The 115,343-nt window shown below is 42.0% G+C and carries 95 protein-coding genes and 1 riboswitch; of the genes, 45 read left to right on the top strand and 50 right to left on the bottom strand.

Annotated elements, in window-relative coordinates:
* Window positions 1-645: 645 nt before the first annotated feature.
* Entirely contained in the window at window positions 646-1,932 is a 1,287-nt protein-coding gene (locus AAEY97_RS00475) for an acetyl-CoA hydrolase/transferase family protein (protein ID WP_350995746.1), read from the bottom strand.
* 360 nt (window positions 1,933-2,292) lie between these two features.
* Window positions 2,293-3,921, bottom strand: a complete 1,629-nt coding sequence (locus AAEY97_RS00470) for a methyl-accepting chemotaxis protein (protein ID WP_192115729.1) — start codon at window positions 3,919-3,921, stop codon at window positions 2,293-2,295.
* A 908-nt stretch (window positions 3,922-4,829) separates the two neighbouring features.
* Between AAEY97_RS00470 and AAEY97_RS00465 the strand changes: the two genes are divergently transcribed.
* Genes AAEY97_RS00465 through AAEY97_RS00455 form a run of 3 tightly spaced genes read left to right on the top strand, consistent with a single transcriptional unit; the run spans window position 4,830 to window position 9,522 of the window.
* On the top strand, window positions 4,830-7,703 hold the full coding sequence (locus AAEY97_RS00465) for a xanthine dehydrogenase family protein molybdopterin-binding subunit (protein WP_350995743.1): 2,874 nt from the start codon (window positions 4,830-4,832) through the stop codon (window positions 7,701-7,703).
* Complete coding sequence (locus AAEY97_RS00460; RefSeq protein WP_350995740.1) at window positions 7,700-8,236, top strand: (2Fe-2S)-binding protein; 537 nt, start codon at window positions 7,700-7,702, stop codon at window positions 8,234-8,236. Before AAEY97_RS00465 ends, AAEY97_RS00460 begins: the two co-directional genes overlap by 4 nt.
* Entirely contained in the window at window positions 8,233-9,522 is a 1,290-nt protein-coding gene (locus AAEY97_RS00455; protein ID WP_350995737.1) for a c-type cytochrome, read from the top strand. The genes AAEY97_RS00460 and AAEY97_RS00455 overlap by 4 nt, the downstream gene beginning before the upstream one ends.
* A 117-nt stretch (window positions 9,523-9,639) precedes the next feature.
* Here the strand turns inward: AAEY97_RS00455 and AAEY97_RS00450 are convergent, their stop codons facing one another.
* From AAEY97_RS00450 to pbpG, 8 genes are all read right to left on the bottom strand, one after another.
* On the bottom strand, window positions 9,640-10,128 hold the full coding sequence (locus AAEY97_RS00450) for a hypothetical protein (RefSeq protein ID WP_162022454.1): 489 nt from the start codon (window positions 10,126-10,128) through the stop codon (window positions 9,640-9,642).
* Window positions 10,129-10,508: 380 nt separating this feature from the next.
* Entirely contained in the window at window positions 10,509-11,057 is a 549-nt protein-coding gene (locus AAEY97_RS00445) for a type II secretion system protein (RefSeq protein ID WP_101085890.1), read from the bottom strand.
* Window positions 11,058-11,247: 190 nt separating this feature from the next.
* Window positions 11,248-11,598: a HopJ type III effector protein gene (locus AAEY97_RS00440; protein ID WP_162022453.1), complete on the bottom strand. Its 351-nt coding sequence runs from the start codon at window positions 11,596-11,598 to the stop codon at window positions 11,248-11,250.
* Window positions 11,599-11,857: 259 nt separating this feature from the next.
* Window positions 11,858-13,156 carry an MFS transporter gene (locus AAEY97_RS00435; RefSeq protein ID WP_101085892.1) on the bottom strand — a complete coding sequence of 433 codons (1,299 nt, stop codon included), beginning with the start codon at window positions 13,154-13,156 and terminating at the stop codon, window positions 11,858-11,860.
* A gap of 99 nt (window positions 13,157-13,255) precedes the next feature.
* Window positions 13,256-13,633, bottom strand: coding sequence for an FMN-binding negative transcriptional regulator (locus tag AAEY97_RS00430; protein WP_350995997.1), 378 nt, complete (start codon window positions 13,631-13,633; stop codon window positions 13,256-13,258).
* 212 nt (window positions 13,634-13,845) lie between these two features.
* The gene (locus AAEY97_RS00425) at window positions 13,846-14,139 is read right to left on the bottom strand and encodes an FMN-binding negative transcriptional regulator (RefSeq protein ID WP_350995733.1); all 294 of its coding nucleotides are present in this window, start codon (window positions 14,137-14,139) and stop codon (window positions 13,846-13,848) included.
* An 84-nt stretch (window positions 14,140-14,223) separates the two neighbouring features.
* Window positions 14,224-14,868, bottom strand: a complete 645-nt coding sequence (locus AAEY97_RS00420; protein WP_162022451.1) for a cupin domain-containing protein — start codon at window positions 14,866-14,868, stop codon at window positions 14,224-14,226.
* Between the two features lie 170 nt (window positions 14,869-15,038).
* Window positions 15,039-15,947 (bottom strand): D-alanyl-D-alanine endopeptidase, encoded by a 909-nt coding sequence (pbpG, locus tag AAEY97_RS00415; RefSeq protein ID WP_101085895.1) that lies wholly within the window; start codon window positions 15,945-15,947, stop codon window positions 15,039-15,041.
* 346 nt (window positions 15,948-16,293) lie between these two features.
* Here pbpG and AAEY97_RS00410 point away from each other — a divergent pair, with 346 nt between their 5' ends.
* The 3 genes from AAEY97_RS00410 (at window position 16,294) to rpiA (ending at window position 19,194) form a co-directional block, all read left to right on the top strand.
* Complete coding sequence (locus AAEY97_RS00410; protein ID WP_350995730.1) at window positions 16,294-17,646, top strand: P-loop NTPase family protein; 1,353 nt, start codon at window positions 16,294-16,296, stop codon at window positions 17,644-17,646.
* Between the two features lie 11 nt (window positions 17,647-17,657).
* Window positions 17,658-18,470, top strand: coding sequence for a mechanosensitive ion channel family protein (locus tag AAEY97_RS00405; RefSeq protein ID WP_350995727.1), 813 nt, complete (start codon window positions 17,658-17,660; stop codon window positions 18,468-18,470).
* A 64-nt stretch (window positions 18,471-18,534) separates the two neighbouring features.
* Complete coding sequence (gene rpiA / locus AAEY97_RS00400) at window positions 18,535-19,194, top strand: ribose-5-phosphate isomerase RpiA (RefSeq protein ID WP_011636324.1); 660 nt, start codon at window positions 18,535-18,537, stop codon at window positions 19,192-19,194.
* Window positions 19,195-19,337: 143 nt separating this feature from the next.
* Here rpiA and AAEY97_RS00395 read toward each other — a convergent pair whose 3' ends face one another.
* On the bottom strand, window positions 19,338-21,200 hold the full coding sequence (locus tag AAEY97_RS00395) for a methyl-accepting chemotaxis protein (protein WP_350995724.1): 1,863 nt from the start codon (window positions 21,198-21,200) through the stop codon (window positions 19,338-19,340).
* A gap of 299 nt (window positions 21,201-21,499) precedes the next feature.
* On the opposite strand from AAEY97_RS00395, the gene AAEY97_RS00390 reads away from it, so the two are divergent.
* The 3 genes from AAEY97_RS00390 to AAEY97_RS00380 are packed head-to-tail and all read left to right on the top strand — an operon-like array spanning window position 21,500 to window position 23,570.
* Window positions 21,500-21,997: an RNA polymerase sigma factor gene (locus tag AAEY97_RS00390; protein ID WP_182744899.1), complete on the top strand. Its 498-nt coding sequence runs from the start codon at window positions 21,500-21,502 to the stop codon at window positions 21,995-21,997.
* On the top strand, window positions 21,994-22,635 hold the full coding sequence (locus tag AAEY97_RS00385; RefSeq protein WP_350995721.1) for a hypothetical protein: 642 nt from the start codon (window positions 21,994-21,996) through the stop codon (window positions 22,633-22,635). The genes AAEY97_RS00390 and AAEY97_RS00385 overlap by 4 nt, the downstream gene beginning before the upstream one ends.
* Window positions 22,632-23,570 carry a DUF4097 family beta strand repeat-containing protein gene (locus tag AAEY97_RS00380; RefSeq protein ID WP_350995718.1) on the top strand — a complete coding sequence of 313 codons (939 nt, stop codon included), beginning with the start codon at window positions 22,632-22,634 and terminating at the stop codon, window positions 23,568-23,570. Before AAEY97_RS00385 ends, AAEY97_RS00380 begins: the two co-directional genes overlap by 4 nt.
* Window positions 23,571-23,753: 183 nt before the next feature.
* On the opposite strand, the gene rsuA is transcribed toward AAEY97_RS00380, so the two are convergent.
* Entirely contained in the window at window positions 23,754-24,443 is a 690-nt protein-coding gene (gene rsuA / locus AAEY97_RS00375) for a 16S rRNA pseudouridine(516) synthase RsuA (RefSeq protein ID WP_101085902.1), read from the bottom strand.
* Between the two features lie 293 nt (window positions 24,444-24,736).
* Between rsuA and AAEY97_RS00370 the strand changes: the two genes are divergently transcribed.
* From AAEY97_RS00370 to AAEY97_RS00355, 4 genes are all read left to right on the top strand, one after another.
* The gene (locus tag AAEY97_RS00370) at window positions 24,737-26,824 is read left to right on the top strand and encodes a M13 family metallopeptidase (RefSeq protein WP_350995715.1); all 2,088 of its coding nucleotides are present in this window, start codon (window positions 24,737-24,739) and stop codon (window positions 26,822-26,824) included.
* A gap of 213 nt (window positions 26,825-27,037) precedes the next feature.
* A complete protein-coding gene (locus AAEY97_RS00365) occupies window positions 27,038-27,817 on the top strand; it encodes a nucleotidyltransferase family protein (protein ID WP_350995712.1) in 780 nt (259 codons plus the stop codon).
* Between the two features lie 175 nt (window positions 27,818-27,992).
* A complete protein-coding gene (locus AAEY97_RS00360) occupies window positions 27,993-28,394 on the top strand; it encodes an SMI1/KNR4 family protein (RefSeq protein WP_011636316.1) in 402 nt (133 codons plus the stop codon).
* A 91-nt stretch (window positions 28,395-28,485) separates the two neighbouring features.
* A complete protein-coding gene (locus tag AAEY97_RS00355) occupies window positions 28,486-28,986 on the top strand; it encodes a DUF4447 family protein (protein WP_162022444.1) in 501 nt (166 codons plus the stop codon).
* A 62-nt stretch (window positions 28,987-29,048) separates the two neighbouring features.
* On the opposite strand, the gene AAEY97_RS00350 is transcribed toward AAEY97_RS00355, so the two are convergent.
* On the bottom strand, window positions 29,049-29,681 hold the full coding sequence (locus AAEY97_RS00350; RefSeq protein ID WP_162022443.1) for a glutathione S-transferase family protein: 633 nt from the start codon (window positions 29,679-29,681) through the stop codon (window positions 29,049-29,051).
* A gap of 95 nt (window positions 29,682-29,776) precedes the next feature.
* Window positions 29,777-32,344: a TonB-dependent receptor gene (locus AAEY97_RS00345; protein ID WP_192115701.1), complete on the bottom strand. Its 2,568-nt coding sequence runs from the start codon at window positions 32,342-32,344 to the stop codon at window positions 29,777-29,779.
* A 223-nt stretch (window positions 32,345-32,567) separates the two neighbouring features.
* Between AAEY97_RS00345 and AAEY97_RS00340 the strand changes: the two genes are divergently transcribed.
* The 4 genes from AAEY97_RS00340 (at window position 32,568) to AAEY97_RS00325 (ending at window position 37,283) form a co-directional block, all read left to right on the top strand.
* Window positions 32,568-33,107: a PH domain-containing protein gene (locus AAEY97_RS00340; protein ID WP_350995708.1), complete on the top strand. Its 540-nt coding sequence runs from the start codon at window positions 32,568-32,570 to the stop codon at window positions 33,105-33,107.
* A gap of 12 nt (window positions 33,108-33,119) precedes the next feature.
* Window positions 33,120-34,385, top strand: coding sequence for an Nramp family divalent metal transporter (locus AAEY97_RS00335; RefSeq protein ID WP_350995705.1), 1,266 nt, complete (start codon window positions 33,120-33,122; stop codon window positions 34,383-34,385).
* Between the two features lie 460 nt (window positions 34,386-34,845).
* Complete coding sequence (locus tag AAEY97_RS00330; protein ID WP_101086303.1) at window positions 34,846-35,310, top strand: YehS family protein; 465 nt, start codon at window positions 34,846-34,848, stop codon at window positions 35,308-35,310.
* A 284-nt stretch (window positions 35,311-35,594) separates the two neighbouring features.
* Window positions 35,595-37,283: an NAD-dependent malic enzyme gene (locus tag AAEY97_RS00325; protein WP_101085910.1), complete on the top strand. Its 1,689-nt coding sequence runs from the start codon at window positions 35,595-35,597 to the stop codon at window positions 37,281-37,283.
* A 157-nt stretch (window positions 37,284-37,440) separates the two neighbouring features.
* Here AAEY97_RS00325 and AAEY97_RS00320 read toward each other — a convergent pair whose 3' ends face one another.
* Window positions 37,441-37,875 carry a DUF3069 domain-containing protein gene (locus tag AAEY97_RS00320; RefSeq protein WP_182744700.1) on the bottom strand — a complete coding sequence of 145 codons (435 nt, stop codon included), beginning with the start codon at window positions 37,873-37,875 and terminating at the stop codon, window positions 37,441-37,443.
* Window positions 37,876-38,297: 422 nt separating this feature from the next.
* On the opposite strand from AAEY97_RS00320, the gene AAEY97_RS00315 reads away from it, so the two are divergent.
* Both AAEY97_RS00315 and queG read left to right on the top strand, forming a co-directional pair.
* Window positions 38,298-40,181, top strand: coding sequence for a tetratricopeptide repeat-containing diguanylate cyclase (locus tag AAEY97_RS00315; RefSeq protein WP_350995700.1), 1,884 nt, complete (start codon window positions 38,298-38,300; stop codon window positions 40,179-40,181).
* A 40-nt stretch (window positions 40,182-40,221) separates the two neighbouring features.
* Complete coding sequence (gene queG / locus AAEY97_RS00310) at window positions 40,222-41,451, top strand: tRNA epoxyqueuosine(34) reductase QueG (RefSeq protein WP_350995697.1); 1,230 nt, start codon at window positions 40,222-40,224, stop codon at window positions 41,449-41,451.
* 12 nt (window positions 41,452-41,463) lie between these two features.
* Here the strand turns inward: queG and AAEY97_RS00305 are convergent, their stop codons facing one another.
* The gene (locus AAEY97_RS00305; protein ID WP_041412796.1) at window positions 41,464-41,676 is read right to left on the bottom strand and encodes a dodecin; all 213 of its coding nucleotides are present in this window, start codon (window positions 41,674-41,676) and stop codon (window positions 41,464-41,466) included.
* A gap of 279 nt (window positions 41,677-41,955) precedes the next feature.
* Window positions 41,956-44,247: a 5-methyltetrahydropteroyltriglutamate--homocysteine S-methyltransferase gene (metE, locus tag AAEY97_RS00300; RefSeq protein WP_350995695.1), complete on the bottom strand. Its 2,292-nt coding sequence runs from the start codon at window positions 44,245-44,247 to the stop codon at window positions 41,956-41,958.
* A 154-nt stretch (window positions 44,248-44,401) separates the two neighbouring features.
* Between metE and AAEY97_RS00295 the strand changes: the two genes are divergently transcribed.
* The gene (locus AAEY97_RS00295) at window positions 44,402-45,304 is read left to right on the top strand and encodes a LysR family transcriptional regulator (protein ID WP_350995693.1); all 903 of its coding nucleotides are present in this window, start codon (window positions 44,402-44,404) and stop codon (window positions 45,302-45,304) included.
* Here the strand turns inward: AAEY97_RS00295 and AAEY97_RS00290 are convergent.
* The 6 genes from AAEY97_RS00290 to AAEY97_RS00265 all read right to left on the bottom strand — a co-directional run bounded on the left by AAEY97_RS00290 (window position 45,287) and on the right by AAEY97_RS00265 (window position 52,772).
* Window positions 45,287-46,027, bottom strand: a complete 741-nt coding sequence (locus tag AAEY97_RS00290; RefSeq protein ID WP_101086305.1) for an HDOD domain-containing protein — start codon at window positions 46,025-46,027, stop codon at window positions 45,287-45,289. The genes AAEY97_RS00295 and AAEY97_RS00290 overlap by 18 nt on opposite strands.
* A 120-nt stretch (window positions 46,028-46,147) precedes the next feature.
* A complete protein-coding gene (locus AAEY97_RS00285; RefSeq protein ID WP_350995690.1) occupies window positions 46,148-48,127 on the bottom strand; it encodes a TonB-dependent receptor in 1,980 nt (659 codons plus the stop codon).
* A 141-nt stretch (window positions 48,128-48,268) separates the two neighbouring features.
* Window positions 48,269-48,482, bottom strand: a riboswitch (cobalamin riboswitch).
* Window positions 48,483-48,794: 312 nt separating this feature from the next.
* Complete coding sequence (locus tag AAEY97_RS00280; RefSeq protein ID WP_350995687.1) at window positions 48,795-49,460, bottom strand: hypothetical protein; 666 nt, start codon at window positions 49,458-49,460, stop codon at window positions 48,795-48,797.
* Between the two features lie 126 nt (window positions 49,461-49,586).
* Complete coding sequence (locus tag AAEY97_RS00275) at window positions 49,587-49,922, bottom strand: DUF3622 domain-containing protein (protein ID WP_101085917.1); 336 nt, start codon at window positions 49,920-49,922, stop codon at window positions 49,587-49,589.
* Window positions 49,923-50,116: 194 nt separating this feature from the next.
* Window positions 50,117-52,030 (bottom strand): peptidase U32 family protein, encoded by a 1,914-nt coding sequence (locus AAEY97_RS00270; RefSeq protein WP_350995994.1) that lies wholly within the window; start codon window positions 52,028-52,030, stop codon window positions 50,117-50,119.
* A 175-nt stretch (window positions 52,031-52,205) separates the two neighbouring features.
* Window positions 52,206-52,772 carry a phosphoribosyltransferase gene (locus tag AAEY97_RS00265; RefSeq protein ID WP_101085918.1) on the bottom strand — a complete coding sequence of 189 codons (567 nt, stop codon included), beginning with the start codon at window positions 52,770-52,772 and terminating at the stop codon, window positions 52,206-52,208.
* Between the two features lie 350 nt (window positions 52,773-53,122).
* Here AAEY97_RS00265 and AAEY97_RS00260 point away from each other — a divergent pair, with 350 nt between their 5' ends.
* Both AAEY97_RS00260 and AAEY97_RS00255 read left to right on the top strand, forming a co-directional pair.
* Window positions 53,123-53,782 carry a DNA-J related domain-containing protein gene (locus AAEY97_RS00260; protein WP_101085919.1) on the top strand — a complete coding sequence of 220 codons (660 nt, stop codon included), beginning with the start codon at window positions 53,123-53,125 and terminating at the stop codon, window positions 53,780-53,782.
* Window positions 53,783-54,361: 579 nt separating this feature from the next.
* Window positions 54,362-55,018: a thiol:disulfide interchange protein DsbA/DsbL gene (locus AAEY97_RS00255; protein WP_350995684.1), complete on the top strand. Its 657-nt coding sequence runs from the start codon at window positions 54,362-54,364 to the stop codon at window positions 55,016-55,018.
* 56 nt (window positions 55,019-55,074) lie between these two features.
* Here AAEY97_RS00255 and AAEY97_RS00250 read toward each other — a convergent pair whose 3' ends face one another.
* Window positions 55,075-56,874, bottom strand: coding sequence for an alpha-amylase family glycosyl hydrolase (locus tag AAEY97_RS00250; RefSeq protein WP_350995681.1), 1,800 nt, complete (start codon window positions 56,872-56,874; stop codon window positions 55,075-55,077).
* A gap of 73 nt (window positions 56,875-56,947) precedes the next feature.
* Entirely contained in the window at window positions 56,948-57,919 is a 972-nt protein-coding gene (locus AAEY97_RS00245) for an aldo/keto reductase (protein ID WP_101085922.1), read from the bottom strand.
* A 144-nt stretch (window positions 57,920-58,063) separates the two neighbouring features.
* Between AAEY97_RS00245 and AAEY97_RS00240 the strand changes: the two genes are divergently transcribed.
* Complete coding sequence (locus AAEY97_RS00240; protein WP_350995678.1) at window positions 58,064-58,951, top strand: LysR family transcriptional regulator; 888 nt, start codon at window positions 58,064-58,066, stop codon at window positions 58,949-58,951.
* Between the two features lie 89 nt (window positions 58,952-59,040).
* Here AAEY97_RS00240 and AAEY97_RS00235 read toward each other — a convergent pair whose 3' ends face one another.
* The 5 genes from AAEY97_RS00235 to AAEY97_RS00215 form a co-directional block, all read right to left on the bottom strand.
* Window positions 59,041-59,556: a cytochrome b/b6 domain-containing protein gene (locus AAEY97_RS00235; protein WP_101085924.1), complete on the bottom strand. Its 516-nt coding sequence runs from the start codon at window positions 59,554-59,556 to the stop codon at window positions 59,041-59,043.
* Window positions 59,557-59,559: 3 nt separating this feature from the next.
* Complete coding sequence (gene hemG, locus AAEY97_RS00230; RefSeq protein WP_350995675.1) at window positions 59,560-60,081, bottom strand: menaquinone-dependent protoporphyrinogen IX dehydrogenase; 522 nt, start codon at window positions 60,079-60,081, stop codon at window positions 59,560-59,562.
* A 465-nt stretch (window positions 60,082-60,546) separates the two neighbouring features.
* A complete protein-coding gene (locus AAEY97_RS00225; protein WP_350995672.1) occupies window positions 60,547-62,175 on the bottom strand; it encodes a di-heme oxidoredictase family protein in 1,629 nt (542 codons plus the stop codon).
* Window positions 62,176-62,317: 142 nt separating this feature from the next.
* The gene (locus tag AAEY97_RS00220) at window positions 62,318-63,481 is read right to left on the bottom strand and encodes an imelysin family protein (protein ID WP_350995669.1); all 1,164 of its coding nucleotides are present in this window, start codon (window positions 63,479-63,481) and stop codon (window positions 62,318-62,320) included.
* Between the two features lie 56 nt (window positions 63,482-63,537).
* The gene (locus AAEY97_RS00215) at window positions 63,538-64,941 is read right to left on the bottom strand and encodes a porin family protein (protein WP_192115667.1); all 1,404 of its coding nucleotides are present in this window, start codon (window positions 64,939-64,941) and stop codon (window positions 63,538-63,540) included.
* A 280-nt stretch (window positions 64,942-65,221) separates the two neighbouring features.
* Here AAEY97_RS00215 and AAEY97_RS00210 point away from each other — a divergent pair, with 280 nt between their 5' ends.
* On the top strand, window positions 65,222-66,361 hold the full coding sequence (locus tag AAEY97_RS00210; RefSeq protein ID WP_502959421.1) for an MFS transporter: 1,140 nt from the start codon (window positions 65,222-65,224) through the stop codon (window positions 66,359-66,361).
* A 66-nt stretch (window positions 66,362-66,427) separates the two neighbouring features.
* A complete protein-coding gene (locus AAEY97_RS00205) occupies window positions 66,428-67,261 on the top strand; it encodes a TIGR03899 family protein (RefSeq protein ID WP_101085930.1) in 834 nt (277 codons plus the stop codon).
* Here AAEY97_RS00205 and AAEY97_RS00200 read toward each other — a convergent pair.
* The 4 genes from AAEY97_RS00200 to curA form a co-directional block, all read right to left on the bottom strand.
* Window positions 67,251-67,850: a hypothetical protein gene (locus AAEY97_RS00200; protein ID WP_101085931.1), complete on the bottom strand. Its 600-nt coding sequence runs from the start codon at window positions 67,848-67,850 to the stop codon at window positions 67,251-67,253. The genes AAEY97_RS00205 and AAEY97_RS00200 overlap by 11 nt on opposite strands.
* Window positions 67,851-68,074: 224 nt before the next feature.
* Entirely contained in the window at window positions 68,075-68,695 is a 621-nt protein-coding gene (locus AAEY97_RS00195) for a glutathione S-transferase family protein (protein WP_350995661.1), read from the bottom strand.
* A gap of 130 nt (window positions 68,696-68,825) precedes the next feature.
* Window positions 68,826-69,503 carry a type 1 glutamine amidotransferase domain-containing protein gene (locus AAEY97_RS00190; protein WP_194956143.1) on the bottom strand — a complete coding sequence of 226 codons (678 nt, stop codon included), beginning with the start codon at window positions 69,501-69,503 and terminating at the stop codon, window positions 68,826-68,828.
* A gap of 43 nt (window positions 69,504-69,546) precedes the next feature.
* On the bottom strand, window positions 69,547-70,575 hold the full coding sequence (gene curA / locus AAEY97_RS00185; RefSeq protein ID WP_162022424.1) for an NADPH-dependent curcumin/dihydrocurcumin reductase: 1,029 nt from the start codon (window positions 70,573-70,575) through the stop codon (window positions 69,547-69,549).
* 205 nt (window positions 70,576-70,780) lie between these two features.
* On the opposite strand from curA, the gene AAEY97_RS00180 reads away from it, so the two are divergent.
* Window positions 70,781-71,227 (top strand): MarR family winged helix-turn-helix transcriptional regulator, encoded by a 447-nt coding sequence (locus tag AAEY97_RS00180; protein WP_162022423.1) that lies wholly within the window; start codon window positions 70,781-70,783, stop codon window positions 71,225-71,227.
* Between the two features lie 203 nt (window positions 71,228-71,430).
* On the opposite strand, the gene AAEY97_RS00175 is transcribed toward AAEY97_RS00180, so the two are convergent.
* Both AAEY97_RS00175 and AAEY97_RS00170 read right to left on the bottom strand, forming a co-directional pair.
* On the bottom strand, window positions 71,431-72,396 hold the full coding sequence (locus AAEY97_RS00175) for a sensor domain-containing diguanylate cyclase (RefSeq protein WP_182744683.1): 966 nt from the start codon (window positions 72,394-72,396) through the stop codon (window positions 71,431-71,433).
* A gap of 385 nt (window positions 72,397-72,781) precedes the next feature.
* Window positions 72,782-74,095 carry a metal-dependent hydrolase family protein gene (locus AAEY97_RS00170; protein WP_101085937.1) on the bottom strand — a complete coding sequence of 438 codons (1,314 nt, stop codon included), beginning with the start codon at window positions 74,093-74,095 and terminating at the stop codon, window positions 72,782-72,784.
* A 131-nt stretch (window positions 74,096-74,226) separates the two neighbouring features.
* Here AAEY97_RS00170 and AAEY97_RS00165 point away from each other — a divergent pair, with 131 nt between their 5' ends.
* The 4 genes from AAEY97_RS00165 (at window position 74,227) to AAEY97_RS00150 (ending at window position 80,757) form a co-directional block, all read left to right on the top strand.
* Window positions 74,227-75,192, top strand: a complete 966-nt coding sequence (locus tag AAEY97_RS00165) for a 2-dehydropantoate 2-reductase (RefSeq protein ID WP_192115662.1) — start codon at window positions 74,227-74,229, stop codon at window positions 75,190-75,192.
* A gap of 204 nt (window positions 75,193-75,396) precedes the next feature.
* Window positions 75,397-78,690 (top strand): nSTAND1 domain-containing NTPase, encoded by a 3,294-nt coding sequence (locus AAEY97_RS00160; protein WP_350995656.1) that lies wholly within the window; start codon window positions 75,397-75,399, stop codon window positions 78,688-78,690.
* Window positions 78,691-78,712: 22 nt separating this feature from the next.
* Complete coding sequence (locus AAEY97_RS00155) at window positions 78,713-79,090, top strand: DP-EP family protein (RefSeq protein WP_350995653.1); 378 nt, start codon at window positions 78,713-78,715, stop codon at window positions 79,088-79,090.
* 533 nt (window positions 79,091-79,623) lie between these two features.
* On the top strand, window positions 79,624-80,757 hold the full coding sequence (locus AAEY97_RS00150) for a sensor domain-containing diguanylate cyclase (protein ID WP_350995650.1): 1,134 nt from the start codon (window positions 79,624-79,626) through the stop codon (window positions 80,755-80,757).
* 37 nt (window positions 80,758-80,794) lie between these two features.
* Here AAEY97_RS00150 and AAEY97_RS00145 read toward each other — a convergent pair whose 3' ends face one another.
* Together AAEY97_RS00145 and AAEY97_RS00140 are read right to left on the bottom strand one after the other, a co-directional pair.
* A complete protein-coding gene (locus AAEY97_RS00145; RefSeq protein ID WP_350979710.1) occupies window positions 80,795-81,952 on the bottom strand; it encodes an alkane 1-monooxygenase in 1,158 nt (385 codons plus the stop codon).
* Window positions 81,953-81,962: 10 nt separating this feature from the next.
* The gene (locus tag AAEY97_RS00140; RefSeq protein ID WP_157822775.1) at window positions 81,963-82,292 is read right to left on the bottom strand and encodes a 2Fe-2S iron-sulfur cluster-binding protein; all 330 of its coding nucleotides are present in this window, start codon (window positions 82,290-82,292) and stop codon (window positions 81,963-81,965) included.
* A 141-nt stretch (window positions 82,293-82,433) separates the two neighbouring features.
* Between AAEY97_RS00140 and AAEY97_RS00135 the strand changes: the two genes are divergently transcribed.
* Entirely contained in the window at window positions 82,434-83,438 is a 1,005-nt protein-coding gene (locus AAEY97_RS00135) for an AraC family transcriptional regulator (RefSeq protein ID WP_192115651.1), read from the top strand.
* 171 nt (window positions 83,439-83,609) lie between these two features.
* Here AAEY97_RS00135 and AAEY97_RS00130 read toward each other — a convergent pair whose 3' ends face one another.
* Window positions 83,610-84,491, bottom strand: coding sequence for a bile acid:sodium symporter family protein (locus tag AAEY97_RS00130; RefSeq protein ID WP_350995646.1), 882 nt, complete (start codon window positions 84,489-84,491; stop codon window positions 83,610-83,612).
* Between the two features lie 136 nt (window positions 84,492-84,627).
* Window positions 84,628-85,434: a class II aldolase/adducin family protein gene (locus AAEY97_RS00125; protein WP_443024118.1), complete on the bottom strand. Its 807-nt coding sequence runs from the start codon at window positions 85,432-85,434 to the stop codon at window positions 84,628-84,630.
* Between the two features lie 100 nt (window positions 85,435-85,534).
* Between AAEY97_RS00125 and AAEY97_RS00120 the strand changes: the two genes are divergently transcribed.
* The 3 genes from AAEY97_RS00120 to fdhF all read left to right on the top strand — a co-directional run bounded on the left by AAEY97_RS00120 (window position 85,535) and on the right by fdhF (window position 92,022).
* Entirely contained in the window at window positions 85,535-86,440 is a 906-nt protein-coding gene (locus AAEY97_RS00120; protein WP_350995643.1) for a LysR family transcriptional regulator, read from the top strand.
* Between the two features lie 164 nt (window positions 86,441-86,604).
* Entirely contained in the window at window positions 86,605-87,321 is a 717-nt protein-coding gene (locus AAEY97_RS00115) for an oxidative stress defense protein (protein ID WP_335690861.1), read from the top strand.
* A 471-nt stretch (window positions 87,322-87,792) separates the two neighbouring features.
* Window positions 87,793-92,022, top strand: coding sequence for a formate dehydrogenase subunit alpha (fdhF, locus tag AAEY97_RS00110; RefSeq protein WP_350995640.1), 4,230 nt, complete (start codon window positions 87,793-87,795; stop codon window positions 92,020-92,022).
* A gap of 367 nt (window positions 92,023-92,389) precedes the next feature.
* On the opposite strand, the gene AAEY97_RS00105 is transcribed toward fdhF, so the two are convergent.
* The 3 genes from AAEY97_RS00105 to AAEY97_RS00095 all read right to left on the bottom strand — a co-directional run bounded on the left by AAEY97_RS00105 (window position 92,390) and on the right by AAEY97_RS00095 (window position 95,670).
* On the bottom strand, window positions 92,390-93,247 hold the full coding sequence (locus tag AAEY97_RS00105) for a universal stress protein (RefSeq protein ID WP_259395495.1): 858 nt from the start codon (window positions 93,245-93,247) through the stop codon (window positions 92,390-92,392).
* A 29-nt stretch (window positions 93,248-93,276) separates the two neighbouring features.
* Window positions 93,277-94,767 carry a SulP family inorganic anion transporter gene (locus tag AAEY97_RS00100; protein ID WP_101085950.1) on the bottom strand — a complete coding sequence of 497 codons (1,491 nt, stop codon included), beginning with the start codon at window positions 94,765-94,767 and terminating at the stop codon, window positions 93,277-93,279.
* 681 nt (window positions 94,768-95,448) lie between these two features.
* The gene (locus AAEY97_RS00095) at window positions 95,449-95,670 is read right to left on the bottom strand and encodes a hypothetical protein (RefSeq protein ID WP_101085952.1); all 222 of its coding nucleotides are present in this window, start codon (window positions 95,668-95,670) and stop codon (window positions 95,449-95,451) included.
* A 325-nt stretch (window positions 95,671-95,995) separates the two neighbouring features.
* On the opposite strand from AAEY97_RS00095, the gene AAEY97_RS00090 reads away from it, so the two are divergent.
* On the top strand, window positions 95,996-96,838 hold the full coding sequence (locus AAEY97_RS00090; RefSeq protein WP_101085953.1) for a sulfotransferase domain-containing protein: 843 nt from the start codon (window positions 95,996-95,998) through the stop codon (window positions 96,836-96,838).
* A 109-nt stretch (window positions 96,839-96,947) separates the two neighbouring features.
* Here AAEY97_RS00090 and lgt read toward each other — a convergent pair whose 3' ends face one another.
* Window positions 96,948-97,724, bottom strand: a complete 777-nt coding sequence (lgt, locus tag AAEY97_RS00085; protein ID WP_101085954.1) for a prolipoprotein diacylglyceryl transferase — start codon at window positions 97,722-97,724, stop codon at window positions 96,948-96,950.
* Between the two features lie 181 nt (window positions 97,725-97,905).
* Here lgt and AAEY97_RS00080 point away from each other — a divergent pair, with 181 nt between their 5' ends.
* Together AAEY97_RS00080 and AAEY97_RS00075 are read left to right on the top strand one after the other, a co-directional pair.
* Window positions 97,906-98,751, top strand: a complete 846-nt coding sequence (locus tag AAEY97_RS00080; protein ID WP_350995637.1) for a pseudouridine synthase family protein — start codon at window positions 97,906-97,908, stop codon at window positions 98,749-98,751.
* A 103-nt stretch (window positions 98,752-98,854) separates the two neighbouring features.
* The gene (locus AAEY97_RS00075; protein ID WP_350995634.1) at window positions 98,855-99,577 is read left to right on the top strand and encodes a DUF2057 domain-containing protein; all 723 of its coding nucleotides are present in this window, start codon (window positions 98,855-98,857) and stop codon (window positions 99,575-99,577) included.
* Between the two features lie 325 nt (window positions 99,578-99,902).
* Here the strand turns inward: AAEY97_RS00075 and ybaK are convergent, their stop codons facing one another.
* Both ybaK and AAEY97_RS00065 read right to left on the bottom strand, forming a co-directional pair.
* Complete coding sequence (ybaK, locus tag AAEY97_RS00070; RefSeq protein WP_162022404.1) at window positions 99,903-100,376, bottom strand: Cys-tRNA(Pro) deacylase; 474 nt, start codon at window positions 100,374-100,376, stop codon at window positions 99,903-99,905.
* Between the two features lie 10 nt (window positions 100,377-100,386).
* Complete coding sequence (locus AAEY97_RS00065) at window positions 100,387-101,355, bottom strand: TDT family transporter (protein WP_350979728.1); 969 nt, start codon at window positions 101,353-101,355, stop codon at window positions 100,387-100,389.
* A 210-nt stretch (window positions 101,356-101,565) separates the two neighbouring features.
* On the opposite strand from AAEY97_RS00065, the gene AAEY97_RS00060 reads away from it, so the two are divergent.
* The 3 genes from AAEY97_RS00060 to AAEY97_RS00050 all read left to right on the top strand — a co-directional run bounded on the left by AAEY97_RS00060 (window position 101,566) and on the right by AAEY97_RS00050 (window position 104,090).
* The gene (locus AAEY97_RS00060) at window positions 101,566-102,468 is read left to right on the top strand and encodes a LysR substrate-binding domain-containing protein (protein WP_350995631.1); all 903 of its coding nucleotides are present in this window, start codon (window positions 101,566-101,568) and stop codon (window positions 102,466-102,468) included.
* Window positions 102,469-103,057: 589 nt separating this feature from the next.
* Window positions 103,058-103,801: a GIY-YIG nuclease family protein gene (locus tag AAEY97_RS00055; RefSeq protein WP_350995628.1), complete on the top strand. Its 744-nt coding sequence runs from the start codon at window positions 103,058-103,060 to the stop codon at window positions 103,799-103,801.
* A 70-nt stretch (window positions 103,802-103,871) separates the two neighbouring features.
* Window positions 103,872-104,090 (top strand): hypothetical protein, encoded by a 219-nt coding sequence (locus AAEY97_RS00050; protein WP_350995626.1) that lies wholly within the window; start codon window positions 103,872-103,874, stop codon window positions 104,088-104,090.
* Window positions 104,091-104,730: 640 nt separating this feature from the next.
* On the opposite strand, the gene AAEY97_RS00045 is transcribed toward AAEY97_RS00050, so the two are convergent.
* Entirely contained in the window at window positions 104,731-105,369 is a 639-nt protein-coding gene (locus AAEY97_RS00045) for an NAD(P)-dependent oxidoreductase (protein WP_350995624.1), read from the bottom strand.
* 203 nt (window positions 105,370-105,572) lie between these two features.
* On the opposite strand from AAEY97_RS00045, the gene AAEY97_RS00040 reads away from it, so the two are divergent.
* Genes AAEY97_RS00040 through AAEY97_RS00025 form a run of 4 tightly spaced genes read left to right on the top strand, consistent with a single transcriptional unit; the run spans window position 105,573 to window position 109,743 of the window.
* Complete coding sequence (locus AAEY97_RS00040) at window positions 105,573-107,087, top strand: cryptochrome/deoxyribodipyrimidine photo-lyase family protein (protein WP_192115620.1); 1,515 nt, start codon at window positions 105,573-105,575, stop codon at window positions 107,085-107,087.
* Window positions 107,041-107,217 (top strand): DUF2256 domain-containing protein, encoded by a 177-nt coding sequence (locus tag AAEY97_RS00035; RefSeq protein WP_502959420.1) that lies wholly within the window; start codon window positions 107,041-107,043, stop codon window positions 107,215-107,217. Before AAEY97_RS00040 ends, AAEY97_RS00035 begins: the two co-directional genes overlap by 47 nt.
* 11 nt (window positions 107,218-107,228) lie before the next feature.
* Entirely contained in the window at window positions 107,229-108,815 is a 1,587-nt protein-coding gene (locus AAEY97_RS00030) for a cryptochrome/photolyase family protein (protein WP_192115616.1), read from the top strand.
* Window positions 108,816-108,843: 28 nt separating this feature from the next.
* The gene (locus AAEY97_RS00025) at window positions 108,844-109,743 is read left to right on the top strand and encodes a LysR family transcriptional regulator (protein WP_182745045.1); all 900 of its coding nucleotides are present in this window, start codon (window positions 108,844-108,846) and stop codon (window positions 109,741-109,743) included.
* Between the two features lie 217 nt (window positions 109,744-109,960).
* Here the strand turns inward: AAEY97_RS00025 and AAEY97_RS00020 are convergent, their stop codons facing one another.
* Window positions 109,961-110,755 carry an alpha/beta fold hydrolase gene (locus AAEY97_RS00020; RefSeq protein ID WP_192115611.1) on the bottom strand — a complete coding sequence of 265 codons (795 nt, stop codon included), beginning with the start codon at window positions 110,753-110,755 and terminating at the stop codon, window positions 109,961-109,963.
* 13 nt (window positions 110,756-110,768) lie between these two features.
* Window positions 110,769-111,788, bottom strand: a complete 1,020-nt coding sequence (locus AAEY97_RS00015) for a DUF2817 domain-containing protein (RefSeq protein WP_192115609.1) — start codon at window positions 111,786-111,788, stop codon at window positions 110,769-110,771.
* A 245-nt stretch (window positions 111,789-112,033) separates the two neighbouring features.
* Between AAEY97_RS00015 and AAEY97_RS00010 the strand changes: the two genes are divergently transcribed.
* Window positions 112,034-113,248 carry a 4Fe-4S binding protein gene (locus AAEY97_RS00010; RefSeq protein WP_101085971.1) on the top strand — a complete coding sequence of 405 codons (1,215 nt, stop codon included), beginning with the start codon at window positions 112,034-112,036 and terminating at the stop codon, window positions 113,246-113,248.
* A 79-nt stretch (window positions 113,249-113,327) separates the two neighbouring features.
* On the opposite strand, the gene AAEY97_RS00005 is transcribed toward AAEY97_RS00010, so the two are convergent.
* Complete coding sequence (locus tag AAEY97_RS00005) at window positions 113,328-114,797, bottom strand: carbon starvation CstA family protein (RefSeq protein ID WP_162022395.1); 1,470 nt, start codon at window positions 114,795-114,797, stop codon at window positions 113,328-113,330.
* Between the last annotated feature and the right edge of the window lie 546 nt (window positions 114,798-115,343).

Below are 115,343 nucleotides of genomic sequence, written 5' to 3'. Positions count from 1 at the left end.
AGGACGACAGAATAGAAATACACCTAACATTAATCAAATAAACAAATCGAAATAGCGTATTCATCACGCGGATAGCTAGGCCGAAATTGCCACGTCCTACTAGGTGAGTTTTAGCTTCGTTGAAATATGACTGTATATCATATCATTTAAGACTGCTTGCGCTAAATAGTTGTATGCATAGGATAGATAAGAATTTATATGATAAAATGCTTGTAAGTTTATTGCACATTAGATGAGTGAAATTACTTTAGGGCAGAAACGGAGTTAGTTTTCTCGACCAGGAAATGGACAAATTCAACTTTGAACTTTGAACTTGAGGACGTTGAAGACTCTTTAAAAAGAATCCATCAGCCTTTCATGCATATCTGACCTATATTGATATTGGAAATGTCATAATGATGTCGGCAACATCATTGACCATGTGCTTCAAGGCATCCAGCCTATCAGATTGCTAATTCTTTTATAAACAGTAAAGAAGGGATGGCTGTTGATCCCCTCTTGGCCCGTGCAGGGTGGAACCTTGCGATCGACTCTTGTTTCTAAAATTGATGTGGCCGCAGGCCATAAAATCTAAACAATAAAAGAAGAACTGGATTCCGGCTGATAAGCATTACCGGAATGACAAGATTCATAAATCAACAATGATTAAACCTTAAGTCGCCACATATCAAAAGCTTCTTGGCAAAGCTGTTCTCTAAACTTAGGGTGGGCAATGTCGATAAGCGCACGGGCTCGTTCTCGTAACGATTTACCGCGTAAATAAGCGGTTCCATACTCAGTAACAATACAGTGTACATGCGCACGGGTGGTTACCACGCCTGCGCCTGGCGATAAAACGGTGGCAATCCGCGACACGGAGCCATTAGCCGCAGTACTGGGTAATGCGATAACAGAACGACCACCTTCAGAAAGCCCCGCGCCGCGTATAAAGTCCATCTGACCGCCAACACCTGAGTATATTTGAGTACCCAATGAATCAGCACAAACTTGCCCTGAAATATCGACCTGCAGTGCTGAGTTTATCGACATCACATTAGGGTTTTTACGGATAATAGCCGTGTCATTAACCTGCTCAATATCCATGAATATTACCGATGGGTTGTCATCAACAAAATCATAAAGTCGTTGGCTACCTAATGCAAAGCCTGTCACTGTCTTGCCGGGATAGACTTTCTTACGGCTATTATTGATCACGCCAAGCTCGACCAAATTAAGCACGCCATCAGAAAATAACTCAGTGTGAACGCCTAAATCTTTATGTTCGGTTAAGCACGCCAGCACGGCATCTGGAATAGCGCCAATGCCCATTTGTAAGCAAGCGCCATCAAGTACCAATTTGGCCACATTCTGGCCGATGGCCAAGCTTATCGCATCACTTGGGGCGAATAGGTGTTGTGGTAGCGGCATGCTCTGCTCATACACGGCAGCGAACTTATTGTAATGAATAAAACCGTCACCATGGGTGCGAGGCATCATGGGGTTAATGTGAGCAATGATTTTTCCCGCCATTTGGCAGGCTGCTAAGGTTGCCTCAACCGATATGCCTAAAGAACAGATACCATGTTTATCTGGCGGGGAAACTTGAACGATGGCGGTGTCGATATGCTGTTCGCCGGAACGAAACAACTTGGGCACCTCAGAGAGAAAAATTGGCACATAATCGGCATCACCTTGTTGTAGCAGTGACCTAGTGGGTGAACCGGTAAAAAAGCAACGATGACGAAGATGATCCTTTAAACGGGGATCACTTAGCGATTCAGCCCCCTCGGTATGCAACTGCAATAATGTTAAACCATGCTTTGTTAACGCATGTTGGGCTAATGCATCTAGCAGTAATTTTGGCGTTGCCCCCATCGAATGAGTCCACAAGGTTTCACCGTTTTCAATTAAGGATACGGCCTCTAAAGCACTGCTACAAATAATTGGTTTCATTAATATTACTCAAGGTAATTAAGCTATTTGTAGTGTAAGCGGTAAATTACCCCTTTAATAGTGTTGACGATGGTAACGTTGAACTAGCACAAAATAGTGGAGAAATTGAGACATATAGGACGTTAATTGATAATAAGTGATGTCTAACTTACGGCTGCTTCAGTTAATCAAAACGACTCTTTAACGCCAATCACAATATAGCCGCCGTTATGCTCAAAAGGATAAAAAACCAACATAATTAAAGGGAATTATATAACACTGCCCTCGCTAGCTTTTTAGCCATACAGGTTGTGCGGATAAATTAACTGAGAGATTGCGAGGAAGGGCTGAAGTTTAACTCAGCCCTCATCAATAAAAACGTTAGGCTATTTTAAATGTCGCCACTTGACGTTGCATTGAACGAGCCAGTGATTGTAAGTCGTTGACAGAATGGGTGAGTTTTTCAGTCGCCGCTGATGAGGCTTTAGTAATATCATTTATTGCGATGATACTTTTATTGATGCTCTCAGCCACATAGGATTGTTCTTCTGCAGCGGTAGCTATTTGGGTATTAAGCTCATTGATACTGTCGACCGAAGTGACAATTTCACTTAGCACAACACCTGCACTACTCGTTTTATCGTTGGCATTATTAACTAGAACCAAGCCCTCATCCATTGAAGAAACCGCAAGCACGACACTTTTTTGTAACCCGCCAATCATGGTTTCAATTTGCAGTGTTGAGTCTTGAGTACGCTTAGCTAGAGTACGAACTTCATCAGCAACAACAGCAAATCCTCGACCTTGTTCACCGGCTCTTGCTGCTTCAATGGCGGCGTTTAGGGCTAAAAGGTTAGTCTGCTCGGCAATACCTTTAATGACACTTAACACTTGACCAATGTTTTGACTTTCTTTAGCGAGATGAGATATCACCTCCGCCGTGGTGCCAATTTGATTAGATAACTGCGATATACTGTCGATTGAATTTCGAACAATAATATTACCATTTTCAGCATGATCATTAGCTTGTTTCGCCTGTTCAGCAGCAAAATTGGTACTTTGAACGACTTCAGCCACTGTTGCGGTCATTTCATTCATAGCCGTTGCGGTTTGTTCTGACTCATCTTGCTGCTGTATCATTCTATGGTTAGTGTCTTCTGTGAAACGCTGCAACTCTTCTGATGAAATATTGATGGTATTAGCGGCATCTGAAATTGATTCGATAATGCTTCTTAGATGGGTGATAACGCCTGTAAGGCTCGTTGAAATCATGCCTAATTCATCATCATTATAAGGAGTAAACACTTGGGTTAAATCTGAGTTTTGCTTGATGAGCTTTAGTTTCATCAAAATATCAGTCACAGGCCTCATCACACTGCGCAGCACCCAAATGGTTAACACGACACTGATAATGACGGCACAAAACGTAAAGAAAATAAACAACTTAACTGATGATTGGTATATATCTTGAGTTAATCGCCATTCATCGCCTGCTACTTTTATTTGCAATGACACTAATTCGGCTATTTTACCGCTAATGGGATCAATTACGCCGTATAAAGGCATAATATCATCGGTCAATTGACCTGAAATATTCCCCGACATGTTTTGCAGTTTATTGATAAGAAAATCAATTCTCTCATCCGCGGGACCAAACATATCATTGGCTTCAATACTAAGTTGGCTCTCTTTGGGTGTTAACGTAGTGGCTAAATATTTTTTCCACAGGGTATCAATATTACTTTTTGCACTCATTAAAGTCTCAGCAGCATCTTGAGCGGTTGAGCCGCCAGCATTGGCTTTGTTTATTGCATCAATGACTAAGACAGCATAGTCATCACCAATGATTTTTAAATCTTCTAATGGCACCACCCGATCAGAATAGATCCTCATCACTCCATCTTCGATTTTCCCCATCATATTGACAGCAATTCCACAAATTATGATGAGAATGGCTAATGGAATTAACGAACTAATGAGCATTTTTTGTTTAATTTTAAAATTCAGCATAAATCTACCACCAAGTAAAAATGAACTAACTACAAAAGCTCGATCAATCCTTGGAGGAACTTTACGATGAAAAACAATAACCAATGCAAATGTTACAATTATGTTATTGAGAATTTTAATATAATATAAAATATAACTCCAATCAAATATATAAATCACATTTTTATGCCTATACTCATCGATATATATGATTTTTTTCAGGGTATTAAAAATCTGTAAACTAAATTTTTTAAATAATGAGAAAACGATTCAACACGACAAAAATAAGTTGGAGAACTTAGAATCTTGGTCTTATAAAAAACACTTTGCAGATATGTGCAGCTAAATCAGCAACAAGCAGTTTACGTTAAAGTTAACTAGCAACCAAAAGCAACGATAAACACAAACAACTCGATAACTTTAAGCTTACAATTCAATATATTAGCTAAAATAAATAAAAAAATATAATTATCGTTATCGAGAATTTACTTTAACTGACTAAAATTAAATAATTACTTTGGATCGAGTCCAAGATATACAGTTAACGAGATCACCGATCGTTTACTATATAATTGATTAAATAGTAAAAATATATCAGCACATCTAAATGAATAAAATATTACTCGTGATGACTTTTTAATAATTTAAGTATAAACGAAACGGTTTTTATGAGACGTTCAATTACTCAATCATTTTATTCGCAGATTAAATCATCAAAAAGATGAATTATTCAACTTCACGGCAAGCAACCGAGAAACCCTATCACAATCGTAAATATGCATTCCTAAATCAGTATGTTACCGTACATACTGCTAATTTAGATTCAGCGCAATCAAAAATTATGCAATGACAATCAAGTGAATAAGCCTAAATCGGGCGACAATGAATAGGCCGTCTGATTTTCCCCTTTAGAATAACTGAGGTGAGATATGGATGTATCTAACGCGTCGAGACGGACCTTTATAAAACAATGTGTTATTGGCGGGGTCGCGGTATATTCCGCGCCTTTACTGTGGGAAATGAGTCGGGCCAATGCGTCCATCATTTCGCCTGAACTGGCTGCACAATGGCAAACTCAGGTTAGCGGCCAATCTAAACCCAAATTTCGTAACGACGGTATTGCTAAAGTCACCGGTCAAAAAGTTTATGGTCGTGACTACCGGGCAATGGACATGGCAGGCTGGCCAAAACAACAAGGCTACGCGTTTATCTTACGCGCTGCAGATGCATCCCATGTCTATCAAGGGTTCTCCCTCGACCACCTCCCAGCTTCAGCTAAGCCTTATAAAGTCATTACTGCAGCAGACCTTGCCCGCGACAAAGTTAAATTGCCTGAGTTTTACGGTGACAATATGTTATTGCCCGAGGGACAAACAGCAGATTATCTTGGTCATGCGGTAGCCATATTATTATTTGATAGTTTCCCTGCATTTAAACAAGCTAAGTCATTGTTGCAGTTCGACAATACCTTATTGCGCTTTGGTGAAAAAACGCCCTTTGTTTCAGACACTAAAGACCCTTATGCCAGCTGGCGTCTTATTCGGGTTGAAGGCGAAAATGGTGCCCGTGAAGATACTTATAGCCCACTACACGATGGACTATTTTTCCCCAGCGTTAAGCACCACAAACCGGTATGGTCAGGTGATGCTAATGCTCAAGGCTCGGTTTCTGAGCGCGGGCTGCATTATGCTGGCGAGATAGAAAAACAGATTGCGAGTGCCAAAGCAGATCAACAGTGGCAAGTATTAGAGCGCGAATATCGCACTCAAATCATCGATCCTATGATGATGGAGCCTGAGGCCTTTAATGGCTGGTTTGATGCCAGCAGCCAAACCTTTCATACCGTTATTACCTCTCAGTCGCCGCAAGACTTTCAAGAGATGGCCGTACACATGCTGTCATCTGGGCCATTGGCTGACAAAGTCAAAAATCTAGTAGTGCATTCTCCTTATATTGGTGGCGGTTTTGGCGCTAAAGATCACTCAATATTCCCGTATTATGGCGTGTTGGCAACCATTTACGCCAACGGTCCGGTTCGGTTAGCTAACGACCGCTTCGAGCAATTTCAATCCGGTCTTAAGCGTCATCCTTTCATCATGAAAAGTCGTTTAGCCGTTGATAAAGCAACCTTGAAAATTCAAGCGTTAACCTCACAGATGACAGTTGATGGCGGTGGTCGAGTTAATTTCAGCCCATCGGTCACCTCTGTTGGGGCGACGGCAATGCAAAGCATTTACTACACCCCACGTAACGATATTATCGCCACATCTTATGCGTCACGTAACCCTGATGCAGGCTCGATGCGCGGTTACGGTACATTGCAATCGATGACCGCAATGGAAGGCATGATCCACGAGATGGCCGCAGAGTTAAAGGTTGATCCCTTTAAGTTACGCGCGGCTAACGTGATGGAGTCAGGACAGCGTAATACTCAAGGTGCTATCCCTAATGGCACGCTTAGATACCGTGAAATGCTCGACATGGCCGAACTAGACCCTGTGTGGCAAAACCGTGCAGATAATAAAGCGCGTTATGAGGCTAAAAACCCAGGCATGCGTTACGGCGTTGGTTTTGGTATTGCGACGAAAGATTATGGTACCGGTGCTGCAGCACCAAGTGCGGCGGTTAGATTATCTAAAGACGGTAAAATAACCTTAGAAATTGGTTTTATCGAAATGGGTACTGGTACTCAAACGTCACAAGCCGTGGTAGTCAGCGAGTCATTAGGTAGTTTTGCTCATGAAGTGAAACTTGCTGAGATAGATATTTGGGATGCAATGCAATTAGTGCAAACCGACAATCCATACATTATTTCGCAGCAGCGCCAAGATGAAATGACGGCAAATCCACGTTGGACACCGGTTAAAGCCATGGCATCGTCGGCATCTATGTCGGCATATTATCAAAGCCATGTCACTCGTATTGCCGCCGATATTATTTATCGTCACGGACTCTGGCCTGCTGCGGTGTCTATTTGGAACGAGCTGTATTTCAACACCCCAATGGGCAAAACTAATCTCAATCACTCTCGTGACGGCCGCTGGACTGATGGCAAGCTTACCGCTATGGGATTCCCGCCGCTTTCAATCGACATTCTCGCTAAACGAGCCCACGATTTGGGCTTAGTGGTTGGCGTAATGGGTCATGCCTTTAACCGTTGGGCTTGGGCCGAAGCTGATTTTGAGATTTTCGGTACCAAAGAACGCATTGCACTGGATGCATTGGCACTGCAATACGGCGAGGGTGACAAGTATCATGGCAGCGCGGATCGCAAAGCCCGCATGAGTTCAAACGGCTATCACTTAATCGATCGTCAAGCGATGAGCTATCCTAAAGCCGAGCTGAATAACGCCATGGTGACTTACTACGCTCCATGCGCCACTTTAGTAGAAGTAGCCGTTAATGAAGGTAATGGCGAAGTCAGTTTATTGAGCTCTCATACCTGGTTAGAAGCCGGTAAAGTGATTGTGAATGAGTTAGTTGAAGGCCAAATTCAAGGCGGTCTTGCTATGGGAATTGGCCATGCATTGCATGAAGAATTACCCCCATTTGAAGCCGGCGCTGGTAATGGCACCTGGAATATCAATCGTTATAAGGTGCCGTTAGCGCGACATGTTGGTGTTTGGAGCCAGCGACATACTATTTTACCGCAGTTGTCCGAAACCGATCCTAGCCGCGGCATCGCCGAAGTGGTGATGATACCTGTTGTTTCCGCGCTGGTTGAAGCCGTTTACCAAGCTACCGCAGTGCGTTTTTACGAATTACCAATGACAGCGAAAAAAATCAAGGAGGCCATGGCATGAGCCAGTCAATTAAGTTAACCATAAATAACCAAGCTGTGGGCCCGATTGACGTTGGCGATGGCATCATGATGATTGAGTTTTTGCATGAGTATTTAAATCTCACCGGGACTAAATTTGGTTGCGGCGCGGGTGTATGTCATGCCTGTACGGTAATCGTCGATGACGAAAAAGGTATGAGCGAATCGGTTCGTACTTGCATCAATGGCGTCGAGCGTTTCAATGGCAAATCGATTCGCACTATTGAAGGTCATGCTAAGCAAAATGCCCAAGGTGAAATCACTGCACTTAGCCCTGTACAGCAAACATTTTTAGAACATTTCTCATTTCAATGTGGTTGGTGTACTTCAGGCTTTGTCAATGAATCGACTGCACTGATTGAACGACTAGAGCGTAAACCTATAGCCAAAGATCAAGTTGAGCAAGTCATTGAAGATGCCTTGGGCGAACACGTCTGTCGTTGTACGGGTTATGTAAAATACTATGCGGCGATCAAAGATTTGATCCTCAAGACAGAGGGGCTAACCCTGTCATGAAGCCATTATATCAATGTAACTTAAGCCGTTTAATAAAGGCGCAAAAACATCTCCGCCAAAATCTTTTACTCAGCTTAGGCCTAAGTTTAGGCTTGGGTTTGTTCGCCTGTTCCAGCAGCGCGGCTGATAAGGCGAGCAATAACGGTAGCGATATCGAACGAGGGGCTTATCTGATGAAGATAGGCGACTGTGTGGCTTGTCATACCGCGGTAGGCGGACGAGAGTTAACCGGTGGACTGCCGTTCGAAACCCCGTTTGGGGCGGTATTCTCAACCAATATCACCTCAGATAAAGATACCGGAATTGGCAAATACAGTTATGACGAATTTTTTGATGCCATGCATCACGGTGTCGGTATTAACGGTAATTTGTACCCCGCTATGCCCTACACGTCTTATAGCCTGTTAACCGATGAAGATACCAAAGCGATTTATGCCTACTTGATGAGCACCAAACCCATCAAGCAAGCTAATCTCGACAATGATGTCTCCTTCCCTTTTAACGTTCGATTTGGTCTCAAGGCGTGGAACTTAATCGCTCATGATGCTGAAAAATTTGCCCCCAAGAAAGACAAAAGTGAGCCCTGGAACCGAGGTAATTACTTAGTCAATGCGCTAGGCCATTGTGGTGAATGCCATACTCCTCGAGACAGCTTATTTGCCATGGAGCAGGATAAGCATTTTCAAGGCGCCGTTATCGAGGGCTTAGAAGCATCAGATATTACCCCTGCTGAACTTAACCGACAAAACTGGACTCATGACGATTTAAAGTCTCTGTTTACTGAAGGTTATTCTCGTAAAGGTACGGTATTTGGTGGCATGTATCCTGTGGTATACCACAGCTTTAGTCACTTAACCGATGCCGACATGCATGCAGTAAGCAGTTACTTACTTGATACTGACGAGACTGTAGAAGCCAAACCACTGACCTTTAACGGCCACCAGCGTGAATTACCAGGATATAACCTATACATGGGATATTGCGCTGGATGTCATGGTCAAAATGGTGAAGGTCGACCTAATGTTGCTCCGGCAATGGCCGGTAACGCTACATTAGATAAAGCCAGCCCGCACAATATCGTTGCGGTAATGCTTAAAGGTATAAAGAGCCAACATTACAATACCACCACCAGCTTTTATGCCATGCCTGGTTATGCCGATGAGTTAAGTGATGAACAGCTTAAAGACTTAAGCAATTATCTGCGCGTCACATGGAGTAATCAGCCAGGTGATGTAGATTTGAATACAATTAATGATTTAAAAGAAGTGATATTCGAACGCGATTAACCATTGTAGTCCGTTGTAGAATATCCGTTTATGTAAAAGCCGACATTTGGTCGGCTTTTTCGTTTCACTAACGATTAATGGCAAAACTAACGCCATAACAAGGTTTACCCAACGAGGTTACAACACATCGTTAAGGTCTTGTATTGCATCAATCACCATACCCGTACCAATGCTAATCAACAGCAAATCAGTACCAACACGGACAATCTTTTGTCCTTCTGGCGTACGACCTAGCTGAACAGTAAGCGCTGATGGTACATCGTAGTAAACAACATCAGCAGGTAACGAGTAGCCTTTTCGCCATTGCTTAGCACTGCCCGGTGGTTGGCAACGATTGTGTTTTTTGGCTAATCCTGGTGGACAATGCTTAGCATCACGGTTGGTATAATAGTAATTATTAACGATGACTTGGCGATCGTTACTAAAATAGGTCTGATAAGTTTCTTCCTGTTCGTGATCATGCTTCTTGTCATGCTTTTTTTCATGTTTTTCAGATTTATGTTTACCGCTATTACCATGCGAGTCGTTGTCTTTAGCAACGCTGTAACCGGAAGCACACACCATTAAGGTGCTGATAATGATGAGAGGTAGTATATGTCGATTCATAAAATGGATTCCTTTGCGATTAAATAGGCGCTTGTCATAATAGTTAACCAGCGATATGCCTGACCGTTAAAAAAACCAATACTATTAATATTACGGTTGATATGGGTGCAAAGGTAGTTGTATTGCGCTCTATTGTCGACACTAATCTATATTATTGTTAATTAATGTTCGCGTAGAATCGTTACTTTTGTTTCAATACCAATTGTGAAAACAACACCTTATTCGTTCCGCATAACCCCAGCAATATTTGATGTTTTAATCCTTATGACGTTACTCGTTAAGACTTTTTTATCGATGATAAAGGGACACAGAAAAGCAGCGAATATACAAAAAATTGATAAACAAGAGTGCGTTTGCCCCTTTAGATTTTAATAATACCGTTAACACCCAACGATTACCGTTGTGATGACAGGCTCTCCAGTACTCTGCCAGTGATACTGAAAGTAACAACTGGTTGCAATAACTTCGGCTGCAGTAGGCTCTGCAAGGGCAAGTGCACTTTTGGGGGCTGCAACAACAGCATAGCTGCTATTAGATGTAAAAATGCGATATGACCAATCATTCATTTCTAACCCAGCCGCTTTAAAGATTTCTGACGACGTTGTATAACCGGCATTAAAACCGCTACCACTAGTATTGGCCGCTGCGGCCCAAGGTTGGTAATGACTGCCTTTAACACCCGAGAATTCAACCGTATCTGTAAGCGCATTGCCAGAGGTTAATGTTTTTGTTTTAAATAACATCACTGCTGTTTTAATTGAGCCTGTGGCGCCTTTGATTGCTGCAATATGTGCATCTGTTTTTAAATTAATAAACTTAGGCGCTGCGACAACAGCCAATACGCCAAGAATAATAATGACAACGACAAGCTCTATAAGGGTGAAACCGGATTGACGAGAGGAAACGATACTGCGGTTAAGTTTGATCATATGATGAATGCCTCCTGATACAGTAAACAAACTGCTCAGCTAAAAATAGTTTACTTAAAACAATTACATGAGACGTTATTTTAACCTAAACACGAGCTTAAGTTATAGAGGCTTTCATCATAGTTTTGCGTATTGTATTGAGCCTTGTTGTATTGAGCCTTGTTGTATTAAGCCTTGTTTAGCACCTAGGTTATTTAGCCTTTAATGCCTGTTGCGAAAATAAAATACCATCCCAGCCATGTTGCATAAACTGACGAATATTTTGATGATCCGTCCCTTGCGGCGTCGCCACAACATCTCGGTAATGTTGGCCAAACATAGCCAAGGTTTGTTGCACCGTTAACTGATGAATTTGCCCAAACGCAAACACCTTACAAGAACCTGAATTTTCTCCAGCTTCATTAAGCTGATCACCATTTTTAAATGCACTTATCGTGAAGTCATACTGGCCATCAATGACAGCCATAGTCTCTTCAAAACGGATAGTATCTGCTTGCGATGTTAGCGATGAAATAAACGGGTTAATAGCCGTTGATGGCATAAAATTGGCCCTGCCCTAAGTTAAAGTTAAAGTTAAAGTTAAAGTTAAAGTTAAAATAAAATTGAATTAAAAGAAAAATAAACAGTAAAACTCCCGACACTATAGTTCGAGACCTTATCAAAATGATCACATTTACTATAGTGAAAAAGACTCAAGCAAACGATTAAAAAGCTCAAAAGCAAAGCGAGGCCAATACCCTCTGTAACGGCCTACTACAATGTTAAATTCAATAAAGTTTGCAAGCATAGACCATCGACACTTAATCCAACTTTAGTGCAGTAAAATCTGGCCGTGGTAACCTTTCCAACTTACTGTATAAATACATCACCACCAACGACAATAATGCGCCGATGATAAACAACCAATATCCACCAAGATGATCCAGTATAATCCCGCCGCCCAGCGGCGCAAATGCAAACCCCAAATCATAAAATGAAGCTGCGCCAAAGTACGCCCCACGTAAATGTTTAGGGGCTAGCCTGTCAATGTGCACGTTCATCGTTGGGAATAAAATGGTTTCAGCTAGGCTCATAACAACAACAGCGCCAATCCAGCCCCAAAACAAATCAATGGGGTTATACGCTAACCAAACTTGTGAACAAACCAACAGCATCAATCCAAACTGAATCCGATGCACCAAACTGTAACCAGCCATTAATCTTAACAATAAAAATTGGGTCGAGATAATGACTAAGGCATTGGTAAAAATCATTGCCGAAATCAGTGTTAATAAATCGGGGGCATTTGAACGAGTAAGATATTGGATCAGCGAACTGTCCATTTGCGCGTAAATAAACATACACAAAATGTTTGCAAAAATAAGACCTTGCAGTAATTTATCTTGCCATAAAATCGACATTATTTGCTTTCGATTCATCATAGCAGGTTTACGCTTAACAGCAGCTGTTGCATCGCCCATAACTGGAATGAGTCCATCTGCAACCAGCTCTGGAGCCGATGAATGAGTCTGGCGAGCTTGATGCCTAAAACCCCAAAATAATAACCCCAATAAAGCAGCAAAAGCCGCAGCGGTAATGTAAAAACTCGATTGTTTTCCGGTTAAGCCCAACCATATTCCTAACATTGGCCCTACGGCGCAACCTACGTTAACGATAAAATACAGTGATTGCATCGCCAACTCACGGGTTTTAGGATCGTCAATAATGTCGCCAATGGTGGCAGACGTTAGTGGCCGCCATATTGCAGTCGCAATAGAACACAGTGTCATGACGACAACATAGCCTTTGACGGAATCGACTTGCGCCAGTAATGAAAACGAGATGATATAAAGCACACCGGTAAAGTACATTAGCTTGTGGCGGCCGATTCGGTCTGACAGTGCACTACCAATAAAGCTGGTAAATACCGATATAATCGCCGCACTCGACAGTACTAAACCCACTTCTGTGGCGCTTAAAGCAAATTTTTCATACAAAATGACAGCCAAAAATGGCCACACCATGTAATAACTACCGCGAGTAATAAACGAGCCAAATAACAGTATCCACATTAATCGTGGAAATTGCTTAAACCGCGCTACAGAAATATCGCTATGCACTTTTTATCCTTAAAGAGTGATGCTGAAATAGATTATGACAGACTAAATTGATGGGGTTGTTATAGAGCTAATCCTAACGGCATTTGCGCGGATGAACCACTATTTATTGCCTAATCCTATGTTATTACTGATCATATAAGCTAATAGCTGTTTTTCATCGGCTCTATTTGACAGCGATAATCCTTGAACCACACCTTGTTGATCACTTTGGTTACGGTGCTGCCCTAATTTTTGCTTACCTTGTAACTCATCGATGACAATCTTAAAACCAACAATGCCCTTGGCTAGTTTTTGTTGGTAATCATCGACAATAAAGCCACCACTTTGTAGTAATGAAGGTTCATATTGTTGAATGGTAGATTTGAGTACTTGTGCGGTGGTCGCATCATCAGTTAATTCAATAATGCCTTTTGCATGTACTACGCTGTAATTCCAAGTCGGAACCGCTGGATAGGAGTCATACCAAGTGGGTGAGATAATACCAATTCCAACAATTATGTGACCTTTCAGAGTCGCTCAGGTTTTTCAGTTTGCGGCGCATTGTAGAAAGAATGGTCGTTCCCTTATAAAACAATGCAACAAAAAAGTGGAAAGCCTGAGAGCCTCCCGCAGGGCGGGTTTCAGCACTCTCTATGCTACTTAATAAAATTTTGACGTAGAACAACTATGCCTGCAATCTTATTACTTGCCTATAGAGTGCTGAATTCCCGCTGAATGGCCAAATAATTGTTGGAGTTGGTATCAGCGTGAGGGCCATTGAAAATACAAAGGACTCTAGTACCCGCAACACTTTTCCAATGCGGATTACTACGAGCAAAATGGCCATACAGGGTACCATTTTCGCCCTCTGAGGCAATGAGTAATAACGGTAAGTGTGAGCCCTCTAAATCGTTAGACACAACAGTCGCAAAACCATATTGGTTGATAAACAGATGTATTAACTCTCTGGCTCCCATATCCCACTTATCAGGCACTTGCATCATTCACTCTTTACTAAAATAGTCTATAAAGTCTTTATAGTGAATCTGACGAATAAATGCCATCGTTTTATGGGTTTGTAGCGATTATTACAAATGGCCTACTTTGACCAAAATCACCGTGTCTTGCTCCACATACGGATTATGCTGACTTAAATGCGGACTACGGATCCACGTACCTGCAGGATAACGACCCAGTTCATCGATAAACTCTCCGCTAATAACATAGATTTCTTCGCCGCCAAAATGACGGTGCGGTTGAAAATGTGTCCCCGCAGGCCACTTAACTAATGCAGTCGACTCAGTACCATGTTGGTGTAGCGGCATAACCTGCAACTGACCATGACCCGGCAACCATTCTGTCTCATTGGTATTAATGGCCACTTGTTGTGAGTCTGTAGGTTGAAACTGGTGCAGCTTAACCAACAACGTACAACCTTCTACGCTAAATGGCGCATGGACAAAACCTTCAGGATTACGCAAATACGTGCCTGCAGGATAGTCACCGGTTTCATCAGAAAACACCCCGTCGAGCACTAAAATCTCTTCGCCTAACGGATGAGGGTGTGAGTTAAATTTAGCACCAGCTTGATAGTTTACAATGCTGGTCGCATGACCACGCTCTGCTTCTTCACGCGCTAAGCGTTTACGTAATACGCCCGCTGCGGGGCTATTTTGCCATTCAAGATCGGCAGTGTTAATCACCACTCGTTGGCTAAAATCCATGTTTAACATATTGCTACCTTACAACCGTTTAATTGCCATTAGTGTAAGGCTTTAACAATCGATAAAACAGCAGGTACTTTATGGTACCTATAGATATTAATAAGCCAATATTAAAAGTGTATTGATAAAAAAAGCCCATTCAACAAAGTGAATGGGCGTTAATTGTGGTTATTCAGCAGTTAAATACTGTTATTCAGAATCGCTTGGCGTTGTTTTTTATAGGCTTTAGCCGATGCAGGGATCGGTGTTGTACGCCCGGTTTCTAGCCAGTTTTTTAATCGATTAGCATCTGCCATGTGGGTGTATTTACCAAATGAGTCCAGTACCACAAATGCCACTTTACGCTTGTTCATTTCAGTTAACATCACTAAACAATGGCCCGCTTTATTGGTAAAGCCCGTTTTGGTTAATGCAATATTCCAATTGTTTTTAAATACCAGTTTATTGGTGTTTTGAAAATCTAAGGCATAACGTGGTGATTCAAAGTTAACGTGCTTTTTAGTGGTCGAGCTCAGCTTGCCTAATAACGGATACGTTTGACTGGCTTTAAGCAATAATATGAGATCGTTAGCGCTAGATACATTGTCAGGTGACAAGCCTGTTGGTTCAACATAACGGGTTTGGCTCATGCCCAGTGCGGTCGCTTTGTCGTTCATTGCACGCACAAAAGCTTTAAATCCACCTGGATAATTATGTGCAAGTGAGGTCGCGGCACGATTTTCTGACGACATTAATGTTAATAACAACATGGTTTCACGAGTCACCACGCTGCCTAAACGCACTCGTGAATAAATATTGCGCATCACAGGTGAGTCAGTAATTTTTACTGAGATTTTTTCATCTAATGCAAGCTTGGCATCCAATGTCACCATGGCAGCCATTAACTTGGTAACTGACGCAATAGGCACAGGTTGATTTGGATTACTTGAATATAAAACTTCATTGGTGGCTAAGTCGACCAACATAGCACTACCGGAGGCTAACTCTTGTTGAGGTTTGATTTGCACAACTTGTGCTGCAAATGACATTGGGCTGCTCAACGAAGTTGAACATAATAAAGCGCAGGCAAAAAAGAAACGAAGTTTCATTAACATCACTTGAAAAATAAACCTAATAAGTCCACTGAGTATACGATAAAGGATTAGACCGACAATAGATAAATAATCACTATTAGTAAGTTTTTAGTGAATTTGGCGCAGTTTGAGTCAAAAGCATTCGCAATGACTCATCTCAATCCGGCTCAAGCTAAGTGATAAACAGCTAAACGATAACCCTGCATTCGCCAAGCGAGCTATTTTAGTCATAGTGTTGGCAATCGATTAGTGAGGTCTTTGTTATTGAATAAAGGGCACAAGAAGATGAGCTTCAGCACAGATAACGCTTTTTGTTGTCTTCATGTTAAGATTGAATAAGTCGTTTAAAAAGAGAGTATAGATGGACATTAACTTGCGTTTTTTTAGTCGATTAAACCCATGGCTCAATAGCTTATTGACCTCTAAAGCTACCCTAAAAACAGAGGCTGATGAAGCGCAAAAAGGGCAGATGTCGCTCAAGACTATCGCCAACCAATATCCGCTTCAAGCTCGTCGGGGTCCAATTACTCAGGTGATGCTATATCAGTCACTTTATGCCAGTGATGATTTCGTTGGCCGAGAAAAACAACTCAAGCAAATTACCGATGTGATAAACCAATGGCGTAATCATCACGGCGAAATCAGTGCCATTGTCTCGCCTGCTGGAGCTGGAGGATCATCTTTTTTAGGCCAACTGCCGCCTTTACTGCAAACCATTATCGCCGAAGACACTAAAAAAGCACCGATGCCTGACGTAAAACCGTTGCCGTCCAAGTGGCTATTGATGAGTTTTTATCAAGCGCCATTAGGCGCAAATGACGCGATAGCCCATGTTTGTTATTGTTTTGGTATTACGCCACCAAACACCATCACCGAAACGATTGCCGCCATCAACCAGCAACCACCACAGCTAATTATGATAGATGATATGCACAAACTGATGTTGAGAGTGATGGGAAATAATCAAGCCTTGGTAACCTTTGCAACTATCGTGATGGAAACGCGTAAACATCATTGTTGGATCATAAGCTGTGAAATATTTGCATGGCAACGATTAAGTGCACAATACCAAATTCATCACTTTATTAAACATGTTTTTCAGCTCGATTATTTCAGTGAAACCGAATTAGCCACAATACAAACAAAGCATCTGCTTGATTTAGGGTTAATCAGTAACGACGTGATGACCAAAGAAACCGCTACTGCAGCCGATAAAAACACCAAAAAAAGCACTGCACAGCAAGCTGAGCAAACCAATAATAATCAAGCGGATATTGTTAATCCTTATAAAGACCAGCTAAAACAGCTGTACACTATCAGCCAAGGGCACCCCAAATTAGCATCATTGTTGCTACAGTATTCTCTCGCGCACCAAGTCGATATCGGTTCGGATAATAGTTCAAATAGTCGTTCAAATAATGGCATTGATATTTGCCGCATTAACTCATCTGTATTGCAACAATGCCAAGACAATGACCTATTTTCATTAGCAGAGATTTATGTTCATGGTGGCTTACGAGTGAGTCAGCATGCACATATTTTTGTCATTACGATTGAACAAAGCAGCTTGCAGTTAGAATATTTAGCTCGCCAAGGACTCATTATTGCGCAATATTCACAACAAGATTTTGCCGAGCATTTCTACTTTATTACTCCAACATTAAGTAAAATTGTCGCCAGCCATTTGGTGAATCACAATAAGTTGTTTAATTAAACGAGGCGACTATGGAAGATTCCCGTAAAGCATTACAAGCATTTTTAGAGATCATTTCGTTTGACCGAATAATCAGTATTTTACTGCTGTGTCTAATGGCGTGGCTGTTATTGGTACTGATCCAATTTTGCTTAAATCAACTGAATAAAGCCTTGCCTAAATACCGCTTAATTTGGAATCGGTCATACCCTTTTGTGCGTTTATTTGTGTGGTTGAGTGTGATTGTTTATTCGATCGTTGGCATTATCGATCCACATGAGAACTTAATCCTCGCAGTGGTAGGTTCAATCAGTATTGTGGTGGGTTTAGCTACCCAAGAACCAGCCAAAAACATGATTGCTGGGTTTATTATTATGATCAACCCGCCTTATCGCGTTGGTGATATGGTAACGTTATCTGGACATTATGGTGAAGTCATTAAACTGGAATGGAGCGTAACTTGGCTGCGTACCTTTGATGATAATACCGTGATGGTGCCTAATGCTGAGGCGTTAAAAACTGCAGTATCCAATGCAAATAGCGGCGCTTTAGATGAAATGGTGGTAGTGAGTTTTACCATTCCAATGAATGCCGATCACAACAAAGCCATCGCGCTGGCCAGAGAAGCAACGCAATGCTCACCATATACCTTTTTAAATAAGCCCATTATTGTCAACTTAGGTAACGAGCACGAGTTTGGCCAGTTTTTACAAACCATCACAGTCAAAGCGTATGTGATGGACGTAAGATTAGAGAAAAAGTTTATCAGTGACATCAATATCAGGGTATTAAGCGCATTTAAAAATGCCCAATTTTATGATGTACAACAAACGGTATTTCAGTAATTTACGCTATAATCGACTCAATTGTTAGATAACACTTTTTGATTGTTAAAATGGAGAATTTGCTATGACTCAAGATGAAATGAAGAAAGCGGCAGGTTGGGCAGCGCTGCAGTATGTCAAAAAAGATACCATCGTCGGTGTAGGTACAGGCTCTACAGTCAATCACTTCATTGATGCACTTGCCACCATGAAAGATGACATCGAAGGTGCGGTATCAAGCTCTGAAGCATCAACGAAAAAACTCATCGAACTCGGCATTGAAGTATTTGATTTAAACAGTGTTGATTTGATTGATGTCTATGTTGATGGCGCGGATGAGATTAACGACCGCATGGATATGATTAAAGGTGGCGGAGCTGCATTAACGCGCGAGAAGATTGTCGCGGCGGTAGCTAAACGGTTTATTTGTATTGTAGATAATACCAAACAAGTGCCCATTTTAGGTGAGTTTCCGTTGCCTGTTGAAGTCATCCCGATGGCACGATCTTATGTGGCGCGTGAGTTGGTAAAATTAGGTGGCGACCCCGTTTACCGTCAAGGCGTAATAACCGATAACGGCAACGTTATTTTAGATGTCTACAATATGAAAATTTTAGACCCTAAAGTGATGGAAACTAAAATCAACGCCATTGTCGGCGTAGTGACTAACGGTTTATTTGCTAACCGCGGTGCCGATGTACTACTAGTAGGCACCCCTGATGGCGTTAACACCATCACACTGTAAAAACTAAACCATTCGCTTGATTAACTTGAATGTTTAGCAACAGCACAAAAAAATGGCCTAGCATTACTGCTAGGCCATTTTTTTATCTGTTTTAGTCTCTATTTTAGTACCTGTTTTAGTACCTGTTCTGCAATGACAACGACTTACACTCTAAACTGGCTCACCGCTTCATGCAGTGCTTTGGCTCGTACTCTCACATCTTCAGAAGCCGCGGCATTCTCTTCCGCTGCTTGCGATGATTCATCGGCAATATCACGGATAACCACCACGTTTTTACCCACTTCTGCGGCAACCATGCTTTGCTCCTCAATTGCCGCAGCAATTTGAGTACTCATGTCCATAATATTGGTCACGTCATTGGTAATGGTTCGTAAAACATCACCCGCGATGGCGGCTTGTTCAGCACTCTCCCGCCCTTGCTGCTGGCTTTCTTGCATAAGCTCAACAATAGAATGAGTACGCGCTTGTAAGGTTGAAATAATGCTAGTAATTTCTTGGGTCGACGTTTGTGTTCGCAAGGCTAGCGTGCGCACCTCATCGGCAACAACCGCGAAACCACGGCCTTGTTCCCCCGCTCTGGCCGCTTCAATCGCCGCGTTTAATGCCAATAAGTTTGTTTGATCAGCAATACCCCTAATCACATCAAGCACGCTGCCAATAGTGACACTGTCTCGCTCAAGTTCGGTAACCACACTGGCTGAATCGGCTAATTGCTTCGCTAGCAAAGTAATTTTTTGAACGGTGAGTTCTACGCCCTGTTGACCTGATTGAGCGTTCTCATGAGTTTGACTAGCCTTACTGGCCGCCAATTCAGTATTCTTGGCAATTTCGTCAATGGTAGCCCCCATTTCGGTAACGGCTGTAGCGACCATGTCGGTTTCATTAAGCTGGCGTAATACGCCTTTAGAAGCAGTCATAGCATTTCGAGACAGCTCTTGGCACGACTCATTCATTGCAGTAACCGACTCGTCCACTTGTTGAATCAATTCTTGAAAAGTCATGACCATTTGGTTGAAGTGATAGGCGATTTTCGATATTTCATCATTACCAGACTCATCACAACGCATTGATAAATCTTTACTTTTTTCAATTGATGAAATCACATAGGTAATATCTTGCACCGGCTTAATAATGCTACGAATAATTAAATAGGTGAAAATACACAGTACTGCAGCGATTAACAAAAATATGCTTAAGCCAATAATAAAAGCCTGATTTTTACCATGTTCAATTTCGGCCAAGGTTTCCTCTCGCAGGGTAACGGTATCATTATCGGTTTGATAAATTTTATCACGCAACTCAGCCATTTTACCGTCTTGCTCCGACAAACCAAATAGCACTTCTTTATTGACTAAATTGTTAAAATTCACTCGATAATCTTTAATATCTGCGCTCAATTGCTCCTTGTCAGAGAAAGGCAAAGTAGACTGTTGTACTTGAGCTAAAAAACGGCCAATTCCGTCATCAAAAGCTTGTACATATTTAGGATCACGACGGAGCATGAAGTCTTTCTCACTGCGACGCAGTTGTAGCATTGCCACTAGCAGAGCATCCTCAGCATTATCACTTAGCACAGTTTCAACTTTTTTAACTGCCGAACGCAAATCGCCATATAAACCTGACTCGGGAGTTAGCCCTATCTCAATTTTTAGTGCAGTAATTTCATTGAATATCGTTTTATAATCATTGAGGTTGTTTTCAAAATCATCTAAAGCATCAACATTCATATCTTGATGTTCTAGCGCAACACGTACTTCAGCCATATAAGCCAAAATATCATTCATGCTATGTTTAAATTTTTCAATATAAACAGTATCTGCACGATGGAGAAAATCCTTTTCTTCAGTACGTAATTCAAGCACTTTTTTTTCAATTTCAACAATACTGCTCGATGCGGTTGATAATTCCAACAGGACTGATTCAGAATAATTTTGTAACCCGAACATCGCGAGTACTGAGGAGATTGAAATGATCGAACTTAAAATAAGTTTCGAACGAATAAGCATATTTTCTACCACCTAAAAGTAAGATTTAACGTTACTGTTATTATTGTATGATCTGATAAGGATTTTTAGATCAATCTAGCAACATAAGTATAGCAACTAGTTATCGGCTAATATAAAAAAATCTTAAACATATTACAGAAAAGTGATTATTTATAACCACTCATATAAACCTTTTGCCGACTTGAGGCTGTCAAATAACTACACCATCATATTGGACATGTTGTGACATTAAGGATGCCACTATTAATCAGTCAGAAACCGAGCAATTAAGCCACTTAGCGGCACTTGACGACAGTCAGTTGGTCGCAATAGCGGTTACTGGTTGCAAACAGGCATTCCAGCAACTCTATCGGCGCCATCATAAACGGGTTTACGCCATTTGCTTTAGATTGAGTGGCCAAGCTCATCTTGCTGACGATATGACCCAAGCTTGTTTTATACGCTTATGGCATAAATTGGACCAATTCAGAGGCGACAGCCAATTTACCACCTGGTTGCATCGCTTGTGCGTCCGCCAAGCGATTAACGAACTAAAGGTACAGCAATCGTGGTGGCGACGCTTTATACCGACAGAGCAACTTGAGCCGCAGGACATACCCACGGTTGCCTTTGATGAATATCACCAATTGGATAAGTGTATTGCCAAATTACCTCAACGGACTCGTATGGTATTTGTACTGTGTGCAATTGAAGGTTATCAACATAAAGAAATTGCCGCCCTACTCAACATTGCCGAGGGCACGAGTAAAGCGCAGTACCATAATGCTAAACAATTTTTACAGGAGATGCTTGCATGAACACGTCACCGCAAGACCTCGATAGCCTAATCAAGTCATTGCCGCTAGAGATGCAACCGACAACCGATTTGTGGCCAGCGATTGCAGCTAAGTTACCACCTCAATCTCAGCAAAAAAAACATCTGGTTAGCCCTTGGCTTATCGCCGCTAGCGTTGCAGTTTTTTGTATGCTGACCATCCTGCTTTGGCAACGCCCAGAGGGTAATTCATTGCTGCCGCAAACTGCCACAATAACCTCAACCGCCCCAGGGTCGACATTGAATACTGAGGTAAGCCTAGTAACATCGCCAACCCACACCCAGGCAACATTAGCTGAGACAACATTAGCTGAGCTAGTCGATCAAATAGCCATGACTCATCAGACCCAACTGGATGTTTTTAATCAAAACCAATACACCGTGAGTTGGCAATTATCATCAACTGATGCTCCACAACAGATACAGAGCGATATTAGCCAAGCATTAGCCGAGCTGGATACCGCCTCAAAACAAGTACAAGCAGCATTGAAACAACAACCGACTAATCAACAAATGTGGCAATTATGGCGCTGGATCATGCAACGTCAAATAACCCTATTGCAGCAAGGCCAAAAGCTCCCATTTACGTCTAAACAGACACCACAAGGAAATACAATATGAGCATTCTTAAATACGTGTTAATCGTGCCGTTAATCGGTATCAGTTTTATCTCAATGGCCAAAGAAGCCGTTGACCAACAATTAACGGTCACAGATAACCCTTCGGTCAGCATGAAAATACAACGGGGTAACGTTGAGCTAGTCAGTTGGGATAAAAATAGCATTCAGATTAGAGGTGAACTTGATGAGTTAAGCCAAGGCTTAATATTTGAGGTTAAAGGCAATAGCGTTATTGTAGAAGATAAATTACCCCGCAGTTATCAGGGCAGTAATAAACAAGGGTCACAACTGACCATTTACCTGCCTAAACAGCTAGGTTTAGATGCCGAGGGAGTATCAGCCAGTTATCAATTATCACAGCTAAATGGCCAAATATCGTTAGCGTTAGTCAGCGGCAACATTAACGCCCAACAACTTAGTGGCAATACTAAACTCACCACGGTGTCAGGCAATATTAATACCTCTGAGCTAGCAGGAAAAATTAACCTCGAAACAGTATCGGGCGATATCACTGATAGCAATAGCCAAGGCGAGGCTGAGCTGCGCTTAGTCAGTGGCGAACTAAAAAGCCAAAGCGCTTTTACACATTTGTCTGTCGACCAAGTGTCTGGTGACATAACCGCAATCGTTAACCAAGTCACTGAGTTGAATATTGTTACCATCAGTGGCGATGCACAATTAACCTTAGGGGCCGATTTAAACAAAGCTCAACTCGAAACCATAAGTGGAGATATGGCACTAACGTTTGCTGGTATGCCTAACATCAGTTTTATGATTGATGGCGGCCCTGGTGGAAAAATCGACAATCAATTAACCGATGATAAACCGCTAAAACAAAAGTACTCACCAGCCAAAACGTTGCAGTTCAAAACTCAAGCTGGCACAGGCCAAGTCAACATCAATACCATTAGTGGCAAAATTAGCCTGACTCAATAAGTGTAAAATAACATTAGCTCGGGGTAAGCGATGCTTATAAAAGAGCGCTTTGCTCGCAATTGATTCTGTATTGAAAAAGTGATTTTGTATTGAGTAGAAATTGATTTGCAATGAGCAGATAAAGAAATGCCCGGTAATCATTATATGGTGACAACCGGGCACTTTTATATATTCAAATAATGACTACACAGATTTCATTTCAGCATCGGTTAAAAAGCGCCATTCACCTGCGGCTAAGTCCGTGTTTAACTCGATATCACCTACCGCTTCACGGTGTAAATTAACCACTCTATTACCCACCGCGGCAAACATACGCTTAACTTGATGGTACTTACCTTCGCTAATCGTCAATCGCACATGAGTTGAGTCAATAATATCGAGCAAAGCAGGCTTGGTCAGCTCATCTTCATTGCGCAGCTCAACACCATCGGCAAATACCTGGATTAAACTGTCATCAATAGGTTCGGCTAATTCAACCAAATAGCGTTTGCCACAATCTTTCTTTGGCGAAGTGATTTTATGCGACCACTGACCATCGCTGGTAATTAACACTAAGCCTGTGGTGTCGACATCTAATCGACCAGCAATGTGCAAAGTGTCCATTTTCTCAATATCAATCAAACTCAATACGGATGGATATTCTTCATCGATGGTTGAACAAATGGTGTCTACCGGTTTGTTTAACATGATGTAACGCTCGCCAATCACGCTAATTAATATGCCGTCTAAATGCACCGACATTTGTGGTAGTACTTTAAAACCTGAGTTTTTGACCACAACACCATCACAGGTAACGTCACCACGATGCAAGGCTCTCTTGGCCAATGACCGAGTCAGTTCGGTACTTTCACAGATAAATTTGTCTAAACGCACAATGATTACTCAATCTAAAAATATTGACGCTATTATGCTGCTTACACGCTTAAATAGAAATCAATCACCGATATTTTTCACCGCTAAGGTAATTTTTGGTTACACATCCTCACAAAAAACACGCTAAAAAGGCCTCCTTGCGGCTTGTTTTATAGGCGGATAAGGCCTTAACATACAATTCACAATAAAAAGTAATAGCTTTTCCCTTTGGATAAAGGGGTTATTACTGAATTAAGCGACACTGATCGCAATGCCCCATTGAAGGGCTTTTTACATCAAGCAAAGGAAACAACATGAGAAAATTGGTTATTGGCGGTCTATGCGCCTCATTAATTGCAGGCTTGAGTGCTTGTAGTGATGACAAGGCAGTCGTTACGCCTGCTGCAGATGTCGCAAAAACAGCTACTGCTGCTGCAGTAGAAAAAGCACTTACGTCTGGCATCACGTTTGACAACATCGACAAGTCAGTGCGCCCACAAGACGATTTTTATATGTATGTTAACGGCGCATGGATGAAAAATGCAGAAATCCCTAGCGACCGTACCAACATTGGCGCATTTTACGACTTACGTGAAAATGCACGTGATGACGTTAAAGCCATTATTGAAGATTTAAGCGCGACGCCAAATCTAGCCGATGGCACAGATGAACAGAAAGTGGCTGATTTATATCGCTCATTCATGGATGTTGAAACGCTTGATAAATTAGGTATTGCACCAATCCAAGCTGATTTGGATAAAATTGCAGCCCTGAAAGATAAAAAAGAATTAACCGCATTTTTTGGTGAAAACCAAGCAAACGGTGGCGGTACACCGCTAGCATTCTATGTTGAAATTGATGCTAAAGATTCAAGCCGTTATGCCACACACATTTGGCAATATGGTTTAAGCCTGCCAGAGAAAGATTACTACTTTAATCAAGAAGAACGCTTCGTCAACATCCGTAAAGCCTACGTTGAACACATTGAGAAAATGTACAACCTTGCAGGCTTAGCAAATGCAAAAGCCAACGCTGAAGCCATTCTTGCACTTGAAACTCAAATTGCAGAAAAGCATTGGGACGTAGTTGAAACGCGCGACAGTACTAAAACATACAACCTATACCAAGTTAAGAATTTGCCAGAATTGGCTTCAGAAATTAACTGGGATGGTTATTTAGCGGCGCTTGGCGGCGACAAGCAAACAGATATCATTATCAACCAACCAAGTTATATCCAAGGCTTAAACGAGGTGCTTAAAAATAACGACCTTGATACTTGGAAAAACTACATGACTTGGATGGCATTAACTCATAATGCCAGCAATTTATCTGAAGCATTAGATAACGAAAACTTTGAGTTTTTCTCTAAGACGCTTAATGGTCAAGAAGAACAAGAACCTCGTTGGAAGCGTGGCGTGAGCACTGTGAGTGACACGCTAGGCGAAGTAGTGGGTAAAGTGTATGTGAAACGTCACTTTGCACCAGAAGCTAAAACCCGCATGGAACAGTTAGTTGAAAACCTACGTGGCGCTTATAGTTCAAGCATTGATTCATTAGATTGGATGAGTGCTGATACTAAAGTTGCTGCAAAAGATAAATTGGCTAAGTTTAATCCTAAAATTGGTTACCCGAACAAGTGGGATGACTACAGCAAACTAACCATTAAAGCAGATGATTTAGTCGGTAACGCCAAGCGTGCGGCGATTGTTGAGCATAACAAAAGTCTTGCTAAGTTAGGCCAACCAATTGACAAAGACGAGTGGCACATGACGCCACAAACCGTTAACGCTTACTACAACCCAACCATGAACGAAATCGTGTTCCCTGCTGCGATTTTACAACCGCCTTTCTTCAACTTAGAAGCTGATGATGCGGTTAACTATGGTGGTATTGGTGCTGTTATTGGTCACGAAATGGGCCATGGCTTTGATGACCAAGGTGCTAAATTTGATGGCGAAGGTAACATGCGTGACTGGTGGACCGAAGCTGACTTAAAAGCATTCGAGTCAAAAGGCAATGCATTAATCGCTCAGTACAATGGTTATCAAGTGTTTGACGACCTACACGTGAATGGCAGCTTAACATTAGGCGAGAACATTGGTGACTTATCAGGTGTGACTATCGCCTATAAAGCTTACAAAATGTCACTTGACGGTAAAGAAGCACCAGTTATTGACGGCTTAACAGGCGATCAACGTTTCTTCATGGGCTTCACTCAAATTTGGCGTGTGAAGATGAAAGAAGAAGCCATGCGTAACCGCGTAGCAACTGATCCGCATTCACCTGGTCATTTCCGTGCATTAGGTGCGTTATCTAACATGCCTGAGTTCTACAGCACTTATGACGTGAAAGAAGGCGACAAAATGTACATTGAGCCTGCTAGTCGCGTAAAAATTTGGTAATCACCAAGACGAATGACTGACTTAGGTCACATTTACACACAAAAAAGGGCATCGAAAGATGCCCTTTTTTTATAAAAAAACTAACCAATTGATAATAAAAACAAATACAACACAAAGCCACGTTAATATATATCATTAAACCTTGTTCATTCAGCCCCTATTCAGCCAAAAAGCGGTACATTGGGTTAACAGACATTATGCTGGAGCTATTCAATGAATAAGTTGTTTCGTACCTTCTTTATATTCTTAATTTTACTGTCTACACGTGGTGCTATTGCCCAGCCTAACGAGCTTAAATACACCAAGCTAGCTCAGCCATCTGATTTCAGCCAAAAATCATCTAATGATATTGAGCAGCTAATGGCACTTTACGATCACAACAGCGACTTGGTGACACAAGATACCGATAACTTGCATGCTCTGATGTCTCGGGCACCGGCGGCGCAGCAAGAACTGATTGACCTACTCCACTTCATTGATCAATCAAGTAATACTAAAACCATTATTCCTGCGACCAAAAGTTATCAGCGTGCCGCTCAAAAAGTGCAAACAAAATTTAATGGGGACGCCAGCCAACTAACCGATATAGCACGGGCAAGTGTGGTGGCCTATGACGTAAAAAGCTTGCTATCAAGTTACCAACAGTTGAGCCAATACACCGAAATTGTGCAATTAAAAAATCGTTTTTCTCATCCTAAAGTGTCAGGTTATCGTGATTTAAATGTATTAGTGAAATTACCCGTTAGCCAAATGGTGGTTGAAGTACAATTTCATTTAAATGATATTGCCGACATAAAAAGTGGCCCTGAACATCATGTTTATGAGCAAATCCAACAGATAGAGTCTCAGGCGAAAGCCACATCTAGACACTTAAATGACATTGAGCAAGCCATGATAGCCAAGCTTCGTCAAGACTCGCACAAGCAGTATCATAAAGCGTGGTTAAGCTATAAACGTCAAAGTTTATATAGTTCACAACAACAAGTAGCATAAATACTGATAACTATCCTTATTATGAATAACTCACAACCCCTAACGTTTTTCTAATCACAGTAAGTTTCCACCCTTTTAGCGCTCATATGAGCGCTTTTTTTTTGCCAAACAAGATCCGCAACAATCACTTCTGCTATACTCGCGCCCATTACAAAACGATCTGCTGGACAATGCGATGAATGACATTATTGAACAACTACAAGAATTAAGCGAAACCGTACCGGTGCCGTTAGAATTGCCAACTTTTGAGCAACTTGTAGAAGTTGAAGAACAGATCTTAATTGGTTTACCCAACGATCTAAAAGAATTCTTACTGTATGGCAGCGATGTTATTTATGGCACGCTTGAACCTGTTACCGCTGCCGATCCATCTTCACATACCTACTTACCTGAAGTGGCTTGTTATGCTTGGTCTATTGGATTACCTCGCGAACAAATTGCCATTTGCCAAATCGGTGATAGCTTTTATTGTATTGATGAAGAAAGCCAAGTGTTGTTTTGGAAAAAAGGCCGATTTAGCGACAAAGTATGGGAATCATTTTGGCATTGGGCCGAAGACGTATGGCTTAATCGATAATCTTATTTATTAGCCTCGGTTGGAGTTAACTAACCCAACGCGAGATAATAAACGGTTATCAAACAAATTATCACTAACAATGAGAACGATCATGTCGAAAAATACCGGTTTAAATGCAATTGAAATTCAATGTTTACGTCAGTCTTTAGGCCTAACAACTGAACAGGTTGCTAGCATCACTAAAGCCAGTAATGAAGACGTGATGGCATGGGAATCTGGCGAGAAAGAAGCACCGATTCCGGCTCAAAAAAAGTTACTAGAAATCGATGATATTATCGAAATGCAAGTGCTCAACACCTCTGACGGTATTGAAGAGCTATTTAAAAAAGAGCCTAAGCGTCGGTTAGCCTTTGTGGTGTATCCGACTCAAGCGCTATATACCCAATACAATCCAGAATTTTTAAGCACTTTACCATTAACTGAATTGTACAATGCCGCAGCTTGGCGTATTAAAAAAGAATGTAAACTCGTACTTGAAGTGGATGTAAGCTTAGTCGCGCTCGATGCCGAAGCCTATAAAGCTTATCGTGCTGATAACGGCATGAGCGAAAGCCGAGAAAGCCGTGCAAAATGGGCTGCTACTCAGTTATAAAAAACCTCCATTTTGACAGTCAATCACTAAAAGGAAGCTTCGGGCTTCCTTTTTAATAACGGTTATTTAGCGACATCGGCAAGTGCTACTGTTTTGGCGAGCGCAGCAGCCAAAGCAGGACGTTGCTTTAGCCTATCACGATACGCTGACAACTTTGGCGGAATGTCTTGCTTGAATCCCAAAGCCCACCCTAATGTTTGGCTTAATAGTATATCGGCGACCATTGGCTCGCTGCCACATACAAACCCAGACTCCGGTATCCAAGTTTCAGCAATAGCTGTCGCCTGATCAAACTCCCATTTAGCTACAGTAAACATAGTGTCTACACGCAGTTCTTTTGGCAACGCAAAACGATGCTTTGCAATACTCCAAATCGGTTGTTCAAGCTCACTAATGACAAAACTCATCCAGCGTTCATGGATAGCAGACTCTTGAGTACCCGGTTTTGGCAACCATTTACCTTGGCCGTACTTTTCCGCTAAATAACGCATAATGGCCGCAGATTCGCTTAACACAAAATCACCCTCTGTGAGTACTGGCATTTTACCACTAGGGTTAAGGGCTAAAAATGCGTCACTTTTATGTTCACCATTAGCAAAATCGATAGCATAAAACTGCCATGCAATACCTAACTCTTCTAAAAGCCAAGATACGCGTAGCGCACGACTTTTTTGGGTTCCGTATAACGTAATCATTTTGGCTCCATTTTGTATGATGAGGTTAATGAGAATAAAAAAAGCCACATTGCACCTTAAGTGAATGTGGCTGTTGTTATCTTATGACGTTGTCATTAGAACTTCATTGTGACTTTAGTATAAATATAACGGCCTAATGGGTTATGTACACCCATTGCGTAACCATATAGGTCAGCATCACCATCACCAATCGCAAATGATGGCTCTTCATCAAACACGTTATTAACACCTACAGATAGCTTAACCGTGTCATTGAAACGATATGAACCAGACATATCAACTAACAGCTGTGCATCAACGGTACGGGTTTCGTTGAAATCTTCAAACTCGCCGATGTAACTTAAGTTAACGTTAGCGGCAAAGTCATCCATGTTCCAGTTAGTTGTAGCTAACCAGCGGTGTTGTGGATACTCATACTCACCAGTGTAATCAATGATCTCGCCATCAATTTCTTTTTCAAAGCTGATTAAGTAACTGTACTCTAGACCAAACTTAACGTCACCATAGCGGTTTAATTCAAGACCATAATGAGTTGATAAATCTACACCTTGAACTTCTTGTGAACCAATATTGACGAATCCAGATTTAATCACATCAAGCGGACCAAATGTCTGACCTGCTTGCGGTGCATTTCGCAAACAGACCGTACTGTTTTGATCATTACAATTTTCATCATAAAGAACCTGGTTTTGCAGTGAATCAATCTTGTGATCTTGGAGGATATTGTACATATCGACACCAATATCAAACTGCTGACTTGGAGCCCAAATCATGCCCACATTCCAGGTTTCTGACTCTTCTGCTTTAAGGTTAGGGTTACCGGCAAATATAAAGTTGTAATCCAATAACTCACAATCTACGTTATCAGCTTCACAACGATAGCTATCAATTAAAAAGTCACTTTTTTCAGATGGGCCTAAGCCTATTTGCGCTAACGATGGTGCACGGAAACCAGTTGACCAAGAACCACGTGCAGTTATCTCGTCACTAATGCCCCATTGGAAGGCAATTTTAGGGTTAGTGGTTGAACCAAAGTCACTGTAGCTGTCATAACGACCCGCTAACTGCAGTTCAAAGTTATCTGCAATAGGAATTGATAATTCTACATAGGCAGCATGTTGATCACGTGAACCAAATGCAGACACCGCTTCAGTACCAAAAATCAGACCGCGCTGGAACTGCTCATCTGGCACGTCACTAACGCTTTCTTCGCGATACTCTGCACCTGCAGCCATCATGATATCGCGGTCGGCGATAGTAAACGCATGGCCAGAAATACTCGCATCATAAGCTGTGATGCTCGACTTACCTTGTCTTACTAAGCTAGTAGTGATGCGATCAATTACATCTGCTGAGTTAATCGTGCCGCCAAAAGGATTGTAATTACCGGCATCAATTTCGGCTTGTAAGTAATCAGTTCTTACCCAACCTTGTGAACGATCGCCTGTTTGAGTTGATTCACTGCGACCACGTTGCGCTGATACTTCCCAGTCCCAATCGTTTATTACACCGCGAAGACCGGCAACAATACGCATAGTATCTGATTCGATATCCCAACGACGAGCGCCAGCATCAACCGTACGGTAACGGCCGATATCAATGTCTTGCCCAAATGGGTTGTTAGGATGAGAACCAGGCACGGTTAAACCAGCATCTTCATCTAATGGCGTTGGTGCACCACCCGCTTCAGAAGTGTTATGTTGTACAGATAACTCTAAAAATGCGGTTAAATCTTCACCTAGCATGTAATCAAATTGGCCAATAGCACCAACACGCTCAGAGGTAGGAATGGTTAAGTTATATGGACCGTAATCAAACAAACAACTGCCACTTGCTGTGGCATTCTCAGCGGGGCAATCAGGATCGATGGTTTTCACACCATTAACATAAAAATACCCTGGAAAGCCTCGTGATGAACGGTAATCTTCACCGCCGTAAGGTGATTGGTTAGCGGTGCCAAAACGACCCATATCGCTTGCTGACAAAGTACCATTAGTAAAGTAATCAAGAATAATTGACGCACTGCCTTTGTCGGCTTTTACGCCCCACACTAAGCTGGCTGTGGTTTCGTCATAACCCGTACCGCTGTCATCACCATAACCTAGGTTAATTTCAAGCCCTTCGATATCTTTTCTTAATATGATGTTAACCACACCAGCGATAGCATCAGAACCATAAATGGCTGAAGCACCGTCTTTAAGAATATCAATGCGCTCAATCGCTGATACTGGGATATTGTTGATATCAACAAATGAATTCGAAATCCCTTCAGCAAAGGCACTCGATCCCACTCGGCGACCATTGATAAGTACCAAAGTGGCATCTGGCCCTAAGCCACGTAAACTGATTGATGCACCACCGTTAGCGGTAGAGTCTTGGCTGTTTCCACGAGTAGAAAATGCACCAGAACCGTTTGCAGGCATACGCTCAAGCAATTGTTGTAGGTTATCGAAACCCATGTTGGCGATATCGTCTTTATTTAACGATTGTACTGGCGAAGGTCCCTCAATATCAGTTCGTTTGATACGAGAACCGGTCACTTCAATTCGTTCAACTTTTGATTCAGCACCGGCTTCGGCAGCTTGAGAAACGAATGCGATAGGGGCAAGGGACAGTGATATAGCGATAGCGCAAGCACTACGCAGTAGGTTAGTTTTTTTCATGATCATCCTTAACGTTAATTTATTGTTTTACATCCTTGACTGTTGCACACTGCCGTTAAAGCTATAACGACGCGCAACTCGTGCGGATTTATACTTACGCAACTAAGTTAAGTCATTTCTTAACAAAGTCAACACAAGCCCGTAATGTAAATGTAACCAGCTACTTAAACAAGAATAAATACTTAAAAAAAGTGAATTTAAATGCTTTTGATATGGAGGTCAGATGAGTGACAAAACGCTAGTTAGTGCCCACTTTCATGCAAACCTAGGTCTGTACTGGTTATTGTCTGGTGGCTTAGTCTTTTGCCTAAGTGTTGTTGGTATTCCATTGTTATTATTATGGTTTCCCCTAGGGTTATTGGCGACAAAACGTTACATCAATAACATGAGTGCTGAATTAACTGAGCAAAAACTCATCGTCCGCAAAGGGTTGTTTACTCGAACTGAAAATACCGTTCCATTGGATAAAATCACCGATATGGCACTTATCCAAGGCCCCATCATGCGCATGTTTTGCATACATAAACTTACCGTAGAAACCGCCGGGCAATCTGGTGCTGGGGCGTTAATTAACTTAACGGGTGTCATAAATGTAGTGGATTTTAGAGCACAAGTACTGGCACAAAAAACACAACTCAGTGAACGGAAAGACCACACATCGGCCCGCCCCAATACCGATGCATTAATCCTCGACAATCTACAACAAATGAACGCTACTCTTTTGCGTATTGAACAATCATTAACCGCTAAACAATCAAACTAGGTCTTTTTTAACATGCTTAATCAACAAACTGCATCAGCCTTACCGTGGGTATCTCGTGTTAACACACTGTTTAAAGCCACAGGACCTGGGATCTTAATGGCCGCCGCCGCGATTGGCGCTTCTCACTTAGTCGCCTCAACTCGAGCGGGTGCCGAATTTGGTTGGCAACTGGCGTGGCTCATTTTATTAGTCAATATCGTTAAGTATCCATTCTTCGCCGCTGGCGCTCGCTACACAGCAGCAACTGATGAGAGTTTATTGCACGGTTATCAAAAGCAAGGCCGCGAGTATTTGATGCTGTTTACGGGGCTTAATGTTATTGCCGCCATTGCCAGTACGGCGGGGGTATGTATGTTAACGGCGGCCATGCTAACCCAGTTTATTCCGCTATCGATTGATGTATTAGCGCTAATTGTATTGGTCAGCTCATTAGCATTATTAATTTTCGGCCACTACAAACTACTTGATAAAATGACCAAAATTATCATGTTGGCTCTTACGTTAACCACCTTAGTCGCCGTGGCATTGGCTTTTAATCGTCATAGCGGATTCGGCACTCCAGTGGTTGGCGAATCTCCTTGGCAATGGGCGTATGTCGGTTTTTTAGTGGCGATGATGGGTTGGATGCCTGCTCCGATAGAGGTCAGTACTTGGAACTCATTATGGTTAATAGAAAAACGTAAAACTCAAACGATAACCGCCAAGCAGGCTATTTTTGATTTTAATCTAGGCTATGTCACCACGGCATTACTGGCGATTGTATTTTTAGCGTTAGGCGCATTAGTGATGCACGGCAGTGGCGAGCGTTTTTCTGACTCTGGCGCGGTATTTGCGTCGCAATTGATCACCCTTTATAGCCAAGTTATGGGCAATGAAAGCCGCTATCTCATTGGGATAGTCGCGTTTTTATGTATTTTTAGCACCACAGTGACGGTAATTGATGGTTATAGCCGCACACTTGATATGGGCTGGCGATTACTGTCTAACAACACGTCCACACGCAGTTATTTAACCCAGGTTATGCTCGGGATCAGCGCGCTGGGTTTATTACTCATTCTATTCTTTAAAGGTGCCTTATTACCGCTGCTTGAATTTGTGATGATCCTTGCCTTTATGACTACCGTTATTTTTGCTTGGCTTAACTTCCGTTTAATGACCAGTGACACCTTGGCTAAAAAACATCGTTATGGCCGGGTTATGGTTGGATTATCTTGGATTGGTTTATTGTATTTAGTTAGCTTCGCTATTTTGTTTATTTATTGGTATCTCACAAAATAATCTCACTAAAAGCCTAGAGGCTAGGACGCTACGCGGCTAGATCCTATAAAATCAACAGCCTAACAGCGAAGCGACACTAGCAGGCCGAAGCTCGCCCTAGCAGCGAAGCGATACTAGCAGACCAAAGGTCGCCCTAGCAGCGAAGCGATACTAGCAGACCAAAGGTCGCCCTAGCAGCGAAGCGACACTAGCAGACCGAAGGTCGCCCTAGCAGCGAAGCGACACTAGCAGACCGAAGGTCGCCCTAGCAGCGAAGCGATACCAGCAGACCGAAGGTCGCCCTAGCAGCGAAGCGGCACTAGCAGACCGAAGGTCGCCCTAGCAGCGAAGCGGCACTAGCAGCGTTAGAAATCGATTGCAGTTCAAGCAGGATTAATCTGACTAATCAATGATTACCCGTTATACTAGTGTTTCGTCAATTGACCTAAACCATTTATGCGCATCCGCGCCAGAGAACCTTATGATTAACAATGATATTCTTCGCCGTATTCGCTTTGTGTTTGACTATTCAAATGCCAAAATGATTAACATTTTCAGCCAAGCCAAAGTAGACATGTCTTCAGAGCAAATTATTGCGCTGTTGAAAAAAGAGGAAGAAGAAGGTTATCAAGCGTGTAATGACACATTAATGTGTCAATTCTTAGATGGTTTGATCATTCAAAATCGTGGATTAAAGCCAGGAGCTGAAGTACCAGCACCTTTAAAGCAATTGACTAACAACCTTATGTTCAAAAAATTACGCGTTGCGCTTGAAATGCGTGAAGAAGATATTATTGCCGCATTAGCTTTAGCAGATTTTTCAATGACTAAATCTGAGCTAGGTGCGCTATTCCGTAACCCTGATCATAAAAACTATAAACCTTGTGGCGACCAGGTATTAAGAAATTTCGTTAAAGGTTTATCAATCAAACATCGCGGTAAGTAAAACCTGCCAAGTTGTTGAGATAATGCTTTATAAATGCGTAGCTTAGGCTGCGCATTTTTGTTTGTGATATTTACATTTAAACAATAATAATTTTGCATTTACACCATACGATTGTTCACATAGCAATGACACAATAGTGAGAGGTGAGTAAAAGTACCTAACAATTATGTGATTTTACTCACTTAACAGACCACAAAAAAGATCAGACGTGATAATCTACAAGCACAAAAAACCAGCCCAATTCTAATAACGATCTAACTGGATCTCACACATTAAGGTTCCCCATGGACGATAACAAACGCCCCCTCTATCTTCCTTTTGCCGGCCCAGCGATTCTTGAATCACCCCTGCTTAATAAAGGCAGTGCATTTAGTGAAGAAGAACGAATTTATTTCAACCTCGAAGGCCTCATTCCTTGGGTCATTGAAACCATTGATGAGCAAGCCGCTCGTGCTTACGCACAGTTTAAAAACTTCACCAATGATCTCGATAAGCACATTTATTTGCGCAACATTCAAGATACTAACGAAACCTTATTTTATCGTTTAGTGCGTAATAACATCAGTGAAATGATGCCAATTATCTACACGCCTACGGTTGGCTTAGCCTGTGAACGTTTCTCAAAAAACTATCGTCGTAACCGCGGTTTATTTATTTCGTATCCTAACAAAGATCGCATTGATGATATTTTAAATAACTCAACCCGCCATAAAGTCAAAGTCATCGTGGTGACGGACGGAGAACGTATTCTCGGTTTAGGCGACCAAGGCATAGGCGGTATGGGGATCCCAATTGGTAAATTATCGCTATACACCAGTTGTGGCGGCATAAGCCCGGCGTATTGTCTTGCGGTGACCTTAGATGTTGGTACTGATAACCCACAACTTCTTGAAGACCCTATGTATATGGGCTGGCGTCATCAACGTATTGGCGGTGATGAATATGCTGAATTTGTTGAAGAGTTTATGCAAGCTGTCAGCCGTCGCTGGCCAGATGCCTTAATTCAGTTCGAAGATTTTGCACAAAAAAATGCCATGCCATTACTTGAACGATATAAAGATCAATATTGCAGTTTCAATGATGATATTCAAGGCACTGCAGCCGTTACGGTAGGCTCACTACTGGCAGCTTGTAAAGCCGCTAACAGTAAACTTAGCGAACAACGTATTACCTTCTTGGGTGCGGGTAGCGCTGGTTGTGGTATTGCCGAAGCGATTGTGGCGACAATGGTGTCTGAGGGCATTAGCGATCAACAAGCTCGCTCACAAGTGTTTATGGTCGATCGTTGGGGCTTATTACTCGATAACATGCCTAACCTACTTCCATTCCAACAGAAGCTAGCGCAACCCTGTGCCACGATAGAAGCATGGGACAATTACAGTGACAATATTTCGTTACTTGATGTGGTTAACAATGCCAAACCAACGGTACTTATTGGAGTATCAGGCTCTCCTGGTTTATTTACTGAAGAAATCATTAGAGCAATGCACAGCCATTGTAAACGCCCTATTGTATTCCCATTATCGAATCCAACGAGCCGTGTAGAAGCGACCCCGAAGGACATTCTTAATTGGACATCTGGCCAAGCACTCGTGGCAACGGGTAGTCCATTTGAACCTGTGGTCGTCAATGGCGAAACCTTTGAGATAGCACAATGTAATAATAGCTTTATCTTCCCAGGTATTGGCTTGGGCGTATTATCTTGTGGTGCAAGGCGTGTATCGGATGAAATGTTAATGGCTTCAAGTCGTGCTTTAGCGGAGTGTTCGCCATTAGGCAAAGAGGGTGTTGGCTCGCTATTACCTCGTCTAGAAGATATTCAAGCTGTCAGTAAATATATTGCTTTTGCTGTTGCTAAAGCTGCCATTGATCAAGGTTTAGCATTACCTTGTACCGATGAATTATTGCAACAATCGATTGAGGCTAACTTCTGGGAACCTGAATATCGTCGTTACAAACGTACCTCATTCTAACAATGATTAAGTACGACTCAGCGCTCTAGAATTGTAAAGCGCTGATTGTCATTACTGTGATAGTGAAACTCATTGATTGAAAAGGTTATGCGCTTTTTAACCATAAAAAAATCCCAACCTAAGTTGGGATTTTTTTATGTCTGTAATAACAGTAAATTTATGCCGACATCACTAGCTTAAAACTATTCAACAATGGGCGGTCGGTGCGCGCTTTTTTAAGCTTACGTAAACACTCTTTCAACGACTGCTCAGCTAAGCGTCCGAAGACACCATCATATTCGTTATTATTCATCTCTTCTTCAGAGTCAGCACTATCAGCAATTTCTTGCGCAACACGGCTTAACTGCATCCACGCATTGGCAATATAAAAGCCATGAAACTCTGCTTTGGTCATTAACTTTTGCGCACTCGCAGGTAATGCATCCCAAGCATGAGTAAATGTATTGGCTTTATCTTCAATAAGTTCGCTAAACAAGCCTTCATAGGCCTCAAGTAATGTTTCAGGTAACTTGTCCATCGGCAGTACTTTGTTTGCTACGTTATACGAAATTTGTTTTGCTACTTCTTGATACTGCGGGTCAACTTTGGTCATGGTTATCTCTCAATTAACATTCTACACATGGATTGGCATCAGAATGTTTGATGGCATAATAATCAAATTATTTATTGAAATTAGGCCAGAACAAACGCACTCTTAATGCCATATCTATGCAGTGATATGTCTTTTACTCATGTAAATGAAAACAAGCTAATCCAATTATGACATGATTTTTTACTGTTTGTATTATCAGTTTTTAAAGTAATACTCCGTCGATATATTAACTTAATGAGCAGATCAGTCTCTAAATATGGACTTTAATCTGCAGGTCACATCAATTTATCATTGATAAAACACCCATTGTGCACAATAATTGCTCATCGATAGTAAAGATGTATATAAAAGTGCTATAACTACGCCTACACAATGATTATTGTTGCCAACAAAAACTATAAATAAAAAAGCAGCTTATTATTTTGAATAAATCACTAAATTTTCACTTTTTTATTGCTATTTTTATCGCAATATATTTTTTACCTACTTCAGTCTTTGCCGCTTATTACGACAACGACAAAGCTGATGCTATCTATAAAAAAATAGATTTAGCTGATTATATTGATCAGACTGCTGGCGAAAAGCTACTCAACGAATATAAGCGGATCATTGCCTCTGACGATGAGATCCGTCAAAAACTCTATGTCCGTTTAAACTGCTGGAACCAGCCTTCTACTACAGAGAGTGAACTTACCAACGCCATTAAATATGCAGAGCAGCAACTGCTGATATATTCAGAACCCTATCCATCCGCAATTCATACCGATTTATTATTATGTTTGGGCTATTACAAACAGTTTTCAGGGCAATTAGACGAAGCTCTGGACGATCTTTCTAATGCAATAAATAATGCATACGAACTTGAAGATCCTCGACTTATCGCTGACGGTCGCAGCATTCGAGGGGCAATGCTGTCCTATCAAGGCAACTATTCATCTGCATTAGAAGATTTAATTACATCGCAACAATTGTATGAAAATCTTAATTTAACTTATTGGGCAAATGATAACTTGAGTGAACTTGCTGCAAGTTATCGGCGTTTTGGTGATGCTGAAACCGCTCTTAAATACCAAATAAAACTAGAACAAGTTTACCTTAAGGCCAATCAACAAATAGAAGCTGATAACATCAATAATCAGATCGCATTTTCACTTTTAGAGCTTGGACGTATCGATGAGTCTACAGCTCGATTTAAGCAGTCGCTCACCTTCTGGAAAACCCAAAAAGATAACGTTGCGATTGCAGATGCCAAAACTAATGTTGCAGGAAATCTGATTAAACTAGATAAAATAGATGAAGCATTAGTGCTGTTAAAGGAAGCAGAAAAAGAAATCCCAGTCAGTCATGATGGGCCGCATAGTTCATTAATGTTATACCTAGCACAAGCATATTTAGCGACAAATGAATTAGATAAGGCACTTGAATATAGTCAGCTTGCATCTATTGATTTTAACCGTGGTGGCAATCAACGCGGTGAAAGTGAAAACATCTATCTCAAAAGCGATATCTACCAAGCTAAAGGTGATATTGAAAATGCATTAAAAACTTTGCAAAAATTTATCAAAATGCACATGGCTCTTGATAAGCAGAATATGTCTGATCGCAACTCAGAAATGCAAGCGCGCTTTAATACCAACAAAATTCAAACCGAAAACGAATGGTTAATACAACGCGACAAAGATAAAGAGCAACAGTTACAAATTTTACAGCGTAACGAAAGCATGCAAATCATCATTATTATCTTAGTTGCGATTATTTTAATTATCGTATCAATGTTTGCTTATAAACAAGTCATTCGAAAACAACTCTTTAGGCGTTTAGCCCTAACCGATGAGCTGACTAAATTGGCCAATAGACGTGACACCTATTCTCAAGGGCATTACTTCTTAAAATCATCCAAACTATCAGGCAAGCCGTTTTCCATTATCTCTTTTGATGCTGATCATTTTAAAATAGTAAATGATACATTAGGCCACGACATGGGCGATAAAGTACTGATAAAACTAGCGTCAATTAGCACAAGCATGATGCGTGATACCGATGTTGTTGGACGTGTTGGCGGTGAAGAATTTTTGATTTTACTGCCTAATATCGACAAAACTAAAGCCATTGAAATCGCTAATCGGTTAATTGAGACCATTGCTGATTATGACTGGACTCAGATTGCGCCGAACTTACATCAAACCGTCAGTGCCGGGGTTGCCAGCTATAGTAATGAAGAAGACTTGTCACCATTGTTACTAAAAGCGGACAAAGCGCTCTATTCTGCCAAAGCTGCTGGTCGAAATTGTGTCAAAGCTGAGTAAAACGCGTATAATTTTAGCGTGTTTACTCAATGATAGTGTTATGACAACAACGACCGCAGCATTAACTCCAAATCCTACTCCTGATCTAGGAACCGATCTAACAACTGAGCCCTGTCCATTGACCGCGGCTCAACTTGATGTGCTCAATAGACAAATCAAGCTTTGGGGTAAAGAACTTGGCTTTGCTCATATTGGTGTTGCTGATGTCGACTTAACTCAGCATGAGGCAGCATTACAAGACTGGTTAGATAAAGGTTATCACGGTGAGATGGCTTACATGGCTAATCACGGAATGATGCGTGCTAGACCCGCTGAGTTACATCCCGGAACCATTAGAGTGATTTGTGCTCGAATGGACTATTTACCGCCTGACGCTGGCTTTGCCAGTAATTTAACCGACCCAAATCTTGGTTATATCTCTCGTTATGCGGGTGGACGTGATTACCATAAACTCATCCGACAACGGCTTAAAAAGCTCGGCGATAAAATTAACCAGTATTGCCAACAGCTCGACTTTGATACGACTGATTTTAGACCTTTTGTGGATTCTGCACCTATTTTAGAACGTCCATTAGCCGATAAAGCCGGACTAGGCTGGACAGGCAAACACTCGTTAATTTTACACCCAGATGCAGGCAGCTGGTTTTTTCTTGGCGAGTTACTCATTAACTTACCGTTACCGTTAGATATCCCGATTGAAGAAGGCTGCAACACTTGCGTAGCCTGCATAAAGTCATGCCCAACTGATGCGATTGTCGAGCCCTATGTTGTCGATGCAAGACGCTGTATTTCTTACTTGACCATTGAATTACAGGGCGCTATCCCAGAAGAGTTTCGCCCGCTTATAGGCAATCGTATTTATGGCTGTGATGACTGCCAGCTAGTGTGCCCAGTCAATGCTAAAGCACCACTGACAAAAGAAACTGATTTTCATACTCGCAGTGCGCTTATTCAACCCGATTTACTGACTCTATTTGCTTGGTCTGAACCTTATTTTCTCAGCCAAACAGAAGGCAGTGCGATTCGACGAATTGGTCATAAACGTTGGTTACGTAATATCGCGATTGCATTAGGTAATGCCCCTGCTAATCCGGCCATTATTAATGCGTTAGAGCAACGTAAACACAGTGAAGAAGTGGATGATATGGTACTTGAGCATATTGAATGGGCATTAGTTCAACAAATACAAAAAGCGCCACAGTCGGCGCTTTCACGTAAAACTCAACGAGTGATCAGATCAATACAAAAGGGTTTACCAAGAGACGCATAAACAAAATAAGCATTAGGCATTAGAGTCTAAGGTAAAACCCACTTTAATAGTCACTTGCCAATGAGCAATTAGGCCTTCTTCTAAGTGACCACGAGTTTCGATAACTTGAAACCAACGCAAATGTAGTAAACTTTTATTGGCTTCTGCAATCGCATTTTTGACCGCCTCATCTGAACTTATTGGTGATGATCCCACGAGTTCAATGACTTTATAAGTGTGACTCATAATAGCTCCTATTGTTAACTGCACATCTTTAGTTTCAGTGTAGTAAACAATAGCGCTATTCACCGCAGTATCGTTGAATAATAAACAGATAACGGTCAGCCGTTGAATCCGGGGGTGCTCACACCGTTTTTCTCTAAGATAAGTTTTTTTCAACTACTCTCAACAGAGAACAACTTCATACAATTGCCAAGTCTACATTTGGCTTCGCCATGTCTGCCAGCTAATATTGATAAATTATTTTCATTTAAATCAATGTTATCTATAACGAGTTCATCCCAATTAGAACCGACGTCGAAGCACTTTAGTCGCTTCAATCATATTCCGCAGCGCGGGCTCAACTTCATCCCAGGTACGGGTTTTTAAACCACAATCAGGATTAACCCATAACTGTTTCACCGGCACTTTTTGCGACGCTTTAGTTATTAAGTCGACCATTTCATCAACGGTTGGAATATTTGGCGAATGAATGTCATACACACCGGGACCAATTTCATTAGGATAATGAAAGTCTTCAAAGGCGCTCAGTAGTTCCATACGTGAACGTGACGTCTCAATGGTGATAACATCAGCATCCATCGCCGCTATGGCATTAATGGTGTCATTAAACTCGCTGTAACACATGTGCGTATGTATTTGAGTTGAATCTTCAACACCTGCTGCCGATAACTTAAACGCATCCACCGCCCAGGTTAAATAATCTGCCCATTGGCTTTGTTTAATCGGTAAACCTTCACGAAATGCAGGTTCATCAATTTGAATAATGCCAATACCTGCACTTTCTAAATCGACCACTTCGTCACGTACTGCTAATGCAAGTTGGTTAGCAATATCTTTACGTGGAATATCTTCACGAGCGAACGACCAATGTAAAATGGTCACCGGACCCGTTAGCATGCCCTTAACAGGCTTGTCGGTTAAGCTTTGCGCATAGGTAGCCCAGTCGACCGTCATTGGTTTAGGGCGAGACACATCGCCATAAATTAACGGCGGCTTAACGCAACGAGAACCATAACTTTGCACCCAACCAAATTGAGTAAACCCAACGCCCTCTAATTGTTCACCAAAATACTCCACCATGTCATTACGCTCAGCTTCGCCGTGAACTAGCACGTCGATACCCAATTTAAGTTGACGAGAAATGGTGTCTTGAGTGACTTGCTCAAGCTGTGAACGGTAATCATTGTCATTGATTTCGCCTTTACGCCAGCGACTGCGTAACCCCCGAATAGCTGGCGTTTGCGGAAATGAACCTATGGTGGTTGTGGGTAATAATGGCAGCGCTAACTTTTGTTGTTGGGCAATGATACGGCGGGCAAATGGACTGTTACGTTCAAAATCATCAGCGGTTAGCTGCGACACACGTTCTACAACCTGTTGATTAGCTGCGGCAGCTTTTGCCAAGCGGCGTTGCTGGCAACGATCAATAATAGCTTGGCTAGTTGCTGAACCTTGCTCAACGATTAATTGATGAATTTCGTTAAGTTCAAATAATTTTTGTTTCGCAAAAGCTAATTGGCCAAGTAATGGCGTAATTAATTGGCTTTCAACCTCGACATCCACAGGACAATGCAACAATGAACATGAAGGTGCAATCCACAAACGATCGCCTAACGTGGTCGCTAACTCGGTTACCTTCTGTGCAATCACATCAACATCAGCAGCCCACACATTACGGCCATTAACCACCCCAACAGAAAGTACCTGCTGAACGCCTAAAGCATTAACAAACACATCAAGCTGTTCTGGCGCGGTGACTAAATCAAGATGTAGCCCCTCAACCGGTAATGCACTCACCAATGCTTGATGATGGGCAATAGAACCGTAATAACTGGCGAGTAAAACCTTTAATGATGCTGGCTTTTGTTGCGCTAACGTTTGATAACTGTGGCTAATGGCTTGCTGCCACTCATCGGTTAAGTCTGCCGCTAATACCGGTTCATCAAGCTGTACCCAACTCACACCTTGGGCAGCAAAACGAGACAAAATTTGTTGATAGGCAACCAATAACTGCGGTAACAACGTCAACTTATTAAACTCAGAAAGGCTTTTAGATAAGTATAAATACGTCACCGGACCGAGCAGCACAGGTTTTGCTTGATGACCTAATTGCTGTGCTTCTGTGACTTCATCAAACAATTGTTCGAAGGCAATCTCAAATGTTTGATCAGCGCTTAGTTCTGGCACTTGGTAATGGTAGTTAGTATTAAAAAACTTGGTCATTTCTGCCGCACACGCATGTTGACCGCTTTGCGAACGGCCACGAGCCACGCGAAATAAGGTGTCAATATCGACAGCGGCTGGGCTGCCATCAGCTTGAGTGGCCCGATGACGATCGGGGATCACATTTAAGGTCGCGCTCAGGGTTAGCACCTGGTCATAATAAGCAAAATCCCCTACTGGCAGTAATTCAACACCCGCATCTGCTTGCCACTGCCAATGAGTGCGTTTTAATTCACTGGCAACGTTTTTCAGCTCCGTTAATGTTGCTTCACCGCGCCAATAACGTTCTAAAACAAACTTCAATTCACGCTGACGTCCTATGCGGGGAAATCCTAAACTTGAAATTTTCATACTGCTTTCCTTTTCGTTGAGCAAAAATTTATAGCCATTTATGTAGAAAAGCTACATAGGCGTCTGGACGTCTAGAAGTTTATTGTGTTACTCTGCTGTCAAGCAATCGAATTGATTTCATCAGCTAGTTGAGCAAGATTCATGTGGAGAGAAAATGATAGAGCTTAGACACCTTCGCACCTTGATGGCGTTAAAGGAAAGTGGCAGTTTAGCGGGTGCAGCTAAAAAACGGTTTGTAACCCAGTCGGCGCTTTCTCATCAAATAAAAGAGTTAGAGACACGAATTAACTCAACTATTTTTGTTCGTAAAAGTAAACCGTTAACGTTTACTCACGAAGGTTCACGTCTGCTGAATTTAGCGGAAGAAATCTTACCGAAAGTGATTGCAACCGAGTCAGATCTTAAACGCGGTTTAGAAGGTGAAAGCCAACAGCTTAAGCTCGGCATTGAATGCCACAGTTGTTTTCGTTGGTTAATGCCCGTTATTGAGCAATTTAAACAGCATGCGCCAGCAGCTCAAATTGACATTTCGAGCCGTCATTTATTTGATTCACTCAATGCGTTGGAGACAGGGAGTTTAGATATAGTGCTAACATCTGATCCTGTGCCAGGACATAGCGTCGCATATCAGCATCTATTTGATTTTGAAGTAAAGTTAGTCGTTGCTAGTGATCACGCATTAGCGGCACAAGCGTTTGTCACGCCAGCGCAATTGGCAAAGCAAACCTTAATTAGTTACCCCGTGCCTTTAGCGCGTTTAGACATATACAAACACTTTTTAGAGCCCGCGGGTATTGAACCTGGCGAGCAAAAGCAATGCGATTTAACCTCTATGCTGTTACAAAGAGTAGCCTGTAATGATGGCGTAGCAACCCTACCAACTTGGTCTATCCGAGAGAGTCAGGGGCTAAGCCTTACTGCGGTAAAATTAGGAACAGAAGGACTAAAACGTCCTTTGTTTGGGGCCTATCGTCGCGATGCCACTAATGCAAATTTAATCCAAAAGTGGCTCGAACTGGTAGCAAGTGAAGGCATAAATCTACAACGGGTTGATTAATAAACCTCGTTTAGACAGTACGCGTCGAAGCACAAGTCCTGGAGAATCAGGGTTTTGTGTTTGGCGTAAGTTATGTGCAATCAAAAATTCTTCGCGTAAATCATCATCTAGCCCTAATGACGCAAATGCTTCGAGCGATAACTGCTGTTGTTGTTTATCAATAAGCGACTTCAATACTTTTAACGATACTGGTCGAGACAACTCAGCATTTAAATAAGCAAAAGCGGTTAACGCAATCACCTGCCCAAACACACTAAACAACGCTAATGTTTGCATTTCATCCGCATCGATTTTAGTGCCTACACCAATGTCGTTGTCTTCACGTAACAGTTGTATGCAATCCACCGCAATGGTTTCATTTAATGCCCAATAGCCTTGAACCAGTTTTTTGTAAGGCTCAGAAAGTTCATCAAGTCTTTCTTTAAGGTAAAACGAAAATGCGTAGCGATAAATGTTCACTTGGCCCAAACGGATTAAGGCATCTTTTACACTACGGCTTTTTGTTGATATGACACCTGCTGTTTGCGCGGTATTACTGCGTAACAATAAATGTGCTGCCAAAGCAGGATCAGCTGAAATGATATCGATAACGACTCGAATATCTGCTTCGTTAATCAGAGATTTTTTTAATGGAATTAATATGCCACGACGACCAATGACTTGCTCTTCATTGCCAATAATAGCTTGAACTTGAGTAAGGACTTGTTGCTCAAGATTAGTCATATTCATCAATTACCTTTTCTTAGAATAAATCACTTTATTCATTAATTTAACGATATATTAAAACGAAAGCCAGTAATAGTTTACTGGCTTTCGAAAGGTTATCCGCTAAAAAAAGATAATCTAGAAACGATAACCCGCAGTCAGTCTAATTGAGCGACCAGTACCAGAATAATAACCACTGCCATAAGCCGAGTAATAACCAGTGCCAGCATAATCTTCATCAAGCAAGTTATCTACACGTAAGCTACCATTCCAACCTGAATAGGTATAGTTAAGCGCAAGGTTTGTTAGCACGTAACTGTCTAACTTATCACCGGTATTGCTGTTGTCGCCTTCCATGTAACGCTCACCAGTGTAAACACCTTCAACAAACGCTTGCCAATTATCAGTAAAATCATAGCTTACGAAGGCTTTACCTGAATGTTTTGCCACCCAAGATAACGCTTTACCGTCGTTCTCACCTTGAGTGAACTCTGCATCAATATAGTCGTACGAAGCACCTAGCAGCCAGTCATTTGATAACTGCACATCATAAGCAGTGCTCACACCAAAGCGGCGAGATTCATCGGCGTTTACGTTAGCCCCCCCCCCATAAGGCCCATCTGTACGACCGCCTTCGTAAACAATCTCATCTTCTAACTCAAGTTGATAAGCATTGATTTTTAATGTTTGAGTTGTAGTGGTAAAGTCCCAACCTGCTTCGTAAGAACGGCCTGTTTGTGGATTTAAACCTTGTACATCAAGCGGGGTGTAAGCTTGTTCATCGACTTTGGCAAAACGGAAGTTATCATTTGCACGGACATAAAAACGATGTTCACTGCTTGGGCGATAATTTAACCCTAACTCCAACGCATGGGCGTCATTATCGATTTCAATACGGTTCGGATATAGTAATTGGTCATATAAATCGTCAGTCACTTCAGAATAACGACCACCAACAACATAAGATAACGTCGGCGTTATCGGTACCGATGCTTGCACATAAGCGCTCTTTTGTGTTTGTTCATTATTTCGTTGCGTATAAAGTGTATCGAAATCAGCTTCACCTTTACTCACATCAATACCGGCAACAAAATTTAAATCACCATGTTCTAAATGATAGTTAGCAGTAGCTTTAGGTGAGAAACTTAATAAGTCGCGCTCAATACGCCCTGCTCCACCAAATAACAGACTCGTGGTTGATGTATCCGAGTAGGTTAAATCAGCACCTAAGGCCCAAATATTATTCAGCTGGTATTGATAACCGCTGCGCAATGCTGTGGTTATTTCATGAGAGAATTCACCTTCAGAAAATGATGCTACTTGGCGAGGATCTGCTTCGTACTGCGCCAGCGTTAGCGCGCCTGGTGCTTGGCGATCGTTATCAAAATGATTAACTTCAACATAGAAGTCTTCGGTATCTGTTTGATATTGTAAGCGACCTAGAATAGAACTAGTTTCATTGTCATTATTATCGCGGTAATTATCGCTTTCGTTATAGCTGGCCGCTAAAAAGTAACGCCATGCATCGTTGATAACCCCTGAAATATCGCCCTTAGCTTCATAGGTATCAAAACTGCCACCACTAACCTGTAAACCACCACCCGTTTCTGTCGGTGCTTTGGTAATGATATTGATCACGCCGCCAACAGCTTGGTCACCATATAGTACCCCTGCACTGCCTGATAAAATCTCAATACGCTCAACTAAGTTAATCGGGATCGACTCAATGCTCGGTGCCGCAATATCAATATTATTCAGTCTGCGTCCATCGACTAAGATCAGCGTGTTATTAGCGGCTTGTGATGCAGAAAACCCACGCATAGAAAATACACTGCCCGAGTTATTATCCGACACCTGAATACCAGATTGTCCACGTAATAAATCGGTTAAATTGGTGGCGCCGCTCATTTGAATATCAGCAGCATCAATGACATTAACATTGGCAGCAATATTTAATGGCTTAGCAGCATTTCGGCCAATAACCACAATGGTTTCATCCATGCTGATAGCCGAAGACGAGGGGGATGTAACAACTGATTCAATCGCAACAGCATTAACACTTGCGACACTGAAGACAGCACTTAATAACAGTGCAATTTTTGTTGGTTTAGTACCCATTTACCTTTAACTCCTGAAAGGAAAAATGGGGCAATAACGCCGCAATATAAAACTCCTCTTGGGCCTTATTCTACAGAAAGGTTCTATAAATAAGCACACAAGCGGTATCACATTACATTTCGAGATCTGCCCACCGAAATCATCGAAATCACCTTTAAGGCCGGTCTCCGGACTAAGGTTATGGCGTTACACTAAAGGTAAACGCACGCGAGTCGAGATGATTAACGCAAGGTTATTGCGCACCTGACTCTCACCAATCACCGTTGCGGGGGCAGTACCAGATTTACACTGGTTTCCCGATTATCCTGCTTTGGTCTATCGTTTCAAAGCAAGCACCGTAAAGATTGACTATTAAATTATCATAAGTTGATATTCAACTCATGATTGAAAAATATCTGTTGTTATGTCTGCGTTAACATTGAGTACCATAGTACTGTCTGACTAATGAGTGACATCCCAAAATATTAGCGCGGCGATTATAACGGATCCTAAGGTGAAGTTGATACTAACAAAAGCTTAACTCGCAGATTATTCAACTTGTCGGGCATTCAACATGTTACGAGAGTGACACTAGAAATGGCCAACAACGCTATCAACACGGCACTAATTATATCAACACAGCGCTAATATATGAATATGTCGTCAATGTTAGCGATAAATGTCGACGTTAAGGTTGGCTCATGAAGTTACGATAATTATCGATAGTGATAGGAGCTGTCTCTGTGGTAAAAATGGCTGTACGAATGGATTTATGGATTAAGTAGACATTTTCGTCATCACTTATCACCGTAAAATAGCCCATCTCACCTTGCGGGCTGGAAACATAAGACGCTTCAACCACTGTGGAAGAATGATGAATATTAGGCATACTGGTGCAGCCTAATAAACCATGTACAGCCTCGAGCCCATCGACTTTAGAACTGCCTAGCTGTTGATAAACAATTTTGCCTTCACAATGTTCTTGATATGTCGCCGCCATCGAATCTAAAAACTGGTCGGGTTCAACGTCATTTGCTAAGCCTTTAAACCCCTGCATACAGACTAAACGAGACCAATCATTTAATGATTCATTGGATGGAATAAACTCAGCCATTGTCATATCGCCACGTTTATCGCTGAATGCAAGCTTCCAATCTAATGGCGGTAAAAAGCCAAATTCTTCAGATAGGGCCGTGAGTTTTTGAACATCCTCAGACATCACTATAGCACCTGATGAGTTGTCATCTTCGCCAAATGCCATCAGTGCTGGAAGTGTCGCAGATGCACTACTCGGGAACAGGAACATAATTCCTAGACAGCCCGAGCAGCCGATAATTGCAGCAATCTTGTTCATCCAAATGAATCCTTATTTGGTCAAGAAAGAGATAAGTTGACTAAAAATCATTCTAATTAGGTATATCCTATCCTGAACATACAAAAATTGACACTTATCGATAACATTTACATCGTTGGTAAGATGTTAGTTTAGTTCTTCGTCATCTTCGTCTTCAGCATCGTCTTCATCTTCAGCATCGAATAACTCTTCTTCATCGACGGCAGATTCTGCAGCTATAGCCGCTGCTAAACTTTTAGCTTTAAGGTGCTTTTCAGTTTTTCGCTTGTTACGATCAACTTGCTTAGATAAAAAACCTTGCAGTGATTGCTCGCCCCATGCAGTAGCTTCTGCTTCTGACGCAAAACCATCTTGGCTTTTTGATACTATGGTTTTAGTCGATGTCATACGACGAGTGATTTCGGTTTTCCACGTGTTTTCAATTTGAATAACACGTAAAGCATACTTTTTGCTATCGCTCATAATCTATTCTTTCCTACTTAAGGTATCACAGGCTAAAACCCATGAAATTTCAGCCGCGCAGTGTACTCGAAACGCACGAGTTTGGGCAGCTATTTAATGGTTATTTTTGCAGCTTATTTGAAAAATTAACTCAGTGGCAAGCGTAATGCTGCCACTGGAGAAAATATGATGAATAAAATCTCGCTGCGATGCGGTTATTGTTTCACTAATTGGTTAGAACCAACAATCATCATTTCACATTTATGGCAGTCAAACACCAACTTCAATTTATCTTTACCGACATCTAAAAACATTGGGTCGGCTTTAATCCCTTCAACTTCTTTCGGGCATAAGTTAAAGCTGTAACGCAAACAATGTTTGGTCACCATTAACGGTGCATCATGCAACACGTTATTTTTCTCATAGGTATCTTCAATTTGAATCACCCCATGCTGATGATAAAACGATTTAGCTTTTTCGTTAGCCACGTTAGATAAAAAGCTCAATGCTTTTTGTGGGAAACGCGCCGTTTTATCGTGCACCCAACGCTCTGGTCGTTGGTAACTCGTCACCCTTGTGGCCATTAATGTACTCACAGCGTCGCGGCGTAGCTCGTTTACCACCGAGGCAGGTAAAAACCACATTTGCTCCGTCAGTAAATTAACCTTATTCAATACAAAATCACTGCTGCCAAGTTTGCTAAGTTGTTTTTTCAGATTTTCTGCCGTTTTAGCTTGATCATTCGCAGGGGCTTTATCACAGGCTAAGGTAACGGTTGCACTTATACCGTGTACATCGGTGATGGTTAATCCGACGCCGTCATCGGTATCAAAAAATTGCATATCAACAGCTATTTTACGGGTGGCAGAATCTTTATTTAAGATAGCTTCAAACTTATGATCGAAGTTACGGAACATCATCACGCCAATTTTAAGATCTTTAGGCACCTCAGTTAAATACAAGGTATTACCGTCGGCGCGGTTAATGCGCACACCGGAGAGCTTATCGTCAGACAACCGCTGGGTTTCATAATGTTCAACAAAGAAACATAAGCCATCACCATTGTTAAAATGAATGTCTTTGCCACTTTCACTGGTATCGATTTTAATAAAGTCTTTACCTACTTGGGTGATACGGCCCACTTTTTCACCGATAAACTTAGGCGAACTAAAATGCTCAATGGCCTCAGTGCGTTCATTGACAAAATAATCTGTTTTACCGCGGTTAAAACTTTTATCAGGATCGGGCGTAAAATTAAACTCGCAACGACCATGAGAAATAGATTCCAAATCATTGCGTTTAGCAATAATGGCATCCAGTTGTTGACGGTAATGTGCGGTAACATTCTTGAGGTAAGTAATGTCTTTTAAGCGGCCTTCAATTTTAAATGAGCTAATGCCCGCATCAATTAAGGCTTCTAAATTATCCGTTTGGTTATTATCTTTTAGTGATAATAAATGCTTATTTTCAGCTAATACTTCACCTTCACGCGTAGTTAAATTACACGGCAATCGACACATCTGTGAACATTCACCGCGATTAGCACTGCGATTAGAATACGCATGGCTTAAATTACATAAACCGCTATAACTGACACATAACGCACCATGAATAAAGAACTCTAACTTCATCTTTGTGCTAGCAGCAATGTCGCGAATTTGTGGAATATTCAACTCACGAGCTAACACGACTTGTGAAAAACCGACTTGTTCGAAAAAAACCGTTTTTTCTGGGCTACGGTTATCAGTTTGGGTACTCGCATGTAACGCGATAGGTGGAAGATCTAATTGTAAAACCCCCATGTCTTGAACAATCAAGGCATCGACACCGGCTTCATAAAGTTGCCAAATAAGCTTTTGCGCTCTATCAATCTCGTCATCCATTAAAATGGTATTAAGCGCCACAAACACCTGGGCATGATAACGATGAGCAAATTCAGCTAAGCGAGCGATGTCTTTAACGCTGTTGCCAGCATTATGACGCGCGCCAAATGCAGGGCCGCCAATATAAACAGCATCAGCACCATGACGAATAGCTTCAATGCCATAATCAGCATTTTTAGCCGGTGCTAACAGTTCAAGTTGGCGCTTTACAGGCGCCTCGGGGGTGAACAATTCTACAGAAACCATAATGTTAATTAAATTTCGCATTGATTCGGATAAAAAAGTGCGCCAACATACTAATATTGTCGCATTGACATAAGTATGTTGACGCACTCGCATAGCTTTATACTTTAGCAAACTTTGAACAAAGTTCTAAGTAAATTCGTTGCTAATTACCGCTTAAACAACTGCTGAATATAGCTTATAAAAACAACTCTTGGATGTTTTTAAAGTCAGCTTTGCCTTCAGCAATTTCTTGCGGATTAAGCCCAGACACTTCATGGGGAAACACTAACCAATCTTCAGATGAATGAATAAAATATTCAGGTTTTAGGTCTACTTTAGTGTTTTTTGGCTTGTAATAAGGGCATGCGATACGGATATCGGTTGGCATGTTCAAACGCATGAACTTTCTTAATTTACCAATCAGTGCATCAATACTGCGGCCAGAGTCAAATACGTCATCAACGATCAACAAACCATCGCTAGCATTGGCATTTTCAATAATGTAATGCAAACCGTGTACTTTGATATTCTTATCTTGTTTGTCAGTGCCAATACCATAATAAGAAGACGTTCTAACGGCTATATGGTCAGTTTCAACTTTCTTGAAATCAAAATACTCTTGGACTGCAATACCAATTGGAGCGCCACCGCGCCAAATACCCACGATAAACTGAGGTCGAAAGCCACTATCATATACTTGTGCAGCGAGTCTAAATGAATCTTCCAGTAGTTGTTGCGCACTAATAAAGTGTTTATCTGTCATTGGTTAAGCCCCCGATTATTTTATTGCGGAGAATTTTATACCAAATAAAGCTTTCTTGCCTGTAAGAATAGGAATTAATTGATCAAACCCCACAAAAAATAAATATGTTGATCAAATCATAATATGACTCAATATTGATTGTTACCTATTTGAAGCATGCTCGTATCGGCTATCATGTCTCGCGGAACCAATCTGTCATCAGTTAAGCATACTATCAAGTTAACGTATTCGCTGAGTGGCCAAATAGGCTTATTGGTGGAGATAAATCTACTTGTCATTAAAAACGACTATGGCATAGTGGGTTTTAATAACAAGTAGATTAATCGCCAATTCAGGATGAATAAGCCACTATGCTGCTCAATAAAACCTTACACAATACTTACGGTACTGGACTGGCAAACACCACGGACAGTAACGAACTCAATGTGCCCAAAGGTGACAACCCGCTCATATGGCCTGTGCTGAGTTTATTGCAATCATCAAATCAAAGTTGGAAAGTGCATCATTTAGCCAGTGAATTACAAACTAAAGGTTTAATGCATAACCTTGACCCATTACCCGAAAAAGACCTATTCAAACGCAATTTTCTCCTGATGAACGCCTTGTATGAATTACAAGACATACTGATGCCCAAGCAGTGGTTGCAAGTGAAGGCGATGGAAATCCAAATATTTCGGATCATTCCAGCCAGTGCTGATATACAACATATTCGCGATGGTGCATTACGTGACTATTATCTCGATTGGAACAATTATGATTCCAGCGTAAACGTTGTACGGGAAATGCTTGAGTCATTCTGGTCTAGCTTTCAAGAGTATATTGGCGTTAACACACAGTTGATGCACAAAGGTCATGCGTTAAAAGTGTTTGAACTTGATGAAACCGCAACCAATAAAGACATTCGCAAGCAATGGCGTAAGTTAGCATTAAAATGGCATCCCGATCGTGAACAAGGTAATGCTGAACGCTTTCGAGAAGTGTGCGAAGCATGGCAAACACTCAGAGATTAGCGTTGATCGGTAAACTACCGTGGTTGAACACTCTTCATCCACAGCCGTTATCGTTGTCAGCACTAAAATGTTCAGGGTGACTGTTCTACATTCATCCTTCCACATCAGCCCTGCTAATTCAGCATGCCATATCGGCCTTGCCACATAACCCAACAACAATGAACCGCTTATGACCACTCTTCATCCACAGCCATTATCGTTGTCAGCATTTAGATTACTGTTCTACATCCATCCTTCTATATTATCCCTGCTAATTCAGCATGCCATATCGGCCTTGCCACATAACCCATCAACAATGAACCGCTCATGACCACGCAATAGTGACATTGGCACAGATCATTAACCTCACAGCAATATCTGAACTTTATTAAAGGATTATCCTCATAAAGCACGCATCGATCACGAAATTAGCGTCTTTTTGATTGATGATTTAAGCCATAATTCAGCTAACAAACTTACCCTAATTAGCTCAAGCAGATTAATCGAATCCTAGTGACTATTTACTACTAACATCGATTTACTACTTACATTGATTCGCTATTAACATAGATTAGCTATTAACATAGATTTGAGGTTTACATGATTAAATATTTTGCCATAGTACTAACGCTCATCACCGCCTCGTTTAGCACATTTGCTACGCCATTTGTTGAGGGTAAGCACTATACCCAGATTTCTAACAACATGGTTCCAAGTGAACCTAAAGTCACTGAATTCTTCTCGTTCTATTGCCATAACTGTTTCAATATGGAAAGCCAGTATCTACCTGAAATCAAGGCGGGTTTAGACAAAAAAATCGCTTTCGACAGCAAACATGTCGACTTTATGAATAGCGACTTGGGCACTGAAGTCATGCGCGCATTAGCGGTTATTCATGAACTAGATAATAAAGAAGCGTTAAAAATAGCCATGTTTGGCGCGATCCAAGGCAAAGATAATACCGGCGGTCACGACCACGCTGCAGCTGGACATGAACACCAATCACAAATTAATAACCGTGATGATATTAAAAATGTTTTTGCTGAGTTTTGTGTCGATGCAGAGCAATATGACACGGTAGCAGACAGTGCAGACACCAATAAAAAGTTAACCATGTGGCGTCAACAGCAAGTGTCGTATGCAGTACAAAGTGTACCGGCATTTATTGTTAACGATAAATACGCTATCAATTTAAATGAAATGCGTAGCTTGGACGATATCATTGGGGTCATTAACTACTTAGCATTAAAGCAGTAGTGCTAACCAATACAAAAATGGCTATCCAATGGATAGCCATTTTTTATCTCTATTGCTTAACTCGCTGTGGTATAAATTGCATAACTTAATCGCGGTAAGGTCACCGTTAACTCTGCTGATACGGCCTGTGCGGCATCTTCAATTGGTGGCACTACAACATCTGGCCATGTGGTCATTAAGCGATAACGCTTGCCCTCTTGGGTGACATTAATCGTCTGCGCTTGCTCACCGCTATTAAACACCATCAAAAACTCTGCCCCTGTTTCAGGGTCTACCCGAGCAAATGCAAACATGTCTTTGTCTGCTTGATAAAAGCGGTCTTGATATTGACCACGACGCAAAATAGGATATTGCTTACGCAGTTCACTCAGTTTTGCTATTGCTTGATACAAAGGGTGTTTAGGGTCAAAGTTATCATCTGCGGTCGTCGCGTTCGTGCCCAGTAAAATATTGTCATTGTAGCTAGCAACGTGAGATGCAAACATATCTTCTCGTGCGTCAATGTCATTGCCATCGCCCGTAAATCCTTGCTCATCACCATAATAAATCACTGGAATACCGCGAGATAAAAACATAAACGCATGCGACAAAATACTGCGTTGCAGTTTATCGGCTGAGCTTACATCAGGATTGGCTTGATTGACGAAATAGCCAGTGCGGCCCATGTCATGATTACCTAAAAAAGTCATCAATAAATCAGCCTGGCTGTCGTCATCTTGATATAACGAATCTTGGGCAAATAATTGCTGGGCTAATACAGGACTCTTGCCGCGATAAAAAATATCTGCCGCAGTTTGTTGAAACGCAAAGTCCAATACCGAAGGTAACTTGCCTTGGGTAGTAAAAACGCTGAGGTTGATAGGGTTGGTATCGTACACTTCACCAAACACATGAAACTGAGGAATGCCTTGCGCCTTGGCAAAGTTAACGATTTCAGGGCTAAACGTTTGCCAAAATGACAAGTCCACATGTTTAACCGTGTCGATCCTAAATCCATCTGGCTTAAATTCTTTAATCAGATTTTGGTAAATATCAACCATGCCAGATACCACTTGAGGATCTGCGGTATTAAGATCATCTAAGCCACTAAAGTCGCCATTTAATGAGCTCTCACCTTTGAATGTGCTATCACCTTGGTTGTGATAAAAACGCGGGTCATTTAACCAATCAGGCACTTTTACACTCGCTTGATCTTGCGGGACAAACGGCGTGTAACTGTCGCCCTTTTCAACTTGAGCTAACGACTTGTATTCGCAATGGGTTTGCGGCGCAATAAACTCTCCCGACGCTTGATGACACTCTTGGTACTTGATGACATCGGCCGTGTGGTTAGTAATAATATCAAAAAAGACTTTTATACCGCGTTGATGTGCCGAGTCTATTAGCTGTTTTAAGTCTGCGTTAGATCCAAAATGCGGGTCTATTTCGGTAAAGTCGACAATCCAATAACCATGATGCGCAATGCCATCTGATTGAATGGCCTTATTTCGCAATAATGGCGTCATCCAAATCGCGGTAATACCAAGGTTTTGGAGATAATCTAACTTTTGTTCAATGCCTAAAATATCACCGCCATGAAAACCGCGACTGCTGCTAGTATCAAAACCACCCGCTGAAATTGGTTTAGAGATTGAGCCGTTATCATTACTGCTATCGCCGTTATAAAAACGGTCTGGTAATACAAAATAGAAAATATCGTCCCGAACATCACGATGTAAGTAATCTTGGTATATATCAGCTTGTACGCTTGGTTGTGGCAAAGGCTGAACCGCCGACGCGACCACTTCTGTTTCTGCTTGCTGACATCCACTTAACACCAATGCTGCACTCAATAGTGCCCATGTTGTCTTGTTCATATTGTCTTAGAATCCTTTAATTGAATGGCATCGAGAAATGCTCGGGTATTGCTCAAACATGCTGTAGTGATGATTAAGGTAACTCATGTCCTTTAGCGCTGACATACAATGCATACCAGTGCTCGCGACTTAACGAGACGTTAGTGGCTTTTGCACAAGCCTTAATACGCTCAAGGTTGGTGGTGCCAATAACAGGTTGAATTTGGCTAGGATGCTGCATTAACCAACTTAATAACACGGCTTCTGGGCTAGTGTGATATTCAGCGGCTAACGTAGCAACAAGCTGGCTGGTTTGCTGCACGGCTGTCGACTGCTCCGCTGTTGCTATGCCACTGTAAATCCCTTGACATAAGCTGCCCCACGCCTGAATTTGTATATTATGTTGATTGCAGTACTCTAACGTACCAGGGGTAAAGTTGATGTCTTTGCCGTCTTGATTACCCGCATAAATGGTTTCGTCTACCCATGCGTGTTTTTGCAAACTCATTTCAATTTGGTTTACCACTAATGGCTCACCAAGCATACGCTGCAGCGCGCTAATTTGATGTTGCTGCATATTCGAAACACCCAGAAAGCGTACCTTACCAGCAGACTTTAGCTGTTGAAACGTTTCGGCAATTTCTGCTGGTCGCATTAACGGGTCTGGGCGATGAAGCACTAATACATCAAGGTATTCGGCATTGAGTTGCTTGAGGCTGTTATCAACAGAATACTTAATCCACTCTGCTGATAAGTCGTAACGCTTAGGGCCCTTGCTGTCTTCAAATCGAATACCGCACTTGGTTTGCAGGTATATTTTTTCACGCAACTCAGGGCGCTGAGCTAATATCTTGCCAAAAACGGACTCTGCTTTGCCAAAAGTATAAATGTCTGCGTGATCAAAATAGTTTATTTGGTTATCCAGCGCAGTATCAATGACCTTATGGGCTTGCTGAATATCCGCTTGAGTAATCGCATTATTATTCCAACCGCCACCCAGTCCCATACAGCCATAAACAATAGGGCTAACGTTTGGTAAAAATTCAGTTAAGGGTAAACCCGTCATATTGATGCTCTTTTTATAATGGTAATGAATATGAGTGTATTGGATCCTGCATAAAAATGAACCGTAAAAAGCAAAATCATTATTTGGTATATCTACCAATAACAGATTACAGTTCTCTATAAAATATTATTGATGGTTATAATCATGAGCCGTGAACACAAAAAATTTGAGCGATTATTCTTATTCAGCGAAGTCGCCAAACAACTTAGCTTTACCGAAGCGGCGGCCTCGTTAGGGATATCGAGAGGATATTTATCTGAACAGATTAGGCAACTCGAAAAAGAAGTAGGCCGACCATTACTCATACGCACAACACGCAGTGTAAGGCTAACCCCTCAAGGTGAGATGATTTTATCGAGCATGGGACAAGTGAAAGCCGACTTACTCATGCTAGACAAAAGAATTCGTCACGACAACGACGATATCTCAGGGCGGATCCGCATTACAGCGCCCAGCCAACTCACTCAACGCCATTTGCTTAATATTTGCCATGAGTTTACGCAATTGCATCCGCAGGTACATTTTAGTATTGATTGCAGCTATACCCTGCACGACTTAACCCGTAACGATTTTGATCTCGCATTTAGGGCTACCGCAACACCACCGCAAAACATGGTCGCTAAAAAGCTATTTGATTATCAGCAAATCTGTTGTGCGGCCCCAGCGTATCTTCAACAACATGGGACACCTGATTCGATTGAGGATTTGCAACATCACCTATGCCTAACAGCAACAGAACAAACTCACTGGACCTTCAATGCTCAGCCGATATTAATCAATAGCTGCTTGAGTGTTAACGATAATCATATGCTTAAACAGCTGGCATTATTGGGTCGAGGGATTATTGTCGGGCCAGAGTATTTAGTCGATAAAGAAATACAAGCAGGCACATTACAGGCAATCTTATCGACAGAAACCATGAACGCATCGACCACTTATTTAATTCACCCACAGTTGGTACAACAATCCGCAAGGCTAAGCAGTTTTATTCAGTTTACGTTAAATTGGTTTCAGCAATTAAATACCCAATAATGAGTCGATTTGAACTAAGCCATTCTTCTGGTGACAATGCTAATGACAATGCTGATGACAATGCCGGTTTGCCAGCGACTCAGGCACAGTTAATTAAAAAAATCGCGAAGATGTAAAAGAGCCAATAAACAATGAAGCACAATAAAGCCAATAAAACCCTGAGCAAACACAATATGATAACCGCGCCATGCTAAAGCATTACTAGGATCTGCTATGTACCAACCAGCTCCGCTACACACCACCAGCAGTAACAAAATAACCCCAATGCCTTCAATGACACTGATTAGGCCTTTGCCACCAGAATGTGGCAATTGACCGTGCACTAACCCTCGCACATCTGCAAGCAATGGCGTTAACTCAAAGGTAAGCCAAGGAAAAAACTGCCGCCACTGCCCGGCCGCACACACTTTATAAGTAAACATCAATGCTAACAATGTGGTAAACAAGCCACCATAAACATGAAATACATCCCAAACACTGGCGCGAGGACTTAATTGACGTCCAATTAATATCCATGGGCTGGTGCAAATTAATAACAACGACATCAATATCATCAATGGATGCAATACTGCTTCAATACGCTGCCATAACGGCTTTAGTACCATTAATTATGCCTCTATTATTTGCTGAGCAAACTCATCAACTTTTTGCCAATCGGTAAACTCAACTTTGGTATTAGGGTCTGTCGGCCCTTTGGTTAGCCACATAATAAACCGAATAATATTCCGGTCCATGGCACCATAACCTTGGTAATCTAAATTACCGCCAAACACCTGTAATAACCTTGGCTGCCAAGGGCTTTGACTTAAAAACTGTTGCATATAGCTGTTAGTTTTCGGCGTGTTTTTATTGGGTTTGCGCGCCACTAAACTCACCGAGAAAAAACCACTGGGTTTGCCGTCCAATTCCGCTCGATGATCTTCAATAAATTGATACAGGGCTGGGCGATGTTTGCCATGACGAATACTGGCGCCAATGTACACTTTATCAAATAGGGCTAAATCGGGAGCTTCCGCTAAGGATGCGACCGTGACCAGCTCGCCTTGCTCAACCAGTTGACGCTGTAAATATTCACATATTTTTTGAGTGTAACCATGGACACTTGAATGGATCAGTAAAATTTGGCTCATGCTGACCTCGAATGAAATCATTTAAAAGTAATACAGTATCTTAGACCACTGGCGCGAAAATTTACATGAAACAGATCACGTCATCATCATCCACAATTACCTCAATATGAACTACCGTAATGCAATGTGAACTGCCGCGCAAAAAAATACCCTAGGCATAAATGGCTAGGGTCTGTTGAACTTTGCTGGTTAAATTTTGTTCGAGATAAAAACGTTTTAATCGAGACGAGTGGATTGCTGCCTAGCAATCTAAGCAAAATTCGCTCAACACAGAGTAAAACGTTTTTAGCCGAACCCTTCGGGCAGCGTTTGTTGGTCATTTCTACTGCGTTATCAGCTCTTAATGTAGAATAACTACACTACAAAGCCTCTGCCTTGTAGCTCATGTTTAAGTAATGACCAACAATTCGGCAAAAAACCCTTGAAAGATCTACAGACCCTAAGGTATTTGAGCTTTACAGCAATTTACAACGACTGTAAAAAGGCGATAACCTGATCACGCTCTGCTTGCGTTAAGGCCATAAAGTCTTGTTTAGACGTTTTAGATTCTCCGTCATGCCACAAAATGGCTTCTTCCAAGGTTGCTGCGCGGCCGTCATGTAAAAATCCGGCTTGTGGATTAACCGTTTGGGTTAAGCCTATGCCCCACAATGGTCGAGTACGCCATTCATTACCGTCGGCTAAAAAGTCTGGACGACCATCTGCCAGTCCTTCACCCATATCGTGCAACAACAGGTCACTAAAGGGATAAATATTTTGGCCTTTTAAGCTGTCGCTCATCGGTAATCCGCCAATATCACCTGAGGTTTTGGTCACAAACGACGGCGTATGACAACTGCTGCAATTAAGTTGCTCAAATAACCTAGCGCCTTCGCGCACTGCCGTTTTATCAACGTTACGTCTGGCTGGCACCGCTAAAGTTTCGGCATAAAACACCACTGAATCACTGAACTCTGCACTGGCCTCAGGCGCACCGTTAACATCTTCACCAGTATCAACAAACCCAGTTCGTGTTAAATATGAATCATGTAAACTAGTGCCAACAATGCTTTCATCAGGAAATAACGGATTAGTAATACCAATATCACCACGTAATGCACCTAACGATTGTACTCGCACACTTGGAGTGTTGGCTTTCCAACCAAAGCGACCTAAAGACACGGGAGTACTGTCACCATTTTGTGCTTTTATGGCATCAAATACCCAATTAGCCCGTCCAGAAATATCATCTTTATTGCTGTCATCAGCATCAACATTGGCGAGAATGCTTGCCTCAGGTATTGCTTCTAGCAACCCTAAACCAAACACAGGCATGCCGTTACGCCAACCCATTAACACATCATCTTGTAATAGATTTGAAGTTACATTGGCACTTTGTTTGGTTTCGCCAGGTGCATCATATGGATTTTCGACTGCAAAAATAGGCTTCTTCAAACTAATGGTGCGTCCATCGGCATACACTTCATCATGCCGCTCATAAGACAAATACACATCTGCTTGACCAACAAATGCATTGTCTTGCCAATCTGGGCGCGCTTTTAATACTCCGCGATGAAATAGCTGGTCACCAAAATCTGGCACTTTAATCGGCGCACAGTAATTATTATCTGCAGTTCCTACAGTACAAGGTTCAGCAGGAGCTTTGCTGATACGTAAGAAAATACCCGCTGCCGACCCCAGTTTTACCCGAGTTTCATCTGCGGCCAAAAAGGGAGTGGAATTTCGACCATCGCGTTGATGGCAAGAATTACAGTCAGCGTTATTAAATACTGGGCCTAAACCATCAAGCTCAGGGTGTTGATCATTCGGCGCTGTAGTAAACGAAACTTCAAAGTTGGTATCACCTTGTAAATGTAATGCGAGTTCATCTGCCGTTAAATTTAACGATGGCGTTGAAAAGCCATGGCCAGAGTTACTGGCATCGAATGTTGTGGTGTCACCGCCTAAAGCAACAATTGAGGTATAGCTAGGATAAGTCACTACCGGATCAATGGGGTCTGGCGAGATTTCATCATCGCCGCTGCCACCACAAGCACTTAGGCTAAGCCCCAGTAATGCTACAAACCAATATGGTTGTCGTAATAATTTGTTCATCTTTGTCTCACACATTCACACTAAAATTGAGTTTATTTGGCAGTAATGCGACCTTGTTATGAGTTGAGTCTCTATTTTTTTGGTCACACTTACCCTCCAAATAAGGTCGTTCCATGGCCTTATTGGGAGGGTAACAGCTAAATTATGAGTTCCAATCAGATAATAAAGGCAGCACATCTGACTGCAGCGTCGCTTGTAACTTTGTTAATGCATCCACAGCGACCTGGGTTCTAGCTCGGCCATCAGCATCGAGAATCGCTTGGCGGAACGGCATGCTAGTGCTACCCGAAATGGCTTGAATTTTTAAAATGGCATCATCAATTTCGCTGGCGACACGCGTAGCTAAAGTCGCATCAGCTGCTGTTACAAAATCAATTAAACCTTGCTTATCGGCACCACCCGTAAACTCACCTTGATAAACGTTACGTACACCTATGATGTTATTTGAAAAGTCGGTTAGTGAGTTCCACGAATACTGCGACTCCACCTTAGAGGTGTCTGCCGTGGTTAATGACTCTCCGAATGGATCGGCAATTTTACCGTTACCCACTTCATCGACAATACCAATCATGCCGTTGATCAATTCTTCAATAACCGCCAACTGTGATGAGTAAATAGTGTTAGTGGCATCGCCAGGAGTTTTAAGCAACTCGGCATAAGGTTTGGCGTTAGTATCTTGTGGGTTATGGCTCACTTGCCAAGCATCGTCTAATTGCGCGGTGTAATCGCGGAACACTTCCGCTAAGGCGATTAAATACTCACGTTCTTTGGTGCTAAGATCTGCAATCAACTTTGTGTTGCTATTAACACCATCGCCAAACAACAGATATTCCATGGTATGAAAACCTTGAACATCATCATTCCAACCTTTAATGGTGTCGGCATCAAAACCATTACTGTTGGCTAACTGGGTTTGTAAGTCAGTGGTGTTTAACGGCCAGCTGTCTAAATGCGGGTCGATACTCAATGAGTCGACTGGGCCAAAGATATGCGACTCCCCTTGCTCCCAAGGTTGACGAGCCGACTTCCACGCATTTTGTGCAGCCACTAAATCTGCTTGTACCGTTGAGGTAAGTAAGGTTTGGGTTGCCAATAATAAGGCATCCCCTTTTGCCGCTAAATCAGCATAACCAGCCACAATCACCTCATCGGTTAAGTTAGTGATCATTTCTGTCGCGACAAAACTAAAACCGGTTGTAGGTGTAGTTGGGGTTGTCGGGGTGCTAGTGTCATCCGAGCCTGAACCGCCACACGCGGATAATGTTGCCACGAGTGCTAGTGAGATTGCAGTGTAGTTAAAACGCATAATAAAACTCCATGTAAAAAAACAGATCAAAAAATAGGTCGAAAAATTAAATTTGCTTATAGCGAGAACTGATATCCCACACCTAAAGCAAAGAAATTGGTGTCAGGAATACTGGCAACAGCCACTTGATGAAGACCACCTTCGGCTTTAATCACAATTTCAGGTATCGGGAAATAGTTAATACCCACGCTGCTCCAAGTATTTTCATAACGCTTGGTTGCGGTGCCCGTTTCAACGGCCATAAGTGGATTGGAATAATCGATATTGGCAAACACGGTCATCGGAATATCAAACCATTCATCAAGTTTGACGCCCGCCTCAACAAAGAACGACTGCGACTCTGAACCCAGTTGGGCAAAATTACCTGGACGTAAACCTGGGGTGGTTTTATTAGCCTGAGTAATAGCGTCAGCATTGTCTAACGAGCCATATAAATATTGACCGCGGAGGATCCATGGACCTTCAACAAAGGCTCCGGCAACAGACACAATGCTAAGAGCACCATCAACATCGAGTTTGTTACTCTTATGGCGATTACCACTGGTATTACCGTAGTAATAAGCCACGCCGACTGCACTGCCTGTTTTGAAATTGCCATAATCAATACGGCCAGCAAATGCCAAGTCGTCAGCATTCACCTCTTCAAAGCGTTTTTGATGGCCTGATGCCACCCAATCATAAGTGCGAAAATACTCAGAGTTTAACCCACTGACAACTTGTGCCTGATAATGAAAATCGGCAACCTCTCCGTAAACACCAATACCATTTTCGTTCCAAACGGTTGGCATCATCGCAGCTTCACTTTTGTGACGTTGCACTGTAAGATATTGATTAGGTTTGTGTAACATGCTCGATAAGCCAATAGGCAAGTGAATGTTACCGAATTTCACCCCAAAGGCTTTTGATGGACGGTAACGAATTTCTGCTTTTTCAACCACCACTTCGCCACCCGCTTCAACTTCGGATTCAAACTCACCAAATTCATCAAAGCCGTCATATTCTAGTGAGGTGCCAGTGCCACCGTGCTCATACTCAATTTCAACTTCCATACTCCAATCATCAGTGAACTGATAACCAAACTCGGTCACAATCCGCTCTAAATCAGTACGACTACGTCGCTCTGCGGATGTATCTTGTACGTTATCGAAATATTCATCACTGGTGTAAACAGCGCTGCCATATGAGTTAAAGCTAAAACGGCTCAATCGGTCTTGCGCTTTAGTGGCCTGTTGCACCACAGTGTCAACTTGAGTCGCCACTTGTTTGTTTTGCTGCTGTTGTTGTTTTTGTTCGGCTGCTAATGTAGCAAGCTGCTGTTTCAATATCGTAATTTCAGCTTCTTGCTTGGCAATGGCTTTGGCTAATGTTTCGGTATTCGTTGCAGCTTGAGCATTAGGCATCCCACTCAAACCCAATACACTTGCCACAGATACTGCCAATAAGGTTAACTTTTTATTCATCTGTTTCTCCGACACGTCACGTTAATACTCCCTCAAAAAACGCAACAACCATACATCAAACGATAACCATTCGCATTATAATTTACATTAAGATTAGCAATTTTATTTACACTAAATTACATTTCACTTAACAAACTGTTTTATGTCACTATGGAAAACAACAATCAAAAAACCTCCTATAAACCGAGTACTTTCAATGTCAAACATCAGTAATACTGCCCTCTTTAGTGGTAAATCGGCCCGTATTGAGCGCACTAATCCACAACATTTGCTGCTATGGATGACCTTTGTAATGTCCATGGTGTTTGCAGTTTGGCAGGCTTTGTTAAATAACTTTGTTATTGAACGCGCCGCATTCACTGGCGCTGAGATTGGATTACTGCAGAGTTTAAGAGAGGTACCTGGATTTTTAGCTTTTACCGCGGTGTTTGTATTGCTGCTGATCAAAGAGCAAACTTTTGCCTTATCATCCTTGGCACTATTGTGCATTGGAGTGGGAATTACCGGCTGGTTTCCTGATGTCATCGGGTTGTATTTAACAACGATACTCATGTCGATTGGATTTCATTATTTTGAGACAATAAATCAATCGCTTACGTTACAGTGGGTAGATAAAGCCGATGCACCTGGCTTTATGGGCAAAGCCTTAGCGTGGCGCTCCGCTGCAGCACTTGTCGGCTATGGGTCAATTTGGTTAATAATGAGCTGGCTGAATCTAGATTACATCTGGATGTATAGCATTATTGGCGGATGTGGATTAGTCATGGTGTTCATTATGGCAGTGTATTTTCCTCGTTTTGCCATTGGCTCCATTCAGCACAAACACTTAATACTGAGAAAACGCTACTGGCTTTATTACTTACTAACCTTTTTCTCTGGGGCGCGCAGGCAAATTTTTATGGTGTTTGCTGGCTTCATGATGGTTGAAAAATTTGGCTATTCGGTCTCTGAAATCACCGCGTTATTCTTAATCAACTATGTCGTTAACTTACTCTTTGCCCCCACCATTGGTCGCTTTATTGGCAAAATGGGGGAACGTAACGCGTTAATTATCGAATACGTTGGCTTAGTGATTATTTTCAGTAGTTACGCTTATGTCAGCGATGCCAATATTGCGGCTGGATTGTATGTGATTGATCACCTGCTTTTTGCTATGGCGATTGCGATGAAAACCTATTTTCAAAAAATTGCCGATAAACAAGATATTGCTTCAACCATGTCGGTCAGCTTTACCATTAACCATATTGCCGCGGTAATTATCCCTGTTTTATTAGGCATTTTATGGCTCAGTTCGCCTAAAGCAGTATTCTTCATAGGCACTGGGTTTGCCGTATGCTCACTCGCACTAGCATTCAATGTGCCGCGTCATCCGGAGCCTGGTAAAGAAGCCTTATGGTCACCGTTAATGACAAAACACTAAAAGATTTAGCACAGATGTCATACCATACAAACATGGCGAAAGTGTAATGCATAAAGGGAGTTAATGATGACTGATATTGATGTGACGGCAACACAAGATGACAATACTCAAGTGTCCGCACGCAAAAAAACCTTATTACTCGGGCGCATTATCGGCTTAGCCAGCGAGGAAGATTATCGCCCTTCAACAGCCTCCGTTGCCGAGCGTGCTGAGCACCGTCAACGCAAGCAACTCAGCCAGCATCAGACCAACCTTGAAAGTATTTTTGCCTTAGCACTCAATTACACCCCATCCGATGTAACAGGAGTCGAATTAGATCCAGATTGGCGCTATCAATTTTTTCAAATGGCTGAACAAATTCATAACCGTAAAATGCAGGATTTGTGGGCCAGAATTTTAGCCAGTGAAGTCGTTAATCCAGGTAACTTTAGCCTTAGAACTTTAGCGGTATTACTGCAACTGACGTTTCGAGAAGCACTGATATTTGAAAAAGCCTTAGGCATGTCAGTTAAAATTAATACCGAGCCCAGATTTAAATTACTCAGTAGTTATCGTATTAATGGTGGGATGAAACAATATTTTCGTAAGCATACTCACACTAACTTCGGCCTGTCCCAATTCGGCTTACCTTATTCGAGTATTCTTACCTTAGTCGATGCGGGAATTTTACATAAAAGCGAGTTTGAAACCGGACTATTAAGCAGTAGTGAACATATTCAGTTAACTATGTGTAATGCCACTTTGTCGCTCAAACCTAAGCATCAGCACTTATTATTTACGTATTATCGATTTACCACTGTAGGTGATGAGTTGTGCCAATTAATTCAGGCAAAAAGTGATGATGAATTTATCAATGCCGTTAAAACCATGTTAGCCAAAGATTTTATGGTTAGCGGTTAATATTTTTGTAAAGGTGCGAATACTTAGCCTTATGTTCGCTAAACAAAAATTGACGCAGTATTTCACGGGATTCACCTTCAGCACTAATTTTTGCTGCCATGACCCCATTTTCAGTTCGTACCGGTTCAAACACCATATCCAGATGCACACCATTAGGTAAAATTAGCTGTGTTAAGCGTGGCACTTTATCGTTAAGTTCTTGCGGCACTTTAATGGTCATGCCTGAACTCGATAAAGAGAGTACCTCAACAAATTTAGCCGTATCGTTATCAATGACTTTTATATTTTTGACATTATTGAGCCGCCAGCTACGTTCACCGCCGCGCATATCAATCACTTCAGGAATACCCAACTCCGGCAAAAATTGCCCAAGCTCATCTTGCTTTAAGGTTAATGGAAACCATAAACGGTAATAACTAATTTCAGCTAATAGAGTTAATTTGGCATTCCCTAAAATATGAGCAAGCACTTGCGGTATTTCAGTCGCAACACTTAATGAATGTCTCGATAAAGCATTATCGGTACTGTCATCTTCCGGCGAAAATACACCGCTAAAATAAGCGAGCTCTTCATCAGATAAAGTCGACATAATCTAGCCTTTTTTTTACACAAAAACACGATCACCATACTAACACCTTAGTATGATAACGAACAAACTTTAACCAAAGGATGCCACTACTTATAATGTATCAGACTTACCGAACAACGTAAAAAACATCATAAAGGATAAGCCGATGCGAATGAACAGTACTCACACTTAAATGAAAAAAGACGAACTCAGTTCGTCTTTTTAGTGCCGATACAATCTAATCATTATCGATCGTGTTCAGCTTCTATTTGCATCGCTTTTTTAAACGATGCATGGCTCATTAGTTGTTGATAGTACTTAGCAATATTAGGATACTTGTCAAACTCACCGTTTTGGCCAACAAGCTCTGCAATAAACGACATCATAATATCTGCACCGCTAAGACGGTTACCGACTAAATATGACTTACCTTCTAAGCGGTCGTTAACATAGCTGATGACTTTTGCCGTTTCTGCATCGGCATATCCACCGATAAAACGGGTTTCTGCGCCATCCATTTTAACAAAAATTTTCAGCAATAGTGGCAAAGCAGCTGAGCTTTCAGCAAAATGCATCCATTGTAAGTAATCGATATAATCTGCTGTGCCGAGTGCTGGCATCAGTTTATCAGCGCCATAGGTATGAATTAAATACTCGGTAATCGCGCCCGACTCAGCAATGGTATAACCGCTCGCTTCTAATACTGGTGATTTACCTAATGGATGAACCGCTTTTAACGACTCTGGCGCTAAAAATGTGGTTGTATCACGCTGATAAGCAACCAGCTCATAGTCCACTCCCAATTCTTCTAATAACCAAATAATGCGTTTTGAACGTGATTTATTTAAATGATGTAGTTTAATCATTAAGCCATCCTTGTATTGTTAGTGATAAAAAATAAACCCAATGAACAACTCACTGGGTTTGCTTCTATCAATCTACGTATTCTGTTATTTCGAGTTACAGTTAACTGTAACCACTAAACTAAACAGCAGATTAGCTTAGTAAAGCTAACATTTTCTCTGCCACTAATTCAGACGATGCAGGGTTCTGACCGGTAACGAGTTTACCGTCAACTACTGCATATGGATGCCAGTCGTCACCCTTAGAATAAGTCGCGCCATTTTGCTGCAGCATATCTTCAACTAAAAACGGTACAACGTTAGTTAACTGTACAGCTTCTTCTTCACCATTAGTAAAACCAGTGACATTTTTACCGGCAACGAGTGGCGTTCCGTCTGGCTTTTTAGGGTACTTAAGTGCAGCCGGTGCGTGACATACTAAACCTAAAAGTTTATCTGTTTTGTAGCACTGTTCAATTAATGCAATAGAGTCTTTGTCATTGGTTAAATCCCATAATGGACCATGACCGCCTGGATAAAATACCGCGTCATAATCTGCTACGTCAATTGATGCCAATGTGAGTGTATTGGCTAGTAATGCTTGCGCTTTAGTATCGGCAGTAAAACGACGCGTAGAGTCAGTTTGAAAATCAACTTTATCACTTGTAGGATCCAATGGCGGTAAACCACCTTTAGGAGATGTTAGCACTACCTCAACACCTTTATCGGTAAATGCGTAGTATGGAGCCGCTAATTCTTCTAACCAAAAACCGGTTTTCTCGCCAGTGTCGCCTAATTTATCGTGCGAAGTTAATACCATTAATACTTTCATAGTGATTCCTTAAATACTGTATGTTTAGTTGTAATCACTTAGATTACAGAGGATTGTTTACTTTAATGACAACCTTGCCGAAGTTTTCGCCTTTTAATAGCCCGATAAAGGCTGTAGTCATATTTTCAAGACCATCGACAATTTGTTCACGATATTGAATCTTACCTTCACCAAGCCATTGGCCCATATCTTTGGCAAACTCTGGATAGCGGTCGCCATAATCGTCAAAAATAATAAAGCCTTGCATCTTAATGCGCTTAACCAGCAATGTGCCCATCAGTAATGACAAACGATCAGGTCCCTCGGGTAATGAAGTTGCGTTGTACTGAGAAATTAAGCCACACACTGGCACTCGAGCACCAGTGTTGAGTAATGGCATTACCGCATCAAACACCTTGCCGCCAACGTTTTCAAAATACACATCAATGCCGTTATCACAATGGGCTGTCAGTTGCTGCGCAAAATCAGCCGCTTTATGGTCAATACATTCATCAAAGCCTAATACTTCTTTTGCGTAGCGACATTTTTCTGCGCCACCGGCGATACCAACAACTCGACAGCCTTTCAACTTAGCAATTTGGCCAACCGTTGCGCCAACAGGCCCAGTAGCTGCGGCAACCACAACGGTTTCGCCCGCTTTAGGCGCGCCAATGTCTAATAGCCCCATATACGCAGTAAAGCCTGGCATGCCCATAATACCCAACGCATAAGAAGGATGGCTTGGGTTATCGCCCAATTTCATCAGTCCTTCACCATTAGAGACTAAATAATCTTGCCAACCACCAAACGCTAACACCCACTCACCCACTTTATAATCAGGATGATTAGACTCTTCCACTTGTGATACCGCAGCGCCCACCATCACATCGTCAATTGCTACTGGATCTGCATATGATTTGGCGTCATTCATACGGCCACGCATGTAAGGATCAAGCGATAAATACACCGCGCGCAATAACACCTCACCTTCTGCTGGTACAGGTTTGTTGACGGTTTCTAAACGGAAATTATTAGCCACTGGCTCACCTTGTGGACGGCTGGCAAGTACTATACGACGATTTTGAGTGTTCATCTTGTGTCCTTTAAATAACATAAGCACCATAAAGTGGTACTTGAGAAGACAATATGACCTCGGTTGTTAAAAGTTGATTACCGCTGTAATACTGATATCAACTAAACACTGGTACAATAAACAACCGAGGCCAAATAATACGATCTTTTTACTTAAGTTGATCAATTCAAATATGGTCAACAACTTTGCGAGCTAAGCGATTGATATGAATAAAAACAAACATCTATTACTCGAAAATCAGTTGTGTTTTGCTGTTTATTCAACGTCATTGGCTATTACCCAACTGTACAAACCGTTACTAGACTCTATTGGGCTAACTTACACTCAATATTTGGTGATGTTAGTCCTCTGGGAGCAAGATGGTCTAAGTTTAAAAACCTTGGCCAGCAAACTCGGGCAGCAATCGGGTGCATTAACACCGGTCATAAAACGTCTCGAAACTGATGGCCTGCTAAAGCGCATTCGCGAGCCCTTAGATGAACGGACCTTGTGCATGCAATTAACTGAAAAAGGTCATCAACTGCAGCCCCAAGCAGAACAAATCCACCTATGTATTCTTGAACAATGCGGTATCGAAATGTCTGAAATCACCGATCTAAAACGACAACTGGATCAATTTAGGCTAAAACTGCCTAGTCATATTGAGTTCTAACGCACAAAATGACTCAAAATTTTGAGTTTAATTTGTTTTGCTTAGCTATATGATAATCACGATAACTAATTGCGCGCAACTTAAATTAACAATTTTTAAGGTCTATAAACGATTACGTGATGCCGCCGCATTGTTTGAAGAGAATAAAACGCGATGAAATCCCACTTTGCCATCTGACTGAAATGGTTATCAAGCACTTGCCATTACGCGACATTGACACTATTGCGACCGATATTTTTTGATGAGTACAACGCTTTATCTGCCCGCTTAAATATCTCTAAAAATGCTTTATCCTGAGAACGTAAGGTTGCAACGCCAATACTAATGGTTATCGAAGGAGCTTTTTGTTCGTCGTACTGTTGTTGAGCTTCTCTTAACCGTTCAGCCAAGATATAAGCAGAGTCAATATCAGTATCGGGTAATAAAATAGCAAACTCTTCACCGCCAATTCGAGCCAATACATCGGCCTCCCTAATATGTTCATTGCATATATTGGCAACGCGCTTAATCACTTCATCACCCACTAAATGGCCATAGGTATCATTCACATTTTTGAATAAATCAATATCAATGATCATTAACGAGAATGGTTGAAAATAGCGAGTAGCACGAAAAAACTCATGTTCGCAAAAAGACGTAAATGAACGACGATTAAACAAACCCGTTAACGGATCGGTATTAGCAAGTCGCTCTAGTTTTGAACGTAAATGATAAGCAGCGGTAATATCGGTAGAAATACCGATGAGGCCAATTAATGTGCCTTTATGGTTATATAAGGGTTGTTTAACTTCGTGATATACAATGAGCGAGGCTGGGGTATCAACAATAATATCGTCAGAGAGTTTACTTTGCGAGTTAAGCACTTTAGTGTCATTCACGTGCAAAATATCTACAACATTCGCGGGAAAGTAATCGCTATCGGAAGTGCCCTTTAGCTTTTCAAGCGTCACACCAAAGTAGTCAAGCGTTAGTTGATTCGCATAAACATATTTGCATTGAGTGTCTTTTAAATAAATATAAGCATCAACTTGATCAAGGATAAGCTCATAGGTATCTAATATCATCTTTTTTGCTTGCTGCTGACGGTATCGGTTTAGGTTAAAAAACAGCAAAAAAGCAATGATTAACAATAAGATGAAAATCAATAATCCAACGATTTCAAGCGACATGAGCATTCCTTAGCTACCATCTATATCCATATACGTCATTGATGATGTTAATGACGCAGATCCAACAATATACTCTTATTACTTACGGTTAACCATACCGTATAGTAAACAGGGTCAAGTATAAAAAGATCTATTGTGACAATCAAATAATGAATGCCTGGATTCAACGCCGAAATGCGTTGCATATTATTGAAATATCGCAATATAGATTCTGATTATCGTGTTGAAATCGACAATATTGGGGCTCAAGTCAAGTTAACCTTAGCTTCCGCTAATAAACGGTGATTAAACTGTCTACTGTTTTGCTAACTAACCTCAACTCAAAACAAAACAAGCGTTAAGGTTAGTTATTGTCGATACTATTGACCTACAATAATAAATAACATTAACGCTTATAAATAACTCCGCTCTTCATCACAAATGACACATCTAATAACGCTTCAATTTGCTCAAGAGGACTTTTATGCGTTGCGATGATGTCGGCATATTTGCCAACCTCCAAAGTGCCAAGTTTATCTGACATATCAATCAGTTTTGCCGAATTAATCGTCGCACTGATTATAATATCCTCATTACTCATACCCGCTTTGCTCATCAATACAGCTTCTTTAGCATTATCACCATGATGTGACACCCCACTGTCGGTGCCATAAGCAATATTAACCCCAGCTTTATAAGCCGCACTAAAGTTTTGCATCATGTCGCCACCAACACGTATTGCCTTGGCTTTTATGGCAGGAGACATAAAGTCAGCCCCTGCGGTATTGGCCATTTTCACTACCGTGTCGCCCGCCAACAATGTTGGCACTAAAAACGCGCCACTTTTTTTCATTAATTTAATACTTTCTTTATCGGCGTAACTGCCATGTTCAATACTGTCGACACCGGCGCGCAACGCTGCATTAATACCTTGAGCAGCATGGGCATGGCTGGCCACTTTACGACCTAAGGCATGCGCAGTATCAATCACCTCTTTAAGCTCATCATCATCCATTTGCTGGCCAGTACCCGTATTAGTGTCCGATAACACTCCTCCGGTAGAGGTGATTTTAATCACATCAGCGCCAAACTTTATCGCCCGACGAGTCGCGCGGCGGCAATCATAAGGTCCGTCACAAATGGTTTTAGAGGTAAACTTATCAAGTAAATCAGGACTCATACCGTCAACATCACCATGGCCTCCGGTAACCGACACGCCACCAGATGCAATAATTCTCGGGCCATCAATCCAGCCTTTATTAATGCCGTCGCGTAAGGCATAAATCTGTTCCGGTTTCGCGCCTAAGTCTCGCACCGTAGTAAAGCCTGCTAATAAGGTCTTTTTAGCAAAATAAGCACTGCGCATTGCCACGTCAGCATCCGACATTCGCAAAGCTTCGCTATCATTATTCGGCCCTAACTCGCCTTGTAAATGAACATGCATATCCATCATGCCAGGCATAACAAAGCTATTTTTTAAATCAATCATCTCAACATTGTCATGCTCGTCCACCACCGGTGCAGACTGATAACCTGAAGTGATAGAAGTGATTACCCCATCTTTTATCACCACAGTTTGCTGAGTTAAAGGTGACTCGCCTGGCGTAGTTAATAATGTGCCAGCATAAATAACGTTAATATCGGCAGCCTCAACCACCGTCGATGCCATCGTTAATCCGAACACCGCTAAGGCGATGGTGGTAATAGTATTATTATTCATAGACGCTCACTGTTGATAACGAGAAAGAGGTTAAGTTTCTACACTGCCAAAAATGCTGTTATGTTACAAGAGAGTAAAATATTGTATTAGAAAAATCGTTTCGTCATTAACAAACAGTGAATGAATAAAAAATGAATATTGCAATTTTTGGCGCGGGTTCAACAGGCTGTTATTTAGCGGGTCAGTTATGTATTTCGGGGTTACAAGTCAGCTTAATTTGTCGCCCAGCAATTAAGCAAAAAATCATTGCCAATAACGGCATTACCTTGACCGATTATAACGGCTTAAAACAAACGATTATGCCGCAAGCGTTGATCACCGATATCGACCAAGAATCATCAATCAATGGCAAATTTGATGTAGTATTTGTCACCTTAAAATGTCATCAAGTTAGCAGTATTGCCAATCAATTAATGGCGATTACTCACGACAACAGCAGCATTATATTTATGCAAAATGGCTTAGGCAGTTTTGACAGCATTAAAGACTCGCTCGATCATTACCGCTTACTCCAAGGGATCACGCCATTTAATGTGCTGCAACTGCCCAATGGCGTATTTCATAAAGGCACAGAGGGTGTGTTTACCTTACAAGAAAACCCTCATACCATCGCAATTCAATCCGCACTGGTTAACCACGGATTTGGTTGCGACATTGAAGCAGACTTTACCCCAATGATTTACGGTAAATTATTATTAAATCTCAATAATGCATTAAATGCGGTCACCGATTTACCGATTAAACAGCAATTAAGTGACTACAAAAATCGCCGAGTTTTAGCCAAAGCAATGAAAGAATGGCTAGCAGTATGCGAAGCGGCAAACATTACATTGCATCAATACACCAAGGTTAAACCCTCCTGGTTACCCACCATTTTATCGTTGCCAAATGGGTTGTTTAATCTGGTCGCTAAACAGATGCTCGACATCGATCCCAAAGCACGATCATCAATGTGGGAAGACATTCAAGCGAAACGAAAAACAGAAGTCGATTACATCAATGGCGCGGTGGTCAGCATTGGGAAAAAATACGGTATAAAAACACCGGAGAATCAAGCGATAGTAGAACAAATAAAGCAGCTAGAACAACGACATTAACCAAATGCCGTACGCGATATCGTTGTCGAGAAAAAAGTAAATCTATTGTAAAATATTGCAAAAAAATACAATTGACGTAGTCGCACGATACAATCAAACAAGCAGAAGTAGTACGCCTAAAGATGACTCTCAATAAGAGTCATCGTGACGTAATCTTTATTGCTTATAACTTAACGCGATTAACCAATCGGAAATTAATTACAGATGAACGACAGCACTTTCTTTTTTGGCGATTGGCAAATTAATCCACACAGCAATAGCATTCAGTCTGGCGATGTTATTCGCAGTCTTGAACCCAAAGCCATGGATGTGTTGCGTTTACTGTGCCAACACCAAGGGGAAGTGCTAGCAGCAGACGATATTATTAACCACTGCTGGAACAGCATCGCCATTGGCGATAATCCGCTGCATAAAGTCATTACCCAGCTGCGTAAAGCATTAGGCGATCAAGCATCTAATCCGCAGTACATAGAAACCATCCGCAAACGCGGTTATCGCACCATCGCCAGTGTTGAATTCCCTATTGGTCATCATGCCAAAGTCACTACCCAACAATGGCAAGGCGCCTCGCCGTTTCCAGGTTTACGCGCATTTGACACCAACGACTCCAATGTATTTTTTGGCCGAAGTGAGCAAGTTGACACTTTATTAAATCGCATCACAAAACAAGTTGAATTTGGCCGTGCCTTTTGCTTAATCCTCGGCCCCAGCGGTACAGGTAAATCATCGTTAATTAATGCCGGCATCATGCCTAATTTAATGTCCAAAAATGGCTTTAACGGGGTTGGCGTAATCGATAATGCTAACTTAGATTTAGCCGATGTCACTAAAGGACGCTTAATTATCGATATCGCCAGTGCGATGCTCGACTGGGAAATCAAAGACCAAGCGGTGTTTACCGACTGTAGTGCCGATATGCTGGCAAACAAACTGCAAAACGACATCAACGCCGTTATTGAATATTGTCAGCTAGCTTTAGCCAAATACTCATCAATCGATGATGACCATGCCCCAAAATACAGTCGGCCCCATTTTTCATTGTTTATCGACCGTTTAGAAATCTTATTAGCGTCGCCATTATTTACCGAATCCGAACGCAACAATGTATTAGATATCCTCGAAACCCTTGCGGTTTCAGGGGTAGTATTAATGATTAGTGCTTGCCGCAATGACTTTTACCCTCAGGTCGTTAGCCACCCAAGCCTAATGGCAGGCAAAGCTAATGGCTCACATTTCGATTTATCGGCGCCAACCCGATCAGAGCTGATGCAAATGATCCGCTTGCCGGCCAATGCAGCTAACCTCACATGGACACTCGATCCCGATACGGCAATGCCGTTGGACGAAATACTTTGCAGTGAAGCCGCCTCAAACCCCGATGCTCTGCCCATGTTGCAATACACCTTGCAATCGCTGTATTTGCACAAAGATGACAACAACCAATTATTGGTGTCGGTATACCATTCGCTTGGGGGGATTGAAGGCGCCATCGGTAAAAATGCCGAAGAAGTGCTCAACCAATTAAACAACAGCGAACGCGCCGCACTGCCTAAAATACTGTCGATGTTAGTCACCCTAACCGAAGATGAAAAATCGATCACCAGCAGCACCGCCCGCTGGAGCGATCTCAGTAGTGATGCCGAAATAAACCTCGTCAAAGCCATGGTCGATAACCGTTTGTTTGTTTCCCATCTGCAACAAGATCAAGCCTGCTTTAGTATTGCCCACGAAGCACTATTAAGGCGCTGGCCCCGCGCGACCCAATGGATAACCGAGCACAAGGACAGTTTAGCGATTAAAAGCCGTTTACAGCATCAATCTAAGCGCTGGCTAGCGGAGTCAAAGAGTAACGCTTATTTACTGGCAGAAGGCAAACCATTAGCAGAAGCAAGCACATTGCTCAATAACCAACTGTTTAACCTAGAGCCTCAAGAGCTGGCACTCATTCAAGCCTCTAGCAAACAAGCCAACATCGGCCGCTGGCGCCGCCGTGCAGTCATGCTAGCCCTTGTGGCACTGACATTGATTTCTGTCGCCATGAGTGTTCGCAGTATTGAGGCCGAAAACCAAGCACAACAAAAACGCCTAGCGGCAGAAAACTTACTCGGTTTTATGGTCGGTGAATTCGCCGACAAAATGCGCGGCATTGGCCGCATGGACTTGCTCGATGGGATCAGTAACAAAGCATTGGAATATTTCAGTGACTTTTCGGCCGACGATGCCAGTTATTTAAGCTTTGAAGCCCAGTTTCAACACAGCCAAACCTTAGAGGCCATGGGCGAAGTAGCCTATTCTCGCGGCAATACCGACGAAGCCCACAGCGCCTTAATCGCCGCCCGTGAGCGCATGTTGCCGTTACTCGAAATACAACCGCAACACCTCAACTTACTTAAAACCTTAGGTGCTAATGCTTTTTGGCTCGGCCAACTTGAATACGATAAAAGTGATTGGGCTGCAACACAGCCTTGGTTTGAACAATATTTAACATACAGCCAAGCCATGTATCAATATGCGCCAGAGGATAACGATGCGTTAATGGAGTTGTCGTACGCGCAAAATTCTCTTGGATCGATACACATGAAGCAGCAAAACTTTGCTGCTGCACGAGAGGCATTTGAGCAATCATTGCTGTTAAAACTAAAAATATGGTTTAAAGATCAGACCAATAGCCAGCTAATCGCTGATATAGCTAATGCACGTTCGTGGCTTGCCAGTGCCGTTACTGCGCAAGGTGACATTACCGCGGCGATAAAAATACACCAACAAATTCAACAGCAGCTGTCCAATCAAGCATTAGAAAAACAGCCCTATTTACTTGATCGCTTGTCAAGTAGCTATATGTTGCTTGCTCATTTACTAAATTACCAAGGGCATCATCAACAAGCTATTGAAAAAGCTCAACAGGGTTTAGTTGCAATTACCAACGCCCTTAAACAAGATCCTGAAAATGATATTTGGAAAATACAACAGTATTACGCTTACTTTGCTCTGCTGACGTTTAGCTCAGAGCCTATTAAACAAACAATGAAACAGAGTCTTGAATCATTAACGATTATGCTTGCTGAAGATGTGACTTTACAAACCTCAAGCAAAAAAAATGAGTTACTGGCAACTTACCAACTGGCAGCAGCAAATTATTTAGCCACACAAAAATTATCACCAGAAAGCCTAATATACGCACGACAGGCAACAACATCTTTTAACCAGCTTGTCACTGAATTCCCCCAAAGCTCGGCTTATACTGCTGGTTTAGCCCAAAGTAAAATGTTAATGGCTTCATTACTGGCCTCAGTAGGGTCGTCACAGCAAGTTAAAGTACTGTGTGAGCAATCAAAAGCACTACTCATCTCTATTGTAAATAAAAATAGTTCCCCCCAGTTTACAATTCCTTATGCTCAAGCCCTCGACTGCCTCGGTGAGGTTGAGCAACAGCCTGATTTAATCAAGCAATTGCAACAATCGGCCATAATCGATTATAGATTTATCTCTAATCCCTAAATCAACAAAAATGGAAAATAAAATGTCAAATACTCAATGCCCAAGCACATTTTTCAATCTCACTGTCACCCTCGAAAACGGTGAGCCCTTTTTTAGTTATACTAGCCAAGATGGCACCCCAAAAAGCGGTAATGTGATTGTGACCCAGTACAGCACAATCTCTTACCAACTGATTGACAATACAGGTAAAGGACTTAAATTTGTCGGTGCAGCTTTCACCACACCTTTTGACGGCATTATCGATGTCACAACCATTAGCAGCGATGGCACATTGATTCAATTAACCGATTTAGATGAAGTACCGGGCAATACCAGCTTTCAATTTGTACTGTCTAACAACGCCAATACCTTAATGCTACTCAGCCCAGATCCTGAAGTTATCAATCGTCCAAATAATTAAACAAACAACAAACTGAAAAAGCTCAGGCTTGCCCTGAGCTTTTTATCTTGTTCAACATAACTAGAACAACCAATAATTAAACATTGATAAAACGACTTGTATTATCCATTAACATAACCCGAGGTTGAAGTTATCTTTTACCCGTTAACCGAACTCAAAAACCAATCATTTCTCAACAGACCGATGAGTAAACGCCTGTAAAATAACGGTCTCGCCACCTCCCAATAACGGCTCAACATCTGTCAACGATGCAACCAAATACAGCTGCACAACAAGCTATTTAAGCTAAGAACACTATCGGTTTTAGTGAGACAAATCCTAAAACCCAGCAACAAAATCAGCTTGCCTCCAAGGTACATGCAATAGAGCCAACTCAATAACAACAAATCCATACAATAAACGTAAACTTTAAATAGAATAAAATCAATAGGTTAAAACCAGAAGGTTACCGAAAGGTAAATAAGCCTTATTCCTAATAGAGTGTTTGTCATCAACAAGGGGTTACCAACACCAAACGCTTGAGGAAATGCACCATGTTTACCAATGATAAATTAACTGAACTCAATGACACGATTTCTCGTGTGACTAAATTAACAGACTCATTGTCTAAATATCCTAACGCGGTAAAAATACCACTGCGTGTTGAAGCTGAAACCCTAGCCGACTCGTCATCGACAGCGGTGATGTTTGATGCCAATTTTGATGCCACTTCAGCAAACCAGAATGGCAAAATGGCTGTAGTAGATAACTTACAAATTCGCACCTTACTCAATGTGATTAACGCGATTTCAGAAGCGATATTTGTGATTAACTCCGCTGGCGTTATTGAGATGATTAATCCGTTAGGCGCTAAATTATTCGGTGCCCCAGCCGAAATGTTAATTGGTCAAACCTGGACCGATTATCTACAAAGTCCTTTTAAAGATGAGTATCAATCTTTATTTGACCTGTGGAACAACGCCAGCGATCAAAGCAACAAAGTAACTCAGTTTAATCATGGGCCTAAAGAAATTATCATTAACCGCGCCGACAGCACGTTGCTCGAAGCCGATTTATCATTGTCATGTTTACCGTCAATACAAATAGGCTCGGAGCCATTATTTATTGGCATTATGCATAACCTGACTTCGCATAAAGCCGAATACAATAAACTGCGCCACTTAGCGCATACTGACAAATTAACCGGTCTTGCCAATCGACATGCTTTTGATGATGCCCTGCAAACCAACTGGAACGACAGCATTAATCACGACCAACCGCTGTGTTTAATCATCATCGATGTCGATTATTTTAAAATGTTTAATGACCAGTATGGTCATGTTAACGGTGATAAATGTTTGCAAAAAATTGCCCAAGTACTGGCAGAGGTGCTCCCGTCTAACAATGCGATGGCTGCCCGTTATGGTGGTGAAGAGTTTGTGGTCATTTTGCCCAACAGTAATCCGTTAACTGCAGAATACATTGCCAAAAATATTCAACGTCGTATTAACCAGTTAAGCTTTACCGATATAGGGTTACCTGCACAAACCAAAATCAGTGTCAGCCAGGGCATTGCCTGTGAACGCAGTGGTCAATACCGCACGCCAACCGCACTGGTTTGCGCCGCAGACACAGCACTTTACCGCGCCAAATCAACAGGCCGTAACCGCATTAATATGAGTAGCTAATATCTATTAGCGTCTAAACAATCAAACAATCAAAGGGTTAACAACACGCTTGATAAGTTGCAATGCCACTTTGTTGATTTGCCTGCTGGGCCATATTATATTCAGCTGGCGTGGCAAAATGTGCATCCCAATGTTGTAATTTGGGCAGCATAAGTCGATGCCATAAAGGCGGAATGAGGGTCAATACAAAGGTACTAAGGTAACCGCCAATCATTTGCGGTGCATCGGGATAAGGCGATAACTGATGGTAAGGTAACTGCCCTTGAGCGTGATGATGTGAATGTCGGGTTAAGTTAAACATTGCCCACGAGCTTACCCGCTTATTGGTATTCCAAGAATGATGAGGTTTTACTGGCGAGTTAAGTTCGCGAACCAAACCATAATGCTCCATGTAATTGACTATCTCTAAAGTCGCTTTAGCCCATAACGCCATTAATACAAAAAAGCTTAACCCCTGCCAACCAGCAAGCCAAAATACCCACACCATAATAGCGACACTCATAGCGTAACCTCGTAACGCTTTATTGTGCCAACTCCACACAGCTAACTGTTTACGCACCAGCCTTTGTTGCTCAATATGCCACGCACTAATATTGCCCTTAATGGTCGAAATAATAATATGTGCATAAACACCACGACCACGCGGAGCGGTAGCAGGATCGTTCAAGGTACTAACGTATTTATGGTGGCCATATACATGTTCAATGGCAAAGTTAGCATCAAAGCTAAATGCCAATAACCAGCGTCCAATCAATAATGACACCGGCTGCCAAGTACGATGGGTTAGCTCATGGCCTGTAATCGTCGCCATTACGCCAACCACTAAGCCCAAATAAATCACCATCACCCCATATTGAATCATGCTGGTGTTTTGCCTTGCTAACAGGGCGTCATACCCCGTAAAACGAGTGACCCATGCGCCATATTGGCCAATATCTTGGCTGGCAAATTGCCAGCAACACACAAACACTAATATCACAGTCAATGGCAGTGCCAACCACAATTGCCACGTAAGCAAAGCCGGATAGCGATATTGTGGCGTCGCGGTATCATCACCAAACACGATGTCACCACCCAAATACACCGCAACCCAAATAGCAAAGCCAATGCTGATATAGGTTCCACCCAAAGTGATGCTGATAATAGCGATCACCGCCATAAGATGAAACGACATAAATTTAAGGTATTTAAACATGGCCACGTCCTTATGCTTGCGGTTCGTCAGCTAAAGGACGCTGGCGTAAATTAACGTGAATGTTCACATCAGTTTTAGGCAGACTCTGACAGGCCAAAATCATTCCTTGAGCGATGGCTTCAGCTGATAAAACATATGCGCTGTCGGTTAATTGTTTCACTTCGCCCGCAACCAACTTGCATCGACAAGCACCGCAACTGCCTACTCGGCAATGATGCGGAAAGGCAATGTTGGCGGCCAACGCGGCGGTTAAAATAGAGTGTTTAACGCTAGTTTGCGCTATCACTATTTCATCATTAATGGTTAGGCTAACCGGTTTGGCAGTAAACATAGACAACATACACATTCCTTGGTGATTAAAGGTTTACTGTACGCCAACCAGAAATATAACAAAGAGGGAAGAATGGACATTAAGGGGTCATTAATAGACAAGCACAGCAAAATCCGTTACAACTAACTCAAAGCCATTAATAAGATTGCTATGCAGCTGCTTCCTGTATTTTACTTAAACCAAGTGTATCAACAGCTGCGCCTGTGGGAATGCAATGTCGATATATGGCTAGCCCATAACGGCCTTATGCTTGAACAACTACAAGACCCTAACTTTCAAGTGACTTTTGATGATTATCAACGACTGATAACCTCTGCAATTCATCTATCGGCACGGCCAGACTTGGGCTTACATGTCGGCAGCCGAATAGGCATTAACACCCATGGCATGATGGGATTTGCCATCCTTAATAGCAGTACCCTTAAACAAGCTGTTGATACATTGAAGCAATTTATCAATACACGCACACCATTGGTTAATGTTAATACCCATGAAACCGCCAGCAGTATGGTTATCACACTGCAAGCGATACAACCATTGGGCGTGATTCAACAACCGTTTATGGATGCTTTGCTCGTCACCATTGCCAATTTGTTACAACAAACCACCCCGTTGTCACCTGCAATAAGCCAGGTTAATTTGGGGTTCGCAGCACCAGCCTATTGGCAGCAATACTCCGCATTACTCAAAGTACCAGTGCATTTTAATCAAGCCAGCACCCAGCTAATATTAACTCAAGCATCATTAACTCAACGCTTGGATATGGCCGATCCCAGCTCGTTTGTTCAAGCCAAACAATGGTGTATTAACGAACTTAAAAAACTTAATTTACAGCAAAGCCTTAGCGATAAGTTGTATCAGTATTTACTACAAAGTCCGATGCCACTACCAAGCTTAAGCGATACAGCCACGCATTTTAATATGACCCCACGGACTCTTCATCGCCATTTAACCCAACAACAAACAAGCTATAGAAACATTGTCGCGTCGGTGAATCACCATATTGCGAAGCAATACTTATCACAATCTAATGGCAGTATTAAGCAATTGGCATATCAATTAGGTTATGTTGATGTGGCTAACTTTCGACGGGCATTTAAACGCTGGCAAGGCACCACACCCAGTGAATACCGCCAGCAAAAAAGAGTAAAATAACATTCGATTTAGGAACGCGAGTGCGTAAGCACTAAGTAACTAACTAAGTAACTAACTAAGTAACTAACTAAACACTATGTAACTAAAGACTAAGTGATTAACTAAGCCCTAAGTAAGTAACTAAGCTATTAACTAACCGACAAAATCCGTTAATTAATAGCACTAATGTAATTAGCTAGATTGAACTGTATGTTTTTGGTTTCTAGCATAACGGGCATACGCGATTAACAAGCCAGCCCCTAAATACATCGTTAAACTATACACTCCAGCTACCACAGCATAACTGGGCATATGCAGTAAACTGATGCAAATAAGCATTGCCATAGTGGAGTTTTGTAAACCTATTTCAATGGCCAACGTTAGACTATCTTTATGGCTTAATTTGAATAGTTTGGCAGTAATTACGCCCACCATCATGGCAAGCAAATTTAACAACATGCACGCAATAAACACCTCGTTAAAAGCATCGCTGATAATGTCACTTTCTTGAATCACCACCCCAGTAATCATCAACAATAAAAACACTAACGCAAAGCGCCTAAAATACACCTCAACCTTCACAGCCCAATCGCGATAATAACGCCGCACAATCATGCCAAACATAATCGGTAGCAAGGTAATCAACAATAAACCTAATGAAATACCACTTAATGACACTTCAATATCATGGCTATCACTAAAATAGCTAACCGCAAATTGGATGATAAACGGCGCGGTAAAAACACATACAATGCTACTCAGTGCAGTCAAACTCACCGACAAAGCCAAATTAGCCTTAGCAAGATGACTTACAACATTTGAGGTAGTCCCACCGGGGCAGGCAGCCAAAATCATTAACCCTATCGACATCGCTGGCGATAAGTCCATCAACAAACAAAGCGTAAAAGCCAACAAAGGCAACACGATAATTTGGCCAATAAAGCCGCCAATAATCGGCATTGGAGTTTGCCATAAACGTAAAAAATCAAATTGAGTTAAACTTAAGCCCATGCCAAACATAATGAAGGCGAGCGACAATGGCAGCAGTATTTCGGTAATAATCGAACCTGTCATAGGGAATTGCATCCTTGCTCGCTAAGCAGACTTAGCGAGTATCATAAGCATCAGTACAGAATACGTTCTTGCGAAATATAGCTGCATGCATACGGTTTTATCAAAATCAAACCGCCCTTTGGCATCGTTAACAGGCTTAATCTAAAAAGCTGTTATCTTGCGCCAACATGACCTGATACAAAGGTTGAAAATTACCCCATGTCACTAAATCTGAGCCATTAATTTGGCGAGTTTTAGTCGCAATTTCATGGCCAATCAATTTAAGTTCACCCGCCGCCTGTGCCAATAACTGGCTATGGCAGCAACTGTCTAACATGACAAAATTAGCCGTTGCCGCATCAACAGACTTACCGACAGTGAGTAAGCCATGGTTTTGTAAGATAACCGCAGCATGGCCTTGTAGCGCCTCAGCAATCATATCGCCTTCAGATAAATCGGCGACCACGCCGGTAAAAGTCTCAAACACACTGTGGTTTTCATAAAACATGCATGCGTCTTGAGAAATAGGTTTAAGTAACTCACCTAGTGATGAAAATGCACGCCCATAAGTAGTATGGGCGTGAGCCACTGCGTTGACATCGGGGCGAGCATGGTGAATACGCGAATGAATCGCAAATGCGGCATTATTGATTGGATGCTTACCCTCCAAAATATTGCCTTTATGATCAACTCGCACTAAATCAGAAGCCCTAATTTTAGAAAAATGCACCGCTAACGGATTAACCCAAAATGACTCAGGGTCAATACAATCACGCAAGGTGATATGCCCCGCTAAACCCTCATCGAATCGATAATGGGCAAATACTCTAAATGCCGCCGCTAGACGCTGTTTTTCATATTGTTGTTGCTGTTGTTTATTATCAAACTTTGGCGGTAACGGCATTGGATATTTATCTGTGCCAATGGTCATTTTTTGAATTTGCTGTGCTTGAGTGTCATTTATTGCGGTCATGTTGAGTCTACTTTTATTGGTTTAGTTTGACTTTAATTTAACCAAGCCTAAAATAAATTCAAATGATACTAAATCATAGATAACTATTAATATGCTGCATAGTAAGATTGATTTAAACTTATTCCTCATTATGAGCACGGTATATCAGCACGGCAGTATTACTGCTGCGGCCAGTAAACTGCACCTAACACAACCCGCTGTAAGCCATGCTATTGCTCGGCTACGCGACAAATTTAACGACCCATTATTTGTCCGCCATGGCCGTAAAATGGTGCCAACAGCCTTATGCCAAAAAATCATTCCCGACGTGCAACAAGCGCTGCTGTTACTCAATAATACCGTTAGCCAACCCGCGACATTTGACATACAACAGCACAAACGCGAGATAAAACTAGGCTTAAGAGACATATTAGAGTCAATGTTCTTTCCTATTCTTATGCCCGATTTACTCAATAACACCCCCAATATCACCCTAAACAGTCGTCAAATTAAACGCACTGAACTTGAGCCGTCACTGGCGCAGCAAAGTTTAGATATTGTTATCGATGTACTGATGCCAACCCATAAAGATATTCGCAATACTCTAATATGTAGCGAACGATTTTCATTAGTGTGTCGTCAAAACCATTCTATATTACAGCAGCTCACGCTCGCTAATTATGCCGCCGCATCTCATGCATTAGTGAGCTTAAAAGACTTCAGCATCGACACCGTCGACATGGCACTCGCCCATCAAGGCGTTAGCCGCAATATTGCATTACGCTGCGAGCATTACTTTGCCGCCATCAGCGTGATCTGCCAATCAGATTTGATCATGACCATGCCAAACACCTACGCCATGTTGTTACAACAAACCATGCCAATTGTAGTGTCGCCATTGCCCTTTGAAGTACCAGAACTGGCGGTACACATGTATTGGCATCAACAAGCCCAAGACGATCCGGTAAATCAATGGATCAGAAACAAATTGCTTAATATCTCGGCCCAGTTGTTTTAGTTTCTGTTAAGTAGTTAGTAAGTCATAAATAAACCGTAAGAAATAAATCGCAGAAAATAGTCAAAAATAAAAACCCTTTTTTATATTTGCACCGTTTACACTCATAACAGACCCACTTTACCTGTGTGAAAACAGTATTTAGCTAACCACTAGCGGAGTTATCAATGAACAAAATATTACTCACAAGCATCATTTCTGCCTCATTATTTACCTTAACCGCCACCAGCAGTTTATCGCCAGTACAAGCAGCTGAGCTCAGTTTTGCTCATATTGAAACAGTGGGAACAAGCACCATTGAAGCTGCAGCAGACATGGCTATTATCAATGTTCAAGTATCTATAGAAGCCGATAGCGCTAAAGCCGCTAAAGACAAAGCCGACGAAGCCGTTAGCCAATTTATGCAACGATTACTCAAAGCTGGAGTCGACAAAAAACACATCCAAAGTGCTAACTTACAACTTAATCCGCAATATATGTATGTGCAAAATGAACCGCGTAAACTCACGGGTTATAACGCTAGTCGTCAAATGACCATTACCGTAATTGACCTTAACAGCTTAAATGAATTACTCGACAGCGCTTTGGTTGAAGGGATTAATAACGTTAATAATATCGAGCTAAAGTCGAGCCAAGAAGCCAAAATTATTGCGCAAGCTCGCCAAGCCGCGATTGATGACGCCAAGCAAAAAGCTCAATCTTTAGCCAAAGGCTTTGGTGAACAAATTGCAGGGGTATGGCAAGTAAGATACTTTCCGCAACAAGCCAATCAGCCAGAAATGTACCGCGCCAGCATGAAAATGAATGCCGATGTGGCGCAAACCTATCAACAAGGCCAAGTTAACATTAGCGACAGAGTTGAAGTGGTTTTTAGATTGAAGTAGCAATAAACAAGCGGGTTGAATATCATTTACTCAGCCTGCTTTTTTGTAACCGCCATTGTTGTAACAGCCATTGTTGTAACAGCAATGGCTATAACAGAAATGGTTGTAACAGCAATGAATCCTCTCATCACAACCAACTGTCCACAATTGTGAACAATGACAACAAATCATCACTCTCCTAGCAATAATTACGAGACAAAACCACAAGTAGTTAATTGTTTATTATAACATTAATATAAAATACATATTTAATCGCAATAAAAATGATCTAAGTCACATCTGAAAATCACTCCTCAAATTAAACTTGATGCATAGACTCTAGATGCCAGAGCAAGGTTATCAGCTTAATCTGCCATTGCTGACATTAATCCCATTTTAGGTTTATTTTTTTATGCCTATTGACGCCCTACTCGTCCCATCCTCAAAGGCATTAGACTTTGCCCGTGACTCAAAAAATGAAAAGGCTTTGCAATGATTGATATCACTATCGACGGAATAACACTTTCGCTTCCTAAAGCTGACAGCTTGTTAAAGGCAGCAAAAAACGCCGGTATTAACATCCCTAGCTTATGTGATTATTCTCATCGCCAAGAGAGACAACACTGCAATTTGTGCCAAGTACAAATCAAAAACCATGATGGTAGTTTACGATGTGTTCGCGCCTGTGAAACACCGCTAGAAACGGGTTTAGAGGTCATTACTCAGTCGAGCCACTTAAGCCATCTTCGTCAACAAGCACTCAAAGATATTCTGAGTGATCACTTTGCGGATTGTGAAGCGCCCTGCCAAACCGCCTGTCCTGCCGGCGTTGACGTGCAGTCGTACCTGTATCATATCGGCAGAGGTGATCATAAAGAAGCCGTCAAAGTCATCAAGCAAACCTTACCTTTACCCTTGTCTATTGGCCGTGTTTGCCCGGCTTTTTGTGAAGCCCAGTGTCGCCGCGGACTGGTAGATGAACCTGTGGCAATTCGCCAATTAAAACGTCATGCAGCAGACTTAGATTTACAAGATGCAGAGTCTTATGTCCCGCCAAAAGCACCCGCTACCAACAAGCGCATTGCGATTATCGGCAGTGGCCCAGCAGGACTCACCGCCGGCTATTATTTGTCTAATAATGGCCACGATGTCACCATTATGGAGTCGGCCCCTAAAGCAGGTGGCTGGTTACGTTACGGCATCCCAGAGTACCGCTTACCTAAAGATATACTGGATAAAGAGATTGAACTGCTCACCCGCAATGGACTTAAGATCAAGACCGGATGTGCACTGGGTCGTGATACCAATTTAACCGAGTTAGTGGCCAATTATGATGCGGTTTGCCTTGCGATTGGGGCACAAAAAGCCGTGCCAATGAATTATCCTGGCAGTGATTTAATCGGCTGTTATTTAGGTGTGGACTATTTACGCGATTATTGCACCGACAAAAAATTGATTACAGGCAAAAAAGTGGCCGTCATTGGTGGCGGTAATACTGCCATTGATTGCGCCCGTACCGCTGTGCGCGATGGTGCAGATGTGACCTTAATCTATCGTCGTAGCCGTGATGAAATGCCAGCTGAGCCCTATGAAATACATGAAGCAGAAGAGGAAGGGGTTAAGTTTCATTTTCTCACTAATCCTCTGGAAAACCACAGCGATAACCAGGGCCGGGTTAAATCCGTCACCTTTGCTAAAATGGCGCTCGGTGAGCCCGATGAATCTGGTCGCCGCTCCCCTAAAGCGACCGGCGAAACCTTTGAAGAAGCGTTCGACACTGTAATTCCTGCGGTATCTCAACAAGTGGATTTAGCCTTTTTAGACCAACCAGAAAATCAAATAGACACTGGCCATATCGCCCTGACCCGCTGGCATACTTTCCTTGGCTGCGAGCAAACCATGTCTGCTGGAGTGGAAAAGCTATTTGTTATCGGTGATTCCCGCACCGGCCCAGGTACTGCAGTTGGTGCGGTAGCTGATGGCCGCAAAGCCGCTGAAGCCATTGAAGGATTGTTAACTGAAGGCTTAACATGTCATTTAGAGCCTGGACTATTTAACTCACGAAAAGCCAACAAAACAGCCTCGTTATCTGCAGCGCTACATCCCAACGCTTACCCTAACTTATACCCTGAGACAGCCAAACGTCGTCGCTTAAAAATGCCAGAGCTAAACCAGCTCAATCGAGCGCTTAACTTTGCCGAAGTAGAGCTAGGATTCATTCCCGATGAAGCAATGCAAGAAGCTATGCGTTGTTTAGAGTGTGCTTGCCAAGCCAATACCGATTGTAAGTTACGCGATTACGCCACCGAATATAAAGTCGACGGAAAAACACTGGTTCAAACTCAGGCGCGTAAATTTAAAGTCGATAACAGTGCGCCTTTTATTACTTTTGATGCTAATCGCTGCATCAGTTGCGCCGCTTGTATTGACGCTTGCCATCAGCAAAGTGGTCATAACGTTATCAGCTTTGAAGCCAATAGTTATCAAGCACTACCCGATGCTACAACAGCAGGCATTAGCCGCAATGCCCCTCGTGTTGGCTTTACTGCGTCGATGAATGACAGTGATTGTGTGCAATGCGGTAACTGTGTTCAAGTTTGCCCTACTGGCGCTTTGGTTGATGCCCGCGATAAAACCCAAGGCAGCGACAGAGCGTTAACCAAAACCTCAACCGTGTGCACATATTGTGGCGTTGGTTGCCGGGTTGAACTGCATGTCGATCAGGACAAAAATCATGTAATGCGAGTATCTGGCGATACTCAATCAGTGGTCAATGAAGGCATGTTATGTGTTAAAGGGCGCTCTGGTTTTGATTTTTTAAACAGTCCTAAACGCCTTACAACGCCATTAATTCGCAAAAATGGTCAGCTGCAACCCGCCTCTTGGTCTGAAGCCATTAGTTATATAGCACAGCAACTGCAACCGATTAAAGATGCCGCTGGGCCAAGCAAGTTTGCTGCATTGTCTTCAGCTAAATGCACCAATGAAGAAAACTATTTAATGCAAAAATTCACCCGTAGCATTATGGGCACCAACAACATTGATCACTGCGCGCGACTATGTCATTCATCATCTGTTGCTGGGTTATCCGATACCATTGGCGGCGGGGCCATGACCAATGATATTCCCAGCATTAAAGACTCAGATGTGATTTTTATCATCGGCTCCGATACCACCAGCGCCCATCCTATTATTGCCTCGCATATTAAACGAGCCGTTAGCCAACACGGCGCGCGCTTAATTGTGGCGGACCCAAAGAGAACGGCTATTGCAGACAGTGCCCATTTATATGTATCACATAAACCTGGCACAGATGTGATGCTACTCAATGCCATCATGCAGCAAATTATCATCAATAACTGGCAAGACATGCACTACATCAATAGCCGTATTGAAGACTATGAATTGCTCAAACAAGAAGTGATGAAACCCGATTACAGCTTAGCCAATGCAGCCCTAATAACTGGCGTGAGTGCCGAAGATATTGCCACTATGGCAAAAATGATCGGCACCGCCAGCAAAACCGCCTTGTATTATGCCATGGGGATTACTCAACATACTTCGGGTTATGACAATGTTGTGTCCACCTCCAACTTGCAATTGCTGTGTGGCAATATTGGCGTAACAGGCGCCGGACTAAACCCACTGCGCGGCCAAAGTAATGTTCAAGGCGCTTGTGATATGGGCGCGTTACCCAATTATTATCCCGGTTACCAAAAAATCAATCCGACTAATAACGCTAAATTTGCCAAAGCTTGGGGCAATACATCGCTAAATTCAGAGATAGGATTAGCAGCAACTGAAATCATGCAGGCGATTGTGAAAGGTAAACTCGATGCTCTGTATGTTTTGGGAGAAAACCCAGTGCTGAGCGATCCGGACCAAGCCCATGCAATCGCTGCACTATCCAAAATTAAATTTATGTTGGTGCAAGATATCTTTTTAACCGAAACTGCGCAGATGGCTCATGTGGTATTACCCGCAACCGCCTTTGCCGAAAAAGATGGCCATTTCACCAATACAGAACGTCGGGTACAACAATTACGTGTCGCGTTAACCCCTCCAGGGGATGCGATTGTAGACTGGAAAATTATCCAAATGATTGCCAACAGCCTTGATGCTAATTGGCATTACCACAGCACCAAAGATATTTGGCAAGAAATTAACCACGTCACCCCGCAATATCAAGGCCTTACCTGGCAACGACTTGAACACAAGGTAGATGGTATACAGTGGCCATGCTTTGATGAAAACCATCCTGGCACACCGATTTTGCATACCGAAACATTTTTACGCGGTAAAGGCAGAATGATGCCAGTGAGTTATCGACTACCTGCCGAAATGCCCGATAGCGAATATCCATTAACCCTTTCAACAGGCCGTTTACTGGAACAATTTCATACTGGCACTATGACGCGCAAAACCCCGGAACTGGATATTAAAGGCTCGCCCAGAGTAATGATTTCAGTTTTTGATGCCGAGCAATTGGGAGTCAATAACGGTGATATGTTGAAACTGAGTACTCGCCGCGGAGAAATAGATATAGCCGCCTTTGTGACTAAGAGGGCTCAGGTAGGAGTATTATTTTTACCATTCCACTTTGCCGAAGCCGCAGCCAATAAACTGACCATTAATGCATTGGATCCCATTGCAAAAATTCCAGAATATAAGGTGTGTGCCGTTAAAGCAGAAAAGTCACTGCTGCCAAGTGTTGTTGCTTAAGCAGAGCCTAGCTCACAGCATACTAGTAGCCTAGTAGCGCTACGCTGCTAGGTCGCTGCGCGGCTAGATCCTATAAAATCAAGAACCTAGCCCCTAGCAGGACGCAAGTCCGCCCTAGTCGCGAAGCGATCCTAGCAGGACGTAGTCCGCCCTAGCAGCGAAGCGATCCTAGCAGGACGTAGTCCGCCCTAGCAGCGAAGCGATCCTAGCAGGACATAGTCCGCTCTAGTTGCGAAGCGATCCTAGCAGGACATAGTCCGCTCTAGTAGCGAAGCGATCCTAGCAGGACATAGTCCGCCCTAGCAGCGAAGCGATCCTAGCAGGACGTAGTCCGCCCTAGCAGCGAAGCGACGCTAGTCTTTTTTGCTTAACGCAACAATAACAACGGAATGTGGCTTTTACTGATCATCCGTGTCGTATTACTACCAACAAAAAATTCACGAATACGTGAATGACCATAAGCACCCATTACCATTAAATCAATTTGGTGTGCTAGCTGGTAAGCCTCTAGAGCCGTTTGCACCTCGCCCTGACAAACCGCAGTTGTTACCTCAAAACCAGCCTCGGTAAGAGAGTTTGCAACTGAAGTCAATTCGGTTAGCGCTTGAGATTGATTGTCAGACACCATCACTAAATGGCATGCGAGCCCTTTAAGTAGTGGGCTGCTTATCACGCGTTCAAGCACGGTTTTCGAAGTAGCACTGCCGTCATAAGCAATCATAAAACGGCTTGGCATTGTAAAATCAGCCATCACCACTAAAATCGGCTGTTTAAGCGTGCGTATAACACTTTCTAAATGACTGCCAATCGCTTGCGCTTGATCTTGATGTTGCTCACCTTGACGACCAATAACCACCAGTCTGGCATCAGCTTCCTGCTCAAGTAGCGTTTCCACTAAATCGCCATGGCGCTGCAGTGTTTGCACAGTCACAGAAGGTTGCGCCGCCACAATGCTCGTTTGCGCATCTTGTAGCATATATTTACCTTGTTCGAGCGCGAGTTTGCTCATGCGCCCTTCAAGTTCAACCATTTCAGCAAGCAGATGCTCTCGGCTACCAAGGCCAATATTTCCCGACAGATTTAACTCTGTAGGATAGGCAGACTTATCCAATACATGTAGTAAAGTCACTGGGGCATTCAACTGCATAGCCGCCCAGCCACTAGCATCAGATACCGCGCGTGTTGCTTTTGAACCATCGATACAGGCAATCACATTTGTCATCATTATTATCCTTTTATAGTGTTGCTATGGGCTTAGTGACCTGACATCATTTTTTCAACGTCTTCGGGTTTATCATGCACACCAAATTTATCCACAATGGTAGCGCTGGCTTCATTAAGACCAATTAACTCAACTTCAGTGCCCTCACGGCGGAATTTAATCACCACTTTATCGAGCGCCGATACCGCAGTAATATCCCAAAAATGTGCCAAAGATAAATCAATAGTCACCTTATCAACCACTTCTCTGAAATCAAATGAGTTGCTGAACTTATCTGCTGAGGCAAAAAAGACTTGGCCAATAATTTGATAATGACGGCCAGTGTCTGCTGAAGTGTCGGTGTTTTTAACCACCATAAAACGGCCCACTTTATTGGCAAAAAATAACGAGGCAAGTAACACACCTACAAATACCCCAATCGCTAAATTATGGGTAGCGACAACCACAACAACTGTGGCAACCATCACAAGATTGGTCGATAAAGGATGATGTTTAAGATTACGAATAGAATCCCAAGAGAAGGTTCCAATAGACACCATGATCATCACGGCAACGAGTGCAGCCATAGGGATCATTTTTAACCAATCACCTAAAAACACGATCAAGATTAGCAAAAACAAACCGGCAGAGAATGTCGACAAACGCCCACGCCCGCCTGATTTAACGTTGATAATTGATTGACCAATCATGGCACAACCTGCCATGCCGCCCAATAAACCAGCACCGATATTCGCAATACCTTGGCCCTTGCATTCGCGGTTTTTATCGCTTGGCGTATCGGTTAAATCATCAACAATGGTCGCTGTCATCATCGATTCCAATAAACCCACAACAGCAAGACCAGCAGAGTAAGGGAAGATAATCATTAACGTTTCAAGGGTTAATGGCACTTCTGGCCAAAGGAAGATTGGTAACGTATCAGGAAGTTGTCCCATATCGCCTACGGTACGGATATCTAATCCCATGTAAACCGCAAAAATGGTTAAGCCGACAATACAGATCAAAGGTGACGGCAATGATTTACCAATAACTGGGATGAGTGGGAATAAGTAAATAATACCCAGTCCAGCGGCGGTCATAGCGTATACATGCCACGTCACATCTGTGAGCTCTGGCAACTGCGCCATAAAGATCAGAATGGCGAGTGCGTTCACAAAGCCGGTCACCACCGAACGCGAGACAAAACGCATCAAACTACCAAGCTTTAAGTAACCTGCTGCAATTTGAAATATGCCGGTCAATAACGTTGCTGCTAATAAATACTCAAGACCATGTTCTTTAACTAAGGTCACCATCAATAGCGCCATAGCACCAGTAGCCGCAGAGATCATTCCAGGACGTCCACCCGTAAACGCGATAACCACAGCGATACAGAATGAAGCGTACAAACCCACTTTTGGATCAACCCCAGCAATAATAGAAAAGGCAATCGCCTCAGGAATTAACGCTAGCGCGACGACTATACCTGCTAACAGATCTCCACGGATGTTGGAAAACCATTCTTTTTTCATGTTTTGTATCATGTATTTTACTCTGTTTTAATGTTAGCCAATATGCCAATAACATATGTTAACGCCTGAGATATCAGCGTGCGTCAGCGGTGAAATTAACTCATTAATGCGACAAAATGATATTGGATAGTGATATACAACAAAAACTACCAACATGGCAGCAATTACGGACGGATCTTAACGATCCAAATAGGGAGGGAAAACTAATGCGGCTTAATATTCATTATGGAAAAACGACCTCGGCAATATGGGTAAATTAGGCTTAAAATTTATTAAACGCGCAGTGCATAAAAATGCAGCGGCAAGTATAAAGGGTTGCATAAGTAAAATCAAAGCGTTTAAACAGTAACACCGCGGACACGTTTACTGGTTTAGAGCCTTGTCAGAGCAGCTAAAGTGGATACAACACTCAGCTATCCCCTTTTAATGCTCAACTGAACAAAGCCCAACGTTATGATGAAGAGATAACCGCAATTTTTTCTGAGGTAAATTTGTTGTACGCAACGATTAAGCCGTAAGCCATTAATACTGAAACACACTCTGAAATAGAACCCAATAGCCGGAATGCTTCATAAGCAGAGCGAGGAATTAACGTTGCATAAGTTGACCCGAAACTTATTATCACTAGCAGAAAAAATGGTAACTGCATCAAAACAGCAGCCTTAACATTAAAAGGAGACCTAGGAACAACCTTTAATTGCTTGCGGTTTCAGCGCCTAAATTAACATCATTTTTGAGTATCAACACCACTAAATAGATCAAACCAAATAGCGGTACAATTGATAATACAGCGCCAAGCACGCCCGCCATAATCGGTGATTGTGTTTTACGACGACCAAGAAAATAACTGATAACACCCACTAGCAATGCGAAAATAACAATTAACTGGCCAACCAGCGTTGCATTAATATTCATCAAAACTCTCCTTGTTGTTTTATACATAATACAGCCTAAAATACCTCTACCAAACGGTCGCAAGGCATTTATTAACAAGCATGCTACATTTGCTAGCGATTTGATGCAAAGCAATTTGATGCAAAGCAATTAATGTCAGCTCTTAACAATAAACCATGCGCTATGAAGCTTGAAATTCATTACAGCGTTTACATTTAGCGACATTATCGTCGTTATAATCACAGTTTAATCCCTATACAAACACCCCAGTAAACTTGCCATTTTGAACAATTATCGGTAGTTTTACTGCATTGAACGACGTAAAAATAATAACAAAGGATTACGGATGGGAAACATACTTTGGGTGGCCTCTTACCCTAAATCGGGTAACACTTGGGTACGCGCATTTTTAGAAAACTATATTCAAAATCAAGATCAACCGATTGATATTAATACCATGCACACCATTTCGACGGCAGAGTCGGCCGCGCATCGTTACCAGCATTATTTACCAAAAGACAAAGCTGCCACCACTGAGCTGACGTTAGAAGAGGTGAGTGTATTGCGGCCACAGGTTCAGGCTGATATTGCGCATCAAGCTAATGGCACCACATTTGTAAAAACCCACAACTACCTAGGCGAATACAACGGTCATCCACTGCATAATTCCTCAGTCACATCTGGGGCAATTTATGTGGTTCGTAACCCGCTAGATGTGGCAATCTCAATGGCCAATTACTTTGGTTACAGCATCGATGAAGCCATAGCTTATATGGCAGAAGAAATGACTGGCACGCCAAATGAAGCACCGCATGTGCCACAAATTATTACCTCTTGGTCTATGCATGTGTCTAGCTGGACTGCCGATGATGCCTCAAAGCTGATTTTACGCTATGAGGATATGCTAGATGATCCTAAAAAGGTCTTCCGTAAAGTAGAATCCTTTTTAGGTTTGAAAAAAGATCCTGTCCGCCTGAAAAATGCCATTAAGCACTCTTCTTTTGCTCAATTGAAAGCCCAAGAAACTAAACTCGGCTTTGTTGAAAAACATGAAAATGCTAATGCCTTCTTTAGAAATGGTGGCAAGCATCAGTGGAAAACCAAACTGACACCAGAACAAGTACAAAAAATTGTTGATACCCATTACGAACAAATGAAGCGATTTAAGTATTTACCAGCAGGTATGTAATGCCAAGTAAAAGGCATTAAATCCTGACTCAGATTACTCATAAAAAAACGTCCTATCGCATTAGCCATAGGACGTTTTTATTGGATATCACTTTCAGTTTGTAAGCATATTAGCTGCGTTTACGGTAAGCCATAACCAGCAACACAATACCCGCGAATAGAAACGGTAAACTTAACCACTGGCCGGCACTGAGCATTGACTCATGATATGCCGCCTGGCTGACTTTCACGCTTTCAATCGCGATACGCGCAGTAAAGACCAATACCAAAAACAAACCAAAGATAGCGCCGTGTTTTTGCTTCATATTGGTGTATTTATAAATGGCGAATAAGCCGATAAATATTAATAAATAGGCAAACGATTCATACAACTGCGCAGGATGGCGCGGCAACATATCAATACGTTTAAAAATAATGCCCCATGGCTGATTAGTGGGTTCGCCCAAAATTTCTGAATTAGCAAAGTTCGCCATACGCACAAAAAAGCCAAATATGGCTGTCGCAATAGCTAAACGATCGAGTAAAAACAAAAACGGTAACTTCACTTTACGTTGGTAAAAATACAGACCCAATATCGCTCCTAACCCGCCGCCATGGCTAGCAAGGCCGCCTTCCCAAATCGCAAATATCTTCAGCGGATGAGCAAAGTAATACCCAGGGTCATAAAAAATACAATGAGCTAAACGAGCCCCAACAATAATGCCAATAACGCAATACACTAATAGGTTATCAAGAGACTCAACATCTAAGCCTTCTTTTTTGTAAAAGTGCTTCATCACCTGAAAACCAGTGGCTATAGCCAACGCAAAAAGCGCGCCGTACCAATGTACGGTTAATCCCATAAACGAGACTAATATAGGATCAAAATCCCAAACGATGTGTTCCAAGTTACCTACTCCAGATTGATATGGTGTTTTGTCGCGTTATGCTAAAACAACTTTACGACAGATGATACATAGATACTTAAGCGAAGAGAAAGTTTCATTAACTAATCAACATTGAAGCGCTAAATAAGGTAACATTTAGCGTTATTTACTGCTGATAAACTGCATTGTTAGAGTTAACCAAATGATGGCTGATAAAACCGAATACCATATTGATATTACCGAGCACAGTACTGACGCTATTGAGCTTTTGGCGCAAGCCAGTAGCCTGAGCAAGCAAGTATTGAAAGATGCTATGCAAAAAGGTGCTATCTGGCACAGCCATGGTAAACAAACTAATCGTATTCGCCGTGCAAAAAAGCCTTTGCAACCCGGTGACAAACTGCATCTCTATTACAATCAATACATTTTAGACGAACAAGTCACACCGGCAGAGTTATTGTTTGATGAAGGCGACTACAGCATTTGGTACAAGCCCTATGGTATGCGTTGCCAGGGCTCAAAGTGGAGCGATCACACCACCATTAATCGCTATGCTGAATTAAATATGCAGCCGCAGCGCAATGCCTTTATTATTCATCGTCTAGATCGTGCTGCTACCGGTTTATTAGTATTGGGACACAGTAAAAAAGCCGCTGCCGCTATTGCTAAGCTGTTTGAAACTCGCGAATTGGAAAAGTACTATCAAGTGATTGTTGAAGGTGAGTTTCCGAGCAATCCCGTTACCATTGATACTCCGGTCGATAATAAACCGGCGTTATCCCACGCCACCTTACTGACCTACAACTCAGAGTTGAATCAATCCAAGGTACAGGTAAAAATAGACACCGGCCGTAAGCATCAAATTAGGATTCATATGGCTAGCTTAGGCCACCCGGTTGTAGGCGACCGTTTGCATGGCAATGGCGGCGAGCACTCGCCCGACCTTGCACTGACATCGTGTTTTTTCCGTTTTGTTTGCCCATTAAGCAACACGCTAAAAACCTTTGAACTGCCAGAGCATTACCGACCAGCATTTATTACCACTTAAGCTATTAGGAAATTAAGCAATTAAGCAATTAAGCAATTAAGCAATTATTGTGCTTACACATAACACACAATATTGTTCATCAACATCAATGGAATAACATACTATGCGTCATATCATCGCGTTACTTTGTCTTACTCTTAGCCCTATGGGCATCGCCGCCAGTTTACAACTGCCAGACAGAGTCGAAACGGTATTAGTTAACGGTAAAGCATCACAACAGCAATCTAGTGTAAAACTGGACTTAAGCATGCCCGATAACATGCAACAAATCGCTTTTCGCTATCAAGCCCGTTATCGCGATAATGGCAGCCAAAATAATTTTGTTTCTGATGTTGTTATCTTGCGTTTTCAAGCCAGCGAGCAAAACTACCAACTCACATTGCCGACCATTAACTCTGCCTCACGCGCCAATCAATTTAATGATCAACCCACTATAACGTTAACCGACCATGCAGGTAAAAGCATTGTATTTACTCAAGATAAACTGATGAAATCAGGCTTACAAATTGGCCGTGATTTTGCTCAAGAGATCGCACAATATAATGAATCTGGCGCCATAGCTGCAATTGCATCAGCTAAACCTATCAACAAAAAAACAGCTACTGCAGCGCCAATTGCACCAGTAGTACCAATAGTACCAGTAGCGCCAGTAGCGCCAGTACCAGTCACAAAAACGGCAGAGGTTACCGCAAGTAACAATACCGCTAACACTCAGGTTAATAAAACTGAAGATATCACCCAAGCAGAAATCAGTAGAATGCTCGATTATTGGTATCAAAAAGCTAATCTCAATACCCAAGCAGAGTTTAAAGCCAAAATAAATTGATAATGAAGGGTGTTATTGAACGAAGGTAAAACCTAGAGTTTGAACTTGAATAGTTCAACACTCATTCTTTTGAAACTAATGATTTGAGACTCACTCTTTTGAGACGAACTTGTTTAAGAGCAGATATTTTACGATAAAATGTTTGAGATGAATTGTTTGAGGTGAATTGTTTACGGCAAATGTTTACGGCGATCTCTTTATAGCTAACCTTTTATAGCAAACTCTTTGTAGAAAATTATTGGCTGCGAAATGTTGGCTGCGTATTGCTTGCTGACAATGGTCATTAAGCTAACAATCTCATCGGCCAGTTAACGGCAAATAGACATTAACGTTGGGCACAAATATCAGCAAACGTGGCGTTCAATAACCGTTGTAAATCAGCAGGGCTTAACGAAATATCTACGCCTCTTTTGCCGGCGCTAATGTAGATACGTTGATGCTGCTGTGCAGAAATATCGATAACTGTCGGCAGAGGTTTTTTTTGCCCTAATGGGCTCACTCCACCCAGTACATAACCGCTAGAACGCTCAACGACTAATGCCTCTGCCATGCGGGCTTTTTTTGCGCCTGCGGCTTTCGCGATTAACTTCATACTCAACATCGACGACACTGGCACAACCCCAACCACCAGCGCTTGATTATCTAAACTCACCACCAAGGTTTTAAACACTTGTTCCGTTGGCACGCCCAGTTTTTGCGCTGCTTCTAAACCATAAGATTCACTATTAGTATCATGGTGGTATTCATGTACTTCAAAATCTATTTTATGCTTTTTTGCTATCTCAATTGCTGGGGTCATATACGCTCATTTATGGATTAGCCACCAAGACTCTATTCGGTTGATAAAAATGCAGATATCGCAGACAAACATAACTGACAACCACGGTAGCGACAAGCAATTCAAACTCAGCTAATGCATTAATTTGCTGTACATATTCCGCAGCCATGCCAACACTTTCCATCCAAACAGACATCTTAAATAATGCCGTTGCCCCAATCACCATCGGAAACGTAAACGCGGCATAACCAGGACTAAAAGGTAAACGCATCAGTTTGAAAAAACACAAATAGATAATTGCAGTCATTAACACTCCAATACCAAATAATAATCCAACAATGACCGGCGATGGTTGTTCAATTACGGTTAAATAACCCGCCAAAGATAAACTGGCTGGCGCCGCTAAAATCGCTAAGGTTGGTTTGGCTGCATCAGGGATTTGTTCTGTAAATATAAGACGATAAATCATCATCGGTAACATTATGGCATAACTTAACATGCCAAAAATCAGCGCGGTATGAGCAACCCACGCGAGATGAATATTGCCTGAAAACGACACATCTGCCACCACAATACCAATAGGAGGAATAAACCAACTCGGCACCATATGATGCAGAGAAAATTGCTTACTGCGATGATAAATAAACCCGACCAAAAAACCGATGTGTAGCAAAACGGCAAATGACCATAATAAATCACCTGCGAGTGCCGAGGCATAACCCAGCGAATTCGACACCACCATTAACGCCATTGCAAAAGTAGGTACCACGCTACCAACGACTGGATGAGCGAGATCTTGACGTAATAAATGTGAATGTAATAAAAATTTAGCACTTAAAATCAGTAATAATACACTTGCGATTACAGCCCCTGCCCACTGACTATAATGATGGAAATCAACTAGGAGTTCCCAACTCCAACCTAAACTTGCAATACCCAACGCTAATCCAGCCATAGGGGTTGGAACAGTCGTTAGTGTTTGTTTTACTGCTCGAATCATTACAACCTCAAAACAACCCATCAGAGAATAAGCTTATATTACGCTTGCACTTTGTTTATATATATCCAATTATATGAAACATACGTTCAGAAAATCTGAACGAAATATCGATCATAACAATAACGATGAAGATAAAACCGTTCACATTAACTTTATAACCATCAAACTAATGCTATTTCAAACTCACTCTATATCAAACTAAGCGGCGCTATGTACATTTCATTAAAGCAGCTCAACGTGTTTACCAGTGTTACCCAACATAAAACCTTAACAGCTGCAGCCGAGGCGCTGTATTTGTCTAAAGCCGCGGTGAGCATGGCACTGGCTGAACTCGAAAAACAACTGGGTCACCCGCTATTTGATCGGGTCAATAATCGCTTGGTGCTGAATCAAGAAGGACACAAGCTATTACCACTGGCCGATGAGCTGCTTAGTAGAGCAAATAATATCAGTCAATTGTTTGATGCAGACCACGCTTTTACGGGTCAATTGAAAATAGGTGCCAGTGACACCTTAGGTAATCATGTTGTACCCGGGTTATTGAGCCATTTTCGTCAGCAACATCAACATTTTTCACAAAGCGTGGTGATTTCCAATTCACGTCTAATCTGCCAAAAACTACTGGATTACGAGCTAGACATTGGCTTGATTGAGGGTAAAAGTCATCACCCAGAACTCATCGCCAGTCAGTTTAGCCATGATGAAATGTGTATTATCGCTGCGCCTCATTTACCCATAAGTCTGCAGGCACAATGGACGTTTAACGATTTAGAGCAAAGTGAGTGGATATTACGTGAGGCAGGTTCTGGCTCGAGAGAGTTTTTTTTGCGCACTATCGCGCCGCAAATAGAATCGTGGCATGAAGTGTTTGAACTTAACACTACTGAGGCATTAATTAACAGTGTCGCCGCCGGACTTGGCTTAGGGTGTTTATCTGCTTTGGCGGCACAATATGCGATTAACGATGGACGTGTGACTCAGCTTGATTCTCCAATTAAGGGGAATCATATTAATATGCAGCGACCGTTTTGGTTGGTGGTTCACAAAGAAAAATATCACAGCCCGCTGTTAAAAAGCTTTATTGAGTTTTGTCATCAATGGGATAATTCATAAAGCGATTCTTGGTTGAGTATGGCCTTCGGCCACTAACGTCGTGACGCTTCACCATACCTATTTTTCAAACTTCGTTTGAATTAAGATCGCAAGGTTCCACCCTGCACGGGCCAAAAGGGGATCAACAGCAATCCCCTCTTGGATCACCCCTGCCGTTCCGGCAACATTTTCGCTTTTTAACCAAACAACAGCAGCGAAAAAATTGCGACGGAAATTGATCCAGCTTTTAACTTCGTCTTAGTGTTCTTCAGCCTTATTCGAAAATGCTAACGCTTCCGATGGTACATCCTGTACCGCGAAAGCTAGCCTGACGTCCTGTCAGGCTCACGCTATTTTCTTCAACGACCTCAAGTTCAGAGTTGAATTTAGACATTGTCAAGCAGAGACCAGCTCGTTTTTGGACATAAACGCTTTATAAAAGCCATTGTTTCAATTGACTTTTTACAAAATCTTACCTTGCCCCCACTAAATTTATGACCTCACTAAATTTAGAACTATCTCAATTAGCAAAATAACTTTGAAGATAAATAAGTACACTTTAACTATATTAGGTGAGCCCAAAAAGTCACAAAAGACACCAAAAGAACTAGTGTCTGAAAAAATATATTTTTATGTAAAAGACGAAAAAGGCAATAAGTTTGCTTTGCTGGTAAATGGGGAATATTTTGCATCAGGGATTCAATCAATAGCGGAGTATTCTTCAACAATAGTTAATGAAGTTTCATTTCCTATTCAGGCATTAATAAGAGTTTTACCCGTAAAAAATGAATTTAATGAGTGGGCTAGTGTTCCATTAGTCATACGCAAAAAAACTGCTAGCAAGGCGTCTCATCCAGGAGAGTGGATGAATATTTCAGAAATATATATTTTAATCCGCGAGATAAGCACTAAACTGCCAGTTTTTTTTGATGGTGTGGAAATAAATTTTCCTCTCGAACAAGTAGATGCAAATATAGGGAATTGGTCAAATCCAAATAATATGGGAATGCTAGTGACAGGAGATAATATCGGATCGTATAGTGGAGTATATTTTTTTGCAAGGCCTAATGGTGAGATATTCTATATTGGTAAAGCAGCTAGTTTACATCACAGAATTTGGGATCATGTGAAAACTCCAGTTACGCTCTCTGATGGTAACAAAGTTTATCCAAAGCATGGATTTCGCTGTAGCACTTCAGTAGACGAAATTGAGTCTATAGCGTCGGGGAAATCTTTGTTAGGAGTTGCTACAATATCTGATCCTGACTTAGTCTCATTTATTGAGGTTTACCTTCATACTGCTCATATTAAAAAACATGGAAAACTACCCTCCCTTAATAAGCAAATAGGATAGTAATGCCTAACAAGCGCAACCAGACCGACATCATGTACTACGCGTTATATGATTTCCAGTGGAGTCATCTATGCTAGCTGTAATTAAACGGTTGTTAAATGTAATTAGTTTTGTTGCATTGTTAGCTTTGGCATTATTTAGCTGGATGATGATAACAGGTTCTATCGCGAATTGGGTCGTGTTCACTGAAGTAAATTTAATTCCACTAGCTTTAGCATTTATTTGTATTTTAATCGTTAACTATTTGGCTTTTGGCAAAGTAACTATTTGGCATCAGCATATTAAATAACAATATTCAAGAAATTAAACAAGCAAACAGAATTAAGATTATCTATATATTTAACTTTATTAATTATCGGCCGTTATGACTAAATACTTGCAACACCTTACATGCTGTACAGAGTAAAACTATTAATTTATAATAATTTTTCTATGTTGATCTGCTTTGCGAAGCAACAATGTATTTATTGCAGTGCAGCGTTATACATTCTATATTCTAAAAAAAAGTCAAAATAACAATAAAGTTAACAGAAGGTTAAGGCTTAAATTTGTTGAAATATGCGACTAAAAAAGAAGAATTGGCTAAAACGATTGAGATGCTTAGCATTCTATTTAAGGTCAATAAAACAGACATTCGACCTAAGAGAGCATTCCAATATTTTGTATGTTTTATTTTTCTATTTGCATCTTTACAGCATTCACCAGATAGACAAATTGAAGCGTGGACAGTAAACGCCATCATTCCAAAACTGAGACTTGTAACCGAAAAGAAAATAGAACAGAAGCTATAGTATTTTTAAATTAAGTAAATTTATTCAAAACAGCTTATCTCGCCATATTTTAATCCTCATCCAGACCTTTTACATCCACAAGCATAAAAAAAACAGACCGTTTAGGCCTGTTTCGATTAGTCACCTACCCAATATCACTTAGTAAGCAACGCTAATACGTTGATTAACATGCTTAGCATTTTCGGCTTCATCAAGCATGGCTTTGGCATAATCCACTACTGATACTCGGCTTTGGCCTAGTGCATCGGTAAAAAATTCGTTGCCGCCCATACGGTATTGGCCTTCTGACTCGCCAGGGAAAATAATCGCTGCGGGGCTAACATAAGTCCACTCGATAGCAGAATCTGTATCACGGAACACAGCTAGTGCCTCACCTTGGGCGATGGCTTCGGCTTTATAATCTGCAGGAAACTCTGGTGTTGACACTAACGTCACGCCTGGTGCGACTTCTAAACTACCTGCACCGCCAACCCATAACAAACGCGGCGTGCCCGCTTTAGGCAAGTGTTGCAATAATTGCTTAGCGGTTTGAGAAACTACTTCATGGTTTTGTGCGGTGCGGCCACCGATTGACGCTATAACAACATCAACATCGGCAAATGCGCTAGCGATGGCATCGCTTGTCATCGTGGTTAAATCAAGCGTACGTACGGCCACATCTTGAGTGACTTTGCTGGCGTCGCGCACTACGGCAATCACTTCATGGCCTCGGCTTATCGCTTGTTGCATGATAGTGCCACCAATCCAACCTGTTGCGCCTAATACTGCTAATTTCATTTTGTGTCTCGCTCTATTAATTATCAATGGAGCTAGTTTAGTGGGTAATCTTTTAGAGATAAATATCGATAATTGCGCTTAATTGTTTCATTTAAAGATACAAAGTAAGATGTAAAATCATTACGTAATTGTGTCCTTAAAAGCAATCTAAACCGCAGGCTAGTGCGTATCTAATGGCTCATTCATCATGAGATTTTGGCGCCATGCCCGACACAATCAAACAAGCTATTAATATTGTCTGGTTTAAACGCGACTTGCGCTTGTCTGATCATCAACCGCTCGTCGATGCGTTTAACCACAATTTACCCTGCTTGCTCATTTACACCTTTGAGCCATTTATGCTGGCTGACTCGCATTATAATGAACGCCATTGGCGCTTTGTGTGGCAGTCGCTGCAAGATATGAATCAACAACTGCTCCGATTTAACGGACAGGTGTATATGTTCAGTATGCCGATGATTGACTTACTAGATGAGATATCCCAAACATTTGAAATTAAGAATATTTATAGTCATCAAGAGATAGGTTTACACAACAGCTTTGAACGCGATAAAACGGTTGCTCGCTGGTGTAATCAACAGCAAGTTAATTGGCAGCAGTCGCCTACTGGAGCTGTAGTTCGCGGCCGAAAAAATCGTCAGGCATGGGATCAGCACTGGCAACAAGTAATGAACAGCCCTATTGCCATCCCCAACTGGCAACAATGTCAGTTACAAAAACTCGATAACTATCAAGAGCCGACTCTTGATCATGCCATCATTACACACCATGGTCAGTTTCAAATAGGTGGCCCCAAAGCAGCCAGAACAATACTGAGCAGTTTTTTAACCCTTCGGGGTAAAGACTATCAACGCAGCATTTCAAGCCCGAGCTTAAGTCGGACTCATTGTTCACGCTTATCGCCTTATTTAGCATGGGGAAACATCAGTCTAAAGCAGGTATATCAAGCGACATTAACACGTTATAACCAGGTGCAAACCAGCAATAAAGCGTGGAGAAAACCGTTATTGGCGATGATGTCTCGTTTACATTGGCATTGCCATTTTATGCAAAAATTTGAAAGCCAATGCAGCATGGAATTTACCCCGGTTAACCCTGGGTATGTTGATTATCCCTACCGTACCGACGACAAAGTGCAGCAAGATATTCAACGCTGGGCTGACGGCCAAACGGGGATCCCTATTATCGATGCCTGTATGCGTTGTTTAAAAAAAACCGGCTATATCAACTTTAGAATGCGCGCCATGCTAGTCAGCTTTGTGACTCACCATCTCAATATTGCCTGGCAGCATGCCAGCTTACCGCTAGCCAATTATTTTCTCGATTTCGAACCCGGCATCCATTATCCGCAACTGCAAATGCAAGCCTCGGTCACAGGTATTAACACCATAAGGTTATATAACCCCGTAAAGCAGTCACAGGACCAAGACCCACGCGGTGAGTTTATTCGATTGTGGTGCCCAGAGCTCACCAATTTACCCAATGAGTATATTCATCAACCTTGGCAACAACCGCCTATGGAAGCGATTTTTAACGACATTATCTTAGGTCGAGACTATCCAGAGCCAATGATTGATTTAACTCAAGCATCACAAACTGCCCGCGATCGTTTATGGTCGTATCGCGAACAACCTCAAGTTAAACAGCATATTTCTGCGGTATTAATCCGTCATGTACGCCCAAAGCCCAAACAGAAGAAGGCTCGCCATGACACATAAAAAACCGCATTTAACCCATAAAATCTGTTTGGTATGCCAACGCCCTTTTGCATGGCGTAAAAAATGGGCCAAAGATTGGGACAACGTTAAATATTGTTCTGAACACTGTCGCCGACATAAATCTGAATAAAGGTAATCACCATGACGACGCTTTACACCCATGTTTCACCAACATTATTGCCGCAAACCAGCACATTGAGACTCATCTTGGGCGATCAACTTAATGCGTCACACTCCTGGTTTAAACAAGTCGATCCTAATGTGGTGTATTTGATTGCCGAGTTGGGACAAGAAGCAAGCTACGTCACTCATCATGTGCAAAAGGTCTGCGCCTTTTTTGCCTCTATGGCGCAATTTGCACAGGCCTTAGCCAAGAGTGGTCATCAAGTGATGTACCTAACATTAGATGACACCCAGCACTATGCAGATCTCCCTGCATTACTTGAAAATATCACCACAACCCAGCAACTGACGATATTTGAATATCAACAGCCTGATGAATATCGCTTAGCGCAACAATTGAGTGAACTCGCACTGCCAAAGGTGACTAAAAACAGCTATGACACAGAACATTTCTTACTGCCATTTGACGATATTCAGCGCGAATTCACACCGAATAAACATGTGAAAATGGAGTTTTTTTATCGACGCATGCGCAAACGCTTTAATGTATTAATGCAAGAGGGTGAACCATTAGGTGACCAGTGGAATTTTGACCAGCAAAACCGTGCGAGCTTTAAAAAGAATGACCTTGCTGATGTTCCTGCGCCCTTGGTATTTGCTAACGATGTCAGTGATATTTTAGCCCGCCTTAAGCGCCATAACATCAACACCATAGGCAAGGCAGAAAGCCAATTGTTATGGCCAGTGAATCGACGCCAATCGCGTGAGTTACTCGACTATTTTTGCCAGCACTTATTGATCCGCTTTGGTCATTTCCAAGATGCGATGACCGAAAATAGCCGTGCGGATTGGAGCTTATATCATTCAAGGCTATCGTTTGCGCTTAACGCTAAAATTATTTCCCCCAGTGAAGTGATTAATAAAGTCATCGCGCATTGGCAAGCGCATCAACATGATATTTCACTGGCTCAAGTTGAAGGTTTTGTTAGGCAAATACTTGGCTGGCGTGAATATGTCCGCGGTATTTATTGGTGCAATATGCCCAACTACGCCACTAAAAATGCCTTACAAGCACAGCGGCCGCTGCCAGGGTATTTTTGGACCGCCAACACCAAGATGAATTGCATGCACCACGCCATAAAACAGTCGCTCGATTATGCCTATGCCCACCATATTCAAAGATTGATGGTGACTGGCTGCTTTAGTTTACTCGCGGGTATCAATCCAGATGAAGTCGACCACTGGTATTTAGGCATTTACATTGATGCCATCGAATGGGTCGAAATGCCCAATACGCGCGGGATGACTCAATTTGCTGACGGCGGAATTGTGGCCACAAAACCTTATGCCGCCAGCGGTAACTATTTAAACAAAATGAGCGACTATTGCAAAAGCTGCCATTACAATGTCAAACTCAAGACAGAACATAACGCCTGCCCATTCAACAGTTTATATTGGCATTTTATTCAGCGGCATCAAGACCAATTTAAACGTAACCCTCGCATGGCAATGGTATATAAAAACTGGCAAAAAATGGATGTGCACACGCAACAGGCCATTATTAACAAAGCCGATAGCCTATTGGAAAATATAGAAAACTTATAACCTTTAGCTGTCGCGACAGGATGATTTTATGGACAAAATATCTGCTATACGCAGCTTTGTTGAAGTGGCCAGTTGTGGCAGCTTTACCCAAGCGGCCGAGCAACTTGGCTTAAGCCGTTTACAAGTGTCGCGCCATATCAAAGAAGTTGAACAATGGTTAGCGTTGCGATTATTACATCGCACGACTCGCCGAGTTAGCCTCACCCTACAGGGCGAAGAAGCGCTTAATTACTGCCAACGGATTTTAAGTGAAGTGACGGCGATGGAAAGTCGCGCCAACAGCCACAATAATGAACTGGTTGGCAGTATTCGTATCGCCTCGCCCATTGGACTTGGGCAACACAAACTGTATGACGTAGTTGAGGCTTTTTGCCAGCAACATCCTCAGGTTAATATTCAGCTGTTACTGTCGGATAATGTCTCGCAATTGGTGAATGACAGAGTCGATATTGCGCTGCGTTATACCCACCAGCCTGATGAAAGCTTAATCGCCAGACGCTTAATGCATATCGACAATGTGGTTTGCGCATCCCCTGACTATCTCGCCAAACATTCGACCATATTGTCAGCTAATGACTTATTACAACACAACTGTTTACGCCACTCGAGCCAACCACGTTGGGAGATAATCGATGAGTCTCGAACCTGTTTACTTGATGTGAGCGGTAATTTACAGGCCAATGACATGGGTGTATTAATCAATGCGGCATTACGCGGCAATGGTATTGTGTGCTTGCCGACCGATTTAGCTAATCACTATCTTGAACAAGGTGAATTGCTTGAAGTGCTGCCCAACACCACTGCGCCGGGTAAGACGTTGTGGGCGGTTTATTTGTCGCGCAGCTACCAGCAAACCGTCGTCAGAGCCTTTATCGACTTTACCGCCAATGCTTGGCAGCAAGACATTAAAAAATGGCAAGCAAGCTAAATTGAATGATTATGTGATTGAATGAGTAATCGCCACTATTTAGCACTTTCAAATTAGCACTTTCAAATTAGTACTTTCAAATTAGTACTCTCTGTTTAATACTCTCTGTTTAATACTCTCGATTCAGTACTTTCTATTTAAGAAGCACTACTCTATAAGCCCTAATGGATAAGTCCTACTGAATAAGCTCTAACGAATAGGCCCTAATGAATAGGCCCTAACGAATAATATCCAGTAATAATTGTTGTAATTGTTGTGGTTGATCAAGGCTGGCATCGTGACCACAGTCGTCTATTTTGTGTAATTGTGTTTGATAAAATACCGCTAACTGTTCGCTACATTTTGGATGGGCAAGTTTGTCTTGATTAGCGACAATCACGCTAACCGGTATGTCATTCAATACTGGACAGTGAAAACGGGCTGAGGCGTACAATTGGCGTAGCCCATTAATAAATGATGTATGGCATTGCAATCTCAGTATGCTCCAAGCATTAATCACGTCAATACTCTGGCCAAAATGCCTGCTGGTAAAATCTAATACCGTTGCCTCTAGCCAATGACTTTTGTCTGTATCAATACTGTTCGACAAGCTGGCGCGTAAAGCCCGAGTGAACACAGCCCCCAATGACCTCATTAACTCCAAGCATTGGAATCGTTTATACCAAGGTGACAAGTTGGCCGCACTGCTGTTAATTAACACCACATGCTGAACTCGCGAGCGACACTGCGCCGCCATCGTTAAGGCCAACATTCCTCCCATAGACAACCCAACCAATACTAACTTAACTTGGCTTGGTAGCATGCCCTGTTTTAGCAAGGCGTCATCGATTTGTTGCCACACCGCATCACAATAATCCTGCATTTCACCAGGGCTAGACTGATTAACTAACAGGCCGTTACCCGGTAAATCGACGCTAATAACATTCACCGCTTGTTGAGCTAAACGCTGATCAAAACCATACCAATGGCGGCTATCGCGCATTAATCCTCTAAGCAAAACCAAGGTGGTCATCGTTTATCCTCACTTAGCTTTTTTTAGTCCAGAAGCGATTCGCTTGTTGAGTCAACTGCGTCAGCTGTTTAGGCTTTATTTGTTCAATAATTTGTGCATAAGCTGCATCGATAATGAACTGCATTAATACCACGTGACGCCTTAAAATACGTTGATGTCGATGTGTTTTCTGCGGATTAAAATAGCCGGGGAAATTAAATAGTTGACGTGGATTTTTACGCACCCAGGCCCACGAGCCCATTTCTAACGTTAATGGAATAAACGGTTTTTCGCTGATATTACTCGCCACTAAGTAATCCCAAATATCGCCATGAGTCCGATAAAAATGACTTTGTGGCGCTAACCGATAATGGCCGTGGTGAGGGTAACCTTTTTCGAATAATTGCATTAAATGATAAATATAACCTATGCCTGCAAACGGTTGCCGAGTATGCGCATGAGGAAACCACAGATGGTCTAGCAAACCAAAACCAGAATGAGCATCTAAGGCAATAACACTGCTACTTTGTTGCTGTAATTGTTGCACATAGTTTACTAATGCTTGGGTTTCTAGCTCCATACCATTTTGACCACGGTACCAAGGCAAGCGCGGCGAGAGTCGCTGACCACCAACAAGAAAGGTCACGTCTTCGTCTGAATCAATCGGTGCATTACGCATTAAATCAACATTGTTGCCATTGCCTCGGCTACCACGCAAAAAGCCTACCGGATTCACCACAGGTACAAAAGCTAGACGCACGTGTTTGAGTAATTGCTGTAAATGAGTATCCCAAGGTAGTCGATTGAGTAAGCTGTCTAAAAAGGCCAACACCACTTGTGCACCAATACGCTCCACACCATGCACCCCACCAACAAATAACACCGTAGGGCAAGGTTGCTGTTGTTGCCCAAGCTCAATGGCGGTTACCGATAATTTTTCACCACGATAATATAAATTCGCCAGGGACTTATGCCTAAATTGATGCTGATGCTGGGCAATTAAGCGCTTTAAGGTGTCGATCTCGAAAGAATGCTCAAAAGAAAACTTAGCCATTAGCCACTTTTTACGGTCACAAAAATGATCTTAATAAGGTAACCAGTAATTAAGACAAGTTCATGACAACAGAGTGAAAACACTTAGTTCACACACTGCTTAACAATGTTTACATAAAGTAAACAAATCAATGTAGATCATATATTTAGAAATCAATTATTGGCTTTGGTGACTCCTCTCACATTAGCCCTTAAGCAGAACTTTTATCATTATTGATAGAAAATAAAACACTGTAGGCATCCTCTATGAGTACAATTGAATCAATCACTTTAATGCTAGCCTTGGTATATAGCACCAGCTTACTGTATTGGGGTGGCAAAAAATGGGGCGCATTGGTCAGCGGGGCATTATTGCTCGGCGCGACTCTTGCTAGCTTTTTCTGGCCACTTTTACTTATATTGTTGGGCGCGGTATTAGTTGTTACCGCAATAGGGCAATATCAACCTGCGTTTGCCAATGCAGAAGGCAGACCCAATGCTGTACGTGAGATTTGCCAACATTTCTTTGCCCTTTCGATGTTATTGGTTGGCGTGCAATATGCCATCAATGCAGGATTATTGTATGCCGGAGAAACCCCCTGGTTAATGAGACCGGATGTCGGTGATGCATTTTTGCCTATTGCGGGCGGCATAGAGCTCAAAGCTATTTTAACTCTCGGACTGTGGGATCAAAACCACCCTGCTGCGGTAGTGATGTTATGTGTCGTATTGATCACTGGTGTAGTGTGTAAACGAGCATTTTGTGGTTGGGCTTGTCCGTTAGGATTAGCCGGTGAGTATCTTTATAAACTGAGAAAACGTGTTATTCACGCAGAGTTATTACCGCCTGCGTGGGTAGACTGGCCACTCAGAATGGTTAAATACCTATTATTAGCGGCACTGCTTTATTTGGTTATTTCTATGCCATCGGCAAGCATTCCACACTACCTATCAGGTAATTACCACAAAGTGGCTGACTTAAAAATGGCAGTATTTTTTATGATGCCGTCAATGGTTGCCTTAATCGGTTTTGGAATGATCTTTGCCTTAGCAGCATGGCGTCGCCAAGGTTTTTGCCGTTACATTTGCCCTTATGGCGCATTGCTAGGTATTGTAAGTTTTCTAAGTCCGTTTAAAATTCGCCGTAATACTCAGCATTGTTTAATTGAAACTAAAGGCATGAGTTGTGATAAGTGCACCCGTGCTTGTCCTGCCAATATATCGGTGCATACTCAAAAAAATATCCACTCAGACGAATGCCAAGCTTGCATGCGTTGTGTATCTGCTTGCCCTAAAAAACAGGCGTTGCAATTTAGCACTCGTAATGGCATTCCGCTTTCTGCCAGAGGGTTACTCATTGTGTTACTGACTATAATGTTTATGTTACCGCTGTTTGCTTACGTAAGTGGCTACTGGCACAGTCAAACACCTAACGATATAAAAATAGAACTGATTCAGAAACTGGACCGCATTGGTCATTAATTTACATTTTCAAATGGGCAACAAAAAGGGCTGCACAATGCAGCCCTTCTATTAATTAACAATTACCACAATCATTAGCTTACTGAGTAGTAATCACTTTGCGTTTATTGTGCGCAATAATCAGCGCAATAAGACATATTACACCTACAACAATACCCACTGGCTGGCTCAGCTGTTGCGGCAAACCAAAACCAATACCTGCAGTCATGATGTACGACACAGTCACACAAGTACCAATAATCGCTGGAATGCTGACAATCCAATGGAAGGTACCACGATCAAACAAATACTTAGTCGCAAGCCACAATACGCTAGTTGAGAGCAACATATTTGAGAATGCGAAATAACGCCAGATTAGGGTGAAGTCAATCTTAGTCATAAAATAAGCAATAATCAGAATCGGAATGGCAACCAGTAAACGGTTTCTGACACTTTGCGGAATTTTAAACGCATCGATAATAGTTAAACGTAATGCTCTAAACGCAGTGTCACCAGAGGTAATAGGGAAAACCGCAACCGCGATAATCGCCATAACACCACCTGCTACACCTAGGTAAGTGGTCGCCACTTGGTTAACAACCATACCAGGACCGCCTATATCGAGAACACTCTTAAGTTCGATATAACCACCAGGGAAAGCCGCAATACCTGCAGTAGCCCACACACATGCCACGACACCTTCTGCTACCATGGCACCATAGTAAACTGGACGAATGTATTTTTCGTTAGTTAAACAACGCGCCATAATCGGTGCTTGAGTTGAATGGAATCCACTGATTGCGCCACAGGTAATAGTGACAAACAATAATGGCCATACAGGTAGCCCACTTGGGTTCGGCTCTAATAAGTCATTGTTATAATGGCTATGATCAAAATAAGCAAAGATACTGTCAATAGTCGGTAGTTGCGGCGCATGGATTAGCAATGCAACAGCAATAGAGGTTGTCATCACAATCATTAATAAACCAAATGCTGGATACAGTTTGGTAATGATTTTATCGATTGGTAACAACGTCGCGAGAAAGTAATAACCCAAAATCAGTAATACCCAAAAGGTATTATTACTCAAAAAAGTGTCTTTAAAATAATCTAAGTTACTTAACAGCCCTGCTGGGCTCATGATAAATACTACACCAACGAAGAAGAGTAGCATGGCAGTAAATATCAACATGGCACCTTTAAAGTACACATTGAAATAATGGCCAGCAATTTCAGGTAAACTTTTACCGTCTTCTTTTATACTCATTACACCAGAGAAGTAATCGTGAACTGCGCCACCGAGTACATTACCAATCACAATCCAAACCAGTGCTATCGGGCCATATAATGCACCTAAAATTGGCCCAAATATCGGTCCGACACCGGCGATATTAAGAAATTGAATTAAGAACGCTTTAACCGGATGAACGGGTACATAGTCAACGCCATCATTAAATCGTTCTTGAGGGGTTTTAACTTTAGGGTCAATACCTGCTTGTCGCTCAACGAACGGGCTGTAAAACTTGTACCCGAGCAATAGTAGCCCGATACAAATGAGGAAAATCAGCATATTATTGTCATCCAATTATTTATAGGAATATATTCAATGTCGAGTTTGTTTCAGTTAGCTTTCTAGGTCAAGCAACCGGGTGTTATACCAAAGTAGGGATTGCTACCAGTTACTTTCCGTGCATATATACTCACTTTAGCGATAAACTATAACCCTGTTAATGGCTTACCCCAACTTCACTATAATTAGCTATTTAATTACCCATATCCACACATCAAAAAAATTCAAACATAATCACTTTTAACTCACCAGTGGCTTGTAAACTTACACATCCCCATATACTAAAAATGGTTAATTACCCTTTGTAACACCTAAGATAATTACACCATCACGAATATATCACCTCAAACACATCTTTATAGGTGGGAAGTTAAGTAGCCTGAAATTGAGGTAACAAACACGATTGAATCACCATGTGAACAACCCAAACATCCGCTTACTGGTTCATCTGTTTATTCGTCTATTCGTTTATTCGTCTATTCGTCTATTCGTCTATTCGTCTATTCGTCTATTCGTCTATTCGTCTATTCGTCTATTCGTCTATTC

Source organism: Shewanella sp. TB7-MNA-CIBAN-0143, assembly GCF_040310065.1.
Lineage (GTDB): Bacteria > Pseudomonadota > Gammaproteobacteria > Enterobacterales > Shewanellaceae > Shewanella.
The sequence above is the reverse complement of the archived record's forward strand: the minus strand, read 5'-3'. Positions and strand labels throughout refer to the sequence as shown.

Excerpts from the sequence above, each read along its gene's own strand:
- AAEY97_RS00100 (WP_101085950.1), bottom strand. The coding sequence starts at position 94,767 with ATGATACAAAACATGAAAAAAGAATGGTTTTCCAACATCCGTGGAGAT.
- AAEY97_RS00455 (WP_350995737.1), top strand. The coding sequence starts at position 8,233 with ATGAAGCCATTATATCAATGTAACTTAAGCCGTTTAATAAAGGCGCAA.
- AAEY97_RS00180 (WP_162022423.1), top strand. The coding sequence starts at position 70,781 with ATGAATAAAAACAAACATCTATTACTCGAAAATCAGTTGTGTTTTGCT.
- AAEY97_RS00035 (WP_502959420.1), top strand. The coding sequence starts at position 107,041 with ATGTACGCCCAAAGCCCAAACAGAAGAAGGCTCGCCATGACACATAAA.
- AAEY97_RS00080 (WP_350995637.1), top strand. The coding sequence starts at position 97,906 with ATGATGGCTGATAAAACCGAATACCATATTGATATTACCGAGCACAGT.
- AAEY97_RS00380 (WP_350995718.1), top strand. The coding sequence starts at position 22,632 with ATGAGCATTCTTAAATACGTGTTAATCGTGCCGTTAATCGGTATCAGT.
- AAEY97_RS00470 (WP_192115729.1), bottom strand. The coding sequence starts at position 3,921 with ATGCTGAATTTTAAAATTAAACAAAAAATGCTCATTAGTTCGTTAATT.
- AAEY97_RS00370 (WP_350995715.1), top strand. The coding sequence starts at position 24,737 with ATGAGAAAATTGGTTATTGGCGGTCTATGCGCCTCATTAATTGCAGGC.
- AAEY97_RS00190 (WP_194956143.1), bottom strand. The coding sequence starts at position 69,503 with ATGAAAGTATTAATGGTATTAACTTCGCACGATAAATTAGGCGACACT.
- AAEY97_RS00345 (WP_192115701.1), bottom strand. The coding sequence starts at position 32,344 with ATGAAAAAAACTAACCTACTGCGTAGTGCTTGCGCTATCGCTATATCA.
- curA (WP_162022424.1), bottom strand. The coding sequence starts at position 70,575 with ATGAACACTCAAAATCGTCGTATAGTACTTGCCAGCCGTCCACAAGGT.
- AAEY97_RS00025 (WP_182745045.1), top strand. The coding sequence starts at position 108,844 with ATGGACAAAATATCTGCTATACGCAGCTTTGTTGAAGTGGCCAGTTGT.
- AAEY97_RS00165 (WP_192115662.1), top strand. The coding sequence starts at position 74,227 with ATGAATATTGCAATTTTTGGCGCGGGTTCAACAGGCTGTTATTTAGCG.
- queG (WP_350995697.1), top strand. The coding sequence starts at position 40,222 with ATGACAACAACGACCGCAGCATTAACTCCAAATCCTACTCCTGATCTA.
- AAEY97_RS00045 (WP_350995624.1), bottom strand. The coding sequence starts at position 105,369 with ATGAAATTAGCAGTATTAGGCGCAACAGGTTGGATTGGTGGCACTATC.
- AAEY97_RS00075 (WP_350995634.1), top strand. The coding sequence starts at position 98,855 with ATGCGTCATATCATCGCGTTACTTTGTCTTACTCTTAGCCCTATGGGC.
- AAEY97_RS00040 (WP_192115620.1), top strand. The coding sequence starts at position 105,573 with ATGCCCGACACAATCAAACAAGCTATTAATATTGTCTGGTTTAAACGC.
- AAEY97_RS00425 (WP_350995733.1), bottom strand. The coding sequence starts at position 14,139 with ATGATGCAAGTGCCTGATAAGTGGGATATGGGAGCCAGAGAGTTAATA.
- AAEY97_RS00240 (WP_350995678.1), top strand. The coding sequence starts at position 58,064 with ATGAGCCGTGAACACAAAAAATTTGAGCGATTATTCTTATTCAGCGAA.
- AAEY97_RS00365 (WP_350995712.1), top strand. The coding sequence starts at position 27,038 with ATGAATAAGTTGTTTCGTACCTTCTTTATATTCTTAATTTTACTGTCT.
- hemG (WP_350995675.1), bottom strand. The coding sequence starts at position 60,081 with ATGAGCCAAATTTTACTGATCCATTCAAGTGTCCATGGTTACACTCAA.
- AAEY97_RS00140 (WP_157822775.1), bottom strand. The coding sequence starts at position 82,292 with ATGTTGTCTATGTTTACTGCCAAACCGGTTAGCCTAACCATTAATGAT.
- AAEY97_RS00330 (WP_101086303.1), top strand. The coding sequence starts at position 34,846 with ATGATTAACAATGATATTCTTCGCCGTATTCGCTTTGTGTTTGACTAT.
- AAEY97_RS00220 (WP_350995669.1), bottom strand. The coding sequence starts at position 63,481 with ATGCGTTTTAACTACACTGCAATCTCACTAGCACTCGTGGCAACATTA.
- AAEY97_RS00030 (WP_192115616.1), top strand. The coding sequence starts at position 107,229 with ATGACGACGCTTTACACCCATGTTTCACCAACATTATTGCCGCAAACC.
- AAEY97_RS00210 (WP_502959421.1), top strand. The coding sequence starts at position 65,222 with ATGACCTTTGTAATGTCCATGGTGTTTGCAGTTTGGCAGGCTTTGTTA.
- AAEY97_RS00115 (WP_335690861.1), top strand. The coding sequence starts at position 86,605 with ATGAACAAAATATTACTCACAAGCATCATTTCTGCCTCATTATTTACC.
- AAEY97_RS00410 (WP_350995730.1), top strand. The coding sequence starts at position 16,294 with ATGGACATTAACTTGCGTTTTTTTAGTCGATTAAACCCATGGCTCAAT.
- AAEY97_RS00255 (WP_350995684.1), top strand. The coding sequence starts at position 54,362 with ATGATTAAATATTTTGCCATAGTACTAACGCTCATCACCGCCTCGTTT.
- AAEY97_RS00275 (WP_101085917.1), bottom strand. The coding sequence starts at position 49,922 with ATGAGCGATAGCAAAAAGTATGCTTTACGTGTTATTCAAATTGAAAAC.
- pbpG (WP_101085895.1), bottom strand. The coding sequence starts at position 15,947 with ATGAAACTTCGTTTCTTTTTTGCCTGCGCTTTATTATGTTCAACTTCG.
- AAEY97_RS00160 (WP_350995656.1), top strand. The coding sequence starts at position 75,397 with ATGAACGACAGCACTTTCTTTTTTGGCGATTGGCAAATTAATCCACAC.
- AAEY97_RS00105 (WP_259395495.1), bottom strand. The coding sequence starts at position 93,247 with ATGATGACAAATGTGATTGCCTGTATCGATGGTTCAAAAGCAACACGC.
- AAEY97_RS00270 (WP_350995994.1), bottom strand. The coding sequence starts at position 52,030 with ATGGTTTCTGTAGAATTGTTCACCCCCGAGGCGCCTGTAAAGCGCCAA.
- AAEY97_RS00290 (WP_101086305.1), bottom strand. The coding sequence starts at position 46,027 with ATGACTAATCTTGAGCAACAAGTCCTTACTCAAGTTCAAGCTATTATT.
- AAEY97_RS00170 (WP_101085937.1), bottom strand. The coding sequence starts at position 74,095 with ATGAATAATAATACTATTACCACCATCGCCTTAGCGGTGTTCGGATTA.
- AAEY97_RS00005 (WP_162022395.1), bottom strand. The coding sequence starts at position 114,797 with ATGCTGATTTTCCTCATTTGTATCGGGCTACTATTGCTCGGGTACAAG.
- AAEY97_RS00235 (WP_101085924.1), bottom strand. The coding sequence starts at position 59,556 with ATGGTACTAAAGCCGTTATGGCAGCGTATTGAAGCAGTATTGCATCCA.
- AAEY97_RS00440 (WP_162022453.1), bottom strand. The coding sequence starts at position 11,598 with ATGCCATCAACGGCTATTAACCCGTTTATTTCATCGCTAACATCGCAA.
- AAEY97_RS00445 (WP_101085890.1), bottom strand. The coding sequence starts at position 11,057 with ATGATCAAACTTAACCGCAGTATCGTTTCCTCTCGTCAATCCGGTTTC.
- rpiA (WP_011636324.1), top strand. The coding sequence starts at position 18,535 with ATGACTCAAGATGAAATGAAGAAAGCGGCAGGTTGGGCAGCGCTGCAG.
- AAEY97_RS00200 (WP_101085931.1), bottom strand. The coding sequence starts at position 67,850 with ATGTCGACTTTATCTGATGAAGAGCTCGCTTATTTTAGCGGTGTATTT.
- AAEY97_RS00285 (WP_350995690.1), bottom strand. The coding sequence starts at position 48,127 with ATGGGTACTAAACCAACAAAAATTGCACTGTTATTAAGTGCTGTCTTC.
- AAEY97_RS00215 (WP_192115667.1), bottom strand. The coding sequence starts at position 64,941 with ATGAATAAAAAGTTAACCTTATTGGCAGTATCTGTGGCAAGTGTATTG.
- AAEY97_RS00465 (WP_350995743.1), top strand. The coding sequence starts at position 4,830 with ATGGATGTATCTAACGCGTCGAGACGGACCTTTATAAAACAATGTGTT.
- AAEY97_RS00050 (WP_350995626.1), top strand. The coding sequence starts at position 103,872 with ATGCTAGCTGTAATTAAACGGTTGTTAAATGTAATTAGTTTTGTTGCA.
- AAEY97_RS00205 (WP_101085930.1), top strand. The coding sequence starts at position 66,428 with ATGACTGATATTGATGTGACGGCAACACAAGATGACAATACTCAAGTG.
- AAEY97_RS00350 (WP_162022443.1), bottom strand. The coding sequence starts at position 29,681 with ATGATTACGTTATACGGAACCCAAAAAAGTCGTGCGCTACGCGTATCT.
- AAEY97_RS00265 (WP_101085918.1), bottom strand. The coding sequence starts at position 52,772 with ATGACAGATAAACACTTTATTAGTGCGCAACAACTACTGGAAGATTCA.
- AAEY97_RS00060 (WP_350995631.1), top strand. The coding sequence starts at position 101,566 with ATGTACATTTCATTAAAGCAGCTCAACGTGTTTACCAGTGTTACCCAA.
- AAEY97_RS00175 (WP_182744683.1), bottom strand. The coding sequence starts at position 72,396 with ATGTCGCTTGAAATCGTTGGATTATTGATTTTCATCTTATTGTTAATC.
- AAEY97_RS00245 (WP_101085922.1), bottom strand. The coding sequence starts at position 57,919 with ATGACGGGTTTACCCTTAACTGAATTTTTACCAAACGTTAGCCCTATT.
- AAEY97_RS00225 (WP_350995672.1), bottom strand. The coding sequence starts at position 62,175 with ATGAACAAATTATTACGACAACCATATTGGTTTGTAGCATTACTGGGG.
- AAEY97_RS00155 (WP_350995653.1), top strand. The coding sequence starts at position 78,713 with ATGTCAAATACTCAATGCCCAAGCACATTTTTCAATCTCACTGTCACC.
- AAEY97_RS00360 (WP_011636316.1), top strand. The coding sequence starts at position 27,993 with ATGAATGACATTATTGAACAACTACAAGAATTAAGCGAAACCGTACCG.
- AAEY97_RS00130 (WP_350995646.1), bottom strand. The coding sequence starts at position 84,491 with ATGACAGGTTCGATTATTACCGAAATACTGCTGCCATTGTCGCTCGCC.
- AAEY97_RS00015 (WP_192115609.1), bottom strand. The coding sequence starts at position 111,788 with ATGGCTAAGTTTTCTTTTGAGCATTCTTTCGAGATCGACACCTTAAAG.
- AAEY97_RS00065 (WP_350979728.1), bottom strand. The coding sequence starts at position 101,355 with ATGATTCGAGCAGTAAAACAAACACTAACGACTGTTCCAACCCCTATG.
- metE (WP_350995695.1), bottom strand. The coding sequence starts at position 44,247 with ATGAAAATTTCAAGTTTAGGATTTCCCCGCATAGGACGTCAGCGTGAA.
- AAEY97_RS00295 (WP_350995693.1), top strand. The coding sequence starts at position 44,402 with ATGATAGAGCTTAGACACCTTCGCACCTTGATGGCGTTAAAGGAAAGT.
- AAEY97_RS00395 (WP_350995724.1), bottom strand. The coding sequence starts at position 21,200 with ATGCTTATTCGTTCGAAACTTATTTTAAGTTCGATCATTTCAATCTCC.
- AAEY97_RS00250 (WP_350995681.1), bottom strand. The coding sequence starts at position 56,874 with ATGAACAAGACAACATGGGCACTATTGAGTGCAGCATTGGTGTTAAGT.
- AAEY97_RS00320 (WP_182744700.1), bottom strand. The coding sequence starts at position 37,875 with ATGACCAAAGTTGACCCGCAGTATCAAGAAGTAGCAAAACAAATTTCG.
- AAEY97_RS00450 (WP_162022454.1), bottom strand. The coding sequence starts at position 10,128 with ATGAATCGACATATACTACCTCTCATCATTATCAGCACCTTAATGGTG.
- AAEY97_RS00090 (WP_101085953.1), top strand. The coding sequence starts at position 95,996 with ATGGGAAACATACTTTGGGTGGCCTCTTACCCTAAATCGGGTAACACT.
- AAEY97_RS00135 (WP_192115651.1), top strand. The coding sequence starts at position 82,434 with ATGCAGCTGCTTCCTGTATTTTACTTAAACCAAGTGTATCAACAGCTG.
- AAEY97_RS00335 (WP_350995705.1), top strand. The coding sequence starts at position 33,120 with ATGCTTAATCAACAAACTGCATCAGCCTTACCGTGGGTATCTCGTGTT.
- AAEY97_RS00195 (WP_350995661.1), bottom strand. The coding sequence starts at position 68,695 with ATGATTAAACTACATCATTTAAATAAATCACGTTCAAAACGCATTATT.
- AAEY97_RS00020 (WP_192115611.1), bottom strand. The coding sequence starts at position 110,755 with ATGACCACCTTGGTTTTGCTTAGAGGATTAATGCGCGATAGCCGCCAT.
- AAEY97_RS00405 (WP_350995727.1), top strand. The coding sequence starts at position 17,658 with ATGGAAGATTCCCGTAAAGCATTACAAGCATTTTTAGAGATCATTTCG.
- AAEY97_RS00460 (WP_350995740.1), top strand. The coding sequence starts at position 7,700 with ATGAGCCAGTCAATTAAGTTAACCATAAATAACCAAGCTGTGGGCCCG.
- AAEY97_RS00280 (WP_350995687.1), bottom strand. The coding sequence starts at position 49,460 with ATGAACAAGATTGCTGCAATTATCGGCTGCTCGGGCTGTCTAGGAATT.
- AAEY97_RS00420 (WP_162022451.1), bottom strand. The coding sequence starts at position 14,868 with ATGTTAAACATGGATTTTAGCCAACGAGTGGTGATTAACACTGCCGAT.
- AAEY97_RS00475 (WP_350995746.1), bottom strand. The coding sequence starts at position 1,932 with ATGAAACCAATTATTTGTAGCAGTGCTTTAGAGGCCGTATCCTTAATT.
- AAEY97_RS00385 (WP_350995721.1), top strand. The coding sequence starts at position 21,994 with ATGAACACGTCACCGCAAGACCTCGATAGCCTAATCAAGTCATTGCCG.
- AAEY97_RS00325 (WP_101085910.1), top strand. The coding sequence starts at position 35,595 with ATGGACGATAACAAACGCCCCCTCTATCTTCCTTTTGCCGGCCCAGCG.
- AAEY97_RS00355 (WP_162022444.1), top strand. The coding sequence starts at position 28,486 with ATGTCGAAAAATACCGGTTTAAATGCAATTGAAATTCAATGTTTACGT.
- fdhF (WP_350995640.1), top strand. The coding sequence starts at position 87,793 with ATGATTGATATCACTATCGACGGAATAACACTTTCGCTTCCTAAAGCT.
- ybaK (WP_162022404.1), bottom strand. The coding sequence starts at position 100,376 with ATGACCCCAGCAATTGAGATAGCAAAAAAGCATAAAATAGATTTTGAA.
- AAEY97_RS00150 (WP_350995650.1), top strand. The coding sequence starts at position 79,624 with ATGTTTACCAATGATAAATTAACTGAACTCAATGACACGATTTCTCGT.
- AAEY97_RS00340 (WP_350995708.1), top strand. The coding sequence starts at position 32,568 with ATGAGTGACAAAACGCTAGTTAGTGCCCACTTTCATGCAAACCTAGGT.
- AAEY97_RS00260 (WP_101085919.1), top strand. The coding sequence starts at position 53,123 with ATGCTGCTCAATAAAACCTTACACAATACTTACGGTACTGGACTGGCA.
- AAEY97_RS00010 (WP_101085971.1), top strand. The coding sequence starts at position 112,034 with ATGAGTACAATTGAATCAATCACTTTAATGCTAGCCTTGGTATATAGC.
- AAEY97_RS00145 (WP_350979710.1), bottom strand. The coding sequence starts at position 81,952 with ATGTTTAAATACCTTAAATTTATGTCGTTTCATCTTATGGCGGTGATC.
- AAEY97_RS00305 (WP_041412796.1), bottom strand. The coding sequence starts at position 41,676 with ATGAGTCACACTTATAAAGTCATTGAACTCGTGGGATCATCACCAATA.
- AAEY97_RS00120 (WP_350995643.1), top strand. The coding sequence starts at position 85,535 with ATGCTGCATAGTAAGATTGATTTAAACTTATTCCTCATTATGAGCACG.
- AAEY97_RS00095 (WP_101085952.1), bottom strand. The coding sequence starts at position 95,670 with ATGAATATTAATGCAACGCTGGTTGGCCAGTTAATTGTTATTTTCGCA.